The organism is Brachybacterium sp. YJGR34 (assembly GCF_003347015.1).
Classification (GTDB): Bacteria; Actinomycetota; Actinomycetes; order Actinomycetales; family Dermabacteraceae; genus Brachybacterium.
On sequence record NZ_PNFB01000017.1, the window covers coordinates 1 to 94,497 of the forward strand.

72 protein-coding genes are annotated in these 94,497 nt (G+C 71.8%); 46 read left to right on the plus strand and 26 right to left on the minus strand.

Annotated features, from left to right (window positions below; all coding sequences use genetic code 11):
• Nucleotides 1–24 precede the first annotated feature (24 nt).
• The 9 genes from CXH06_RS13545 to CXH06_RS13585 form a co-directional block, all read right to left on the minus strand.
• Nucleotides 25–3,228 carry a pectinesterase gene (locus CXH06_RS13545; protein WP_114855732.1) on the minus strand — a complete coding sequence of 1,068 codons (3,204 nt, stop codon included), beginning with the start codon at nt 3,226–3,228 and terminating at the stop codon, nt 25–27.
• 93 nt (nt 3,229–3,321) lie between these two features.
• Complete coding sequence (locus CXH06_RS13550; RefSeq protein WP_114855733.1) at nt 3,322–5,433, minus strand: hypothetical protein; 2,112 nt, start codon at nt 5,431–5,433, stop codon at nt 3,322–3,324.
• A 61-nt stretch (nt 5,434–5,494) separates the two neighbouring features.
• Complete coding sequence (locus tag CXH06_RS13555; RefSeq protein ID WP_114855734.1) at nt 5,495–6,661, minus strand: oligogalacturonate lyase family protein; 1,167 nt, start codon at nt 6,659–6,661, stop codon at nt 5,495–5,497.
• A gap of 31 nt (nt 6,662–6,692) precedes the next feature.
• Nucleotides 6,693–8,891, minus strand: a complete 2,199-nt coding sequence (locus CXH06_RS18630; protein WP_114855735.1) for an ABC transporter ATP-binding protein — start codon at nt 8,889–8,891, stop codon at nt 6,693–6,695.
• Between the two features lie 27 nt (nt 8,892–8,918).
• Complete coding sequence (locus CXH06_RS13565) at nt 8,919–10,076, minus strand: ABC transporter permease (protein WP_114855736.1); 1,158 nt, start codon at nt 10,074–10,076, stop codon at nt 8,919–8,921.
• A 12-nt stretch (nt 10,077–10,088) separates the two neighbouring features.
• A complete protein-coding gene (locus CXH06_RS13570) occupies nt 10,089–11,081 on the minus strand; it encodes an ABC transporter permease (RefSeq protein WP_114855737.1) in 993 nt (330 codons plus the stop codon).
• A 7-nt stretch (nt 11,082–11,088) separates the two neighbouring features.
• Nucleotides 11,089–13,083 (minus strand): ABC transporter substrate-binding protein, encoded by a 1,995-nt coding sequence (locus CXH06_RS13575; RefSeq protein ID WP_114855738.1) that lies wholly within the window; start codon nt 13,081–13,083, stop codon nt 11,089–11,091.
• Between the two features lie 284 nt (nt 13,084–13,367).
• Nucleotides 13,368–14,369, minus strand: a complete 1,002-nt coding sequence (locus CXH06_RS13580; RefSeq protein ID WP_114855739.1) for a LacI family DNA-binding transcriptional regulator — start codon at nt 14,367–14,369, stop codon at nt 13,368–13,370.
• Nucleotides 14,370–14,485: 116 nt separating this feature from the next.
• On the minus strand, nt 14,486–15,484 hold the full coding sequence (locus tag CXH06_RS13585; protein WP_114855740.1) for a LacI family DNA-binding transcriptional regulator: 999 nt from the start codon (nt 15,482–15,484) through the stop codon (nt 14,486–14,488).
• 411 nt (nt 15,485–15,895) lie between these two features.
• On the opposite strand from CXH06_RS13585, the gene CXH06_RS13590 reads away from it, so the two are divergent.
• The 11 genes from CXH06_RS13590 (at nt 15,896) to CXH06_RS13640 (ending at nt 30,017) form a co-directional block, all read left to right on the plus strand.
• Entirely contained in the window at nt 15,896–16,555 is a 660-nt protein-coding gene (locus tag CXH06_RS13590) for a DUF1961 family protein (protein WP_114855741.1), read from the plus strand.
• Between the two features lies 1 nt (nt 16,556).
• A complete protein-coding gene (locus CXH06_RS13595) occupies nt 16,557–17,252 on the plus strand; it encodes a DUF624 domain-containing protein (RefSeq protein ID WP_114855742.1) in 696 nt (231 codons plus the stop codon).
• Nucleotides 17,253–17,340: 88 nt separating this feature from the next.
• Nucleotides 17,341–18,873, plus strand: a complete 1,533-nt coding sequence (locus CXH06_RS13600; RefSeq protein ID WP_114855743.1) for an extracellular solute-binding protein — start codon at nt 17,341–17,343, stop codon at nt 18,871–18,873.
• A 64-nt stretch (nt 18,874–18,937) separates the two neighbouring features.
• Nucleotides 18,938–19,936, plus strand: a complete 999-nt coding sequence (locus CXH06_RS13605) for a sugar ABC transporter permease (protein WP_232820357.1) — start codon at nt 18,938–18,940, stop codon at nt 19,934–19,936.
• Between the two features lie 9 nt (nt 19,937–19,945).
• Complete coding sequence (locus tag CXH06_RS13610; protein ID WP_114855744.1) at nt 19,946–20,824, plus strand: carbohydrate ABC transporter permease; 879 nt, start codon at nt 19,946–19,948, stop codon at nt 20,822–20,824.
• A complete protein-coding gene (locus tag CXH06_RS13615) occupies nt 20,821–21,522 on the plus strand; it encodes a rhamnogalacturonan acetylesterase (protein ID WP_114855745.1) in 702 nt (233 codons plus the stop codon). Before CXH06_RS13610 ends, CXH06_RS13615 begins: the two co-directional genes overlap by 4 nt.
• 136 nt (nt 21,523–21,658) lie before the next feature.
• Nucleotides 21,659–23,623 carry a rhamnogalacturonan lyase gene (locus CXH06_RS13620; protein WP_232820358.1) on the plus strand — a complete coding sequence of 655 codons (1,965 nt, stop codon included), beginning with the start codon at nt 21,659–21,661 and terminating at the stop codon, nt 23,621–23,623.
• A 79-nt stretch (nt 23,624–23,702) separates the two neighbouring features.
• Nucleotides 23,703–26,402, plus strand: coding sequence for a Tat pathway signal sequence domain protein (locus CXH06_RS13625; protein ID WP_198684073.1), 2,700 nt, complete (start codon nt 23,703–23,705; stop codon nt 26,400–26,402).
• Nucleotides 26,399–26,758 (plus strand): L-rhamnose mutarotase, encoded by a 360-nt coding sequence (locus tag CXH06_RS13630; RefSeq protein WP_114855747.1) that lies wholly within the window; start codon nt 26,399–26,401, stop codon nt 26,756–26,758. Before CXH06_RS13625 ends, CXH06_RS13630 begins: the two co-directional genes overlap by 4 nt.
• 99 nt (nt 26,759–26,857) lie before the next feature.
• Nucleotides 26,858–27,859, plus strand: coding sequence for an alpha/beta hydrolase fold domain-containing protein (locus CXH06_RS13635; protein ID WP_232820359.1), 1,002 nt, complete (start codon nt 26,858–26,860; stop codon nt 27,857–27,859).
• A 4-nt stretch (nt 27,860–27,863) separates the two neighbouring features.
• The gene (locus CXH06_RS13640; RefSeq protein ID WP_114855748.1) at nt 27,864–30,017 is read left to right on the plus strand and encodes a TIM barrel protein; all 2,154 of its coding nucleotides are present in this window, start codon (nt 27,864–27,866) and stop codon (nt 30,015–30,017) included.
• Between the two features lie 70 nt (nt 30,018–30,087).
• Here CXH06_RS13640 and CXH06_RS13645 read toward each other — a convergent pair whose 3' ends face one another.
• Nucleotides 30,088–30,846, minus strand: coding sequence for a hypothetical protein (locus CXH06_RS13645; protein ID WP_198684074.1), 759 nt, complete (start codon nt 30,844–30,846; stop codon nt 30,088–30,090).
• A 97-nt stretch (nt 30,847–30,943) separates the two neighbouring features.
• Here CXH06_RS13645 and CXH06_RS13650 point away from each other — a divergent pair, with 97 nt between their 5' ends.
• Nucleotides 30,944–31,831: an EamA family transporter gene (locus CXH06_RS13650; protein WP_114855749.1), complete on the plus strand. Its 888-nt coding sequence runs from the start codon at nt 30,944–30,946 to the stop codon at nt 31,829–31,831.
• 264 nt (nt 31,832–32,095) lie between these two features.
• Here CXH06_RS13650 and CXH06_RS13655 read toward each other — a convergent pair whose 3' ends face one another.
• The 7 genes from CXH06_RS13655 to CXH06_RS13685 all read right to left on the minus strand — a co-directional run bounded on the left by CXH06_RS13655 (nt 32,096) and on the right by CXH06_RS13685 (nt 42,407).
• Complete coding sequence (locus tag CXH06_RS13655) at nt 32,096–33,415, minus strand: alpha-galactosidase (RefSeq protein ID WP_157975750.1); 1,320 nt, start codon at nt 33,413–33,415, stop codon at nt 32,096–32,098.
• A gap of 4 nt (nt 33,416–33,419) precedes the next feature.
• Nucleotides 33,420–34,778 (minus strand): D-arabinono-1,4-lactone oxidase, encoded by a 1,359-nt coding sequence (locus CXH06_RS13660; protein WP_114855801.1) that lies wholly within the window; start codon nt 34,776–34,778, stop codon nt 33,420–33,422.
• Nucleotides 34,779–35,041: 263 nt separating this feature from the next.
• Complete coding sequence (gene araA, locus CXH06_RS13665; protein WP_198684075.1) at nt 35,042–36,568, minus strand: L-arabinose isomerase; 1,527 nt, start codon at nt 36,566–36,568, stop codon at nt 35,042–35,044.
• A 184-nt stretch (nt 36,569–36,752) separates the two neighbouring features.
• A complete protein-coding gene (locus CXH06_RS13670) occupies nt 36,753–38,639 on the minus strand; it encodes a BCCT family transporter (RefSeq protein WP_114855752.1) in 1,887 nt (628 codons plus the stop codon).
• 217 nt (nt 38,640–38,856) lie between these two features.
• Nucleotides 38,857–39,594 carry an L-ribulose-5-phosphate 4-epimerase gene (locus CXH06_RS13675; RefSeq protein ID WP_114855753.1) on the minus strand — a complete coding sequence of 246 codons (738 nt, stop codon included), beginning with the start codon at nt 39,592–39,594 and terminating at the stop codon, nt 38,857–38,859.
• 50 nt (nt 39,595–39,644) lie between these two features.
• Entirely contained in the window at nt 39,645–41,303 is a 1,659-nt protein-coding gene (locus CXH06_RS13680) for a xylulokinase (RefSeq protein ID WP_114855754.1), read from the minus strand.
• Between the two features lie 81 nt (nt 41,304–41,384).
• Entirely contained in the window at nt 41,385–42,407 is a 1,023-nt protein-coding gene (locus tag CXH06_RS13685; protein WP_114855755.1) for a LacI family DNA-binding transcriptional regulator, read from the minus strand.
• A 490-nt stretch (nt 42,408–42,897) separates the two neighbouring features.
• Here CXH06_RS13685 and chvE point away from each other — a divergent pair, with 490 nt between their 5' ends.
• The 9 genes from chvE (at nt 42,898) to CXH06_RS13735 (ending at nt 54,040) form a co-directional block, all read left to right on the plus strand.
• A complete protein-coding gene (chvE, locus tag CXH06_RS13690) occupies nt 42,898–44,049 on the plus strand; it encodes a multiple monosaccharide ABC transporter substrate-binding protein (protein ID WP_114855756.1) in 1,152 nt (383 codons plus the stop codon).
• An 81-nt stretch (nt 44,050–44,130) separates the two neighbouring features.
• On the plus strand, nt 44,131–45,672 hold the full coding sequence (mmsA, locus tag CXH06_RS13695) for a multiple monosaccharide ABC transporter ATP-binding protein (RefSeq protein WP_114855757.1): 1,542 nt from the start codon (nt 44,131–44,133) through the stop codon (nt 45,670–45,672).
• A gap of 7 nt (nt 45,673–45,679) precedes the next feature.
• On the plus strand, nt 45,680–46,861 hold the full coding sequence (mmsB, locus tag CXH06_RS13700) for a multiple monosaccharide ABC transporter permease (RefSeq protein ID WP_114855758.1): 1,182 nt from the start codon (nt 45,680–45,682) through the stop codon (nt 46,859–46,861).
• Nucleotides 46,862–47,179: 318 nt separating this feature from the next.
• The gene (locus tag CXH06_RS13705) at nt 47,180–48,544 is read left to right on the plus strand and encodes an extracellular solute-binding protein (protein WP_114855759.1); all 1,365 of its coding nucleotides are present in this window, start codon (nt 47,180–47,182) and stop codon (nt 48,542–48,544) included.
• 15 nt (nt 48,545–48,559) lie between these two features.
• Nucleotides 48,560–49,513, plus strand: coding sequence for a carbohydrate ABC transporter permease (locus CXH06_RS13710; RefSeq protein WP_114855760.1), 954 nt, complete (start codon nt 48,560–48,562; stop codon nt 49,511–49,513).
• Between the two features lies 1 nt (nt 49,514).
• Nucleotides 49,515–50,417, plus strand: a complete 903-nt coding sequence (locus CXH06_RS13715; RefSeq protein ID WP_114855761.1) for a carbohydrate ABC transporter permease — start codon at nt 49,515–49,517, stop codon at nt 50,415–50,417.
• 281 nt (nt 50,418–50,698) lie between these two features.
• A complete protein-coding gene (locus CXH06_RS13720) occupies nt 50,699–52,084 on the plus strand; it encodes an extracellular solute-binding protein (RefSeq protein WP_114855762.1) in 1,386 nt (461 codons plus the stop codon).
• A 97-nt stretch (nt 52,085–52,181) separates the two neighbouring features.
• On the plus strand, nt 52,182–53,120 hold the full coding sequence (locus tag CXH06_RS13730) for a carbohydrate ABC transporter permease (protein WP_114855763.1): 939 nt from the start codon (nt 52,182–52,184) through the stop codon (nt 53,118–53,120).
• The gene (locus CXH06_RS13735) at nt 53,117–54,040 is read left to right on the plus strand and encodes a carbohydrate ABC transporter permease (RefSeq protein ID WP_114855764.1); all 924 of its coding nucleotides are present in this window, start codon (nt 53,117–53,119) and stop codon (nt 54,038–54,040) included. The genes CXH06_RS13730 and CXH06_RS13735 overlap by 4 nt, the downstream gene beginning before the upstream one ends.
• Before the next feature lie 730 nt (nt 54,041–54,770).
• Here CXH06_RS13735 and CXH06_RS13740 read toward each other — a convergent pair.
• From CXH06_RS13740 to CXH06_RS13760, 5 genes are all read right to left on the minus strand, one after another.
• The gene (locus tag CXH06_RS13740; protein ID WP_114855765.1) at nt 54,771–56,282 is read right to left on the minus strand and encodes a glycoside hydrolase family 43 protein; all 1,512 of its coding nucleotides are present in this window, start codon (nt 56,280–56,282) and stop codon (nt 54,771–54,773) included.
• A 155-nt stretch (nt 56,283–56,437) separates the two neighbouring features.
• Nucleotides 56,438–56,971 (minus strand): dihydrofolate reductase, encoded by a 534-nt coding sequence (locus CXH06_RS13745; RefSeq protein ID WP_114855766.1) that lies wholly within the window; start codon nt 56,969–56,971, stop codon nt 56,438–56,440.
• Entirely contained in the window at nt 56,971–57,774 is an 804-nt protein-coding gene (locus CXH06_RS13750) for a thymidylate synthase (RefSeq protein ID WP_114855767.1), read from the minus strand. Before CXH06_RS13750 ends, CXH06_RS13745 begins: the two co-directional genes overlap by 1 nt.
• Nucleotides 57,771–58,850: a LacI family DNA-binding transcriptional regulator gene (locus CXH06_RS13755; protein ID WP_114855768.1), complete on the minus strand. Its 1,080-nt coding sequence runs from the start codon at nt 58,848–58,850 to the stop codon at nt 57,771–57,773. Before CXH06_RS13755 ends, CXH06_RS13750 begins: the two co-directional genes overlap by 4 nt.
• A gap of 45 nt (nt 58,851–58,895) precedes the next feature.
• Nucleotides 58,896–59,969 carry a LacI family DNA-binding transcriptional regulator gene (locus CXH06_RS13760; RefSeq protein ID WP_114855769.1) on the minus strand — a complete coding sequence of 358 codons (1,074 nt, stop codon included), beginning with the start codon at nt 59,967–59,969 and terminating at the stop codon, nt 58,896–58,898.
• A gap of 282 nt (nt 59,970–60,251) precedes the next feature.
• On the opposite strand from CXH06_RS13760, the gene CXH06_RS13765 reads away from it, so the two are divergent.
• Nucleotides 60,252–61,772: an alpha-N-arabinofuranosidase gene (locus CXH06_RS13765; protein WP_114855770.1), complete on the plus strand. Its 1,521-nt coding sequence runs from the start codon at nt 60,252–60,254 to the stop codon at nt 61,770–61,772.
• A gap of 90 nt (nt 61,773–61,862) precedes the next feature.
• Nucleotides 61,863–63,461, plus strand: coding sequence for an alpha-N-arabinofuranosidase (locus CXH06_RS13770; RefSeq protein WP_114855771.1), 1,599 nt, complete (start codon nt 61,863–61,865; stop codon nt 63,459–63,461).
• A gap of 217 nt (nt 63,462–63,678) precedes the next feature.
• Here the strand turns inward: CXH06_RS13770 and CXH06_RS13775 are convergent, their stop codons facing one another.
• Nucleotides 63,679–65,136, minus strand: a complete 1,458-nt coding sequence (locus CXH06_RS13775) for an MFS transporter (protein ID WP_198684076.1) — start codon at nt 65,134–65,136, stop codon at nt 63,679–63,681.
• 182 nt (nt 65,137–65,318) lie between these two features.
• On the opposite strand from CXH06_RS13775, the gene CXH06_RS13780 reads away from it, so the two are divergent.
• From CXH06_RS13780 to CXH06_RS13845, 14 genes are all read left to right on the plus strand, one after another.
• A complete protein-coding gene (locus tag CXH06_RS13780) occupies nt 65,319–65,786 on the plus strand; it encodes a MarR family winged helix-turn-helix transcriptional regulator (RefSeq protein ID WP_198684077.1) in 468 nt (155 codons plus the stop codon).
• 160 nt (nt 65,787–65,946) lie between these two features.
• On the plus strand, nt 65,947–67,128 hold the full coding sequence (locus CXH06_RS13785) for a sensor histidine kinase (protein ID WP_198684078.1): 1,182 nt from the start codon (nt 65,947–65,949) through the stop codon (nt 67,126–67,128).
• Entirely contained in the window at nt 67,125–67,784 is a 660-nt protein-coding gene (locus CXH06_RS13790) for a response regulator transcription factor (protein WP_114855775.1), read from the plus strand. Before CXH06_RS13785 ends, CXH06_RS13790 begins: the two co-directional genes overlap by 4 nt.
• 153 nt (nt 67,785–67,937) lie before the next feature.
• A complete protein-coding gene (locus CXH06_RS13795; RefSeq protein ID WP_114855776.1) occupies nt 67,938–68,951 on the plus strand; it encodes an SDR family NAD(P)-dependent oxidoreductase in 1,014 nt (337 codons plus the stop codon).
• A gap of 138 nt (nt 68,952–69,089) precedes the next feature.
• Nucleotides 69,090–70,937 carry an NAD(P)/FAD-dependent oxidoreductase gene (locus CXH06_RS13800; RefSeq protein ID WP_114855777.1) on the plus strand — a complete coding sequence of 616 codons (1,848 nt, stop codon included), beginning with the start codon at nt 69,090–69,092 and terminating at the stop codon, nt 70,935–70,937.
• Nucleotides 70,934–72,043: an SMP-30/gluconolactonase/LRE family protein gene (locus tag CXH06_RS13805; protein ID WP_114855778.1), complete on the plus strand. Its 1,110-nt coding sequence runs from the start codon at nt 70,934–70,936 to the stop codon at nt 72,041–72,043. The genes CXH06_RS13800 and CXH06_RS13805 overlap by 4 nt, the downstream gene beginning before the upstream one ends.
• A gap of 195 nt (nt 72,044–72,238) precedes the next feature.
• On the plus strand, nt 72,239–72,586 hold the full coding sequence (locus CXH06_RS13810; RefSeq protein WP_114855779.1) for a helix-turn-helix transcriptional regulator: 348 nt from the start codon (nt 72,239–72,241) through the stop codon (nt 72,584–72,586).
• Nucleotides 72,583–73,083, plus strand: a complete 501-nt coding sequence (locus tag CXH06_RS13815; RefSeq protein ID WP_114855780.1) for an SRPBCC domain-containing protein — start codon at nt 72,583–72,585, stop codon at nt 73,081–73,083. Before CXH06_RS13810 ends, CXH06_RS13815 begins: the two co-directional genes overlap by 4 nt.
• A gap of 215 nt (nt 73,084–73,298) precedes the next feature.
• A complete protein-coding gene (phnD, locus tag CXH06_RS13820) occupies nt 73,299–74,237 on the plus strand; it encodes a phosphate/phosphite/phosphonate ABC transporter substrate-binding protein (RefSeq protein WP_114855781.1) in 939 nt (312 codons plus the stop codon).
• 32 nt (nt 74,238–74,269) lie between these two features.
• Entirely contained in the window at nt 74,270–75,055 is a 786-nt protein-coding gene (gene phnC, locus CXH06_RS13825; RefSeq protein ID WP_232820360.1) for a phosphonate ABC transporter ATP-binding protein, read from the plus strand.
• Nucleotides 75,055–75,897, plus strand: a complete 843-nt coding sequence (phnE, locus tag CXH06_RS13830) for a phosphonate ABC transporter, permease protein PhnE (RefSeq protein WP_114855783.1) — start codon at nt 75,055–75,057, stop codon at nt 75,895–75,897. Before phnC ends, phnE begins: the two co-directional genes overlap by 1 nt.
• A complete protein-coding gene (locus CXH06_RS13835; RefSeq protein ID WP_114855784.1) occupies nt 75,894–76,646 on the plus strand; it encodes a tyrosine-protein phosphatase in 753 nt (250 codons plus the stop codon). The genes phnE and CXH06_RS13835 overlap by 4 nt, the downstream gene beginning before the upstream one ends.
• A complete protein-coding gene (locus CXH06_RS13840; protein ID WP_114855785.1) occupies nt 76,643–77,293 on the plus strand; it encodes a TetR/AcrR family transcriptional regulator in 651 nt (216 codons plus the stop codon). The genes CXH06_RS13835 and CXH06_RS13840 overlap by 4 nt, the downstream gene beginning before the upstream one ends.
• Before the next feature lie 107 nt (nt 77,294–77,400).
• Nucleotides 77,401–78,249 (plus strand): sugar phosphate isomerase/epimerase, encoded by an 849-nt coding sequence (locus CXH06_RS13845; protein ID WP_114855786.1) that lies wholly within the window; start codon nt 77,401–77,403, stop codon nt 78,247–78,249.
• Between the two features lie 74 nt (nt 78,250–78,323).
• Here the strand turns inward: CXH06_RS13845 and CXH06_RS13850 are convergent, their stop codons facing one another.
• The 3 genes from CXH06_RS13850 to CXH06_RS13860 are packed head-to-tail and all read right to left on the minus strand — an operon-like array spanning nt 78,324 to nt 82,689.
• Entirely contained in the window at nt 78,324–79,052 is a 729-nt protein-coding gene (locus CXH06_RS13850; protein WP_114855787.1) for a rhamnogalacturonan acetylesterase, read from the minus strand.
• Nucleotides 79,049–81,064, minus strand: a complete 2,016-nt coding sequence (locus CXH06_RS13855) for a DUF6807 family protein (RefSeq protein WP_114855788.1) — start codon at nt 81,062–81,064, stop codon at nt 79,049–79,051. The genes CXH06_RS13850 and CXH06_RS13855 overlap by 4 nt, the downstream gene beginning before the upstream one ends.
• A complete protein-coding gene (locus tag CXH06_RS13860; protein WP_114855789.1) occupies nt 81,064–82,689 on the minus strand; it encodes a glycoside hydrolase 43 family protein in 1,626 nt (541 codons plus the stop codon). The genes CXH06_RS13855 and CXH06_RS13860 overlap by 1 nt, the downstream gene beginning before the upstream one ends.
• A gap of 366 nt (nt 82,690–83,055) precedes the next feature.
• Between CXH06_RS13860 and CXH06_RS13865 the strand changes: the two genes are divergently transcribed.
• From CXH06_RS13865 to CXH06_RS13905, 9 genes are all read left to right on the plus strand, one after another.
• Entirely contained in the window at nt 83,056–84,060 is a 1,005-nt protein-coding gene (locus CXH06_RS13865; protein ID WP_114855790.1) for a sugar ABC transporter permease, read from the plus strand.
• A gap of 27 nt (nt 84,061–84,087) precedes the next feature.
• Nucleotides 84,088–84,777, plus strand: a complete 690-nt coding sequence (locus CXH06_RS13870) for a DUF624 domain-containing protein (protein WP_114855791.1) — start codon at nt 84,088–84,090, stop codon at nt 84,775–84,777.
• A gap of 73 nt (nt 84,778–84,850) precedes the next feature.
• Nucleotides 84,851–86,359: an extracellular solute-binding protein gene (locus CXH06_RS13875; RefSeq protein ID WP_114855792.1), complete on the plus strand. Its 1,509-nt coding sequence runs from the start codon at nt 84,851–84,853 to the stop codon at nt 86,357–86,359.
• A 116-nt stretch (nt 86,360–86,475) separates the two neighbouring features.
• Nucleotides 86,476–87,990 (plus strand): extracellular solute-binding protein, encoded by a 1,515-nt coding sequence (locus CXH06_RS13880; protein ID WP_114855793.1) that lies wholly within the window; start codon nt 86,476–86,478, stop codon nt 87,988–87,990.
• 110 nt (nt 87,991–88,100) lie between these two features.
• Nucleotides 88,101–89,387: a glycoside hydrolase family 28 protein gene (locus CXH06_RS13885; RefSeq protein WP_232820361.1), complete on the plus strand. Its 1,287-nt coding sequence runs from the start codon at nt 88,101–88,103 to the stop codon at nt 89,385–89,387.
• A 5-nt stretch (nt 89,388–89,392) separates the two neighbouring features.
• A complete protein-coding gene (locus CXH06_RS13890) occupies nt 89,393–89,863 on the plus strand; it encodes a hypothetical protein (RefSeq protein WP_157975751.1) in 471 nt (156 codons plus the stop codon).
• Nucleotides 89,860–90,834 carry a carbohydrate ABC transporter permease gene (locus CXH06_RS13895; protein ID WP_232820362.1) on the plus strand — a complete coding sequence of 325 codons (975 nt, stop codon included), beginning with the start codon at nt 89,860–89,862 and terminating at the stop codon, nt 90,832–90,834. The genes CXH06_RS13890 and CXH06_RS13895 overlap by 4 nt, the downstream gene beginning before the upstream one ends.
• A gap of 47 nt (nt 90,835–90,881) precedes the next feature.
• Complete coding sequence (locus CXH06_RS13900) at nt 90,882–92,942, plus strand: pectinesterase family protein (RefSeq protein WP_198684079.1); 2,061 nt, start codon at nt 90,882–90,884, stop codon at nt 92,940–92,942.
• A gap of 20 nt (nt 92,943–92,962) precedes the next feature.
• Complete coding sequence (locus tag CXH06_RS13905; protein WP_114855797.1) at nt 92,963–94,474, plus strand: pectinesterase family protein; 1,512 nt, start codon at nt 92,963–92,965, stop codon at nt 94,472–94,474.
• Nucleotides 94,475–94,497: the final 23 nt, after the last annotated feature.

The window sequence follows — 94,497 nt, forward strand, 5'->3', positions numbered from 1 at the left end:
CGTGCCCCGGCGGGACCGCGCGGCTCAGCCCTCGTCGATGCGGGTCCAGGACCCGGAGGTGCCGGGCCGGTCGCCCTGGGTGCGCCGGGTGGCCTCCCAGACGGCGCCGTCATGGCCCGCCCGGTCGCCGCGCTGATAGGTCTGCTCGGCGGACCAGCGCTCGGGGAGGGTGGAGACCGTCAGCGGCTCGGAGAGCTCCGAGGGCCCCGCCGCGTTCGTCCCCCGCACCCACAGGGTGTACTCGGTGCCGGGCTCGAGATCGCGGACGTAGGTGGTGCTGACCTTGCCGCTGGCGACCACGGCCGGCTCCCCGTCGATCTCGCGCAGCACCTCGACCGTGTCCGTCCCGGCGCCGCGGTCCCAGGTCACGCCCACGAAGGTGTCGCCGCGCAGGGTGGCTTCGAGTGCGGAGGGGGCCTCCGGCACGAGGCTCGGCACGGTCAGCGCCTCGCCGGGCTCGGAGGCTCCGCGCTCGTTGGCGGCGACGATCCGGTAGCTGTACCCGCTCGAGCCCGCGGAGAGGGAGTCGTCGACGTACGAGGTCTCCTCGGTGCGGGCGATCTCGGTGGCGGCGGTCTCGCCGTCGGCGGTGCGCAGCACCACGTACTCCTGGGCGCCGTCCACGGCGTCCCAGCCGAGCGCCGTGTGCGCGGGCCCCTGCTCGGTGAGCACCGGGGCGGTGGGCGCCGCGGGGATCTCCATCGCGGGACCGGAGGTCGCGGAGACCTCGGCCGACGGGTCGGAGAGCCCGCCGGCGGTGCGGGCGAGGACGCGATAGCGGTAGTCGGTCGCGGGCTCGACCGTGTCGTCCTCGGCGCTGGTCGAGGCGGTGCCGGCGACGTCGGTGAACGCGCCGTCGGGACCGGCGGCGCGCTGGAGCACGTAGCCCTCGGCGCCGTCGACGGCGTCCCAGCTCAGGGACGCGCCGTAGCTGCCGATCCCCGTGATCTCGAGGCCGGCCGGGGCCTCCGGCACCGGGACCGAGGGATCGACCGGGGTGACGGAGGCGTGCGGCGAGGCCTCGGCGGCACCGCCCGCGGCCACCGGCACGATCCGGTAGTCGTGCCGCACACCCAGCTGGGGCGCGTCATCGGTGAGGGCGCCGTCCGCGGAGGAGCCGATCACCCGCCAGGCGGGATCACCGGCGGTGGAGCGCTCCACGAGCACGGAGGTCGCGTCCGCGGCCGGCTCCCAAGTGATCTCGACGGTCCCGGCGGCGGGGTCCGCCGTGACCTCGGGCGCCTCGGCCGGCGGCGCCGGCACCTCGCCCGAGGGCGCGGTGGGCACCACGACGACCAGGTAGTTCATGCGGTTCCCGCCGGCATTGGGCCCGAGGATCACCTCGTCCCCGGCGCGGACGTCCCGGGAGAACAGCTCCCAGGTCACGGGCTGGGTGTCCTGCAGCTGCAGGCCCGTGGCCTCGTAGTCCTCCGCGAGCCAGGCGGGCTGCTCGGGGATGCGGGTGTCGTGGGCGACGTACACGCGGGCGTCCGCCGCGGCGTGGAAGCGCAGCGTGTCCTCCGCGTCCGAGGCGCGGGAGTCGACCGCGGTGCGGATCCACTCGGCGCCGGCGACCTCGCCGGGCACCTCGGTGAAGGTGTACCCGGAGCGGTCCCCGGCCACCACGTCGCCGACCTGCAGGTCCTCCTGCACCGACCAGTCCGTCGCATTGTCCGCGCCGCTGCCGGAGGTGTCGTTGACGACGCCGCCGCGGATGATCGTGCCGTCCAGGGGAGCCGGCGGCGCGGCCGGCTCCTCCTCGGGCTCCGGGGCCGCCGGCGGCTCGAAGACCTCGCCGTCCCAGGGAGCGGGCGTCATCGGGTAGCCCTCGGGGAAGCTGGGAGCGGCCAGCTCGTTGAGGTACTCCTCGAGGTTGGTGTAGCCGTCGCCGTCCGCATCGTGGTTGCGGTCCTCGGGATCGTGGGGGTCCAGCTGGTTCCGCCGCTCCCACCGATCGGGCATGCCGTCACGGTCGGAGTCCTTCGGCGGGTCCGCCTCCTCGATCGCCGGGTAGCCGCCCACGTCGTCCTGGTGCTCGATGATCCCGCCGGACTGCTCGCGGACGCTGGTGATCACGCGCTCGTCCACGGGATCGCGGGTCAGCGAGGCGCCGGCGTGCTCGAGGACCATCTCGTGCGCCTCGAGCGCCTCCTGGGTGTGCACCGGCGGGTACGCGAAGCGCTCCGGCACCACCACCGCCGGACGCTCCTCCTCGAGGATCTCCTCGCCGCCGACCTCGCCGTCCAGCACCCCGTCGCGGTCGCCGTCCACGACGTTGCCGTCGATGTGCACCTGGTAGTTCTCGTTGCCCCGGACGATGGCGTCCTCGGGGTTGCGGGAGTTCGCGCCGGCGATGAAGGTGTTGCCCACGACGTTGCCGTAGCCCTTGGTGCCGGATTCGCCGCCGGCGACGTACGGGTAGTCGCCCCAGTTGTAGACCGTGTTGCCGACGAAGTCCATGACGCCCTTGGTCTTCGGGTTCCGGTCGTTGTTGTGGGCGTAGAGGTTGTGGTGCATGGAGATCGTGTTCATCTCGACCAGCCCGCCCATCGAATGGGTCAGCAGCCCCTCGGACATGATCGACCACTGCACGGTGATGTTCTCCGAGGTGGGGTTCTCGTAGTCCTTGGACTTGATGGACAGCACCTCGTCGGTGCCCCAGGAGAACGAGGAGTGGTCGATGATGACGTTCTGCGAGTTCTCGACGTACATCGTGTCGTCGTTGACGTCCGGATGCTTCCCCATGCGGAACCGCAGGTGACGGACCACGATGTCGTGGCTGTCGATGATCCGGATCGTGTTGCCCAGGACGGTCACACCGCCGCCCGGGGCGGTCTGGCCGGCGATCGTGATGTTCGAGGCGTCCTGGACGATGATCTGCGGGATCTCCAGGTTCCCGGAGACGTCGAAGACGATCGTGCGGGGGACCTCGCCGCTGGTGGTCAGGGCGTGGTGGAGGGTCCCCTCGCCGGTGAGCTCCTTGGAGGTCACGTGGTAGACCTCGCCGCCGCGTCCGCCGGTGGCGGCGTAGCCGAAGCCCTCCGCGCCGGGGAAGGCCGGCAGGGCGTCCGGAGAGGGGGCGTCGGCGAGCGCGGGGGCGGCGGCGCCCCCGAGCAGGGAGGCCAGCAGCGCCGTGGACGCTGCCAGGGCGGTGACCCGTCGGCCGCGGGAGGGGCGGGACGGGGGCCGGAGGGGTCGGGGACGGCGGGGGATGGGGCGATCGGACATGCTGCGTACCTCGCTGTACGTCGTCGGGATCGGGGATCGAGGGCGGACGGGTGGAGGAGGAGGCGGACAGAGGGACAGGGGAGGGGACGGCCGTCAGGGGGAGAGGGCGAAGCCCTCGGCGCGGACGTCCCAGTCGTCGGGGAATCCGGGGCAGGCCGTCGGCGCGGAGGTGGCCCCCGCCCCGGCGCCGTCCCAGCCGCCGGCCATCAGGGCGACGGCCGTCAGCAGGCCGCCGTTGCCGGGCAGGTAGAGCGGCAGGGACCCGGTCTGCCGGTTGTGCCCGCTGGGCAGCACGGTGTTCTTCCCGGTGTCGGTGAGCAGGAGGTCCACGGCGTCCTCGGGTCGGCCCAGGCGCGCGGCGGTCATCGCCATCACCGGGTAGTCCCAGCCCCAGGTGGAGTCCCAGTCCCAGGAGTCCAGGACGTCCTCGAGGGTCGCGGCCATGACGGCGGGGTCGATCCGGTCGGTCTGCGGGAGCACGCCCAGGGCACACAGCATCGAGGGGTGGTCCTCGCGGATCGTGTACGGCTCCACCGCGATCGCCGGGTAGACGCCGTCCCGCGGCGCGGGGGCGATGAGCAGATCGCGGATCTCGGCCCAGGCCTCCGGGACCGGCAGGCCCCGTCGCTGCTTGAACGCGCACGCCCGTTCGAGCGCCCAGTGCCACTGCACCAGCTCGTAGGTGGGGTTGCGCACCGCGGTGCGCATCCCCCCGTAGCTCTCCTGCGCGGGGATCAGCGGCGGACCCAGCTCGGCGCCGGCGCCGGTGCGCAGCGCGAAGGACGCCATGAAGTCCGCGGTCTCGGTGACGAGGTCGTCGACCTCGGCGAGGAGCTCGAGCTCGTCGACGCCCTCGGCGCGTAGCAGGAGCTCCACGAGATGGATCAGGTGGGGCTGCTGCCAGATGAGGAAGGTGCCGATCCCGCTGGGGGTCTCCTCCCCCTCGGGGCCCACCTGCTTGGGCCACCGGGCGCCGGCGAAGCCCTGCAGGCCGGCCATCTCCCGGGCTCGGGGCAGGATCGAGCGGTACCAGTCCAGGCTGCGGCGCAGCAGCGCCGGGCGGTTCCACAGCGGGAAGTGCGCCGCGTGCCACCAGTGCATCTCGAGGTGGGACTTGCCGCGCCAGGAGTTGCAGACCAGTCCCGTCTCCTGCGGCGGCATGCGGCCCGCGCAGTGGATCGCGGTGAGGAACTGGGAGAGGACCACGCGGCGCTCGAGCTCCGCGGCCCGCGGATCCGCCACCGCCCCCAGGTCCAGGGCGGCGCCGGATTCCCAGAAGTCCCGCCAGTGCGCGCGGCAGGCGGCCAGGGTCGCGGCCACGTCCGTCGGCGGCGCCGGCGCGGTGACCGTGCCGGGCCGCAGCTCGAGGGACAGCGAGAGCTCCTCCCCGTCGGTCTCCACCAGGATCTCGTGGTCCGCGGCGGCGGTCAGGCGCGCCCCGGGTGCCCGCACCAGGACGGTGTACGCCGTGGCGTCCACCTGGCGGTCGATGCGCCACAGACCCTCCTCGAGGGGCGTGAGCTCGGTGGTGTGCGCCGCGGGCCGCGTCCAGTCGTGCGCGCTGTGCCAGTCCGCGCTGCCGTAGGCGAAGGCGAGGCCGATGCCGAGTCCCGTGCGCAGCGCCGAGGAGCGCAGCTGCAGGGCCACCAGATCGCGCTCGGGGTGGACCGCGGTGACGGTCTCCAGGCGCTCGCCGTCGATCGCGCTCACCGAGGTGATCACCCCCTCGTAGAGCGCCAGCTGCTGCCGGACGGGCTCGACCTGCCGGGGCGCCAGAGGTGCCCCGTCCCGGCGCAGCCCGAAGGTGCCCAGGTCCAGCCGGTGCGGATTGCCGCGCAGCTGCAGGTCCCGCTCCCCGGTGTCCTGCTCGGTGCCGCCGGCGACCTTCCCGGACATGTCCACGTACGGCACCGGGCCGCGGTCGGAGTCGTAGGTCACCAGGGCATCCCGCCAGCTGTGGGCGCTCGCCGACGGCAGGCTGTGCCAGCCCCAGGTGCTGAGGGTCCCCAGCAGGGTGCCGTCCGGGCGGCTCTCGTCCCGCGGGGAGACGGGATAGGAGGCGGGCAGGGACTGCAGCCCGGTGGCGTCCACCGTCACGGCCAGGTCGCCGTTGCCCACGCCGAGCGGCGAGCGGGGGTCGACGGCGTCCAACACCACGTCGTGACGGGAGACGAGGGCGCGGCGGTCGATGGGCGGGCGGGACATGGCGGCTCCTGGGCGAGAGGACGGTGACGAGGGGCGGGCGGCGGGCCGGTCGCGGGCCGGTTCAGGGGTCCACGAGCGGCAGATCCCCGAGGTCCTCGGGGAGGTCCAGCAGGTGCACGGCGCCGTACCCGCGGGCGTCGGAGGTGAACAGCACCTGGCGGGCGTCCGGGCTCACCGTCGGATGCACGTGGAGAGCCTGGGTGTGGAAGGAGCCGCGGTGGCGGTGCAGCAGGCGCGGCGGCGTGAACGCGTCGCCCTCGCGCTGCCACACCATGAGCCGCGGCGCGGTCTTCGTGCCGTCGCCGACGATCATCTCGAGATCGCGGCTGTGGTAGTGCATCGAGCTCTCCACCAGCGGTGCCTCCCAGAGACCGGTGCCGTCGAAGCGCACCGCCCCGTGGAACGGCCCGGTCTGCTCCCGGCCGCCGGTCCAGCCGTGGAAGCCGATGAACTCGCCGCCCTCCAGCCAGTACTCGTGCCCCACCATCTCCGTGCCGGAGGTGGGACGGATCGCCGTGGCCTCCCCGGTGGACAGGTCCAGCAGCCAGATCCGGTGGTCCACCAGGTGCCAGGGCCCCTCGTGGCAGAAGGTCAGCAGCTCCGGACGGGTGGGGGAGGTGTTCACGTGGCCGATCCAGGCGCGCTCCTCGCGCACCACCTCGGCCTCGCCGCCGTCGACCGGCACCCGCAGGATCCGCGAGAGGGGCCGTGCCTCCCAGTACTCCCGGAAGCCGACGTAGCCGTTGCCCAGGTCCAGGGCGAGACGGTCGGAGAGGTCCTCGCTGTAGCTGATCATCACCCAGGCGCCGTCGGCCGTGACGTTCGTGGTCCCGCCCTCGCCGAAGCGCGCCGGCGTCGTGTGCAGCACCCGCTGCTCGAGCGAATCGAGGTCCAGCGCCACCAGGTTCCGGCCGTGCCAGAAGTACGCCTCGGCGCGGAGCGGGTTCAGGCTCACCGAGTGGAAGAGGTTCGAGGCCACGGTGGCGCCGTCGGGCAGGTCGGTGAGCTGGCGGAGCTCGTGGCTGTCGAGGTCCAGGCCGTAGAGGTTGGTCGCGTTGCCGCGGTCGGAGGCCAGCAGCAGACGGCGGCCGTCGTCGTACCAGCCCGGATTCGTGAAGTAGGTGTGGTGGCTGTGGGCCTTGTGGTCGGTCAGCTGCGTGATCCGCACGCCCGTCTCGGGGTCGTGGACGGTGCGGGACTCCGCGGGATGCAGGGTGCCGAGGGGCATGGCGGGGCTCCTGGGTGGGGGTCGGTGGCGGTCAGTCGTGGCCGCGGGAGATGCCGGCGAGCTCGATCTCCTCGGAGCGGTGGCAGGCCGCGCTGTGCCCGGGGGAGAGCTCGCGCAGCGGGGGGACCTCGCCGTCGCAGAGGCCGTCGCGCACATGGATGCAGCGGGTGCGGAAGAGGCAGCCCGAGGGCGGGTTCGAGGGATCGGGCAGGTCGTCGGAGCGCAGTGTGCTGCGGTGGCCGCCGCGGCGCTCCGGGTCGGGGACCGGGACCGCGTCCAGCAGCGCCTCGGTGTAGGGGTGCTGCGGGGCGCGGTACAGCTCGTCCGTGGGGCCCTGCTCGGCGAGCCGTCCCAGGTACATCACCCCGACATGGTCGCTGACGTGCTCCACCACGGACAGGTCGTGGGAGATGAACAGGTAGGTGAGGTCGAACTCCTCCCGCGCCTCCTCGAGGAGGTTGAGGATCTGGGCGCGGATGGAGACGTCGAGAGCGGAGACGGGCTCGTCGGCGATCACCAGGCGCGGCCGGGTGATCAGGGCGCGGGCGATGTTCAGGCGCTGGCGCTCGCCGCCGGAGAACGCATGGGGGTAGCGGCGCATGTGCTCGGGGCGGATCCCCACCCTCCGCAGCATCTCCGCGACCTGCTCGCGCAGCTCGCCGCCGCGCGCCCGGCCGTTGACCTGCAGCGGCTCGCCGACGATCTGCTCGACGGTCATCCGCGGGTTCAGCGAGGAGAAGGGGTCCTGGAAGATCGTGCGGATCTCCGTGCGGTAGGCCTTCAGCTGCCGGGTGGTCAGGCGCGCCAGGTCCACCACCTCGCCGTCCGCGCGGTGGTAGAGGATCTCCCCGGCCGACGGCGCCAGCAGGCCGGCGACGCAGCGGCCCAGGGTGGTCTTCCCGCAGCCGGACTCGCCGACCAGGCCCATGGTCTCGCCGAGCCGGATGCTGAGATCGACGCCGTCCACGGCCTTGACGCTGCGGGTGGCGCGGCGGAACATCCCGCCGCCCACGGGATAGTGCTTGGCAAGGCCCGAGACCTCGAGGATCGTCGGCGCCGCCTCGGCGCCGGCGTCCTGCCCGGGCTCCGGGCGCGGGGTGATCCGCACGGCCCGCTCGCCCTGGTCGGCCGCGTCGACGCCTCCCTCCTCCGGGGGCGGGACGGCCCCCTCATGGCTGTAGAGGTGGCAGGTGGCCTCGTGCTGGTCGCCGAACGGGGTCAGGGGCGGCGCCTCGACCTCGCAGATCCCCTGCATCGCGAGGTCGCAGCGGGTGCGGAAGGCGCATCCGCTGGGCCGGTTCTGAGGGCTGGGCACCATGCCCCGCACCGTCGGCAGGGGCTCGCCGCGGCGCCCGCCCTGGGCATCGGGGATTGAGCGCAGCAGCGCCCGGGTGTACGGGTGCTTGGGATGGCGGAAGATCTCCTCGACGGGCCCGCGCTCGACCACCGTGCCGAGGTACATCACGGCCACCTCGTCGGCGATCTCCGCGACCACCCCGAGGTCGTGGGTGATGAACATCAGCGCCATCCCGTTCTCGGCCTGCAGGTCGCGCAGCAGGTCCAGGATGCGGGCCTGGGTGGTGACGTCGAGAGCGGTGGTGGGCTCGTCGGCGATGAGCAGCGAGGGGTCGCAGCACAGCGCGATCGCGATCATCACGCGCTGGCACATGCCGCCGGAGAGCTGGAACGGGTAGGCGTCCAGGCGGCCCTCCGGGTCGGGGATCCCCACCCGCTGCAGCAGGGTCAGGGCCTTCGCCCGCGCCTGCTGCGGGGTGAGGTCCTGATGGAGCCGGATCGCCTCGGTGAGCTGCGCGCCGACGGTGTACAGCGGGGACAGGCTCGCCATCGGCTCCTGGAACACCATCCCGATCTCGCCGCCGCGCACGGCGCGCAGCTCCTCGCTCTCGTCGGCGAGGGTCGCGAGGTCGACGGTCTCGCGACCTTCGGGGGACCACAGGATCTCGCCGCCGACGACGCGGCCCGGCGACTCGACCAGCTGCAGCACGGAGCGGGCGGTGGCGGACTTGCCGCAGCCGGACTCGCCGACCACGCACAGGGTCTTCCCGGGGTGGACGGTGAGGTCCACCCCGTCGACCGCCTTGACCGTGTGGTCCGAGGCCTCGAAGTGAGTCTCGAGGCCCCGGATCCGAAGCAGGGGCCGTTCGTCGAGGGCGAGGGCCGCGCCGGAGGTGTCGGGCGCCGGCCCGGGGGTGGGGAGATCAGAGATCATGGGTGCTCCGTCGTCGTCGCGGGAAGGTCAGTTGCTGTAGGGGTCCGCGGCATCGCGGATGCCGTCGCCCAGGAAGTTCATCGCCAGCACGGTCACCACCACCGGGATGCCGGGCAGCAGGATCCACGGCGCCGTGGAGATCGCCCGGACGCTCTGCGCCTGCTCGAGCAGCACGCCCCAGCTGACCGTCGGCGCCTGCAGACCCAGTCCCAGGAAGGACAGGCCCGTCTCGGCGAGGATGATCGCGGGGATCGACAGCGACAGGTTCGCGATGATGTGGCTGGTGAAGGAGGGCAGCATGTGCCGGAACATCACCCGCTGCTGCGAGCAGCCGTCGGCGACGGCCGCCTGGACGTACTCCTCGCCGCGCACGGCGAAGAACTTCCCGCGCACCTCGCGCGCCATGCCCACCCAGCCCACCAGGGAGATGACGACCGTGAGGGCGAAGTACCGCTGCAGCGGTCCCCAGCTGGGCGGCACCGCCGCGAACAGCGCCATCCACAGCGGGATGGTCGGAATGGACATGATCAGCTCCATCAGGCGCTGGATCGCGGAGTCCAGGCGCCCGCCGACATAGCCGGAGATGCCGCCGATCACCACCCCGAGGATGAGCGAGAAGAACACGCCCACCAGTCCCAGCGACATCGACACGGTCGTGCCGTGGATGATCTGCGAGAGCAGGTCGCGTCCGCTGGCGTCAGCTCCCAGCAGGTACACCGGTCCGATCTCGGGATCGATCGGCCCGATGAGGTGCCGGTCCATCGGGATGAGCCACAGGAGCTTGTACTCCGCGCCCTGGACGAACAGCCCCACGGGGATCGTGGTCGAGGGGTCCCGCTCGAACTCGAGCTCGAGGGTGGCGGGGTCCTGGGTCATGATCAGGCCGTCGACGTGCGGGCGGAAGGAGCCCTCATCGAAGAGCTCCAGGCGCTGCGGCGGGGCGTAGGTGTAGTCCGCGTCGTGGAAGGAGCCCGGATAGGGGGCCAGGAACGGGGCCAGCAGCGCGACCAGATAGATCGCCAGGGTGATCACGCCGCAGACCTTCGCCACCTTGTGGCGGGAGAAGGCCTGCCACATGAGCTGCCACTGCGAGGCGACGGCGAGGTCGCCGGTCTCCGGCGCGTCGGGGTGCGGGGGCTCGTCCAGTGCGGTGCCCGCCGGCGGCGGGGCCAGGGATTCAGCCATCGGAGGACCTCCTCAGTAGCGGAGCCGGACGCGCGGGTCCAGCCACGCGAGGGCGAGATCGGAGATCAGGGTGCCGATGACCACGAGCACGGCGCTGATCAGGAGGATGGATCCGGCCAGATACATGTCCTGGCTCATCAGGGCGTTGAGCAGGAGCGGCCCGGTGGTGTTGAGGTTCAGCACCTGGGAGGTGATCGCATCGGCGGCGATCAGCCCCGGAAGGATCCAGCCGATCGTGGAGAAGAACGGGTTCAGCGCGGCGCGCACGGGGTACTTGATCGTCAGACGGTTGCGCTTCATGCCGCGGGCCCGGCCCGCGGACACGTAGGGCTTGCGCAGCTCGTCGAGCAGGTTCGCGCGCAGGACGCGGATGTTCCCCGCCGTGCCGGCCGTGCCCCAGATGACGATCGGGATCCACAGGTGGGCGAGCAGGTCGCCCACCTTCGCCAGGCTCCACGGCGCGTCCCGGTACTCCGGGGACAGCAGCCCGCCCACGCTCTGACCGAAGTAGGTCAGCCCGATCCACATCAGCACCAGCGCGATGAGGAAGTTCGGCACCGCCAGGCCCAGGTAGCCGAAGAACGTGAAGGCGTAGTCCGTGATCGAGTACTGGCGCAGCGCCGAGTACACGCCGATCGGGAAGCTGATCGCCCAGATGAAGATGAGCGTCAGGATCGAGAGGGTGATCGTCAGCGGCAGCCGTTCCATGAGCAGATCGCTCACCGGGCGGTTGTAGCTGAAGGACTCCCCGAAATCGAGATGGAGGACGATATTGGAGATCCACTTCCAGTACTGCACGTACCACGGATCGCCCAGGCCGTAGCGCTCGCTGAGCCGCTCCAGCTCCGCCGCGTCCAGGGGCTGGTCCCCGGCCGCGGCGAGCTTGGCCTGCACGGTGGTGAGATAGTCGCCCGGCGGCAGCTGGATGATGATGAAGGTGATCAGGGAGATCGCCCAGACCGTCGGGATGAGGATGAGGACACGTCGACCGATGTAGCGCAGCATCGCCCGGTCAGCCGAAGTACCAGATCGGCGGATCGATGTGGCCCGGGGTGAAGTACAGCGGCGACTCCGGGTAGGACTCCACGACGTTGCGCAGGTGGTTCTTGGCGATCGCGAAGCCGTCGCCGGGCAGCACGGTGCCGATGGCGTAGAACTGCTCCTTGGAGATCGCGAGGATCTGGCGGAACAGCTCCTTGCGCTTCTCCTCGTCGGGCTCGAGCGGGATCTGCCGCGCGAGCTCCATCTGCTCCAGGACCTCGGCGGGCGGCTCCTCGGCGTTCTCGCCCTGGCCGTCGGTCGTGAAGTGCTCCGCCCATTTCACGGCGTAGTTCGACTCGCTCCACGAGGGGAACCACCAGCGCAGCTCGTCCATCTCGGTGCGATAGCCGCCGTCGCCGCCCCAGGTGTTGGCATCGTGCTGATTGGCCGCGGCGGTCTTGCGCTCGTAGAACAGGGTCCGCTCGAGCGGGTTGACCGTGGCCTTGACGCCCGCCTGCTCCCAGGTCTGCACCACCAGCGCCATGGCCTGCGAGTGCTGGGCGGCATCGGCCGTGACGTCGACCTGGAAGGTGAGGCGCTTCCCGTCCGGGCGCAGCCGGAAGCCGTCGGAGTCCTTCTCGGTGAGCCCGGCGGCGTCGAGGTGCTCGTTCGCCAGGTCGATGTCGAACTCGGTGAACTGGGTCGCGTACTCCTCGTCGAAGAACTCCGACTTCGGGCTGGGCGCGGCCTGGTGCGGCTGGCCCTGGCGCTGGTACACCGTGTCCTGGATGTCCTGCCGGTCGATGGCATGGGACAGCCCGATGCGGAAGTCCTTGTTCTGGAAGATCTCCCGCAGCACCTCGTCGCGGTGGTTGAGGTTCAGGGAGATGACCATCTGGTTCATCGAGGTGTTCTCGACGGTGAGGAACCGGAAGTCCCCGGACTCGCGGGCGTCGGCGAGCACCGGCCGGTTGGGGTCGGTGGTGAAGTTGCGCCCGTGCATGTCGATCTCGCCGTTGACGGCCTTGAGCAGCATGACCTCGTCGTTCTGGACGATCTCGAACTCGAGGTGGTCGATGAACGGCAGCTGGGCGCCGGCGTCGTCAGTCTTCCAGTAGTACGGGTTCCGCTCCGCCTTGACCACCGTGCCCTCGTTGAGCGGGGTGGTCAGGCGCCAGGCGGTGAGCAGCGGCAGCTCGACATTGTTGAAGAAGGCCTTGCGGTCTGCCCAGTAGTCCGTCCAGTCGCCCATGCCCGCCTCCTCGGCGAGCTTCTCCGCCTCCGGGTTGAGGTCCGGGAGGAACTGCGAGAGGTAGTGCTTGGGCCAGCCCAGCAGGTTCTTGGGCTGCTCACCGCGGCTCGCGGTCACCAGGAAGTCGCCGCGCGGGCCGGGGTAGGTGAGCTTCACCGTGGACTCGTCGATCTTCTCCGGCGTGCAGGGCTCGCCGTCCGCGGTGAGGAACTCCGGCACCGACGGGTACAGGGTCTCGTTGTAGTACACGTCCTCGATGGCGAACATGATGTCGTCGGCGGTGACGGGCTCGCCGTCGGACCAGCGCATGCCGCGCCGCAGGTGGAGGGTGAACTCGGTGCCCTCGTCGTTGACGTCCACGGCCTTGAGGGTGCCGGGGAGCCCGAACTCGTCCAGCTGCGGGCTGGCGCGGACGGTGGGCTCGTAGTGGATGAAGCGGTCCAGCCAACCGCGGTCCTGGTCGAGGACCACGCCGGCGAAGGTGCCGCCGTAGGGGCCGTACTCCGGGGTGGGGACCACCAGGCGGTCCTCCTCGACCGGCATGCGCTCCTCGAGCGGCGGCAGCTCGCCGGCATCGACCTGCTCGGTGAGCATGGGGGACTCCAGGGGGCGGTCGGGGTCCGGGGAGGTGTTGCGGGCGTCGCCCTCGCCGGCCTCCTCGGTCCCGGAGGAGGCGCAGGCGGTCAGGAGGCCGCCGAGGCCGAGGGCGCTGCTGCCGGCGACCAGCTGGCGGCGGGAGAGGGCGGTGGGGCGAAGAGCGGGGGAGTCAGGCACGACAGGTCCTCCTTGACGGGTGTGCCAACGCCATGAGTCGTTTCAAGCTGGAGGGGCGGGTGCCCGCTGGGGGTGACGGGTCGACTCTCGGCGATGAGGGATCGGATGTCTCGCGGTGCCGGAAGTAGACCACGGTGGTTCAGGAGGCGTCAACAGCAAGCGTTTGCCTCGCACGTCGATCCGTGGAGGGAAATGTTCTGTCACCTGCCGTGATGTCCTGGTGATGGTGCGGAAATCGTTGCGCCGCCGTGATGCGCGCCGGCCGATGCCGCTTCCGCCCGGACTCAGATCGTCGAGCCGCGCACCACCAGATGAGGTCGCACGGTGAGCTGGCGCGTCGGGACCGGGCGACCTTCCACCAGATCCAGCAGCATCGTGCCGGCGAGGCGTCCGATCTCTCGGAGGTTCTGCTCGATGCTCGTGATCGCCGGGACGGTCGCCTCCGACATCGCGGTCCAGTTGCCGAAGCCGGTCACGGCCACGTCCTGGGGCACCGAGCGGCCATGGGCGAGCAGCCGCTCCAGGGCGCCCCGGGCGATCTGGTCGGAGTCGCAGCACACGGCATCGATGTCGTGGCCGGAGGCCAGCGCGATGTCGATGGCGCGCCGGCCCCAGGCCTCGCTCCAGTCGCCGTGCATCGTCCCGCGCACCAGGGCGGAGCCCGCGTGCTCGGCCACGGCCTGCGCCTTGGGGCCGGCGGTGCGGGAGCTGGCCGGACCGGCGATGTGCAGGATCCGCGTGCGCCCCAGCTCCAGGAGATGGTCGATGGCCAGGCCCATCGAGGACCTCCGGTCCGTGACGACGGCGTGCTCCGCCGGCTCCGCGGGGGTGTCGAAGGTGTAGACCGTGGGGATGTCGGTGCGCAGCGGACCCTCGAGCCCGTGCGGGCGGTTGGTGACGATGAGACCGTCCACCCGGCGCTCCTGCAGGGCCCGCAGCAGGTGCTCCTCGCGCATCTGGTCCTCGCGGGTGTCGCTGAGGATGATCGACATCCTCCCCACGGCGAGGGCGTCCTCGGCGCCCATGAGGATCGGCATCGAGAAGCGCCCGTAGCTGTCGGTGGTGAGGAAGCCGACGGTGTAGGTGCGTCCGCTCGAGAGGCTCCGGCCCCGCGGATCGGCCACGAAGCCGAGGCGGTCGGCGACCGAGCGCACGTGCGCTCGGGTGGACTCCTTGAGGGTGCCGGTGTTGTTGAGCGCCTTGGAGACCGTGCCCACGGAAACTCCCGCGGCACGGGCCACATCGGAGATACGGACGCGTTCGGTGGTGCTGGGCCTGGACTGCATGGCTGAACAGTACGCCCGACGGGGCGGACGTGGGGTCACCCGGCCAGAGATCGGAAAACGGTTGCGGATGCCCGGCGCGATGCCGGCGCCGAGCGGTCGCGCCGCCGGGGCGGCTCCTACCGCCGCGGGGCCGGGCCGGTCGACTCCCGCCAGATGGTCCGCGTGATCGCCGCCCCGTCCAGGGCGGGCCCCTCGCCGTGCATGATGCGCAGCAGCTCGCGCAGGAGGTCCGCGCCCAGCCGGTGGTGGTCCGTGGCGACGGTGGTCAGCGAGGGAGTCATCCAGGCGCCGAGCGGCAGGTCCTCCCAGCCGGTCACGCTGAGGTGCTCGGGCACGCGCCAGCCGCGCTCGGCCGCGCCGCGGATGACGCCGGCGGCGACCAGGTCGTCGGCGGCGACCACCGCGGTGATCGGGGTGTCCTCGGGCAGCTCGAGGATCGTCGCCCGGGCGTGCTCGGGGTCCCAGCCGCCGTCGATCACCGTGGCGACCTCCAGGTCGTGGCGCTCGGCGGCGTGCAGGAAGGCCTCGCGGCGCCGCTGGGAGGAGGGGTGGCCGCTCTCGCCCGTGAGATGCAGCAGGGCGCGATGGCCCCACGCGGCGAGGTGGTCGACGAGCTCGGTCATGCGGTCGGCCTCCGAGAGCGGCCCCACGCCGCGCATCTTCCGGTCGTAGACGGGTGCCGAGATGATCGGTGCGCTGCCCTGGCGGGAGCTGCGGGTCTCGGGCAGGTCGGTGAGCGAGAGGACGGCCTCGTAGAGGCCGGAGTCCGCGAGCTCCACGACGCGGCCGCCCTGGAGCTCGCCGCGCGGGAGGGTCACGACCTCCACCGCGAAGCCGGCGCTCTGGGCGGACTCGCTCGCCCCGCTGAGCACCTCGCGGGCGCTGCGCGCGTCGCCGGCCGGGACGATCAGGGCCAGGCGCCCGGTGGAGCGGTTGCGCATCGCACGGGCCACCAGGTTGGGCCGGTAGTCGAGCTGGGCCACGGCCTCGTCGATGTGCGCGGCGAGCATCGGGGAGACGGTGGGGTCCCCCTTGAGGCGCCGCGAGACCGTCTGGTGCGAGACGCCGGCGAGGCGCGCGACATCGCGGATGGTGGGGCGACGGACATCGGCCATGGGTCCTCCTCGAGCGGTGGGGCTCCGTTCCTCGCGGCGCGCTCGACGGGTCGCGGCGGCACTCCCGCTGGTCACGATCTCACAACGAGTGACCGTTCATCCACCGATGAGCCGGGCTGCGGTGAGTGACAGGATCCGGCGGGGGTCGACCGGGGAGGGTGGTGCGAGTACAGCGTTGGAAAGCCAGGTCACGACTCTGCGCGGAGACGGCATGCCGCCACGTGCTCGATCTCGGGGGCCACCTGGGTGAACGGTCACTCGGCTCCCCGGGTGCGGCGGGTCGACCGGTGGTCGGGAATCGGGTCGCGGAAGTGGTTGACGCCAGATGCTGAAACGCTTCAAGATGTGTCGCGGATCGCACCGCGGGCCCGACGGAGAGGCCGCGGACGGAGTGGAGACGGAGGCTCGTCGATGAGCACAGAGCTGTACCGCAGCGCGCTGTCGGCGCCGGCGGACCTCGCCGGCTGGAGGGTCGAGGGACCCGCGGTGACGTCCTTCCCCGCGGGCCGGCTGCGTCTGGAGTCCGCCGCGGATCCCGCCGAGGGGCAGGCCGCGAACTTCGTCGCCTGGCTGCCCGTGGAGACCGACGGCGACCTCCGCCTCAGCTGGAGCTTCCGTCCCCTGCGCGAGCCGGGACTGGCGATGGTGTTCTGGGCCGCGCGCGGTCGCGACGGACAGTCCGTCCACGACGCGAGCCTGCCCGCGCGCACCGGGGAGTACGAGCAGTACCACTCCGGCGCGATCGACGCGTACCACCTCTCCTACTACCGCCGCATGTGGGCCTCCGAGCGCAGCCTCCACACCTGCAACGTGCGCAAGAGCCACGGCTTCCACCTGGTGGCCCAGGGCGCGGACCCGCTGCCCGCCGTGCTCGACGCGGACCGGGACTACCGCCTGAGCCTCACCTGGCAGGACGCGACCGTGCGCTTCACGATCGATGACATCCCGTGCCTGACCTGGACGGACGAGGGCAGCGTGGGGGGTGCGGCGCGCACCGGAGGAGCGATCGGTCTGCGCCAGATGGCGCCCCTGATCGCCGAGTACTCCGACCTCCGGATCGAGGCGATCTGAGATGGACCGCGCCCTCGGTGCGCTGAGCACCGGCACCGACCTCCTGCTGCGCGCCCTCGCCCTCCAGGGCCTGTGGCTGCTGGGCACCCTGGCCGGCGGGATCGTGCTGGGCTGGGCGCCCGCCACCACCGCCGTCGTCGACGCCGCGGCCCGCGCCGCGCGCGGTGAGCCGATCCGCCTGGTCCGCACCGCCCGGGCGTGGCGGGACGGCTTCTGGCGCAGCCAGATCACGCTGGGCCTGCCCGGGCTGTTCCTGCTGCTCGCACTCGCGGCCGTCACCAGCTCCCTGCTGCCGACGGCCGCGGAGATCGCCCTCGGCGTGCTGGCCACCCTGCTGCTCGTGGCGTTCCTCCACGTCCCGCAGATCGACCGGCGGTACACGCTGCGCGCCACCGAGGTGCTCGGCGCCTCGCTGCGACTCTCCCTCGCCCAGGCGCCGACCTCGCTGCTGCTGGTGGCCGTGATCGCCCTGTGCGCGGGCGTGGTCCTGACCGTCCCCGGTCTCGCCCCCTTCCTCGGCGTCGCGGTGCCGCTGATGGCGATCCAGCATCTCGTCGGCCGCTCCCTGGACCGCAACGAGGACCTCCTCGCCGAGCGGCAGGATCCGCCCGCCGCCGCCGAGGCGCCGAACGTCCCCCACCCTCGTGGCGGGACGGGACCTGCCCTGTCGCGCCGCCCGCGCGCCTCCGCCCTCTGACCCCTCCCCGGTGGCCGGCCCCGCGCCGCTCGCCCGCCCCACCCCCGCGTCGACGCGCCCGCGCCGCCGCCCTGAGAAAGGAACAAGGATGTTCTCTCGTCGTACCCTCCTCGGCGGCGCCGCCGCCGGTGCCTCCGCCCTCGGTCTCGCCGCCTGCGGCGGCTCCGGTGGATCCGGTGGCTCCACCGAGGAGATCACCACGCTGAAGATCATGGCCCCGCTGCTCTCCGAGACCGCCCCCGACCCCGAGGGCCAGCTGCAGAAGGCCATCGAGGAGTTCATCGGCATGCCGATGGAGATCACCTGGGTGCCGAACTCGAGCTACGGCGAGCGCGTCACCGTCACCATGGCCTCGGACAACATCCCGCACGTCATGGTCCAGACCGGCAAGGACGCGGACTTCGCACGGACCGCCGAGGCCGGTGGGTACTGGGACCTCACCGACATCCTCGCCGACTACCCGAACCTCACGCCGGAGAACGAGGAGATCGCCCACGGCGCGAGCATCAACGGCAAGATGTACGGGATCTTCCGCGGCCGCGATGCGATGCGCGCCGCCGTCATCCTGCGCAAGGACTGGCTGGCGAACCTGGGCCTCGACGAGCCCGAGACCACCGATGATCTGAAGGAGATCGCGCGCGCCTTCACCGAGGACGATCCGGCCGGCGACGGCTCGGCGACCACGGGCCTCATCATCCCCGCCTGGGCCGGGTACGGGAACAACGGTCCCTACGACCTGTGGGAGGCCTGGCACGGCACGGCCAACGTGTGGAAGGACGAGGGCGGCACCCTGTCCCCGGCCTTCCTGGCCCCGGAGTTCCTCGAGGCCAATACGGCCATGCGGGAGATGGTCGAGGCCGGCCACGTCAACAAGGACTTCGCCACGATGGACGCCGCGACCTGGAATGACCCGTTCTTCACCGGTCAGGGCGGCATCATTATGGACGTCAGCTCCCGCGGCCTGGCCCTGCAGGGTCTGTGGAAGGACTCCGATCCGGAGAACTACACCGACTACGTGACGATGGTCGGGAACCTCAAGAACCCCGACGGCACCCTGTGGGCCCTCCCCACCCCGGGATACTCCGGATACGTCGCCGTCCCCAAGGCCTCGGTGCCCACCGAGGAGCAGCTCGCGACCGTCCTGACCGCCATGGACAAGCTGGCCTCCGAGGAGGGCCAGCGCCTGCTCAACAACGGCCTCGAGGGCGTCAACTACGAGGTCGAGAACGACATGAGCGTCCCGATCGAGGGCGAGGAGGCCGACGTCGTCTCGAGCGACACCTCGGCCTTCGCCCAGCTCGGCACCGCGAGCAACGGCTATCTGGCGCTCACGGTCGCACCCACCGACGAGAACGACGCCGCGCTCGGCGAGAAGCGCGATGCCTTCCACGAGGCGGACCTCGACAGCGCCGTGTTCAACCCCGGCGCCGCCTACATGTCCGAGTCCTACCTGCAGAACGGGGCGATCCTCGACCAGATCGTGGTCGACGCCCGGCTGAAGTACCTGGCCGGGGAGATCGACGAATCCGGTCTCACGGCCGAGCTCGAGCGCTGGGAGAGCAGCGGCGGCCAGCAGGTCGTGGACGAGATGAACGAGCTGTACCAGGCCGGCGGGAACTGACCTTCCGGCCGGGGCGCGCCGTGATCCGGCGCGCCCCGGCCCTCACCACGAGGAGTGATCGAGCATGGTCATGACCAACCTGCCGGGGGCCGCCGATGCGGTGCACCCGACCACCGAGGACCACTCGCCGCACGCGGCGACCCGTGGGCCGCGGCGCCGCAAGACCCTGCTGAAGCGACTGCGGCGCTCGCCCGTGCTGTACCTGATGCTCATCCCGGGCATCGTGTACTTCGCCGTCTTCAAGTACGCCCCGATGTACGGCATCACCATCGCCTTCAAGGACTACCTGCCGTTCCTGGGGATGCAGGGCAGCCCCTGGGTGGGGCTGGAACACTTCGAACGGCTGTTCAGCGGTCCCGACTTCGGGCGGCTGATGAAGAACACGCTCATCCTGGCGCTGCTGAACATCGTCATCGCCTTCCCCGCGCCGATCATCGTGGCGCTCATGCTCAACGAGCTGCGCAAGCAGCTGCTGAAGAAGTTCATCCAGACCGCGATCTACATCCCGCACTTCCTGTCCTGGGCGATCGTCTCCGGCCTGACGTACCTGCTGTTCGCCCTGGACACCGGGCCCATCACGGTGCTGTTCAACACCGTCTTCGACGCCGACGTGAACTTCCTGGCGGACCCGGACTGGTTCCGCCCGCTGATCATGGCCCAGACCCTGTGGAAGGGCACCGGCTGGGGGACGATCATCTACCTCGCGGCCCTCGCGGGCGTGGACAAGCAGCTCTACGAGGCCTCGATGATCGACGGCGCCGGACGGTTCCAGCAGCTGCGCTACGTCACGATCCCGGCGCTGGTCCCGACCATCGTCATCATGCTGATCCTCAACATCGGGAACTTCCTCGACACCGGGTTCGAGCAGATCTACATGCTCACGAACTCGTTGAACCGCGAGGTGGCGGACGTGTTCGACACCTACGTGTACTTCATGGGCATCACCAACGGCGCCTACAGCTACTCCACGGCGATCGGCCTGTTCAAGTCGATCGTCGGCCTCATCCTGATCCTCGGTGCGAACTGGCTCGCGAAGAAGTACACCGAGTCCTCCCTGTTCTAGGAGCCCCCGATGCCCATCGCCTACAACACCCCGCGGGACAAGATCTTCGACGGCGTCAACATCGCCCTGCTGCTCGTCTTCGCCGCGTTGACGATCCTGCCGTTCCTCTACGTGCTGGCCGCCTCCTTCGCGACCGAGGCGGAGATCGCCTCCCGTCCGTTCTTCCTGTGGCCGAACGACCCCACCCTCGAGACCTACAAGTACGTCTTCTCGACCAACACCTTCCTCCGCTCGCTGCTGGTCACGATCGGCGTGACGGTCGTGGGGACGGCCGTGCAGATCACGCTGACGATGCTCATGGCGTACCCGCTCTCGGACCCCAACCTCGTGGGCCGCGGGCTGATCATGCGCCTGGTGCTCTTCGCCATGCTGTTCTCCGGGGGCATGATCCCGCTGTTCCTCGTGGTCAAGCAGCTGGGCCTGCTCGACTCCTACTGGGCGCTGATCCTCCCCATGGCGATCAATCCCTTCAACCTCATCATCATCCGCACCTTCTTCCAGCAGCTCCCCCATGAGCTGCGCGAGGCCGCGGAGATCGACGGGGCCAACGAGTTCACGACCTTCTGGCGGATCATGCTGCCGCTGTCGAAGCCGATCATCGCGACCTTCTCCCTCTTCTACGCGGTGGGGCTGTGGAACGACTTCATGTCGCCGCTGCTGTACATCTCCGACAGCTCGAAGTGGACGCTGCAGATGTTCGTGCGCCAGGTGACGATCTCCACCGATCCCTCGACCACGCTGGGGAACCTCGACCCGAACTACGTGCCCCCGAAGGAGGGGCTGAAGTTCGCGATCATCGTCATCGCGACCCTGCCGATCATGTGCGTGTACCCGTTCCTGCAGAAGCACTTCGCCAAGGGCGTGCTGATCGGCTCGGTGAAGGGATGAGCGCCGCGGAGAGGACCCTGTTCCTGCTGGGCGACTCGACCGTGGCCTCCTACGAGCCGACGTGGCATCCGCAGGCCGGCTGGGGCCAGTTCCTGGACCGCTTCGTGAGCGGAGCGGTCAGGGTCGACAACCACGCCATCGGCGGACGCTCCGCCCGCACCTTCCGCGAGGAGGGCCGCCTCGCAGCGGTCCTGGAGCGGGCACGGCCCGGGGACACCGCGCTGATCCAGTTCGGGCACAACGACTCCACCCGCGCCAAGCCCGAGCGCTACTCGACCCCCGCGCAGTACCGCGAGGAGCTGCGCGGCTATGTCGCCGCCCTCCGCGAGCGCGGAGTCCAGCCGGTGCTGGTCACCGCGGTGAGCCGGCGGGATCACGACCCGGTCGCCGGGCGGTGGGCGGTGAGCTTCCCCGACTACGTAGCCGGCGCCCGCGCAGTCGCCGCGGAGCTCGACGTCCCGCTCGTGGACCTCGCCGCCTCCAGCCGCGCCCACCTCGAGCGGATCGGGCCGGACGCGGCGAAGGACCTGTTCCTCCACCTCGAGCCCGGGGTCTCCGCGGCGCATCCCGACGGCGTCGCCGACGACACCCACTTCCAGGAGCGCGGCGCGCAGGCGATGGCACAGCTCGTCGCCGAGGAGCTCGCGGGGCTGGACCTGCCGGTCTCGGCCCACCTGGCGGCGGCGCCCGCGGTGTGATCCGCCCCGATACCAGCGGCGCCGTCGGCCCGGAGCCGATGCCGCCGCTGACGCCGGACCGACGAGGCCGTCGGCCCGGCAGCAGTCCCTCCCCGATGTTCACCTGTGATGGGAAGCAATGATGCAGATCAGACGCATGAGTCGAACCGCCGCCGCGATGGCGCTGAGCCTGGGCCTGTGCGCGGGCGCCCCGGCGCTCGCCGCGCCCTCGCCGGATCCCGCCCCCGCGGCGCCCTCCGCCCCCACCCTGAAGCGCGACGCCGAGCGCCTGGACCGCGCTCCCGTCGCGGTCGCCGCCGAGGACGGGGTGTTCCTGTCCTGGCGCCTGCTGGGCGACGAGGCGATGGACACCCCCTTCCACGTCTACCGCGACGGGGAGCAGCTCACCGACCGGCCGATCACCGGCTCCACGAACTTCGTCGATGCGGGCGGCACGGCGGAGTCGGTGTACCGGATCGCGATCGACCGCCCGGACGAGAAGTACTGGGCCAGCGAGGAGTTCTCCGTCTGGCAGGAGCAGCACACCGAGATCGCCCTGGACAAGCCCGCCGGCGGCACCACCCCGGACGGTGTGGACTACGAGTACACCGCCAATGACGTCATGGTGGGCGACCTCGACGGCGACGGGGTGCTCGAGTACGTGCTCAAGTGGGACCCGACCAACTCCCAGGACAACTCCCGCGACGGCCATACCGGGAACGTCTACCTCGACGCCTACGAGCTCGACGGCACGAAGCTGTGGCGCATCGACCTGGGCCAGAACATCCGGGCCGGCGCCCACTACAGCCAGCCCCAGGTCTACGACCTCGATTCCGACGGCCGGGCCGAGGTGGTGGTCAAGACCGCCGACGGCACCACCGACGCCGCCGGCACCGTGATCGGGGACGGGGAGGCGGACTGGCGCAACGACGCCGGACGCATCCTGGAGGGCCCCGAGTTCCTCACCGTCTTCGACGGCCAGAAGGGCACCGCCATCGACACCATCGACTACACGCCGCCGCGCGGGGACCTGGGAGGCTGGGGCGACACCTACGGCAATCGCGCGGACCGCTTCCTCTCCGGCGTCGCCTATCTCGACGGCAAGCACCCCAGCGTGGTGATGGCCCGCGGCTACTACACGCGCGCGGTCCTGGCCGCCTACGACTTCGACGGGAAGAACCTGACCCAGCGCTGGGTCTTCGACTCCGACGACCCCGGCAACGGCGAGTACTTCGGCCAGGGCAACCACCAGCTGGCGGTCGCCGACGTCGACGGCGACGCCAAGGACGAGATCGTCTACGGCTCCGCGACCATCGACGACGACGGGACGGGCCTGTACTCCACCGGTCTCGGCCACGGCGACGCGCTGCACGTGAGCGACTTCGACCCCTCCCGCGAGGGTCTCGAGGTGTTCGCCATCCACGAGGACATGAGCAGCAGCGGCGACCGCGGCTCGACCTTCCGCGACGCCGCCACCGGCGAGATCCTGTGGTCGGTGCCCGCCCGCGGCGACACCGGCCGCGGCGCCATGGCGGACATCGATCCCCGCCACGAGGGCGCCGAGGGATGGAACTCCGGGCAGTCCCCGGAGGAGCCCTCGAAGACCGGGTACATGATGAGCGCCTCCGGGGAGCGGATCGGTGACTCGATCCCGGCGGCGAACTTCGTGGGCCTCTGGGACGGGGACCTGCTCTCCGAGATCGTCGACCACGAGTTCGACAGCGAGACCCGCACCGGCGCCCCCGTGATCTCGACCTGGGACTACGAGGCCGGCGAGGCCGTCCCGATCTTCACCCCCGAGGGTGTTGTGACCAGCAACGACACCAAGGGCAATCCGGCGCTGCAGGCCGATCTGCTGGGTGACTGGCGTGAGGAGCTGCTCTACCGCACGGACGATTCGAGCGCGCTGCGCCTGTACACGACCGTGGACCCGACGGAGCACCGACTGCGCACGCTGCTCTCCGATCCGACCTACCGCCTGTCGATCGCCTGGCAGCACGTGGCGTACAACCAGCCGCCCCACACCGGCTACTTCCTCGGGGAGGGCATGGAGACCCCGCCCGCCCCGGCGCTGACGTACACCACCCGGGCCCCGAGGGCCGAGAGAGTCGACGAGGACTGACCCCGCGGCGGGGCGAGCACGGCGCACGCCGCTCGCCCCGCCGTCCACCACCGCACCCCCTCCCTGGAGCACAGCCCCGATGAGCAGCACCGTCCCCTCCGTCCCCCTGCACTGGATCGACGCCCGTCCCGGCGCGACGGACCTGCCCGTCCAGTGGGGCGTGCCATGGCCGCGCGGCACCCTCGAGGAGCTGCCGCCGCTGTGCCTGCGCAGCGGCGAGCAGGAACGCCCCGCGGACTCCTGGGTCACGGCCCGCTGGCCCGACGGCTCGATCAAGTGGACCGGCCACGCGGCGCTCGCCGGCGGCGCGGAGCATCTGGAGCTCGCCCCGCGCTCCGCGGAGGAGACGTCCTCCCTGCAGGTCACCGAGGACGCCGAGGGCATCGTCGTGGACACCGGGGCGCTGCGTCTCGAGGTCGCCGCGCACCCCACCGCCCCGATCCGCCGCCTGCTCATCGAGGGGCGCGAGGTGGGCGTCGAGGGCGGGCCGGTCGCCTCCTCGGCCACCGGCACGGACCCCGACGCCCCGCGCCGCGAGCACGCCGTGCGCACCACCGCGGTGCGCGTCGAGCGCGCCGGCGCCGTGCAGGCCGTGCTCCGGCTCGAGGGGCATCACGAGGTGGCGGGGGAGCATGTGCTGCCCTTCGTGCTGCGCCTGTACGCCACGGCCGGCTCCACCCGGCTGCGCGCCGTCCACACCCTGATCTGGGACGCCGACCCCGAGCACCTCTTCCTCACCTCGCTGGGCCTGCGGATGCAGGTGCCGCTGCGCGCGGCCCCCTACGACCGGCACGTGCGTCTGGCCGGCAGCGACGGCGGTCTGCTCACCGAGGCCGTCCAGGGCGTCACGGGTCTGCGCCGTGATCCCGGCGCGGCCGTCCGCGCCGCGCAGGTCGCCGGCCGGCCCACGCCGCCGCTGGAGACCTGGGACCCGCGGGTCTCCGAGCGCCTGCGGCACGTGCCGCGCTGGGACGCCTGGACGCTGCGGCAGCTCTCGGCCGACGGGTACACCCTCGCCAAGCGCACCGCGGACGACCGCCCCTGGGTGAGCATCGCCGGCGGGACCCGCTCCCGCGGCTACGCCTCCGTGAGCGATCCCGCCGGCGGCATCGGGCTGGGCCTGCGCGACTTCTGGAAGCTCCACCCCACCGGGCTCGACGTCGCCGGTGCCGCCGGGGAGCGCGCGGAGATCACCGCGTGGATGTACGCCCCCTCGGCCCCACCCATGGACCTGCGCTTCTACCACGACGGCCTGGGCCAGGAGACCTACGCGGACCAGCTGGACGCCCTGGAGATCACCTACGAGGACTACGAGAGCGGCTTCGGGGACGCCCGCGGCATCGCCCGCACCCACGAGCTGGTGATCGACGCCCTCGCCGCGACGCCGCCGGCCGAGGAGCTCTCCGCGCTCGCCGCCGCCTGCGCCCTCCCGCCCCAGCTCGCAGTCTCCCCGCAGCACCTGCACGCGGCGCGCGTGCTCGGGACCTGGGCGCCCGTGGACCGCTCCACCCCGCAGCGCGCCCACCTCGAGGACCGCCTGGTCTTCCTGCGCGAGTTCTACCGCGGCCAGGTGGAGCAGCGTCGCTGGTACGGCTTCTGGGACTACGGCGACGTCATGCACTCCTACGACGGCGACCGCCACGCCTGGCGCTACGACGTGGGCGGCTTCGCCTGGGACAACTCCGAGCTGTCCCCGGACCTGTGGCTGTGGCAGGACTTCCTGCGCAGCGGCGACGCGGGCGCCTTCCGCCTGGCCGAGGCGATGACCCGCCACACCGGCGAGGTGGACCAGTACCACCGGGGCCGTTTCGCGGGCCTGGGCACCCGCCACAACGTCCAGCACTTCGGGTGCAGCGCCAAGCAACTGCGGGTCTCGAGCGCCGTCTACCGCCGCCACCTGTTCTTCCTCACGGCCGACGAGCGCCTCGGCGAGCTGCTGGACGAGGTCGCGACCTCGGAGGAGGCGCTGCTGCGGGTGGACGCGACGCGCAAGGTCCGCACCGACGTCTATGCCCCGGACCGCCGCGCCCTCGCGATCGGCCTGGGCACCGACCTGGGCGCCCTGCTGGGCGCCTGGCTCACCGCCTGGGAGCGCCACGGCGACGCGGCCGCCGAGCAGAAGCTGCGCAGCGCCCTGGCCGGCATCGGCGAGCTCCCGCAGGGGCTGTTCACCGGGGAGGCGCTGTGGGACCTGGACGCGCGGCGCTTCGACACCTCCCGGGACCGGATCCAGGTCTCCCACCTCGCGGCCGTCTTCGGCATGGTGGAGATCGTCGCCGAGCTCCTGGACCTCGTCGACGAGCCCGCCTTCGCGCACGCCTGGGGCGAGTACTGCCGCTACTACCTCGCCACCGCCGAGGAGCAGACCGCGCGCTTCGGCGCCCCGCTGCGGGGCATCTCCCTGGTCCCCGCCTACAGCCGTCTGCTGGCCGCGCACGCCGCCACCACCGGGGACGCCGCGCTCGCCGAACGGGCCTGGGAGAAGTTCCTCCTGGGAGGCGGCGACCAGGTCAACGAGGACTCCATGGTGGGCCGCGCGGAGTGGTCCCTACAGCGCATCGACGGGCCGGCGGTGCTCGAGGCCGTGGACGAGGCGCCCTACCTCTCCACCAACGGCTGCGCCCAGTACGGGCTCTCCGCGATCCAGAACCTCGCGCTGATCGGCGAGCACCTGCCGGACCGCATGCCGTACCATCGCGCGCCGGATCCCGGGCCTGTGGCAGGCTCGCAGGGAGCACACGATGCCCGATCAGCGACGACGCCAATGGAGGCGCGATGACCACTGCCGAGCTCGATCATCTCCTGGCCACCACCTCTGCCCGCAGCCCTCATCGCTGCTGCTTCCTGCTGCACGTGCGGCCCGAGAAGCTGGTGGAGTACGTCGAGGCCCACCAGCACGTCTGGGAGGAGATGCGCGAGGCGCTGAGCGCGGCCGGCTGGCGCAACTACTCCCTCTTCCTGCGCGCGGAGGACGGCATGGTGGTCGGCTACTTCGAGGCCGACGACGTCGACGCCGCGCAGGAGGCGATGGGCCGCGCCGCCATCAGTCCGCGCTGGGAGGCGGCCATGGCCGAGTACTTCGCCCCCGGCGGCGGGGAGAAGCAGGTCCTCCCGCAGTACTTCCACCTCGCCTGAACCGGGCCAGCGACCCCCGCCGCGCCCGCCTCGACCGTCCTGACGCAGTCCCCGGGCCGACCCGTCGGCCCCTCCCACCCCGTGGAACGGAGTCCCCGCATGACCGAGACCACCGCTGACCTCCAGGAGATGGAGCGCCGCATCGCGGCCTTCGCCGCCGCCCACCGGGCCGGCACCTTCGGCCCCGAGGACGAGGCCGCCTTCACCGCCCCCTACGGTCCCGCCGAGGAATGGGACGTCCTCACCGAGGACCGCCAGGTCCCCGGGCCCCACGGGCCGGTGCCCGTGCGCCTCTACACCCCGGCCGCCGCGGCCCGCGCCCCGCGCGCCGTGCTCGTCTTCTGCCACGGCGGCGGCTTCATGCACGGCGACCTCGACATGCCCGAGGGCGATGCGACCGCCCGCGGCGTCGCCGGCCGCGCGGACGTGGTGGTGGTCTCCGTGGACTACCGCCTGTGCGACGAGCTCGACGGCCGCCCCACCCGGTCGATCCCCGGCACCGACCCGGGCCTCGTCATCCATGCCCCGATCCCCGGCGACGACGTCATCGCCGTCGTGGACTGGACCCGCTCCGCGGCCGAGGAGCTGGGCATCGACCCCGATCGTCTCGCCCTCGGCGGATGCAGCGCGGGCGGCAACCTCGCCGCCTCCGTGTCCCTGCGCCTGGCCGAGGCCGGACGCGCCCCGTCCGCCTCACTGCTGATGTACCTGGTCAGCCACCCTCTGAACCCCGAGCCCACTGCGGAGGAGGCGGAGGCGCTGGAGTTCCTGCCCCTCGAGCTGTCCTTCACCCCGGAGAAGATGCGGGCCATGAGCGAGAACTACATCGGCCGCCCCCTCGAGGAGGCCACCGCCCACGACTTCCCGGGCCTGGGCACCCCCGAGCAGCTCGCCGTGCTGCCCCGCACCTACATCGAGGCCGACGAGTACGACTCGCTCCGTCTGGGCGCCCGCCGCTACTCCGAGCAGCTCGCCGAGGCCGGGGTCGAGGTCGAGTACGAGGTGCGCCGCGGCGTCAACCACGGCCACCTCAACAAGCTGGGCCTGCCGCAGGCCGCGCAGTCCATGGACCGCATGGCCGGCCTCATGAAGGAGCTCTGAGACCGTGACCCACGGAATCCTCACCGGGAGGGCGCACGCCGCCGCGTCCTTCGCCGCCGGTGCCGACCACCTCGAGCCGACGATCGTCGGCAACGTCCTGGTCCGCGGCGAGGACGGGCGGTGGGAGGCGGCCGCCGACATCGACGCGTGGCCGAAGGCGCCGTCCTTCGCGGTGCTGTGCCCCGGGGACCTGCCGATGTCCGACCCCTCGGTCCCGCAGGAGGTGCTCGCGGAGTACTTCGGCACCGTGATGGCCGCCGCCGCCCGCTGCGCGCTGCCCGGTGCGACCGTCGTGGTGGGCAGCGGCGCCGCCCGCCGCACCCCCGAGGGTGTCGCCCCCGAGGTCGCCCGGGCCCAGCTCGGACGGACGGTGCGCCTGATCCGCGACCTCGCCGCCCAGCACGGGCTGGAGGCGATCCTCGAGCCCCTGCACTGCGGGGAGACCGACCAGATCCACACCATCGCCGAGGCGATCGTCTTCCTCGACGAGCACGACCTGGGGGACATGCGCGTGGTCGCGGACCTCTTCCATATCGTGCTCGAGGACGAGAGCCTCGCGGTCGTGCAGGCGAACGCGGACCGCGTCGCGCACGCCCACATCGCCGACACGGATCGGCGCCCGCCCGGGCAGGGGGACTGGCCGCTGCGCGCGTTCCTCACCGCGCTGCGCGAGGGCGGGTACACCGGCCGCGTCTCCATCGAATGCGACTGGCAGGACCTCCCCTCCGAGGCCGCCGCGGCCCTCGAGGCCGTGCGCGCGGCAGACCCCGGCCCGTCGGGCGCACCCCGCACCGGCGTGGTGACCACCAACGGGGCCTGGTGCTGGTTCCAGGACGAGCGCGCCCTGGTCGACCCCGAGACCGGGACGCTGCTGATCGGCTCGGTGGCCTCCGCGGCCGGCGCCGAAGGGGAGCGCCGCGGCGGGGACGTGGATCTGACGATCGTGGACCTCGAGCGGCTCGGCTCCCGCCCCGGCGCGATCCCCGATCCCGCCGCCCGCACCGTCACCCTCCACGCCGGGCTCGAGTCCGACGACCACGACGACCCCGCCCTGTGGCGCCGGGCCGACGGCCGCTGGCTCGCCGTCTACAGCCGCCACAAGAGCGACGACCTCACCCGCTGGCGGATCAGCGCCCCCGGGGATCCCACCCGCTGGGGTGAGGAGCGGGCCGTGGACTGGACGCGCCTGGGGGAGGACCCGGAGCGACTGCGGGCCCTCGGCGGCGGGCGCGGCGTCACCTACCAGAACCTGCACCAGCTCGACGGGGTGCTGCACTGCTTCGTCCGCGCGATCAACGACGACCCCTGCTACCTGGTCTCCCGCGACGACGGCGACAGCTGGGAGTTCGGGGGCCGCCTGCTGACCCGCGAGAAGGTCGGCTACGTCAACGGCTACGCCCGCTACGCCTCGGGCGCCCGCTTCGGCACCGACGACCGCATCGACGTGATCATCACCGAGCACCATCCGCGGGACTACGGCACCTCGATCTGGCACGGCTATCTCTCCGGCGGCCACCTCCACCGCGCCGACGGCACCGCCGTGGGCGCCCTGGGCCGCGGCCTCGAGGACCCGACGCCCCGGGCCGAGGATCTCACCAGCGTCCTCGCCAGCGGCTCCACCTGGGACGGGACGGTGATGAGCCACGCCTGGACCACGGACCTGCGCCGCTTCGCCGACGGCACCCTCGTGGCCCTCATGACCGCGCGGGCCGATGACACCCTCGGCACGGGCACCGACCGTCGAGCCCTCGAGCCCATCGACCACCGCTTCTTCCGCGGCGTGCTGCGCCCGGGGGAGCAGCGGTGGCAGGTGCGCGAGCTCGCCGTCGCCGGGCCCCAGCTCCTGCCCCACGAGGAGGACTACACGGGACTGGGCACCATCGACCCCGAGGACCCGGACGCGCTGTGGATCTCCACCCCGGTGGACCCCCGCGACGGCACCCGGTGGCCGCACCACGAGATTCTCCACGGCCGCACCCGCGACGGCGGGGAGACCTGGACCTGGACCCCCGTCACCGAGGACTCCGCGGCGGACAACGTCCGGCCCATCGCGGTGTCCGGGGACCCGTCCCGGTCGGTGCTCACCTGGTACCGCGGCACCATGGAGTCCTCCCAGGCCTACGACACCGAGGTGCTGGTGCGCGTCGAGGGGCGGTGAGCCGGCGGCCGGCGCGCCGCGCGCGGCGCGGGACCGGCGGCCGGGCGCGGCCCGGGGAGGGACGTCGAGCCTACCGACCGCCGCCCCGGCGGTGGTCATCCGCCTCGATCGCGTCTGCCCGGCCCTGGGCCAGGCCGGACCGGAGAGCTCCCCAGTAGCCGGGTATCGACCCGACGAGGGCGACCACGCCCGCCGCCGTCACCAGCGGCCGGCCGTCCACCCACCCGATGCTGGTCGCGAACAGGCCGATGGTCAGCAGCACGCCCACCCACCACCAGCGTGGACCGCCCAGCGCGATCCCGCCGTAGATCGCCGCTCCGAGGATGGTCACGACGAACAGGAGCACGCCCAGGCCGCCGAGTCCGATGACCACCGGGAACAGCGCGTCCGGGGGATCGGTCTCGGTGTACAGGAGCAGGGGTGCCCCGGCGGCACCGAAGCAGACCAGGCTCAGGACGATCGCGGTGGTCGCGGCGAGGGTGAGCAGGGCGGTGGTGCTCAGCGGCGCGGTGTAGCGGTCCAGGGTCGCCGACCACGAACCCCACAGGACCCAGCCCAGTCCGGTCAGGACCATGCCCACCCCGAGCGGCACCAGGAACCACAGGCTGTCGAGGCCTGCCGGGGTCCGGTGGGCGATGATGCCCAGCGGGATGCTGAGCACGAGCAGCGCCAGCCCGGTCAGGGCGCCATAGCCGAAGATCCGCTCCGCGCGGCGGGCGGGGTGCTCCCTCGGCACGCCGCGCTGGGGTGCGGCGCGGGCCGAGCGTCTGGCGCGGTACGCCGCCGTTCCTGCCCCGTGCCGACGGCGTGGTCCGGGCTGCGTGCTCATCGTGCTCGTCCTTCGCGGTCTCCGGGGCCGTGTCCTGCGTCGGCGGCAGAGTAGCAGCCGGTCACGCCGACTCGGAGGGCGCATAGGGTGGATCCTCGTGTCGACTCTCGCGCTCTGCCTCGTCCTCGCCGCGGCGCTCTCGCACGCGACGTGGAACGTCATCGCGCACGGGATGAGCCGCTCGGGCGTCCCGTTCCTGTGGTGGGGAGCGCTCGCCAGCACCCTCGTCTGGGCCGGGGCGATCCCCGTCACCGGCGGGATCGGCACGGACCACCTCGGCGCCTTCGCGCTGGGCGTGCTGGTCTCCGGGGCGCTGCACGTGGCGTACATGCTCGTCCTGCAGCACGGGTACCGGGTCGGGAACCTTTCGACCGTGTATGCGACCGCCCGAGGCAGCGGCCCCTTCCTCGCGGTGATCGCCGCGATGGTCCTGTTCGCGGAGCGTCCCTCGCCCGTGGCCCTGTTGGGCGTCGCGGTCGTGATCACGGGGATCATCGGCATCGGCCTCCTCGACCGACCGCGCGCGCCGCGAGCGGGAGCCGCGGGCGGCCCGCGACGCCGCCGGATCGACCCCGGAGTGGTCTTCGGCCTGCTCACGGGCGTCGCCATCGCGGCGTACACGATCTGGGACGCGCACAGCGTGCGGGCGTTCGGCCTCTCGCCCGTTGCCTTCATGGTGGGGACCACGGCCGTGCAGGTCCCCGCCTACGCGCTCGTCCTGCGCGGGCGGTGGCCGGAGACCCTCGATCTGGGACGTGCCCAGTGGTCGCGGATCCTCGCCTTCGGGGTGCTCTCGCCGCTGGCCTACATCCTCGTGCTCGAGGCGGTGCGGATCGCGCCGGTCGCACTCGTCGCTCCGCTGCGGGAGGTCAGCGTGGTGCTGGTGAGCCTGTTCGGCGCGCTCGTGCTGCACGAGGGACGGCCACGGCGCCGGCTCGCCGCGGCCGCGGTGGTCTGCGGGGGCATCGCGCTGCTGGCGCTGTGAGGGCATCGCGGCGGGAGGGCATCGGTCTGCCCCGGTGCGATGACGATCAGAGGCGGAATACGGACAAGCAGGCCGATATACGCCGAGGCTGTCCATATTTCGACGGTGATCGCAATGATCTCCCCGGAGGGCGGGTCCGGTCGGGTCCGGTCGGGTCCACCAGCGGGCAGAGGCCCCTGCCCTTCGCGCCGGCTCCGAGGGCGAGCCGGCCCGAGGGATCCCTCGGGCCCACGGGGCGTGCCTCCGCGGCTCTGGCCGGGAGGCTCACGCCCCCGCCGGCTCCACCCGCAGCAGCACCGCCCCGTGGGACGGGATGGACACGTCCAGCGCGCTCGAGCCGGGCGCCACGCCGCGGGCGGCGTCGGACTGCTCGGACACGGCGCGCACCGGCACGGCCCGCCCGCTCCACAGCTCCGTCACCGAGCCCTCGATCCGCGCGGGCAGGCCCACGTCCTGGCTGTCCAGCGCGACGGCCAGCTCCTGCTCGCCCACGTTGAAGGCCGCGACGTACTGCTCGCCGCGCGGACCGTCGGCCGTCCACAAGATCAGCGGATCCTCGCGGAACACCTCCCGGTTGCCCGTCGAGGAGGCGTGGACGGCGAGGACGTCCGGGTTCTGCAGCAGGGCGATGGTGGCGGGATCGGAGCTGGGCAGGTCCCCGCCCACCATGAGCGGGGAGCGGGCGATCACCCACAACGACATGAGGGTGACGCGCTCGGCCGGGGTGAGCAGGTCGTCGCGGGGCTCGCCGCGCTCGGCGCGCAGGCCGATCCGGCCCAGCGGGAGCATGTCGCCGTCGGGCCAGCCCTCGGACCCGGCGTGCGGGGCCCAGCGGGCGAAGCGGGAGAAGTTCGCCTCGACGTCGGTCCACCGGTCCCACAGGTCGTCGCAGATCCGCCACATGGTGGCGTGCTCGCGCAGATGGTCCAGGCGGGTCAGGGAGAGGTCACGACCGGGGGAGAGGCTCAGCTGCATCGGCCGGCCGCAGTCCGCGATCGCGCGGGAGAAGTCCTCGATCTCCGCGGCCTGGTACGGCCACAGCATGTCGTCGACCTTGAGGAAGTCCACGCCCCACTGCGCGTACAGCGCCAGGACCGCGTCGTAGTAGGCGCTCGCCCCGGGAACCGTGTGGTCGATGCCCAGCATGTCCGGGTTCCACTCGCACACGTTCGTCGCGTCCGCGATGTCCGCCGCGTGCAGCGTGCTGCCCAGGATCGGGGTGTTCGCCGCGACGGCGCGCCGCGGGATCCCGCGCATCACGTGGATCCCGAGCTTCAGCCCCAGGGCGTGGATCTGCTCCGCGAGGGGGGCGAAGCCGGCGCCGCCCGCGGCGCTGGGGAAGCGTCCGGGGTCGGGGACCAGGCGGCCGTGCTCGTCCATCGTCAGCGGGGCGTCCTCGTTGTAGCCGTGGGAGCGGGCCGAGGGGTCCGACCAGTCGATGTCGATGACCACGGTGTCCCAGCCCAGCGGCGCGAGGTGCTCGGCGAGGAAGCGCGCGTTGGCGAGCACCTCCTCCTCGGTGACGGTGGTGCCGTAGCTGTCCCAGCTGTTCCAGCCCATCGGCGGGCGCGGCGTCGGGGTCATGGGGTCACACTCCGAGGTATCGGTCGACATAGGCGTTGGCGAAAGTGCGGGTGGGGTCGAGACGATCGCGCAGCGACCGGAAGTCCTCGAGCCGCGGGTAGTGCGCGCGGACCGTCCCGGGGTCGAGGGTGAAGACCTTGCCCCAGTGCGGTCGCGGGGAGAAGGGCGCGAGCGCGGCCTCGATCTCCGGCAGCAGGGCCTCGACCTCGGCGGGCCGCCGCTTCCAGGTGAAGTGGACCAGAGCGCTGTCGCGGCCGTGGGCGGGGGAGAGCCACAGCTCGTCCGCGGCGACGGTGCGCACCTCGGAGGCGTGCAGCAGCGGGCGGATCCGATCGCCCAGCGGCATCACGGCGGCGAGGGCCTCGGCGATCTGCGCGCGCGGGACGTAGTACTCGCTCTGGATCTCCTCGCCGCTGGAGGGCGTGAACTCGAGGCGGAAGTGGGGCAGGCGCTCGTGCGAGGGGCCGGGCGTGCCGGTCTGGTCGGTGCAGAGGTCGCCGGGCAGGCCGGGCAGCGGATGGACCGCTGCGTCCGCCCGGCGTGCCCCGTGCCAGAGCTCCGGGAAGGCGGAGCGGGGATCCGTCGGCAGGCCGACCGGACCGGCGGCGTCCGCGGCGGCGGTGCGTTCGGCGGGGTCGCCGGCCACCACGGCCTGCTTGGCCCAGATCTGGGCGCCGGTGCCGTCCCAGTGGTGGAAGACGCTCACGCTGTAGGCGCCCGCGAGCACCGCGTCCAGGCCCGCGCCGCCGAACTGCTCCGCGGGGAGCTCGAGGTAGACGCGCTGGCGCACCTCGAAGGCGGGCACCACGTCGAGGGTCAGGTGGGTGGCGACGCCCAGCGCGCCGAGCGCGAGCACCGCCCCGCCGAACACCTCCGCGTCCCCCTCGCGATCCAGGGAGACGATGTCGCCGCCGGCGGTGACCAGGTCGAGGGCGCGCACCGAGGCGGCGAGGGCCTGCTGACGGTCCCCCGAGCCGTGGGTTCCCGTGGCGCTCGCACCCGCGACCGAGATGTGGGGCAGCGAGCCGGTGTTGGCCAGCGCCAGGCCGTGCCGGGCCAGCTCGAGGGCGAGGGTGCCGTAGCGGACGCCCGCCGCCACCCGCACGGTGCGCGCGGCGGAGTCGACCTCGATCTCCTCGGGCAGCTCGCCCAGGGTCACGAGGTCCGCCTCCGAGGCCGCCACGCGCGAGAACGAGTGGCGGGTCCCGAGCGCCCGGATGCGCCGGGCGCCGGCCACGATCCGCTGCAGCTCCTCGAGGGTGCGCGGCGCATGCAGGGGGCCCGGCCCGTAGTCGACGGTGCCGGACCAGCTGAGGCCGGGGCGCGCGAGGAGGGGCTCGGGGGCAGGGCTGGGGGAGGGCATGCGCTCCACCTCGTCATCGTTCGGGGGTCGGGATCGTGGGCGTGCTCGGCGGCGGCGCCGGGCCGACGGGCGGCATCGCTGCGGCCTCGGGCCGTCGGACGGTATCCCGTCGAGCGTCGAGCGGCGCGGCGGCGGGTCATCGGGCGCCGCGCCGCCGACGGGCCCGCCGCGTCACCCGTCGGCGCAGGGGCCGAGGAGCGACGCGGCGGGACCGCGGGTCGGGGCGCGCCGGAGGCGGCCGCCCCGGCGTGCGGGCGTGGGGCTCAGAAGCCCTGGCCGAGGCGGTAGAAGACCTGATTGGTGCGCAGCTCCTGGGCGAAGGAGCGCACCGTGGTCTGCTCGTCGATGACGGCGAGCTCGAGGTCGCCGATCTGGGCGAGGTCCTGCCACACCTCGAGGTCCACGGCGTTGCTCATCACGGTGTGGTGGGCGGCGCCCGCGGTCAGCCAGCACTCGGCGGAGGTCGCGAAATCGGGAGCGGGCTCCCAGACGGCGCTCGCGACGGGGAGGTTGGGCAGCTCCGCATCGGGCTCGACGACCTCGACCACGTTGGCGATGAGGCGGAAGCGCTCGCGCAGGTCGCTCATGGCCACCACCACGGCGGGCCCGGGATCCGCGGAGAACTTCAGGCGCACCGGGTCCTCGCGGTCGCCGATGCCCAGCGGGTGGATCTCGAGCGAGGCCCGGGACGTGGTCAGCGAGGGGGAGACCTCGAGCATGTGGGCGCCGAGGATCTTCTCCCGGCCCGGGGTGAGCTCGTAGGTGTAGTCCTCCATGAGGGAGGCGCCGCCGGGCAGGCCGTAGCCCATCACCGCGGCCACCCGCACCAGGATCGCGGTCTTCCAGTCGCCCTCGGCGCCGAAGCCGTAGCCGTCGGCCATGAGGCGCTGGACGGCCAGGCCCGGCAGCTGCTTCAGCCCGCCGAGGTCCTCGAAGTTCGTGGTGAAGGCGCCGAAGCCGCCCTGCTCGAGGAAGGCGCGCAGGCCCAGCTCCTGACGGGCGCCGTAGCGCAGCGACTCGTGGCGCTCGCCGCCCGTGCGCAGCTCGGGGACGACGTCGTAGAGCTCCTCGTACTCGGCGACCAGGGCGTCGATCGCGGAGTCCTCGACCGCGTCGACGACCTCCACCAGGTCGTTGACGCCCCAGGTGTTGACGCTGACGCCCAGGCGCAGCTCCGCCTCGGTCTTGTCGCCCTCGGTGACGGCGACGCCCCGCATGTTGTCGCCGAAGCGGGCGAGCTTCAGGGAGTGCATCTCCGCCCAGCCGGTGGCGGCGCGGGCCCAGCGGCCCACCTTCTCCTGCACGCCGACCTCGCTCACGTGGCCCACCACGGTCTTGCGGTTCACGCCCAGGCGGGTGGCGATGTAGCCGAACTCGCGGTCGCCGTGGGCGGCCTGGTTCAGGTTCATGAAGTCCATGTCGATGCTCGCCCAGGGCAGCTCGACATTGGCCTGCGTGTGCAGGTGCAGCAGCGGGGTGCGCAGCGCGTCCAGGCCCTGGATCCACATCTTCGCGGGGGAGAAGGTGTGCATCCAGGCGATGACGCCCACGCAGGCCGGGTCCGCGTTGGCGGCCAGGGCGATCTCGCGGATCGCGTCGCGGTCGGTGAGGACCGGCTTCCAGACGATCTTCACGGGGACGGGGCCGGCGGCGTCGAGGGTCTCGGCGATGACGCGGGACTGCTCGGCGACCTGGTCGAGGGTCTCGGGGCCGTAGAGGCCCTGGCTGCCGGTGAGGAACCAGATCTCGCGCGCGGCGAAGGGGTTGTCCACGGTGACTCCTTCAGTCATGGGGGGGCGGCGGAGCTGACCGCTCCGTCGACGACCACTACATTGTGAACGTTCACATGGAGGGGTGTCAAGCGCTGTCGCCGAGGCGGCACGACGCCGAGCGGCGGGCCGCGGGTGCCGCGCTGGACGGCACGGCCCGCGACCCGCCGCTCGGCGATGTCGTGGTTGGTGGAGGTGGTCCCGATCAGTCGGGAGGCTCAGCAGCCCCGGACCGGTGGGAGCCCTTGCCGGACGCCCCTCCGCGCGGGCGACCGAAGGCCCCTCGGGTCCGGGAGAGGCGGTAGTCGATCCGGTCGTCCACGAAGGATTCGAGCTCCCCGCTCTCGGAGAGCGAGGCCTGGAGCTCCCCGGTCACGTGCGCGGTGACCTTCTCGAGCCGGTCCAGGCGATCCTTCTCGGTGCGCACCGCCGCGTCGAGCGAGAGCGCCTTCACCAGGGCCACGCACATCAGCAGCAGGATCACGCTGAAGGGCAGTGCGGTGGCCAACGATCCGGCCTGCAGGGAGGTCAGGCCGCCGGAGAGCAGGAGCGCGATGGCGAGGAAGCCCTCGAGCACCGCCCAGACCACGCGGGACCAGGTGGGCGGGTTCGGGTGCCCGCCGGAGGCGAGCATGTCCACCACGAGCGAGCCGGAGTCCGAGGAGGTGATGAAGAAGATCGCCACGATGATGATGCCGAGGACCGAGAGCACGCTGCCCAGCGGGAACGTCTCGAGGATCCGGAACATGGACTCCTCGGCCGTGATGTCGCCGAGGTCGCCGGCGCCGAACCACTGGCGGAACAGGCCGTTGCCGCCCCAGACCGAGAACCAGATCATGCCCAGGACCGAGGGCACCAGGAGCACGCCGGCGATGAACTCGCGCACGGTGCGGCCCTTGGAGATCCGCGAGATGAACACGCCCACGAAGGGCGCCCAGGAGATCCACCAGCCCCAGTAGAACAGGGTGTTCGCGCTGAACCACTCCTGGGACTCCGGGGTGCGCTGGTAGGCGCCGACGTCCAGGGTCATCTCGAAGACGTTGGCGAAGTAGACGCCGAGGGACTCGACGAAGTTCTGGGCGATGAAGACCGTGGGCCCGAAGACCAGCGCGACGATCATCAGGAGCCCGGCGAGGGAGAGGTTGATGTTCGAGAGCCACTTGATGCCGGCGCCGAGGCCGCTCATCACCGAGAAGGTGGCCAGGAAGGTGATGACCGTGATGAGGATGACCAGCAGGGTGTTGTCCACGGAGCCGACGAGCCCGATGGACTCCATGCCGGCGGCGATCTGCTGGACGCCCAGGCCCAGCGAGGTGGCGATGCCGAAGACGGTGCCGAAGATCGCGAGGATGTCGATCACGTCGCCGATCCAGCCCTTGACGCGCTCGCCGAAGATCGGCTCGAGGGCCCAGCGGATGGAGACGGGGCGGCCGCGGCGGTGCACCGCATAGGCGAGCGCCAGGCCGATCACGGCGTAGCAGGCCCAGGGGTGCAGGCCCCAGTGCATGAAGGTCTGCGCCATCGCGAGGCCGGAGAGCTCCACGCCCTCGCCGTCCCAGCCGGGCTTGGGATTGCCGGTGGTGTAGCCGAGCGGCTCGGCGACGCCGTAGAACACGAGGCCCACGCCCATGCCGGCGCTGAAGAGCATCGCGAACCAGGAGAAGAGCCCGAACTCGGGCCGGTCGTCGTCGCGACCCAGGCGCACGGTCCCGAAGCGGGAGAGGGCGAGGATGATCGAGAAGACGACGAAGATCCCGATCACCAGCATGTAGTACCAGCCGAAGTCCGCGACGATCCAGCTCTGGATGCCGGTGATGACCTCGCTGGAGCTCTGGGGGAAGAGCACGGACAGCATCGCCACGGCGAAGATGATCGCGAGGGAGGGCCAGAAGACCGCGGGGGCGATGGTGCCCCGGCCGATCCGCGCCCCCTGTCGGCGCAGCTTCTCGGTGATCTGCTCGTCGGTGTCGTCCTCGGCGATCTGCAGGGCCCGGGGGAGGTGGACGGTCTCGGGGAGGTCCTCGGGCCAGGACGATGCGGCGTGCTCGGGAGGAGTGCCGCCACCCGCGTCGGGGTTCTCGGGGGCGCTCATGTCGCTCCGTTCTCTTGGCGTCGGATGTCCTCCCTACTCTGCGCCGCGGCGGTGCGGGATTCAACCTTTTCGGGTGATTCATGCCACATGCCGCGCTCGTCGCGCAGGTCATGAGATCGCCCGGGCGGATGCCGGGGATCTCTCCCCGGGCCGCGGACGACCACGGCCCCGGCGAGGACGCCGGGGCCGTGCGGTGCTCGAGGGCGGGGAGCCGTCCTCAGGCGGTCGCGGCCTCCTCGCCCTGGCCGTACACGTTCTGGTAGCGGTCGAAGAGGGCGTCGACGTGCGTCTGCTCGATCGGCAGCGGCTCGCCGAGCTGGCGGGAGATGTGCACCGTCCGGGCGACCTCCTCGGCCATGACCGCGGCCTTGACCGCGTCCTTCGCGTCCTTGCCGATGGTGAAGGGGCCGTGGTTCTGCATCAGCACGGCGCGCGAGCGGGAGCCGCGCAGGGTCTCCACGATGCCGCGGCCGATCGAGTCGTCGCCGATGATCGCGAAGGGGCCGATGGGGATCGGGCCGCCGAACTCGTCGGCCATCATCGTCAGCACGCAGGGGATCTCCTCACCGCGCGCGGCCCAGGCGGTCGCGTAGGTGGAGTGGGTGTGGACCACGCCGCCCACCTCGTCCATGTGCTCGTACACGTAAGCGTGGGCGGCGGTGTCCGAGGAGGGGGTCAGGGAGTCCGGGGTGCCGTCGTCGATCTTCTGCCCGTCCAGGGTGCAGACCACCATGACGGAGGCGCTGAGCTCGTCGTAGGAGACGCCGGAGGGCTTGATCACCAGCAGGCCGGGCACGTCCGGGTCCGTGGCGGGCACGCGCTCGGAGACGTTGCCGGCGGTCCAGACCACGAGGCCGTTGCGGGGCAGCTCCGCGTGCAGGGCCGCGACGCGCTCGCGGGTGGCGGCGACCGCGTCCTGGGTGGCCTGAGGGAGGGAGGCGAGGGAGAGGGTCATGGGGGCTCCTTGGCGGGTGATCGAGAGTCAGGGGGCGGTGCGGCGGAGGGTCAGTCGAGCACCTCGCCGGCCAGGCGCTCCACCGGCAGGCCGGCGCGGTAGCCGGAGAGCCAGTGGGCGTGCCCGGCCATGCCGGCCTCGGTGGGATGCACGGTGAGGAGCTCCTCGCCGGCGAAGATCTGCTCGGCCAGGAAGGTGCTGAGTGAGGGACCGGCGCCCTCCTCGGCCGCGGCGGTGCGGGCGGCGTAGGCGGCCAGCAGCGCCATGCCCCAGGAACCGCCCTCGCCGGCGGACCCGCCGAGGGCGACCGGGGTGGCGAGCGCATCGGCGAGCACCTGCTGGGCGACGCCCCGGGTGCGGAAGATGCCGCCGTGGGCGTACATGACGTCGAGCTGGACGCCCTCGTCGGTGAGCAGGGCCTCCATGCCCACCGCGAGCGCCCCGAAGGCGCCGTAGAGCTGGGCGCGCATGAAGTTCTCGAGCGTGAAGCGGGCGCTCTGCTCGCGCACCAGCAGCGGACGGCCCGAGGGCACGCCCGTCTGGTGCTCGCCGGAGACGTAGTTGTAACTGAGCACCCCGCCGGCATCGGCCTCGCCCTCGGCCCCGGCGCCCAGCAGCGTGCCGTAGAGCTCCTCGGCGTCCACCGGGCGGCCCAGGAGCTCGGCGAAGCGGGCGAAGAGGCCCAGCCAGGCGTCGAGGTCGGTGGTGCAGTTGTTGGTGTGGATCATCGCCACCGGGTCCCCGGAGGGGGTGGTGACCAGGTCGATCTCCTCGCGCGGGCCGGACAGCGGGCGCTCCAGGACGACCATCGCGAAGGCGCTCGTGCCTGCGGAGACGTTGCCGGTGCGGGGGCCGACGGCGTGGGTGGCGACCATGCCGGTGCCGGCATCGCCCTCGGGCGGGGCGGCGATCGCGCCCGGCTGCAGGGCCCCGGTGGGGTCCAGCCGCGCGGCGCCCTCGGCCGTCAGCGAGCCGGCGTCCTCGCCGGCACGGCGCACGGCGGGGAGGATGTCCGCAAGAGTCCACGGCAGGTCGGCGACGCCGTCGAGGGCCGCGAAGCGCTCGAGCAGCTCGGCGTCGTAGGCGTCGCCCGAGGCGGCGATGGGGAACATGCCGCTGGCGTCGCCGACGCCGAGCACCTTGGCCCCGGTGAGCTGCCAGTGCACGTAGCCGGCGAGGGTGGTCAGGAAGTCGAGGCGCCGGACGTGCTCCTCGCCGCCGTGGATCGCATGGAGCAGGTGCGAGACGCTCCAGCGCAGCGGGATGTTCAGCGCGAAGGTGCGGCTGAGCAGGGCCGAGGCCTCGGAGGTGTAGGTGTTCCGCCAGGTGCGGAAGGGCGCCAGCTGCTCGCCGGCGGCGTCGAAGGGCAGGTAGCCGTGCATCATCGCGGAGATCCCGAGGCTTGCGATCCGCGTCAGCTCGACGCCGTGGCGGGCGCGCACCCCACGCGCGAGATCGGCGTAGCTCGCGCGGATCCCGCCCCACACGGCGTCCAGCGAGTAGGTCCAGCTGTCCTCGACCAGCTCGTTCTCCCAGGTGTGGGAGCCGGTGCCGAGCACGGCGCCGGCATCGTCGACCAGGGCGGCCTTGATGCGGGTCGAGCCCAGCTCGATGCCCAGGTGGGCGCGGCCGGCGGTGAGGACGGCGGCTCCGTCGGTGGGTCCGGGCGTGGGGGTGGTGTCGGCAGAGGACACGGCATCGTGCGTCATGGGGTCATCCCATCAGGCCGGACACGCGATGTCAACGTTCACATTCGGGGGTCGGCGGGACGGATGCCGACGCCGCGGGGCTCAGCGGGGGCGCTCCGGGAGCGTGGAGCGGCGAGTGACCAGGCGCGGGGGGAGGGTGCGCGGGGCGTCGGCGGGGACGGGGGTCCCCTCGAGCAGGTGGACCAGGCGTTCGAGCGCCGTGCGACCCAGCTCGGCGAAGGGCTGGGCGACCGTGGTCAGCGAGGGGACCAGGAACTCCGCGCCGAGGGTGTTGTCGAAACCCACCACGGCCACGTCCTCGGGGATGCGCAGGCCGTGGGCGTGCAGCGCGTGCAGGACGCCGATCGCCATCATGTCGTTGGCGGCGAAGATCGCATCGGGCAGGCCGCGCCGCACCAGCTGATCGGCGAGGTCATGGCCCGAGCGCGGGGTCCAGTCGCCCGGGCCCACCACCTCCCCGTCGATCCCGTGCTCCTCGAGGGCCTGCTCGAAGCCGTCGCGGCGCGCCCGGGCGTCGAACCAGTCCGCCGGACCGGCCGCGTGGACCACCGAGCGGGCGCCCGTGCGCGTGAGGTGCTCGACGACCTCGCGGGCGCCCCGCTGCTGGTCCACGCCGATCGTCTCGACGCCCGGCACGCGCGGCGGCAGCGCGGAGACGGCGAGGACGGGGGTGGAGCGGGCCGAGGCCGCCACGGCCGGGATCATCGCCTCATGCGCGGCGACGACGAGGATGCCGTCCGCTCCGGCGCCCCGCAGCTCGGCGCCCACGGCCCGGCCGCCGGGATCGTCGGGGCCCACGGTGGTCAGCAGCACGGAGTACCCGGCCTCCCGGGCCGCGGTCTCGATCGCGGTGGTGGTCTCCGCGGGCCCGAACAGGGAGGAGCCGTCGGTGAGCACGCCGATCAGCGAGGACCGGGTGGTCTTCAGGGCCCGGGCGGCGCGATTGGGGGTGTAGCCGAGCTCGGCGATGGCGGCGAGCACCCGGTCCCGGGTCGCCGGGCGCACGATGTCCGGCTCGTTGAGCACCCGCGAGACGGTCTGGTAGGAGACACCCGCTCGGGCGGCGACATCGGCCATCGAGGGGCGGCGCGGTGCGGTCTCCATGCTCAATCCTTCCGTCGCATCGGCGGGGGCGTCGGACCCGGGGCCGACGGCGACAGGCGGGCGGACGGTCGGCCGACGGGCCGCGATCCGGCGGGCGGCGGCCCGACGGGAACCCGGCGACTCTCGGGCCGGCGTGCCGACCGCGGGCGCGTCGCCGCGACCGGGAGTGCGGCCGGCTGGGCAGGTCAGGAGCAGTCGCGGCCGGGCCGGCGGAGCACGTTGCCGACTTGTGACCCCGGCCTCCGCGACGCTCGTCCTCGCGTCTGCTTCACTGTGAACGTTATCATCCGGTGCCCCGCGCCACGGTCGGCGTCGCGGCTCCGGAGATGACGGCACAGTCGAGGACGAACACCCGAGCACGAGGCGTACCGTCAGCACCGTGCCGGCTCCCCGCTCCGCATCGTGGCGCGCCCCGGGGACGGCCGCGGGCCTCCGCACAGGACGCCCGCGCACAGCAGGTCGCAGACGGAGATGTCGAGGAGGAGACCCCATGCACAATCGGAGAAGCTTCATGCTGGGAGCGACGGCCGGCGCGGCCGCGCTCGGACTGGCCGCCTGCGGCGGCGAGGGCGCCGGGTCCGGCGGCCCCGACCCCGAGGCCGATCCCAGCGAGCTCACCGTCGGCGTCGCCATGCCGACGCAGACCTACGAGCGCTGGGTCAAGGACGGCGAGAACATCAAGGCCGGCCTCGAGGACCTCGGCTACACGGTCGACATGCAGTACGCCGAGGACGACATCCCCACCCAGCAGCAGCAGATCGACCAGATGATCACCTCGGGCGTCGCAGCCCTGCTCATCGCCTCGATCGACGGCGCCTCGCTGTCCTCGCAGCTGGACGCCGCCGCGGCGGCCGGCATCCCGGTGATCGCCTACGACCGTCTGCTCACCGACAGCGAGAACGTCGACTTCTACGTCACCTTCGACAACTACGAGGTGGGCGTCAACCAGGCGAACTCCCTGCTCTACGGCCTGGGCCTGGTCGACGACTCCTTCGAGCCCGCCGGGGACGCCCCCGAGGGGCCGCTGAACATCGAGCTGTTCGCCGGCTCGCTCGACGACAACAACGCCCACCTCTTCTGGGAGGGGGCGATCGACACCCTGCAGCCCTACTTCGACGACGGCACCCTCGCCGTGCCCTCGGAGCAGATGGACATCGAGCAGGCCGCCACCCAGCGCTGGGAGCAGGAGACCGCCCAGAAGCGCATGGAGAACCTGCTGACCACGCACTACAACGGCGGCGAGGAGCTCGACGGCGTGCTCGCCCCGGCCGATCCGCTCTCGCGCGGCATCATCAACGCTCTGCAGAACGCCGGGCTCGGCCCGACGATCGAGGAGGGCCTGCCGGTGGTGACCGGACAGGATGCGGAGATCGCCTCGATCAAGCTGATCGCCGACGGGGTCCAGAGCTCCACGATCTTCAAGGACACCCGCGACCTCGCGGAGCAGGCGATCATCGCCACGGAGGCGTACCTGCAGGGCGAGGAGCCGGAGGCCAATGACACCGAGACCTACGAGAACGGGGTGAAGGTGGTGCCGTCCTACCTGCTCGAGGTCCAGATGGTCCTGCAGGAGAACTACGAGGAGGTCATGGTCGACTCCGGCTACTACACCGCCGAGCAGGTCGAGTCCGGCCAGCTCTGAGCGGGTCCGCGATCACGTCCCCGGGCGGTCCCGGCGCACCGCGGTGCGCCGGGGGCGCCCACCCGGAGCAGGAGGGTCCACGTGCACGATGACATCCTCGAGATGAGGTCGATCACCAAGCGGTTCCCCGGCGTCACCGCCCTGAAGGACGTGTCCCTCAGGGTGCGCGAGGGGGAGATCCACGCGATCTGCGGGGAGAACGGCGCCGGCAAGTCGACGCTGATGAAGGTGCTCTCCGGCGTGGAGCCGGCCGGCACCTACGAGGGGGAGATCCACTTCCGCGGCCGCCCGATGAGCTTCGCGACCGTCAACGACTCCGAGGCCGAGGGGATCGTGATCATCCACCAGGAGCTCGCCCTGGTGCCCTACCTCTCCGTCGCGGAGAACATCTTCCTGGGCAACGAGCGGTCCAGGGCCGGGATCATCAGCTGGCACGAGACCAACGCCCGCGCCGCCGAGCTGCTGGCGCGCGTGGGGCTGGACGAGAATCCGGTGACCCCCGTCGACCACCTCGGCGTGGGCAAGCAGCAGCTGGTCGAGATCGCCAAGGCGCTCTCGAAGGACGTGAGCCTGCTGATCCTCGACGAGCCCACCGCCGCGCTGAACGACGACGACTCCGAGCACCTGCTGGGACTCATCCGCGGACTGCGCGACGAGGGCGTGACCTGCATCATCATCTCCCACAAGCTGGGGGAGATCGTCGAGGTCGCGGACTCCACCACGATCATCCGCGACGGCTCGACCATCGAGACGATCGACATGCACGTGCCCGAGCCGGAGCGCCCCGCCCTCATCCCCCGCCTCATCCGCGGCATGGTGGGCCGCGACATCGAGCACCTCTATCCCGAGCGGGACGCCGAGATCGGCGAGGAGATCCTGCGGATCGAGGACTGGCACGTCGGCCATCCCACCCAGCAGGACCGGGTGGTCGTGGACGGCGCCTCGCTGCACGTGCGCGCCGGGGAGGTGGTCGGCATCGCGGGGCTGATGGGCGCCGGTCGCACCGAGCTGGCCAGGAGCGTCTTCGGCCGGTCCTACGGCCGGGACATCACCGGGACCGTCTCGATGCACGGGAAGCCGGTCCAGCTGCGCAGCGTCGCCGAGGCGATCGCGCACGGCCTCGCCTACGTCTCCGAGGACCGCAAGCAGTACGGTCTGAACCTCATCCAGGACATCCGCACCAATGTCACCGCCGCTGCGCTGCGGAAGGTGACCACCGGCCCCTGGATCGACGGCAACGAGGAGATAGCGGTCGCCGAGCGCTACCGCTCCTCGTTGAACATCAAGACGCCCACGGTGATGTCCCTGGTGGGGAAGCTGTCCGGGGGCAACCAGCAGAAGGTGGTGCTCAGCAAGTGGCTCTTCACCGAGCCCGAGGTGCTGATCCTGGACGAGCCCACCCGCGGCGTCGACGTCGGCGCGAAGTTCGAGATCTACTCGATCATCAACGAGCTCGCCGAGGCGGGCAAGGCGATCATCGTCATCTCCTCGGAGCTGCCCGAGGTCATGGGGCTCGCCGATCGCATCTACACACTGTCCGTCGGGCGGATCACCGGAGAGGTCCCCGCCCGGGACGCCACCCAGGAGCGCCTCATGGAGCTCATGACCAGGGAAAGGGAGTGAGTGCCTGATGGCCGGAACCTCCGACATCAAGGAGCTCCTGACGCGGAATCTGCGTCAGAGCGGGATCTACATCGCCTTCGTCGCGATCGTGCTGCTGTTCACGATCCTCACCGGCGGGGCCCTGCTGAGCCCGGGCAACCTCACCAACCTGGTGCTGCAGTACTCCTACATCCTCATCCTCGCGATCGGGATGGTGCTGATCATCGTGGGCGGGCACATCGACCTGTCCGTGGGCTCGGTGGTCGCGCTGACCGGCGCGGTCGCGGCGGTGGTGGTGATCGGGAACGGCCTGCCCTGGTGGCTCGGCGTGCTGGCGGCCCTCGGCACCGGGGTGCTGGTGGGGCTGTGGCAGGGGTTCTGGGTGGCCTTCGTGGGCATCCCCGCCTTCATCGTCACCCTCGCGGGCATGCTCATCTTCCGCGGCCTGACGATGCAGGTGCTGGGCAACGTCTCCCTCTCGCCCTTCCCGCCGGAGTACCAGTACATCTCCGGCGGCTTCCTCAACGGGCTGCTGGGCGGGTACGGGTACGACGCCTTCACCCTGTTCCTGGCGGCCGCGCTGATCGTGGTCTTCGTGATCCAGCAGTACCGCGGCCGCCTCGCGAAGCTGAAGTACCAGCAGCAGGTCGAGGCGCAGTGGCTGTTCTGGCTGAAGAACCTCCTCATCGCTGCCGTCGTCATGGCCTTCGCCTGGCAGCTCGCCCACGCGCGCGGCCTGCCCGTGGTGCTGATCCTGCTGGCCGCGCTGATCCTCATCTACGGCTTCATCAGCCAGCGCACCATCTTCGGTCGGCACGTCTACGCCATGGGCGGCAATCTGCAGGCGGCACAGCTCTCGGGCGTGAAGACGCGCCGGGTGAACATGCTGCTGTTCATCAACATGGGCGTTCTCTCCGCGGTCGCGGGCATCGTCTACTCCGCCCGCTCCAACAGCGCCCAGCCCGGTGCCGGCAACATGTTCGAGCTGGACGCCATCGCCGCGGCCTTCATCGGCGGCGCGGCCGTGACCGGCGGCATCGGAAAGGTGCAGGGCGCCATCATCGGCGGCCTGATCATGGCCGTGATGTCCAACGGCATGCAGATCATGGGCATCGACCAGTCCACCCAGTCGGTGGTCCGCGGTGTGGTGCTGGTGTTGGCCGTCGCCTTCGACGTCTGGAACAAGAAGCGCGCCTCGGCGAGCAGCTGAGGGACCGCGCGGGACCTCGCCGCGCCGCGGTCGCGCCCTGCGCCGCCGGGGGGCACGGCGTGCGCGGCTGCGCTCCGCGCCCCCGGGGAGACCGCCGGGGACTCGCGGAAGCGGGCGCGGACGTTGTCCCGACGCCTGCAACGATGTAACCTCTGTGATGCACGCCACAGTCGACGTGCTGGTGCCCGAGGGCGGTGCTCCGTGGACGCGGACCCCGCGTGACCGGTTCGCCGGGTCGGCCCGCACCATGGTGAGGACCGGGTGGTCCGCTCCGGGCAGGTCGGCTCCGCAGTCTCCGTTGACCGAAGGAGAGTCGAGATGACCAAGCGCTCGGTGGATCCCGCCCGTCGGCGGTCGGCGACGCAGGTCAGTCGTCGCGGGCTGCTCGGTGCCGGAGCCCTCGGGGCCTCCGCCCTGTCCCTGGCGGGATGCTCCACCCCGTTGGCGGCCGGTCTGCTGGGGGCCGACCTCGCTCCGGGGACGGTCGTGTACTGGAACCTGTTCGGCGGCGGCGACGGCGTGCGCATGCAGGACATGCAGCAGGGGTACCGCGATCAGTACGGGGCGGACTCCCTGCAGGCGACCACGCTGACCTGGGGAAATCCCTACTACTCGAAGCTGACCCTCGCCACGGTCGGCAACCAGCCGCCCGACGTGGCGGTCGCTCACCTCACCCGGGCGAAGCCGCTGTGGGACGGCGGGATCCTGGACCCCATCACCGAGGAGGACCTCGCCGGGGTGGGGCTGTCGAGCAGCGATTTCGCCGCGCAGGCCTGGGAGACGCAGGTGACCGACAGTCAGAACATCGCGATCCCCCTGGACACGCACCCCTTCACGCTCTTCTACAACCGTGAGGTGTGCGAACCGGCCGGCCTGCTCGACGCCGACGGCCTCCTCGTCGATCTCACCGGCATGGACGCCTTCGAGGCCGCCCTCGAGGAGCTGAGCGCCGTCACCGGCGGGCTCGCGATCACCGTCGCGAACGTCTCCGAGACCTCCACCCCGTGGCGCTTCTTCTGGACCCTGTACAACCAGATCTCCGATGCCACTCCCTTCCTCTCCGACGACGGCGCGACCATCAGCGTCGACGAGGAGGCCTTCCTCGAGGTCATGGAGAGGGTCCGGAGCTGGGTCGACAAGGGGTGGCTCAATCAGGGCCTCGACTACGCCACCTCGCAGACGGAGATGTTCACCGGGAGCTCCGGCTTCTATCTCCAGGGGGAGTGGGAGATCTCCACCGCGCAGTCGATCGAGGGGCTGGACTTCGGCATGGCGCCGATCCCGCAGCTCTACGACCAGCCGGCCGTCCAGGCCGACTCCCACACCTTCATCCTGCCCCGCAAGGATCGCTCGGCCGAGGAGCGCCGGCTCGCCATGCAGTTCATCAAGGTGATGCTGGAGCAGAGCATGACGTGGGCGGAGGGCGGTCACGTGCCCGCCTACCTGCCGACCTTCGAGAGCGAGGAGTTCCAGTCGCTGGAGCCGCAGCGCCACTACGCCGCGGCCGCGGACCACGCCGTCTACGACGACGCCGCGTGGTACGGGGGGTCGGGATCCACCTTCGAGGACACGGTGGGGGCCCAGCTCGGCCTCGTCCAGCAGGGGGTCCTCACCCCGGAGCAGGCTCTGCAGGCGATCAGGGACCAGCTCCAGATCTACACCTCGACGCCGAGCCCCCTCTGATCCGGAAGGTCCACCATGACGACGACGTCTCGTGTCGATCCCCGCGCCGCGGCCGCGACCACCGGAGTCCGCCGCCGAGGTCGCACCGGTCGCACCACGCCCGCGGCGTGGCTCTTCATCGCGCCGTTCGCGCTCTTCTACGTGGCCTTCATGATCGGCCCCACCCTGTGGATGTTCATCGCGAGCTTCTTCAACACCTCGACGGTGCACGCAGGGCTCGGCTCCTTCGCCGGCCTCGACAACTACCTCGAGATGTTCAGCCGGGACGACTTCTGGTCCGCTCTCTGGCACACGCTCCAGTTCACGCTGTACACGGTCCCGCCGCTGGTGCTCCTCGCCTTCGTCTTCGCGGTGCTCACCAACCGTGCCGCTCGCGGGCAGTGGTTCTTCCGGCTGGCGTTCTTCCTCCCCTTCATCCTCCCGTCGGCGACGATCTCCCTGATCTGGGTCTTCATCTTCACCCCGGCGAACGGCCTGTGGTCCCTGCCCGCGCAGCTGCTGGGCCTGCCGGCGGGGGCGGGGATGCTCGCCGACCCGGGCACCGCGATGATCGGCATCGCGATCGCCACCATCTGGTGGACGATCGGCTTCAACTTCGTGCTCTACCTGGCGGGCCTGCAGGACATCCCCCGCGAGCTCTACGAGGCGGCGGCCGTCGACGGTGCCACGCCCTGGCAGCAGATCCGCTCGATCACGATCCCCCTGCTGCGCCGCACCACGGCGCTGGTGATCCTGCTGCAGATCATCGCCAGCCTGAAGATCTTCGACCAGGTCTACCTGATGACCGGCGGCGGACCGGGGATCTCCACCCAGGTGGTCCTCGGCCTGATCACCGACACCGCCTTCACGGACAACCGGATCGGCGCCGCCTCGGCGGCCTCGGTGCTCCTGTTCCTCATCGTCCTCGTGATCGCTGTCGTCCAGCAGATCGTCGAGCGAGCCGGCATCGCACGAGAGAGGGCCTCCTGACATGACTGCCACCGACACTCGCCGTCGCCGCCGTTCGGGCGTCTCCGCCGCGGCGCCCGCCCGCGCGGTCCACGCCGGAGGCGGAGGGCGCGGATTCACGATCGCCTCCACGACGGTCCTGGTCGTCTTCGCGATCATCTGGCTGATCCCCAGCCTGTTCGCGGTCAAGACATCGCTGTCGCCCAACGGGGTCGCCGCGCTGGGCGCGCAGGAGATCCTCACGAACTGGAGCCCGACCCTCGAGTCGTACACGAGTCTGCTGCGCCAGGGCGACATCTGGAACTGGTACCTCTCGAGCGCGCTGACGTCGGTCATCACGGCGGTGCTGACGCTGCTGTTCGCCTCGATGGCGGCCTTCGCGCTGTCCCGACTCCGGTTCGCGGGGCGCGCGGCGGTCTATCTGCTGATCATCGCCGGGCTGATGATCCCGAGCCAGGTGCTCATCGTCCCGATCTTCGAGGAGCTGCGACTGCTGCAGCTGCTGAACACCTACTGGGCCGTGATCCTGCCCCAGGTGCCGTCCGTCATCGCGGTGTTCATCTTCAAGCAGTTCTTCGACGGGATCCCCCGCGAGATCGAGGAGGCCGCCCGAGTGGACGGCGCCGGACTCTGGCGCACCTACTGGTCCGTCGTGATGCCGCTGTCACGGCCGGTGACGGCGGCCGTGGCGATCCTGACCTTCGTGTGGACCTGGAACAACCTGCTGCTGCCGCTGTTCGTGCTGTCCAACCCGAACCTGATGACGATCCCCGTCGGCCTGGCCACCGTGCAGGGCACCTTCGGCCTCCGCTATGCGGACATCCAGGCCGGCGCGATCCTCGCGGCGCTGCCGCTGGTGGTCCTCTACATGTTCTTCCAGCGCCAGATCGTCGAGGGGGTGACCGGCTCCGGCCTGAAGGGCTGAGCGACCTCCGAGCACGCCCCGCGGCCCGATGGCGGTGCCGCGGGGCGTCTCCGTGCGCGGACGGCCCGGCGGGGCCCTGGCCGAGCCGGGAACTGCGACGGCCGCCGTCGACGCCGAGCGTTACGACCTCGTGACCGTACCTGCCGGGCTCATCGGTGCGCGGCGTTGACGCCTGCTTTGCAACGATGTAAATTCACGGCACGTACACGAGTCCTTCGGGCTGACGACCGTCGGCGGCATCCGCCGCGGCGACCACGCCCCACCACGAAGAGGTGGACAGAATGAAGCACGGTTCCTCCCGCGCCGGGACCTCGGGGTCTCGGCTGCTCTCCTCGGGCGCACGCCCCGGTCGCGGCGGACCCGCCGTCGACCGACGCTCACTGCTCAAGGGAGCAGGAGCCCTGGGGGCCCTCGGCGGTCTGGGAGCGCTGTCCGGCTGCGCCGGGGCCAACGCCCGCGCCTCCGACGACATCGCCTTCTGGCATCTGCTCTCCGGCCCCGACGGCGTGACCATGGGCGAGATGCTCGACGGCTACATGGCCACCGACGGGGCGGCCGACGTCACCCAGACGGTGCTGGCCTGGGGCGCCCCCTACTACACGAAGCTCGCCATGGCCTCCGCCGGCGGGCGCGCCCCGGACCTCGCCGTCATGCACGTGGCGCGCGTCCCCGGGTACGCGCCGGGCGGTCTGCTGGACCCCTGGGACCTCGACCTGCTGGGCGAGTTCGGGATCCGCCAGGAGGACTTCCCGGAGCTGATCTGGGACAAGATGGTCGTCGACGGGCAGCTCACCGCGATCTCGCTCGACTCCCACCCCTTCGTCATGTACTACAACACCGAGATCGCCGAGGCGGCCGGGGTGCTGGGCAGCGATGGCCTGCTCCTGCCCACCGACAACACCGAGGACTTCCGCTCCCTGCTCCTCGAGCTCGGCGGGCAGGCACCCTCCGGGCACGGGCTGTCCTGGGGCTACCTCGGGGACGGCTCCAACCAGTGGCGCATGTTCTCCACCTATTACACGCAGCTGGGCGGCACGATCGAGCTGCCCGTCGGCGGCCAGATGCAGTACCAGGAGGAGCTCGCGATCGAGGCGATCGAGTGGATCCTCTCGCTCATCGACGGCGAGGTGGGCAACACCAGCCACGACGCCGGCACCGCGATCTCCGAGTTCGCCACCGGCGGCGCCGGCGCCTTCTACGGCGGCGTCTGGGAGAGCGGGAGCTTCCGGAACGAGGGCGTGCCCTTCGACATGACGATGATCCCCGGGGTGCTCGGCCCGCCCGCGGCCTACGCGGACTCCCACTCCTTCGTGCTGCCCCACCAGTCCAACCCGGACCCCGAGCGGCGGCGCAACGTCCACGCGATCGTGGCCTACCTGCTGCAGAACTCGATCGACTGGGCCGCGGCCGGGCACATCCCCGCCTACTCCCCGGTCATCGAGGACCCCGCCTACGACGACCTGATCCCGCAGTCCCACTACGCCGACGCGGTGGACCACCTGGTCTACGATCCGCCGGCCTGGTTCACCGGGTCCGGCAGTGACTTCCACACCTACTTCGGCAACGACATGCAGAACGTCTGGGCCCGGCGCGCCGAGCCGCTGGACGGCTGGAACGCCTTCGTCGCCCGAGTGAACGCCCTGCTCGAGAAGCCGGAGCCGATGTGATCACCATGCCTGCCTCCCCCCGCGCCGCGGCCGCCTCGGCCCCCGCGACGCCCGTCCTGACCGTGATCCCCCGTCCGTCCGTCGAAGGAGACGACCGATGACCACCGCCGCCCCGCCCCGGGCCTCCGGCGCGGCCGACCACCTCGCCGCCGGCCGCACCCGCAGGCGCCGCATCGACAACCTGCGCGGGTGGATCTACTGCGCCCCGTTCCTCCTCGCCTTCGGGCTCTTCCTCATCTGGCCCACGCTCTACGGCCTGTGGATGAGCTTCACCGGCACCAGCCTCGCCGGCACCAACACCCAATTCGTGGGTCTGGACAACTACGTCGAGGCGTTCGGGGACCCCGACGTCTGGAGCTCCCTGGGCAACACCGTGTGGTTCACGGTCCTGTCCACGATCCCGCTGGTGCTGGTCGCGCTGGTGCTCGCGGTGCTCGTGAACATCGGCCTGCCCGGGCAGTGGCTCTGGCGCCTGTCCTTCTTCCTGCCCTTCCTGCTGGCCTCGACCGTGGTCTCCCAGTTCTGGGTCTGGATGTACAACCCCCAGCTGGGCCTGGTCAACACCTTCCTGGGATGGTTCGGGATCACCGGGCCGGCCTGGTTGCAGAACCCCAACACCGCCATGATCGCCGTGGTCGTCACCACCGTGTGGTGGACCATCGGCTTCAACTTCCTGCTCTACCTGGCGGCCCTGCAGAACATCCCCGACCACCTCTACGAGGCGGCCTCCCTGGACGGCGCCGGCTCCTGGCGGAGGTTCATCTCCATCACGGTGCCGCAGCTCGCGCCCACCACCGTTCTGGTGCTCGTGCTGCAGATGCTGGCCTCGCTGAAGGTCTTCGACCAGTTCTTCCAGATGACCGGCGGCGGACCGGGCGGCTCGACCCGTCCGATCCTGCTGTACATCTACGAGGTCGGCTTCACCGGATACCGCCTGGGCTACGCCTCGGCGATCTCCTACATCTTCTTCTTCATGATCATCATCGTCTCCATCGCGTACATGGTGATCTCGTCCCGACGGAGCGTGAAGGCATGACCGCTGCGAACACCACCACTCCTGCCCTCGATGTCCCGGAGGTCGTCCCCGGCGCTCCGACCGCGAGCCCGGTCCTGGGGAAGAGGCGGCGTCGGCGTCCGACGCCGGCCCGGATCGTCGCCTTCGTGATCCTCGCCGTGCTGGCCTTCGCCTGGCTCGTGCCGGTGCTCTGGGCCGCGCTGACCTCCCTCAAGACGGAGGCCGAGGCCGCCGCGATGCCGGTCTCGATCATCCCCGCCAGCGGCTTCACCCTCGAGGCCTACATCAACGTCCTCAGCGAGGGCCTGGTGCCGCGCTGGGCGTGGAACAGCTTCCTCACCTCCGCGCTCGTCACGCTCATCACCCTGACGATCTCGGCGCTGGCCGGCTATGCCCTCTCGCGGCTGCGGTTCGCGGGTCGGCAGATGATCATCGCGCTGACCGTCGCCTCGATCATGATCCCGGCACAGATCCTCATCGTGCCGCTGTTCCAGCTCATGCTCACGCTGAACCTGGTGGACACCTACTGGGGCATCATCCTGCCGCAGGTGGTCGCCGCCCCGATGGTGTTCATCCTCAAGAAGTTCTTCGACCAGATCCCCTACGAGCTCGAGGAAGCCGCCCTGATGGACGGCTCGAGCCGCCTGCGGATCTTCTGGAGCATCATCCTGCCGCTCTCGCGGCCGATCCTCGGTGCCGTCGCGATCTTCGTGTTCATCGGCGCCTGGAACAACTTCCTGTGGCCCTTCATCGTCATCAACGACTCGAACCTGATGACGCTGCCGACGGGTCTGCAGACCGTGATCAGCGCCTACGGCATCCAGTACGCGCAGAGCATGGCCCAGGCCATGCTCGCGGCGCTGCCGCTGATCGTGGTGTTCATGTTCTTCCAGCGCCAGATCATCAAGGGCATCTCCACCACCGGCATCGCCGGCACCTGAGCCGGGCATCGCCGGCTCCCGAACCCGGCGGACCGGCTGCCGGTGCCGCAGCCGCTCCGTCACCCGACCTGCCCGCCCGCCGCGCGACCACGCGCGGTGGGTGGGCAGTTCCATGTCCGGGCGCAGGAGGCGACGGCGCGCGCGGGCTTGGGTGCGGGCCCGGGAGAGGCGCGGGGCGGCTGCGGCGGGCCCGGGCGAAGCGACGCGCGGGGCGGCTGCGGGTGCAGGCGTCCGGGCACTGTGGGTGCGGGTGACCGGGTGACCGGGTGCGCGGGCGGCCGGGCGCTGCGGGTGGGGGTGGCCGGATGCGCGGGCGGCCGGGGCTACGGGGGGCAGGCGCCCGGATGCGGGGACCGGGGCGCCGTCGGCGAGCGTGGAGGTCCGAGCGTGGGCGTGGGGGCCTGCCGTCCCCGGCGTCCCCTGACGATCACCGTCGGAATACGGACAGGCAGGCCCATATACGCCCTGCCTGTCCGTATTCCGACGGTGATCGTCATCGACGCACTGGGCCCGCCTGGTTCTGTTCGGCCCGGCCCGTCACCTCCAGGGCCCTCCCGGCTCCGGCCCCGTCCGCCGCACCCTCCCGGCCCGGCGCGATCCCGGGAGGTGCATCGCGGCGTCCCCCCGGGCAGGGAGTATGACGCGGCCCCCTCGTCCCGCCCGGTGAGGGGCGGATCGAGGGGGCCGCGGCGAGGTGCAGTGGGACCGCTGGAGTCCTGCGCGGCGGTGGTCAGCCCGCCTTCGAGCCCCACAGCGCGCGGCCGTCGGCGCCGACCACGGAGAACGTCGGGGTCCAGGCGCTGGCGACCTCGTCCCAGCCCGGGGTGAAGACGCCGTCGAAGCGCTGCCCGTCGATGATCAGCACGGCGCGGTGCTCCGCCTCGATCCGCCAGGTGCCGGAGACGGCGCCGGTGATCCGGCCGGTCTTGGTCAGGGTGATGGCGCGGGAGTCGACGATGTCCGCACTGATGGCGCGGCCGTGGTCGATGAACCGCCAGGTGCCGGTCACGTCCTGTCGTGTCAGGCGCGTGCCCTCGGCGCCGGCCGGGGCCTCGCCCGCGTAGCGGTGCGGGGAGACGACGGGCCAGCCGTCGCGCGTGTAGGAGATGCGGTGCACGCGCACCTGGTGGAGCTCGCCCGAGCGCGGGAAGCGGGAGTGGAACAGGAGGAAGACGCTCTCGTGCTGCGGGTCGGAGTCCGGGTCGGCCCAGGCGGAGACGTGGCCGGGGGAGACGTAGCCCGGTCCGCGCACGGCGTCCTCGCCCGCGCCGGTGACGAACTCGTGGTTGCCCATGAGCTTGAGGCCGAAGGGCTCGATGGAGGCGTCGTCGAAGAGCGGCAGCGAGGGGTCGGCCGCGCAGTCGCGCAGGTCCTGGCCCATCGGGTCGAGGTAGGGGCCCTCCACGGCACGGGAGCGGCCCACGCGGATGTTGTAGCCGCCGTCGGCATCCAGGCCGCCGAAGGTCAGCAGCAGGTAGTAGTAGCCGGTCTGCGCCGAGTAGAGCATGTACGGCGCCTCGATGCGGGCGTGGTTGCCGCCGATGAGGTGGGTGCCGTAGCCCTGGCCGGGCAGGGGGCGGCCGCTGACCGGGTCCACCTCCAGCAGGAAGATGCCGCCGGAGTAGGAGCCGTAGAGCAGCTGGTGGCGTCCCTCCGCGTCGACGAACTCATGGGGGTCGATGGCGTTGGGGTGGATCGTCGCATCGTAGATCGTGCCGTCCTCGCTGATCTCGTCCCACATGCCCGAGCGCAGGAAGATGCCCTCGTCGACGTAGGGGCCCTCGATGCTGTCCGCGATGGCGGAGCCCATCGCCGAGCGCGGCGAGGAGCCCTCGCAGGCGCAGTAGTACATGCGGAAGCGGCCGTCGACGGTGTCGGTGACGTCCGCCGCCCAGAGCGTGTCCGAACCCGCCCATTCGAAGGCCTCGGCGAGCTCGAGGGTGACGTCCTCGAACAGCGGGTTCTCCGGGGTGACCAGGTCCGCCACGCCCTCCCAGTGCAGGAGGTCCGGGGTCTTCGCGGCGGCCAGGTGGGAGCCGAAGACATAGAACTGGCCATCGGCGCGGATCACCGAGGGGTCGTGGACGGAGACCTCGGTGAAGCTCGGGTCCGGCAGGTCCGGGCCGGAGTTGTCCTCGATGGGGTCGGCCTGCGCGGCGGAGGAGAGGAGGGCGGAGCCTCCGGTGGCGGCGGAGACCACGAGGGAGGTGGCCAGGAGGCGACGGCGGGAGAGCGGATTCATGCGGGGACTCCTTCGTCCGGGAAAGGTCTGCATCGATCTGCGCAGCACGTTACATCGTTGAAAACGCAGAGTGCAAGGAATCTCTTCAACGTTGAGAAGGTGTGTCGTGGGCGGTCCCGGGGGCGACGGATGTCGGCGGCGCCGCCCCGGGAGCTCTATCCGGCGCGGTAGGTCAGGATCCGGTAACGCAGGCCGGAGGCGCCCTCGTGCCAGCCCTGCGGCGGATCGATCGCGGCGACCTCGAAGCGCGCGGGGAGGTCCGGGGCGCGCGTGTCGCCCTCGACGTCGAGATCGATCTCGGTGACGACCAGCAGGTCCGCGCGGTCGATGGCCTCGCGGTAGACCGCTCCGCCGCCGATCACCCACACCCGCTCGCCGGGGCCGGCGGCGGCCTCCGCCAGTGCCAGCGCCTCCTCGAGCGACACGGCGCGCTGAGCGCCCTCGAGCGCGGCGTCCTCGCGCCGGGTGATGACGATGTTGGTGCGCCCCGGCAGCGGACGGAACCGGGCCGGGAAGGACTCCCAGGTGCGTCGCCCCATCACGACCGGCGCGCCCGTGGTGGTGCGGCGGAAATGGGCGAGGTCCTCCGGGAGGCGCCAGGGCATGGTGCCTCCTGCGCCGATGACCCCGTCGTGGGCCTGTGCCCAGATCAGCCCGATCGGCGGTGCATGGTGCGCCTCCGGAGCCATCAGACGGCGACGGGCGCCTTGATGCCCGGATGGTGCTCGTAGCCGACCACCTCGAAGTCCTCGAGCTCGTAGCCCAGGATCGTCTCCGGGCGGCGGGTGATCCGCAGCTCGGGGTACGGGAAGGGGTCGCGGGAGAGCTGCCGCGTGACCTGCTCGAGGTGGTTGTCGTAGATGTGGCAGTCCCCGCCGGTCCACACGAAGTCGCCCACGTCGAGGTCCGTCTGCTGGGCGACCATGTGGGTCAGCAGGGCGTAGCTGGCGATGTTGAAGGGCACGCCGAGGAAGAGGTCCGCGCTGCGCTGGTAGAGCTGGCAGGACAGCTTCCCGTCGTGCACCTCGAACTGGAACAGGGCGTGGCAGGGCGCGAGGGCCATCTCCGGGATGTCCGCGGGATTCCAGGCCGTCACGATCAGCCGGCGCGACTCGGGGGTGGTGCGGATCTGCTCGACGACCTGGCTGATCTGGTCGATGACGGCGCCGTCGGGGGAGGGCCAGGAGCGCCACTGCGCCCCGTAGACCGGGCCCAGCTCGCCGTCCTCGTCGGCCCACTCGTCCCAGATGCTCACGCCGCGCTCCTGCAGCCAGCGCACGTTGGTGTCGCCGCGCAGGAACCACAGCAGCTCGAGCGCGAGGGAGCGGAAGTGCACGCGCTTGGTCGTGATCAGCGGGAAGCCCGTGGAGAGGTCGAAGCGCAGCTGGCGGCCGAAGAGGCTGCGGGTGCCGGTGCCGGTGCGGTCGCCCTTGGCATGACCGTCCTCGAGAACCTCGCGCAGCAGGTCCTCGTACGGGGTGGGAATGCTCATCGGGCGGCTCCTGGAAGGTCGGCGGTGGTGCTCGCGCGCACCACCAGATCGTAGGGCGTCGCGACGGTCCGCGGCGGACCGTCGTAGCCGCCGATGCGCTCGGCGAGGAGGTCCAGCGCGGTGGCGGCCAGCACCTTCTTGTCGGGGGAGATCGTGGTCAGCGCGGGGATGGAGTACTCGGACTCGGGAGTGTCGTCGTAGCCGACCACGGCGACGTCCTCGGGGACGCGCCGGCCGTGGCGGTGCAGCTGGGTGAGGGCGCCGATGGCGACCTCGTCGTTGGCGCACACGATCCCGTCGACCTCCCCGAACCGCTCCAGCAGCTCGTTCATGCCCTCCACGCCGTCCTGCCGGTGCCAGTCGGCGACCTCCTGCACGGCGTGCGGCGAGGGCGCGACCCCGTGCTCTGCCAGGGCGCGCAGGAAGCCGTCGCGGCGCAGCATGCCGGAGCTGTGCGGCTGCACGCCGTGCGGGGTGAGGATCGCGCCGATGAACGCGAGCCGCCGCCGCCCCAGGGCGAGGAGGTGGCTGGTGGCGTCGAAGGCGGCGCCCTCGTTGTCGATCTTCACGTAGTCGCAGCCCGCGGGCAGGGTGTCCGGGAGGTGCTCGCCGATGAAGACGGTGGGCTGGCTGGTGCGCTCCATCTTCGCGAACTCCGCCTCCTCCAGGCGCAGCGGGTTGAAGATCACCCCGTCGCCGAGGACGCGTTTGAAGCCGCTGAGCACGTTGAGCTCCTCGTCGCGGCCGGGGGAGGTGGTGTGCAGGACGATCGTCCGCCCGCGCCCCTGCGCCTCGTCGATGAAGGCCTGCGAGAGGTTCGAGAAGTAGCTGAAGTCCAGGGAGGGCACGGCGAGGGTGATCAGCCCGCTGTTGCCGGTCCGCAGCTGCTGCGCCGCGACCTGGGGGCGGTAGCCGACCTGCAGGATCGCCTCGCGCACCCGCTCGCGGGTGGAGGCCTTCACGTGCGGGAACTCGTTGACGACGTTGGAGACGGTCTTGATCGAGACGCCGGCGAGCTCCGCGACGTCGCGGAGCGTCGGGGGACGGGGCGGACCCGATCGGGGGTGAGGGGGCATGCGGGACATCCTCCCATCCGGGGCGCGGCGGTGCGCCCGGCGCCCTCAGCCGGTGATCGTCGAGCTGGCGCGCACCACGAGCTCATGCGGTGCCGTGACCGTGCGCGGGGCGCCCTCGTAGCCGTCGATCCGCTCGATGAGCATGTCCAGGGCGATGCGGGCGAGGAAGCCCTTGTCCGGGCTGATCGAGGACAGCGCCGGGTGGGCGAACGGGGAGTCCGGGGAGTCGTCGTAGCCCACCACCGCCACCTCCTCGGGGACCTGTCGGCCGCCGTCGCGCAGTCCCGTGAGCACGCCGAGGGCGAGCTCGTCGTTGCCGCACACGATCCCGTCGACCTCCGGGTGCTCCTGCAGCAGGCGCTGCGCCGCGCCGAGGCCGTCGGTGCGGTGCCAGTTGGGGACCTCGGGCGCCGGGGCGGAGTCGGGATCGATGCCGTGGCGCGCGAGGGCCTCGCGGAATCCGCCGTAGCGCAGCGCCGCCGAGCTGTGGGGATGCAGCACGGGGCCGATGGGCAGGGCGCCGACGAAGGCCAGGCGTCGGCGGCCGGCCTCCAGCAGGTGGACTGTCGCGTCGGCCGTGGCGCGGACGTTGTCGATGCGCACGTAGTCCGCGTGGCGGGGGAGGTCGCCGTCCGGGACGTGCTCGCCGATCAGCATCGTGGGCTGGGGGAACTCCGCGAGCTCGGTGAAGCGCTCCTCCTCGACGAGCAGCGGGCTGTAGATCACCCCGTCGCCGAGCCGCCGCTTGAAGCCCTCGAACACCTCGAGCTCCTGCTCCCGCCCGCCGGAGGTGGTGTGCAGCAGCACCGTGCGGCCCCGCAGGCTCGCCTGGTCGACGAAGTGCTGGGCGATGTCGGAGAAGTAGCCGAAGGTCAGCGACGGGACCGCGAGGGTGACGATGTCGCTGGTGCCGGTGCGCAGCTGCTGGGCGGCCTGCTGGGGGCGGTAGCCGGTGGCCTCGATGGCCTCCTGGACCCGCCGCCGTGTCTCCGGGCGGACGTGGGGATAGTCGTGCACAACGTTGGAGACGGTCTTCATCGAGACGCCTGCGAGCTCGGCGACATCGCGCAGGCGGGGTGGTCGTCGGCGCGAGGGGGTCGCGGGGGTGGTGGCGGGCATGGCGGGATTCTCTCACCGGGGGCGCGTCGGCGGCGGCGGTCCGGAAGGGGGCGGGCTCGATCCCGGAGCTCGACGGGCACTCCCGCTTGACGGTGGGGGAGGAGCGTGATTGGGTTGAATACAACGTTGCAAGTTCTCGCGGCGTGAGCGTTCACGGCAGGGGAGTCCCCGCCGACGGGTGCTGCGATGTCATCGCAGGCCAGGGATCGTCGCTGAGGTCTCCGGCGCTCTCGCGAGCGCCTGCGGCGCGCCCTCCACCGATGCTGTTGAAAGGCCCTCTCGATGTCTCGCCCCGTCACCCTCACCCTGAACCCCGCGTTCCGCGTCGCCCCCGTGCGGCGGCGCACCTTCGGCGCCTTCGTCGAGCATCTCGGTCGCTGCGTCTACACCGGCATCCACGAGCCGGACCACCCCAGCGCCGACGAGCAGGGCTTCCGCACCGACGTCCTCGAGCTCACCCGCGAGCTCGGCGTGAGCTCCGTGCGCTATCCCGGCGGCAACTTCGTCTCCGGCTACCGCTGGGAGGACGGCGTGGGCCCGGTCGAGGACCGCCCCGTGCGCCACGACCTCGCCTGGCACTCCAGCGATCCCAACACCGTGGGCCTGGACGAGTTCATGGCCTGGGCGAAGAAGGCCGAGGTGGAGCCGATGTACGCGGTCAACCTCGGCACCCGCGGCGTGCAGGAGGCGCTCGACGTGCTCGAGTACGCCAACGCCCCGGCGGGCACCGCGCTCTCCGACCAGCGCGCCGCCAACGGCCACCCCGAGCCCTACAAGATCTCCATGTGGTGCCTGGGCAACGAGATGGACGGCCCCTGGCAGATCGGTCACAAGAACGCCGAGGAGTACGCGCGCGTCGCCACCGAGGCCGCGCGCGCCATGCGCATGGAGGACCCGGACCTCGAGCTCATCGCCTGCGGCTCCTCCTCCTCGCAGATGCCCACCTTCGGGGCCTGGGAGAACACCGTTCTCACCGAGGCCTACGAGTTCGTGGACATGATCTCCGCCCACGCCTACTACTCGGAGAAGGACGACGACCAGGCCTCCTTCCTCGCCTCCGCCGACGACATGGACTACTTCATCGACTCGGTGGTCGCGACGGCAGACCACGTGCGCGCCAAGCTCAAGAGCGACAAGCGCATCATGATCAGCTTCGACGAGTGGAACGTCTGGTACCAGCACCGCGCCGAGTCCCGACCGCCCAGCGGCGACGACTGGCCCGTCGCCCCGGTGCTGCTCGAGGACATCTACTCCGCGCAGGACGCCGTGGTCTTCGGCAACCTGCTGATCTCGCTGCTGCGCCACAGCGACCGGGTGGCCTCGGCCTCCCTCGCCCAGCTGGTCAACGTGATCGCCCCGATCATGACCGAGCCCGGCGGCCGTGCCTGGAAGCAGACCACCTTCCATCCCTTCGCGCTCACCTCCCGTCACGCGAAGGGCGAGGTCCTGCAGGTGAACGTCGAGGCCCCGAGCTTCGAGAATCCGCGCTTCGGCACCAGCTCCTCGGCCGACTCCGTCGCCACCTGGGACGAGGAGTCCGGCAGCCTCTCCGTGTTCGTCGTCAACCGCGATGCCGCCGGTGCGCTCGACCTGGGGGTGGACCTCTCCGCCTTCGGTGATCTCGAGCTGGTCGAGGCCCTCACCCTGCACCACGAGGACCCCTATGCCGCGAACTCGGCCGACGCCCCGGACACCGTCTCGCCCCGCGAGAACACCACGGTGTCCCTCGAGGACGGCCGCCTGAGCGGCGAGCTGCCGGCCATCTCCTGGTCGATCATCCGCCTGGCCCGCGCCGCGGCCTGAGCCACCGGGGCCGGAGCGGGCGCCTCCCGTGCGCCCGCTCCGGCCGCCGTGCACCCCGACCCTCCGCACCACCGTCCCCGAGGAGAACTCGTGACCGAACCCGCCCCCACCCTCACCAGCTCGCTGGCCTCCACGCTCCGCGCGAGCTCCTCCGGCGCCACCGGCTACCGCGCCGGCCGCACCGCGGGCCCCGCCCGTGTGGTCGTCGACCTCGACCTGCCCGGCGCCACCATCAACCGTCACGTCTACGGCCACTTCGCCGAGCACCTGGGCCGCTGCATCTACGGCGGCTTCTACGTGGGCGAGGACTCCGAGCAGCCCAACACCCGTGGCATCCGGGACGACGTCGTGGCCGCCCTGCGCGCCCTGAACATCCCCAACCTCCGCTGGCCCGGCGGCTGCTTCGCCGACGAGTACCACTGGAAGGACGGCATCGGCCCGCGCGAGCAGCGCCCGCGGATGGTCAACTCCCACTGGGGCGACGTGGTGGAGGACAACTCCTTCGGCACCCACGAGTTCATGGACCTGGTGGAGCTGCTGGGTACCGAGGCGTACGTCAACGGCAACGTCGGCTCCGGCTCGGTGCAGGAGATGAGCGAGTGGATCGAGTACCTCACCCGCGCCGACGACTCCCCGATGGCCTCGCTGCGCCGCGAGAACGGCCGTGACGAGCCGTGGAAGGTGCCCTTCTTCGGCATCGGCAACGAGACCTGGGGCTGCGGCGGCAACATGCTCGCCGAGGAGTACGCGGCCCTGGCCCGCCAGTACTCGACCTACGTGCGCGACCACGCGGACAACACGGTGACCCGGATCGCCGCCGGCGCGAACGTCGACGACTACGGCTGGACCGAGGCGCTCATGCGCGGCGCCGGGAAGCCGAACTTCTCCTACCAGGCGATCTCGCTGCACTACTACACGATGTCCGGTCCCTGGGAGGACAAGGGCAGCGCCACCGCGTTCACCGAGGACGAGTGGTACCTGACTCTCTCGCGCGCCGTCCGCGCCGAGGAGCTCGTCGCCCGCCACGCCACGGTGATGGACAAGTACGACCCCGAGAAGAAGGTCGGCCTGGTCTTCGACGAGTGGGGCACCTGGTGGAACGTGGAGCCCGGCACCAACCCCGGCTTCCTGTACCAGCAGAACACCGTGCGCGACGCGCTCGTGGCCTCGGTGCACTTCGACGGCTTCCACCGTCACGCGGACCGGCTGCTCATGGCGAACATCGCCCAGACGGTGAACGTGCTGCAGGCGATGATCCTCACGGATCCGGAGTCCGGGGCGCTCGTCCTCACCCCGACCTACCACGTGTTCGAGATGAACAAGGGGCACCAGGACGCCGCGGCGCTGGACGCCCACGTGCTGCTGCCCGAGGAGCCCCGCACCGTCGACGGCCGCGAGCTGCCGGCGATCTCCGCCTCGGCCTCGACCACGGGGGAGACCGCCCTGGTGTCCCTGTCCAACCTCGACGCCTCCGAGGCCCGCACCCTGGTGCTGGACCTGCGCGGCCGCGAGGTCACCGGCTACAGCGCCCGCGTGCTGACCGGCGAGTCCACCGGCGCGCACAACTCGCCGGAGCACCCGGAGGCCGTCGCCCCCGTGGAGCTCACCGCGATCCGCGAGCACGAGCGCGGCCTCGAGGTCGACCTGCCGGCGCACTCCTTCGCCACCGTGGAGCTGCAGCTGGGCTGATCGACGTACTGGCGAGGAACGAGCCGGTAGGAGATCAGTCGATCGAGCTGGGCTGATCGGAGCACCACCACATCGAGCCTGTCATCCGGGGCGTTGAGCTGACGCTGAACACCCTGGATGACAGGCTCGATCTCTGGGGCCTGGGGCCTGGGGCCTGGGGCCTGGGGCCTGGGGCCTGGGGCCTGGGGCCTGGGTCCGGTGGGCCGGCGGGGCGCCCTCAGGCCGCGGCCGGCTCCCGCACCTCCTCGGGGGCCGGCGGCGCGGCCGACGGCCGGGAGCGCGGGATCGCGAGGGCGACGGCGGCGGCGCCGAGCCCGGCGAGGCCGCCGAGGAGGAAGCAGGCCCGGAACGCCGTCTCGGTGGGCAGCGAGGTCCCGGCCATCGAGGTGGTGAAGGTCGTCAGCACGATCGCCATCACCGCGCCCGCGACCGTGGTGCCCATCGAGCGCATCAGCGCGTTCACGCCCACGCCGGCGCCGCCCTCCTGCGCCGGGGAGTTCTCCAGGATGAGGGTGGGCATGGCGGCGTAGGCGATGCCGACCCCGGAGGAGGTCACGACGGAGGCGAGCATGAGCTGCCAGGGCGCCTCGGTGAGGAAGAAGGCGACGCCGTACCCGCAGGCCAGCACGGTCATGCCCACGGCGAGGGTGATGCGGCCGCCCAGGCGCGTGAGCATCCGGCTCGAGACCGGGGTGAAGGCGAGCATCATGAGGCCACCCGGCGCCATCCAGAGTCCCGCCTGCAGCATGGTCTGGCCCAGCCCGTAGCCGGTCTCGGCGGGTGCCTGCAGCAGCTGCGGCACCACGATGGACTGCGCCATCATGCCGAACCCGGCCATGAGGGCGGCGATGTTGGTGAGCAGGATCGGGCGGCGCACCGTGGTCCGCAGGTCCACCAGCGGGTCGCGGCGCCCCATCTCGTAGCGGCCCCACAGGGCCAGCACGACGGCGCCGCCGAGGATCGCGGCCAGGGTGCCCGGGGCGGTCCAGCCCCAGTCGTTGCCCTTGGACACGCCGACCAGCACCGCGACGACGCCGACCGCGAGCCCCAGTGCGCCGAGCACGTCCATGCGCGCGGTTCCCACCGGCGGACGGTGCGGCAGCACCAGGAGCGTGAGGAGCAGCATGACCACCGCGAAGGCGGAGGCGAGCCAGAACAGGGCGTGCCAGTCGAACTCCTGCGCGGTCCAGGCGGCGATCGGCAGGCCGATCGCACCGCCCACGCCGAGCGTCGCGCTGATCCCGGCGACGGCGGAGTTGCGCATGTGCGCCGGGGTCAGCTCGCGCACGAAGCTGATGGCCACGGGGATGTAGCCCATGGCGAGGCCCTGCAGGGTGCGGCCGATGAGCACCGGCAGCAGCGAATCACCGAGCGCGCAGATCAGCGATCCCAGCAGCAGCAGGATCGCCGAGCCCACGAGGACGGGCTTGCGGCCCTTGAGGTCCGCCAGGCGTCCGGAGACGGGCATGGCCACACCGCCGGCGAGGAGCGTGGCGGTCACGACCCACGAGGCGTTCGCCGCGGAGGTGTCGAGCATGGTGGGCAGCGCGGGCTGGATCGGGATCACCAGGGACTGCATGAGGGCCGCGGACATGCTCGAGAAGCCGAGCACGAGGACGATTAGGAGCGGGTGGCGGACCGGGGAGGGGTCGGCGGCCGGGGGAGAGGAGTTCACGATGACCTTCCGGACGGAGTAACGAAGTATGTGTAACTTACATATGCTTGATGTGTAGACTACACATGTCGGGTCGTGCTGCCAAGGGCGTCGGACCGTGCGGGCGGCAGTCCGTGCGCTTCGCCACGATCGAGGCGCCCGCTCGGCCACGAGCGCCGCGTCGCACACACAGGAGAGGGCTGATGGACAGGAGAAGGGGCGCCGATCGGGCGCCGGAGCTGGCACAGGGCCGACGGATCGCCGGCATGTTCTCGCGGCTGGAGCGATCCCAGCGCCATCACGAGGCGACGATGACCCTCGGCGTCGCGGATCTGAGGATCCTGTGGCTGTTCACCGACGGTCGGGCCCGCACCCTGCGGGAGATCGCCGCGGAGCTCCATCTCGAGCAGTCCACGGTCAACCGTCAGGTCAACGCCGCCGTGGACGAGGGCCTGCTGGAGCGCTCCGGGGAGAAGCGCGGCGCAGCCCGCCTGGTCACGAGCACTCCGGCGGGGCGAGAGGCCTTCGAGCGTGACGTCGCGATCTCGCTGGGTGCCTACGAAGCGGCGCTCACGACGATGGGGGCGGACCGCGCGGCCCTCCTCCTCGAGCTGATGGAGGAGTTCCTCGCGGCCTACGGGGGCCTGCTGGACGGGGCCCCTGATCGCTGAGGCCCCGTCCGTCCCCCGCCCAGGGGTGAGGCCGAGGGGGCGGACTACCGCGATCGTGGTACCCCGGTCGAGCATCGAGGGGGATGACCTCTCGGCCCGGGCGCGGGAGACTGCGGCATGCATGTCACCGCCGAGGGGGTCCCAGGATGAGGAGCCGACGATGAGCGTCCGCGCGTCGACCGACGAGGGCCCGCACCTGACCTGGTTCCTGCGGGTGGACCTGTTCGACCGCGTCGTGCTCCTGCTGAGCATCTCCGCGCTGATCGTGCAGGGCGTGCTCGCGATCCTCGCGGACCGGGACCCGTGGACGCTGGCGGCGACCGTCGCGGCCGCGGCAGGGGTGGGCCTGGCGCGCCGCCGGCGCGCGCTCGGCCTGCTACTCGTCGTCCTCGCCGCGGTCGGGGCGGCGCTGCTGGCGACGGAGTACATCGCGCCGTGGACGGTCGTGGTGATGACCCTCCTCTCGGTGACCCTGCGGGGCACGCCGGCGGTGCCCGCCGCCGTGCTCGCGACCCTCCCGGTGTACGGCGCGATCGTGCTGCGGGAGGGGGAGGGCTTCGGATCCGGCATGGCGCTGACGGCCGTGAGCCTGTGCGTCGCCGCGGCGGCCACCGGCACCGCTCTGCGCGCCCAGGCCCGGTTCCTCGAGGCGATGCGTCAGCGGGCGCTGGACGCGGTCGCCACCCGCGACCTCGCCGTCGAGCGGGGGATCGCCCGGGAGCGGCTGCGGATCGCCCAGGACCTCCACGACGCCGTCGGCCACGAGATCGCCGTGGTCGGCATGCAGCTGGGCGCGGCGCAGGTGCAGGTCACCGACGACACCGGGGCCGCCCGCGCCTCGATGCAGGGCGCCAGGGAGGGCGTGCAGCGGGTGCTGCGGGAGACTCAGCAGATCCTCGACATCCTCCGCCACGGCGCCGGAGAGGACACCGGTGCCGTGGCCGATGTCCGCCATCTCGGCGACCTGGTCGAGACCCTGCGTGCGGCCTCGGTGCCGGTCGAGGCCGACCTTCCCGCCGACTTCCCGAACGCGCTGCCTCCGATCGCGCCCCAGGTCAGCGCCGCCGCCTACCGCATCGCGCAGGAGGCATTGACCAACGCCCGGCGTCACGGCTCAGGGCGCATCGCGCTGACCGTGCGGGTGGAGGGCGAGCACCTGGTCGTGCAGGTGACGAACGACCGCCGTGCCGACCAGCGCACCGCCGCGGAGGGCTCCGGTTACGGTCTGGTCGGCATGCAGGAGAGGGCGACCTCGGTGGGCGGTCGCCTCGAGATCGACGACGACCCGCGGCGCTTCGCCGTCACCGCTGTTCTCCACCTCGAGGGAAAGGGATCGCCGTGATCCGCGTGTACATCGTCGACGACCAGGACATGATCCGGACCGGGATCCGCACGATCCTCGCCGCGGCGGAGGGGATCGAGGTGGTCGGCGACGCCCCCGACGGCCTCGCGGCCCTCGCCGCGATCGAGGACGAGTCGCCGGACGTGGTCCTGCTGGACATCCGCATGCCCGGCATCGACGGGGTCGAGGTGACCCGCCGGCTGCGCGCCCGCGAGGACGCCGCGCGGCTCAAGATCATCATCCTCACCACCTTCGAGCTGGACCAGCACGTGATGGACGCCCTGCAGGCCGGTGCCGACGGGTTCCTCGGCAAGGGGGTGGGGCCGGAGGAGCTCGCCCAGGGGATCCGCGACGTGGTGGCCGGCGGCGGCGCGCTCTCGGCCGTGGCCGCGCGCGCGGTGATCGCGCAGGTCTCGACCGAGCGCGCACGTCCGGTCGACGCCGCGCTCGCCGCGCGCTTCGAGGCCCTCACCCCGCGGGAGCTCGACGTGGTGCGTGCCGTCTGCACCGGCCGCACCAATGCGGACATCGCCGCCGAGCTGCATCTGTCGCCGCACACGGTCAAGACACACGTCAACCGGGCGATGACGAAGGTCGAGGCCCGCGACCGCGCGCAGCTGGTCGCCCTCGCCTTCGGCGCCGGCATCGCCGACTGAGCGCCAGGACGGGGCGTCTACTGCGGGCGGATGACCCGGAACGATCCTCCGGGGCGATGCGTCCCGCCGGGGATGCCGGAAGGATGGCAGCACCGAGGTCGACAGGCCCTCCGCGGACCGCCGCCGTCGATCCTCTCAGCAGAAGGAGCCGTCATGACCGAACAGCCCCCCGCCCTCAGCGGCAACAGCACCCTCGCCACCTGGCTGCAGCACCCCGCCGGCGAACCCATCGTCCGCGGCATCGCGGAGCAGGCCGGCATGGACGAGCGCGCGCTCGCCGGACTGCGCAACCTGTCCCTGCGCCACCTCGTGGAGGCCTCGCCGAACGCCCCGGAGGGGCTCGTCGACCAGCTCGTCGCCCAGGCGAACGGAGGCCGCGTCCCCTCCGACGACGAGGCCACCGGTCTCGCCTGGGCCGAGCAGATCACGCCCGGCCGCTTCGCGGGCCGCACCGTCATCGTGACCGGCGCCGCCTCCGGCATCGGCCGGGCCGTCGCCTCCCGCACCGCCCGCGAGGGAGGCCGCGTGATCGCCGTGGACCTCGCCGCCGAGCGGCTCGAGGAGCTCCGCGAGGAGCTCGCGGGCCACGAGATCGTCCCCGTCACCGCGGACATCACCTCCGCGGAGGGCGCGGAGGCCGTCGTCGCGGCGGCCGGGGAGCGGATCGACGCCCTCGCCAACGTGGCCGGGGTGATGGACGACTTCGCCCCGCTGCACGAGGTGCAGGACCCGATGCTCGAGAAGGTCTTCGCCGTCAACGTCTTCGGGATCGTCCGCCTGACCCGCGCCGTGCTGCCGCGGATGATGGACGCCGGGCGCGGCGCGATCGTCAACGTCGCCTCGGAGGCCGCCCTGCGCGGCTCCTCCTCCGGGGCCGCCTACACCGCCTCGAAGCACGCCGTCGTGGGCCTCACGAAGTCCAACGCCTTCATGTACGAGCCCTACGGGATCCGGACCAACTCCGTCGCCCCCGGAGGCACCCTCACGGGCATGCGGCCGACGAACACCAGCGAGTACGGGCAGCAGCGGATGGACGCGCAGCGGGCCGACCTCCCGATCGCCGTGCCCCAGGCGCTGGCCGCCTCGATCACCTTCCTGCTCAGTGACGACAGCGTCAACGTCAACGGCGCGATCCTGCCCTGCGACGGCGGCGAGTCCGTCTACTGACGCCCGCGGGCGGGCGGCTCCCCGTCGCCCGCCCTCAGAACCACCCCACCACACCCGATCACCCCTGGGACCGAGGCGAGGCCTCGGCGCAGCGCGCCCGACGCGCCCGTCCCCGGAGCAAGGAGCACCGAGCACCCCATGACCACCACGGCACCTGACGACATCGATCTGGACGCCCTGCGCGAGCGCTACGCCCGCGAGAGGGATCGTCGCCTCCGCCCCGACGGCACCCGCCAGTACCGCCGGACGGCGGAGGGATCCGGGGACGGCGTCACCGATCCGCACACCCCGCGCCGCGAGCGGGAGCCCGTCACCGGCTCCGTGCAGGCCCTCGTGATCGGCACCGGCTTCGGCGGCCTGCTGACCGCCTCCTTCCTGCGCTCTCGCGGCATCGAGGAGCTTCGCGTGATGGACGAGGCCGGGGACGTGGGCGGCACCTGGTACTGGAACCGCTACCCGGGCGTGCGCTGCGACATCGAGTCGTACGTGTACATGCCGCTGCTCGAGGAGACCGGGTACATGCCCTCCGAGCGGTACGCCCCCGGCGAGGAGATCCGCCGGCACGCGGTGCGCATCGCCGAGCAGCACGACCTCTACCGCGACGCCCTCTTCCACACCCGCGCCACCTCCCTGACCTGGGACGAGGACGAGGCCGAGTGGATCGTGGAGACCGATCGCGGGGATCGCTTCCGCGCCCGCTACGTGGTGACCTCCTCCGGCACCCTCAGCCAGCCCAAGCTGCCCGCCATCCCCGGGATCGAGGACTTCACCGGGCACATCTTCCACACCAGCCGGTGGGACTACGACTACACCGGCGGCACCGCCGAGGGCGGCATGACGGGCCTGGCCGGCAAGCGCGTGGGCGTGGTGGGCACCGGGGCCACCGGGCTGCAGGTGATCCCCCACCTCGCGGAGGACGCCGGCGAGCTGGTGGTGTTCCAGCGCACCCCCTCCACGGTCGACGTCCGCGACAACCGGCCCACCGACCCCGCGTGGGCCGGGGATCTCGAGCCCGGCTGGCAGCGGCGACGGATGGAGAACTTCCTGCGCGTGCTCGCCGGGGAGCAGGTCGATCAGTCCCTGGTCACCGACGGGTGGACGCGGACCACGAGCCTGCAGCGCAGCATGATCTCCGGGGCGGTCGACGAGACCCTCACCCCCGAGGAGCGCGCCCGCCGCGACGAGCTCGACGATGCCGTGACCATGGAGCGGCTGCGCGCCCGCGTGACCGAGGTCGTCGAGGATCCCGCGACGGCCGCCGCCCTCCAGCCCTGGTACCGCTACATGTGCAAGCGGCCCGGCTTCAGCGACTACTACCTGCAGGCCTTCAACCGCGAGAACGTCACCCTGGTGGACACCGCGGACCACGGCGGCATCACCGCGATGACCGAGACCGGCGTCGTGGTGGGCCAGGAGGAGTTCGCGCTCGACTGCCTCATCTTCGCCACCGGCTTCGAGGCCGGCGTCTCCGGAGTGGTCTCCGGGACCCTGCCCGTCATCGGCCGCGGCGGCCGGCCGCTGCTCGAGGCCTGGGCCCGCGGGCCGCGCACCCTGCACGGGTTCTCGAGCCACGGCTTCCCGAACCTGTTCCAGCTGGGCACGGTCCAGAATGCGAACTCGGTGAACTTCGTGCACATCCTCCAGGAGCAGGCGGAGCACATCGCGGCGATCGTCGGCCGCGCGGAAACGGCCGGCGCCCGGTGGGTCGAGCCGAGCCCGCGGGCCGAGGAGGACTGGGCGCGCACCATCGCCGAGACATCCCGCGACGAGTCCGCCTTCCTGGCCGCCTGCACCCCGGGGTACTACAACGGCGAGGGGACCCGCACCTCCTCCGCGGGCGGCTACGCGCCCGGCCCGGTCGCCTTCCACGAGCTGCTGCGCACCTGGCGCGCGGGCGGCATGTCCGAGGTGCTGGTGCTGAGCGAGGAGGACGTGCGCGAACGCACCGACCTCCCGTCGGCCGCGATGACCGGAGCCTCGGCATGAGGGGCCCGGACCGCGCCCCCGGACCGCTCCGTGCGGGACGCCCCGTGCGCGGCGCCGCCGCGGCGCTGCTCGCCCTGACCGCTCTGGCCGCCTGCACCGCGGGGGACGGCGCCTCCGAGGAGCCCTCCTCGAGCGCCTCGGACGGGACGGCGCAGGACGCCCCGGCGACCGCGGACCTGGGCACGGCCGGGGCTCCCGCCGCGATCATGGCCGACCGCGTCCAGCAGCTGACCTCCCCGCACGAGGCCACCGGCGGGACCCTGCTCGAAGGGCCGGTGTTCGCCGAGGACAGCTCGCTGTACCTCGTCGACGTCATGGCCCCGCCCGGTGAGCCCAAGGTGCTGCGCGTGGATCCCGAGAGCGGGGAGTCCGAGGCGGTCTACACCGACGACTCCTCCGCCTTCACCTCCGCGCAGTTCCACCCCGGCGACGGCCGTCTCTACCTCACCGACATCGCCTCCGGCTCCGTGGTGAGCATGACGGCCGAAGGGGAGGGCCTGCGCACGGAGTTCACGGGTGAGGTCGACGGGACGCCGATGATGCCCGACGACATCACCATCGCCGCCGACGGCACCCTCTACGTCTCGGACACCACCGGGATGCAGAGCCCCGGCTGGGAGACACCGGGACGGGTGGTGCGGATCGCCGCCGACGGCACGGCCACGGCGCTCGCCGAGAACCTGCCCTCGCCCAACGGGATCGTGCTCGACGAGAACGAGTCCGGCCTGTACCTCGCGCAGTACAACGCGAACCGGGTGGACTACATGGCGCTGGACGAGGCCGGGGAGGCCGTCACCGCCGCCTATCCGGCGCTGCACCTCGATGCCGGACGCGCCCGCGTGGACTCCACCGCCGTGGACGCGGAGGGGAACATCTACCAGGCCTTCCACGGCCGGCCCGAGATCGAGGTGCACAGCCCCAGCGGCGAGCACCTGGCCACGATCGCGGTGCCCGCCGAGGAGAGGGACGGACTCGACTCGGCGACGAACATCGCCATCCGTCCGGGCACCACGGAGGGCGTCATGACCGTCAGCGGGTCCGAGGGCGGCATGGTCTACCGCTTCGAGGCGCCCGGTGAGGGTGGAGCGCACTCGAACGGCTCCTGAGCGCTCCGCGGCCGACCGCCCGCCCTCGCCCCCGCGGTGACGGCGGGCGGTCGCGCGTCCGCCCTCGTGACCCTCCGGCCGGCCCGTCGAGCGCGGGACGGCGCCTCCGCCGATCGTTCTCCACCAGATGGTTGACGACGTCGCCGAGGAGGCGTAGCGTCGTCGTTATCAACCAAACAGTTGAGAAAGGGAGGGATGGACGACGACCACCTGTCGAGGGCCTTCGCGGCCCTCTCGGACCCGACGCGGCGAGACCTCGTCTCCCGCCTCACCCTCGGTGACGCCACCGTCGGCGAGCTCGCCGCCCCCTACGACATGTCCCTGCAGGCCGTGAGCAAGCACCTCGCGGTCCTCGAAGCCGCCGGCCTGGTCACCCGCCGGCGCGACGCGCAGCGCCGGCCCGTGCACCTCGAGGCCGACGCGCTCGCGGACCTGACCACCTGGATCGATCGACACCGCCTCGCCGTCGAGGCCCGCATGTCCCGGCTCGACGCCGTCCTGGACGAACTGAGCAGCACCGCATCCGAGGAGAGCACGTCATGACCACCACCGATCACCGCACCACCGCCACCATCGAGGCCGACCCGGACCTCCCGATCATCCGCATCACCCGGGACTTCCGGGCCGTCCCCGCGCAGCTGCTGCGCGCCCACACCGACCCCGAGCTGTACGCGCGATGGGTCGGGCCGGAGGAGCTGTCCACGCGCATCGACCACTGGGATGCCCGCACCGGCGGCTCCTGGGCCTTCACCAACCTCACCGCCGGCGAGGAGCCGGAGGAGTACTCCTTCCACGGCTGCTTCCACGAGGTCTCCGAGCAGCGCATCGTCCAGACCTTCACCTTCGACGGCTGGCCCGAGGCGGTCTCCCTGGAGACGCTGCGGATCGAGGACCTCGGTGACGGCTGGAGCCGCCTGCACGGTCAGTCGCTCTTCGACTCCTTCGAGGCCCGGAACGGCATGCTCGAGTCCGGGATGGAGGTCGGCGTGAACGAGGGCTACGCGGCGCTGGACGCGCTGATCGCCGACGGCGCGGCGTAGCTCCCGCGGCGTGCGCCTCGCCGACGGGGCGGACGGGCAGGAACGCCGCCCGCCCGCCCCGTCGGCGGAGGCGGCCCCGTCCGGGCGGCGGGTGGTGACGGCCCCGGCCCGGCCCCGTCACCCACCGTTCACCGAGCCTTCCGTTCTCGTATCGGCAGTCTCGTAATTCCCGGCCACCTGCGCGGTGTTCCCTCGGTGATGTCCCCAGCAGGGGAATCCCTCACCGGAAAGGCACCTCCCATGCGACACCGCGCTCCCAGGCCGTCGGCGCTCTCGCCGCGGGCCTCGCACTCCTCCTCACCGGCTGCTCCGCGACCTCGGCGGATGGCTCGTCGACCGACGACGTCATCCGCTTCGCGGCCATGCCCCTCAGCGACGACCCCTCGGTGGAGACGCCCGTCGAGGCCATGACCGAGCTCCTCGAGGAGGAGACGGGCATGAGCGTCGAGATCACCGAGGTCCCCAACTACTCCGCCGTCATCGAGGCCGTCCGCGCGGGCCACGAGGACATCGGCATCATGAGCGGCTTCCCCTCCGCGCTCGCGGTCAACACCGGCGAGGTCGACTCCCTGGTCGCGTGGCCCGGGGACGACTCGCCGGTCTCGACCTGCCTGGTGCTCGACGACTCGCCGCTGGAGTCGCTCGAGGACATCACCCCGGAGACGACGGTCGCCTTCGCCGATCCCGCCTCCAGCTCGGGCTACTTCATGCCGATCCACATGCTCGACCAGGCCGGGCTCACCGCCGGCGAGGACTTCGAGGAGCTCTTCTCGGGCGGCCACGACCGCAGCTTCCTCGCGCTCACGGAGGGCCAGGCCGATGTCGCCTGCACCTCGACGATCTTCCCGCAGCTGGCCGGCCAGGACGACCCGATGTTCCCCTTCGAGGAGGGGGAGACCCGCTCGATCGGCGAGAGCATGTCGATGCCGATCTCGATGTCCTTCCTCGGCAGCCAGTCGATGGGTGACGAGAAGCGCGAGGCGCTGCTGGAGGCGATCCCCGCGGTGTTCTCGGAGGAGAACCGCGACGAGCTCGGTCTGTACATGGAGGCGATGCCCGAGGGCACCGAACCCATCGTCGAGCCCGGCGCCGAGGCCTTCCAGCCCTTCGTGGACGTCGCGGCGGTCGCCGACGTCGACATCTCGGACCTGTGATGACGACGGCAACGGTCCTCAGGGAGCCCGCCGTGGCCGCTCCGCGTCCCGCGCAGCCGCACGTCCACGTCCGCGACCTCACCGTGCGCTACGCCGCCCAGGACCCCCTCGTGCTCGACGGCGTCCACCTCGACCTGTTCCCGGGCGAGATGGTCGCCCTGCTCGGAGCCAGCGGCTCCGGCAAGTCGACGCTCATGAAGACGCTCACGGGCTTCGCCCCCGTCACCTCGGGCACCGTGCGGGTGGGCGACACCGATCTCACCGCCCTGCGCCGCGGCCAGCTGCGCACCCTGCGCTCCGACGTGGGCCAGGTCTTCCAGCAGTTCAACCTGATCGGTCGCCTCAGCGTGCTGACGAACGTGCTCACCGGATCCCTGCACCGCGCGGGCGCCGTCAACCTCCTGGGCACCTTCCGCGGCGCCGACCGCCGCCGGGCGCTCGCGCTGCTGGACCGGGTGGGCATCGCGCACAAGGCGGACGCGGAGGCGCGCACGCTCTCGGGCGGTCAGCAGCAGCGGGTCGCCATCGCGCGGGCGCTCATGCAGGAGCCCACGCTGATCCTGGCCGACGAGCCCGTCGCCTCGCTCGACCCGACGATGAGCCGCACCGTGCTCGAGCTGCTGCAGTCGATCGCCCGCGAAGAGAAGATCCCGGTGCTGGTCAGCCTGCACGTCCTGCCGCTCGCGCTGGACCACTCCGACCGCATCGTCGGACTCCGCCACGGCGAGATCGTCGTCTCCGGCCGCACGGACGAGCTCGACGCCGACCACCTCGCGCCCGTCTACGAGGTCGATGCGGCAGAGGGGGAGGAGGAGTGATGGCGACCCTCGAGGCGACCCGTCGCCGCTCCGTCCCGCCGCCGACGCTCGACCCCCGCGCCCGGGAGCGCATGGAGCGGGCCTTCCACGTCCCGCGCGCACGCTTCCTGGTCGGAGCCGCCGCCGCGATCGTCATCGTCCTGTGGTCCGCCCGGGGAGCGGAGTTCGACTTCCTGAAGCTCGGGGAGGGGGCGGGCTCGATGGCCGAGTTCGTCGTGCGCATGTTCCCGCCCGACTTCTCGAAGATGGACACCATCCTGCTGCTCCTCGTCGAGACGCTGCAGATGGCGATCGTCGGCACCGTGCTCGGCGCCGGGCTGTCGCTGTTCGTGGCCTTCGGCGCCGCGAGCACCATCGCCCCGGCCTGGCTCTACTACCCGTGCCGCTGGACGATGAACGTCATCCGTGCCCTGCCCGATCTCGTCATCGCCCTCATGTTCGTCTCCGCCGTCGGGCTCGGCCCGTTCGCGGGCATCCTCGCGATGACGATCGGCTCCATCGGGTCCATCGGCAAGATCTTCGCCGAGGCGATGGAGGCCGTGGACCGCGGCCCCCTCACCGCCATGGAGTCCGTCGGCGCCTCGCGCCGCCAGGTTATCCAGTACGGCATCCTGCCGCAGGCGCTGCCCATGCTCACGAGCTACACGCTGCTGCTCTTCGAGGGCAACGTGCGCGGCGCCACCATCCTCGGTCTCGTCGGCGCCGGGGGCATCGGCCTCGAGCTGACGACGGCCATGAACCGCTACGACTACGGCCACCTGCTCGCCATGGTGCTGTGCATCATCGTCCTCGTGACGATCATCGACCAGGCGAGCGCCATCATCAGGAAGAGGATCACATGACCACCCTGCTCACCGAGCTGCCGCTGAGCGCTCCCGTCAACCTGCGCGATCTCGCCGGCATCCCCGTCTCCGGCGGTGTGATGCGGGCCGGATTCGCGATCCGCACCGACGACCTCTCCACGGTCGACCCCGACACGGCGGCCGACCTCGTCGACGGCGGCCTCAGCGCGGTCATCGACCTGCGCTCCGCGGCCGAGGTGGGCCTCACGGGGCGCGGGCCGCTCGCCGCGCTCCCCGTGACGTACCACCACGTGCCGTTCCTGACCTCGATCGGGGAGGCGACGCAGGACGTCCTGGACCAGTCGACCTTCGAGCGGATGTACGTCGGCATGGTCGAGCGGGCCGCGCCCCGCATCGTCCAGGCCCTCGCGATCATGGCCACCGCTACCGGGGCCACCGCCTTCCACTGCGCGGCGGGCCAGGACCGCACCGGCGTGCTCGCGGCGCTGCTGCTGAAGGTCCTCGGCGCCGAGGACGAGGTGATCGTCGCGGACTACGCGCGCACCGGGGAGAACTCGACCGCGATCATGGAGCGGCTCCGGCCCGTCATGCAGCCGCTGCTGGCGGCCCACGGGGTCGACCTCGAGGCCGCGGCGCAGGTCGCCGGGCGCTCCCAGTTCTCGCCCGCCCCCATGGAGGGCCTGCTCGCGCACCTCGAGCGCACCTTCGCGGACCCGCTCGAGCCGCTGCGGGCGGCGGGGCTGACCCCGGGGCTGGTCGACGCGCTGCGCGAGCGCGCCGTCGCGTGAGCTCCGCAGCCGCACCCGCACAGGACCCGGTCGCGGAGGCGGCCGGGTCCGGGGCGGACGGGGAGCACCGCGGCCCGGGCCGGCCCCGGACCGCGGGTCATGACGAGCGGATCCTCGATGCCGCCATCGAGCTCGTGGACCGGGGGGAGCCCGTGACGGTCAGCGCCGTCGTCGCCAGGAGCGGCGTCTCCCGGGCGGCTCTGTACCGGCGCTGGCCGAGCATGACCGATCTGCTGGCCGCCGCCCTCGACCGCGGCCGCGCGCCGATCACGATCGACACCTCGGGCGACGTGCGCGAGGCGATCGAGTCCCTCATCTTCGGCGATCCCCGCACCCTGCGCGGAGCGTCGTACAGCGAGCGCCGCTTCCGCACCCGCATGACGCTGGTGATGGAGAATCCCGACCTGCAGCAGGCGTACTGGCGCTCGCACGTGCAGCGCCGCCGCGCCGGCATCCTCGAGGCGCTGCGCGAGGCCGTGCGGCGCGGAGACCTGCGGGAGGACCTCGATCTCGACGCGTGCATCGATCTCCTCAACGGGGTGTTCTACTACCAGCTCGTGGTGCGCGGTGCTCGTCTCGACGACCCCGCCACCCGGGCGCGCTGCCGCGAGGCGGTCGACGTGGCCTGGCGCGGCATGGCGCAATGAGCGGAGCACCGCGGGGTCGCGGGGTCCTGCCGGGCCCCGCGGTCCCACGGAGTGGACATCGTGGCGCCCGTCACCACGTGGGAACGAAACGCGCATAGGCTTCAGGGATGTTCTCGAACCTCTCGGCCGGTGCACTCGGCCTGTCCCTGGACCACACCACCTCGATCGACCTCGCCGTGACGCACGGCTTCGGCGGCGTCGACCCCGATCTCGGCTACTTCCGCTCGCTGGGCAGCACCGCCGCGATCGCCGAGCACGCCGCCTCCGTGCGCGAGAAGGGCCTGCAGTGGGGGATCGGCGGTCTGCCGGTGCCCCTGGACGGCACCGCCGCCGAGTTCCGCGAGGCCCTCGTGGACCTGCCCGACACCCTCGAGCTCCTCCGCGCCGCGGGCGTGGACCGCGTGGGCACCTGGCTGCGCCCCATGCACGACGAGCTGACCTACCGCGAGAACTGGCGGCGGTTCGCCGGTCGCCTCTCCCTGGTCTCCGACCTGCTGGGCGAGGCCGGGGTGCGGCTGGGCCTGGAGTACATCGGCCCCAAGACCTTCTGGTCCACCGAGCGGTACCCCTTCATCCATTCCCTGTCCGAGGCGCTCGAGCTGATCGCCGACGCCGACGCCGAGAACGTGGGCGTCATCCTGGACAGCTATCACTGGTACACGGCCGGCGAGAGCGCCGCGGACCTCGAGGGCCTCACCGACGCGGACATCGTCTCGGTGGACATCAACGACGCCCGCGATGACCGCGAGCGCGACGAGCAGATGGACCTCGACCGTCGCCTGCCCTTCGCCACCGGCGTCATCGACCTCGACGGCTTCCTGGGCGCGGTCCACGCCGCCGGCTACACCGGCCCGGTCAAGGTCGAGCCCTTCATGAAGGAGCTGGCGGAGCAGCCGGTGGACGAGGTCCTCGCGGACATCTCGAGCCGCCTCGACCGCGCCGTCGCCGCCCGCTGAGACGCGCGCGGCGAGGGCCCCTGGTCCCGGGTCCTCGCCGCGCGGTCACCCGCTGCCGGCACCCGCCGCCTGGCTCACCCCCGGGGCGCCGCCCCGGACAGCGCACCCGTGCCCTCGCCCCGCAGGGCCTCGCGGGCGATGGGCGCGAGCAGCTCGGCGACGATCTGGGCGACGGTGATCGCCCCGTCGACGGAGAAGTGGGTGTTGTCCTCGATGCCCTCGGGGTACAGCGGGCTGACCCCCGCGGGCAGCTGGGTGAACAGCCGGCGCGAGCCCTCCTCCCCGAGCTCCGCGTACAGCGCGCGGGTGCGGGTGTTGAGGTCCAGCAGCGGCACGTCGAGCTGCGCGGCGAGCGCGATCACCGCGGCCGGGTACTGCGCGTGGGTGTGCAGCAGCGTCCCGTCCTCGTAGTGCCGCCGCGCCACCGGGGTGCACAGCACCGGCCGGGCTCCGCGGTCCCGCACCTCCTCCACCATGCGCGTCAGGTTCGCGGTGTACCCGCCGAAGGGGTCGAGGTGCTCGCGCTTCTGGTCGTTGTGCCCGAACTGGATCACCACCAGATCGCCCGCGGCGCTCGCGTCGAGCACACCGGCCCAGAGCCCTTCGGCGCGGTGGGATTCGGTGCTCGCCCCGTTCTTGGCGAGGTCCACCACGTGGAGCGGGCCGGCGCCGAGGCGGGCGGTGAGGGCGGCCCCCAGGTGGGCGCCCCAGCCGCACATCGGATAGGCGGTCGCCACGTACGGCGCGGCGGTCGAGTCACCGGCCACGATGACGCGGGGAGGCCGTGCGGCGGCTGCTCTCATGCGCTCTGCTCCGCCCCGGGGCTGCTCGGCGGGGTGTCGGCGTCCCCGACGGGCGGCATCGCCGCGATGATCGCGGGGACCTCGTCGGCGATGACGGGATGGTCGAAGACGGCGGCGCGGACCACCACCTCGAGCTGCTCGCCGCGGGGGATCTCCCGCGGCGCCTCCCAGGCGAAGCTGGTGCCGATCCCGATGTAGTCCGAGGCGCGCACGAACCAGGGGTCGATGCGCCCCTGCCCCTGCTCGTCCTGGACCAGCACCAGGCTCGTCCAGTCGTTGCCGTGGCGGCGCTGGACCACGATGAACGGGCTGGTGGAGCCATGGGCGAAGGGCTCACCGCGCCCCTCCTCGACGAGGATGCGCGTCTCGTCGGCCCCCGGGAGCCGCCAGAACAGGCCGCCGTAGCCGGCGCCGAGCCGCCCGCGGGTGGCGGGGCTGGAGATCGTCAGCGCGGTGGCGTCCGCCCGCAGCCGGCTGCGCCAGGTCAGCCCCCAGCCCTGCTGCTCGGGCAGCAGGAAGGCTCCCGTCCGGCGGTCCTCGAGCAGCAGGTCGCTGCCGTCGTGGGCGCGCCAGCGAATGCTTGAGCGCAGGTCGCGGCCGGTGTCGCCGACGGTCTCCTCGAGCGTCTCCTGGACGCCGTGGTTCGCCAGCAGGGTCGAGCCGCGGTTCTCGACATAGGTCCGCCCGCCCCAGAAGGTGGTGCCGTTGACGTCGGGCACCGCGAGCGAGACGCCGAAGTGGTGGCGGTGGTCCACCGGATTGGTGGTGGTCATCGCCCGGCCCTTCAGCGACCGCACGGGATGCAGGTGCGGCCGCGGGCTGTGCACCGGCGCCATCGAGGCCCCGGTGACGGCGGCACCCAGCAGGGCCCCGCCGTGCAGCAGCGTCCAGTCCCGGCCCTCGCGGAGCCAGCCCAGGGGGCGCTGGGCGATGTCCTCGTCCGGGGCGTCGACGGACCAGCCCCCCTCCGCCAGGGGAGCGCGGGACGGCGGGACGCGGCCCGTGCTGTCCCCGAGCAGGATCTGCGGCTGGAGCAGGGCGCCGTCCGCGCCGTCCCCGGGCGCCGCGCCCTCCACCCCATCGGCGCTGACGAGCCGGCGATGCAGCAGGTCCCAGGCGACCGCCCCGGCGTCCAGCTGCTCCTGGCCGACGGTCGTCAGCCGCGGCACGGCGAAGCGCGAGAGCTCGATGCCGTCGAAGCCGGTCACCGAGAGGTCCCCGGGCACGTCCACGCCGAACTCGTTGAGCCGGGCCAGGATCCCGAAGGCCACCAGGTCGTTGAAGGCGAGCACCGCGGTGGCACCGGAGTCGAGCACCTGCTCGGCCACGCGGAAGCCGTCGGACATCGCGGACCCGCCCTGGAGCGAGCGGAGGCTCATGGCCGGTCGCGCGTCGAGGAGGTCGTTGAGCGCCGCCAGGCGCTCGCGGTTCGCCGCGCTGCGGGGCGGACCCGCGACGTACAGCAGCTCGCGGTGGCCGAGCTCTTCCAGGTGGTGGACCAGCTGGGTCATGCCCACGGCGTAGTCGATCCCGACGGAGGCGGTGCGGGGGCCGGGTGATCGGCGGTTGACGAGCACCGCCGGTGCGACCTGCTCGAGCAGGTCCTCGAGCACCACGTCGTCCATCCGGGGGGAGACCAGCACCACCGCGTCGCACTGGCGGCGGGCGTCCCGCGCGATGGCCGCCTCGCGCTCGGGGGAGGTGGCCTCGGCGACCAGCACGCTGTACCCGTCGGCCTCCGCGGCGCGCGAGAGTCCGCGCAGGATCACCTGGAACATCGGATTGCCGAGATCGGGCAGGACCAGGGCGATCGTCAGCGTGCGCCCGGTGGAGAGATTGCGGGCGGTGAGGTTCGGGCGGTAGTGGAGCTTCTCGGCGACCTCCTTGACACGGGCCCCGAGCAGCGGGTCCACGCTGGTGCGGCCGTTGAGCACGCGCGAGACCGTGGCGCGCGAGACGCCGGCCGCCTCGGCGACCTGGGTGATGGTGGGGCCGGTCCCGGCTCGGGGCATCAGATCTCACGTCCTTCGCGTCGTACGCGCACCGGCCCGAAACGGGCCCGCCGGTCATCCAGGTCATGGTGCACCATCGATCCGACCGTGGCGAACAGGCCCACCTCGGCCCCGATCCAGCGGCCCTTGGTGGCCTGCCAGCTCGCGAGCAGCACCTCGGGATCAGCCTCCTCGGCGCCGGCTCCCGGGGCGGGGTCGGAGCCGCTGCGCGGCACGGAGGCTCCGAGGGTGATGCGTCCGTGCTCGTCGACCTCGAGGTGCAGGCGCACGCGGACGTCGGCCCCCGGATCGCCGGTGAGGCGGCGGACGGTGCGCACGGTCTCGTCGGCGGCGTCCTCGGCCATGGTGCCCTGCACGAGGGCGACGCCCTCTTCGTCGCGGAGCAGGCCGGCCCAGGCGTAGCTCAGCCCGAGCACCACCAGTCCGGCCCGCTCGGTGCCGACCGGCGGCGCGCCGGCGGGGACGCCGGGCAGGTGCAGCTCGGTGGACCAGGTGCTGGGCTGCCCGGGCAGCTGCTGGCCCAGGATCGCTCCCAGGTCCCGCAGGTCTCCGCGGGGGCTGGGGGCCAGGGCCAGGTCCAGCGTGCCGTGCCCGGTGCGGAACCAGGCGGCCTGCGGGTTCGCCTGCCAGTGCCAGCGGGGGTGGAGGGCGGCGGCGGTGAAGTCGTCGGAGCGCTGCGGCTCGGTGTACGGCGCGTCGGACACCGGGGCGGCGACGCTCCCCGCGCGGTCCCCGAGCTCGGGGACGCGGGCCACCGGCTCGCCGCGCACCCCGTCCAGCGGGGCGCCCAGGTGGGGCCAGCCCTCGTCGTCGAAGCGCACCGGCTGGGCATGGGTGACGCGGCCGAACACGCCGCGGTCCTGGAAGTGGAGGAACCACCAGTCGCCGTGGGGATCGTCCACCAGGGCGCCCTGGTGGGGGCCGTTGACCGCGGTCGATCCCTGCTCGAGGACGATCCGGTGCTCCCAGGGGCCGCGCAGGGACTCGGCCCGGAAGACCACCTGGTACCCGTCGGCCACCCCGCCGGCCGGCGCCCAGATCCAGTAGTGCCCGCCGTGCCGGTAGACCTTGGGGCCCTCGAGGGTGAGCATGTCCGGGATCTCGGCCCCGTCGATGATCACCATGGAGGGGGACAGGGGCGCGGTGAGGTCCTCGGTGACCTCCAACAGGGAGAGACGGTTCTTCACGCCCGCCCGCGAGCGGGCCCAGCCGTGGACGAGGTGGGCCCGGCCGTCCTCGTCCCAGACCGGGCACGGGTCGATCAGCCCGCGACCCGGCAGCAGCGTCCAGGGCGGGCTCCAGGGGCCGGCGGGATGGGGCGCGCTGAGCACGAGGATGCCGTGGTCGGGGTCCGGGTAGACGATGTAGAAGGTGCCGTCGTGCTCGCGCAGGCTCGGCGCCCACACCCCGCTGCCGCGGCGGGGGAGGGCGTAGTGCTCCAGCGGCGGCACTGCGGGCAGCGCGTTGGTGACGTGCTCCCACTCCACGAGATCCCGCGAGCGCAGCACGGGCAGGCCCGGGGCGCGGTTGAAGCTCGAGGCGATCATCCAGAACTCCTCGCCCACGCGGATCGCGTCGGGATCGGGCCAGTCCGCATCGAGGACGGGATTCGAACGGTGCTCCATCGGGGTTCCTTCGGGGTCAGGGGGTGGGCCGGCCGCGGGCGAGTCGGTCGTCGGGGCCGGTGACACGCGGGTGAGTAACCGGTCTCTCGTCGGGTGGCGGCCCACACTAGCAGGGCGCTCCGACCGGGTCCCACTGCGCCGCTCGGCGGAGGCCCGTCGGCGATGAATGGCTGTCACCAAACCGTGACAACGGTGTGACCTGCCCTGATGGTGAGTTTCGACGAAGGGGGAGCGCGCCGCGGGCCGCCCGGCGCAGTGGTGTCGTTGACAGCCCCAGGGTCGACCCCCACACTGGGGCGACACAGGAGAACGGTTTCCCGTAGATCGGTTTCCCAGTCCGCACTCGACGTAGAGCAAGGATGGCCAATGGTGGCTGAACCCATGAGCGTCCCCGGGGCGAGCACCCCCGCGCTCGCCGCGCCCGGGGGGTCCCCGGCGCCGGCGAGAGAGCCGATCGTGCCGCGCAAGCGGAGCCTGGGGGCGACCCTGTGGCGCTACCGCACGCTGTACCTGATGGCGATCCCCGGGATGCTCTACTTCCTGGTCTTCAAGTACGTGCCGATGGGCGGGCTGATCATCTCGTTCCAGGACTACAAGCCGTTCCTGGGCATCATGAACAGCCCCTGGGTGGGCTTCGAGCACTTCGTGCGCCTGTTCACCGAGGACACGTTCACGATGCTGCTGCGCAACACGCTGATCCTCTCGATCCTGCTCATGGTGATCTCGTTCCCGGTCCCGATCGTGCTGGCGCTGCTGCTCAACGAGCTGCGCTCGAAGTGGTTCCAGCGCAGCGTGCAGACGATCATCTACATCCCCCACTTCATGTCCTGGGTGATCGTGGTGTCGATCTTCTACGTGATGCTCACGATCGACGGCGGCGCCATCAACAACGTCATCCAGCAGCTGGGCTTCGAGCCCGTCTCGTTCCTCACCGATCCCGAGTGGCTGCGGCCCATGTACGTGTTCCAGCACATCTGGCGCACCGCGGGCTGGGGGACCATCGTCTACCTCGCCGCGCTCACCGCGGTGGACATGCACCTCTACGAGGCGGCGGAGATCGACGGCGCCAACCGCTGGCGGCAGACCTGGCACATCACCCTGCCCGCCATCCGCGCCACGATCATCGTGCTGTTCATCCTGTCGATCGGCGACTTCCTCGAGCTGGGCTTCGAGCACATGTTCCTGCTGCTGAACTCGATGAACCGCGAGGTCGGGGAAATCTTCGACACCTTCGTCTACACCGCCGGCATCCAGAACGGCCAGCTGAGCTTCGCCACCGCGGTGGGCCTGTTCAAGGGCCTGGTCGGTCTGATCCTCGTGGTCTTCGCCAACTCACTCGCCAAGAGGTTCGGCGAAGAGGGCGTGTACTGAGCGGCCCGGCCGCTCAGGAGGTCGATCATGCTCTTCTCCTTCGAATCCTTCGCCACCCTGAACCACTGGCTGGGCGCCTTCTGGCGCCTCATCTGGCTGAACCTGCTGTGGACCGCCGTGACCGTGCTGGGCCTCGTGGTGGTCGGCATCGGGCCGGCCAGCTACGCCCTGGCCCGCTGCCTGGACGGATGGCTCCGCCGCGGCGAGCCGGCGCCGACGGCACGGAGCTTCTTCCGCCACGCCCGGGAACAGGGATTCCGCCCCGTGGTCATGGGGTGGCTGCTGCTCGGTGCGGGGACGGTCATCGGCGTGAACCTGGTGAGCCTGAGCGACTGGTACCTGCGGGCGGCGAACCTCGTGGCCCTCGCGGCGCTCCTGCTCATCACCGCCTACGTGTTCTTCGTGATGGCCGCGACCGAGGTGGTCGGCATCCGGCGCCAGGTCGTCACCGCCCTGCTGCTCGGCCTCGGCTCGCTGCACTGGAGCGTGCTCGGCGGAACCGCCGTGGCCCTCGTCTACCTCGCGATGTTCCGTTTCGCGATGCCCCTGCTGTTCCTCCTGGGGGCCGTCCTGCCGGCTCTCCTGGTGGCCCTGATCCTGCGCTCGGCGTGGCGGGGGGTCGCCGACCCGGCGACCGCCGCCGGCCGATCCGCCGACGGCGGCGCGTCCGCCGGACTCTCCCATGCGGTGCGCGCCGATGCGCTCCCGCCCGGGTGACGCGCCGAGGCGTCCGCCCCTCGCCCGACCTCGGTTCCCGAGCGGGCGCACCCCTGATGAAAGGTGTCTGACCATGATCCAGCGCAGAAGTCTCCTCAAGGCCCTCCCCGCCGCGGCGGCGGGCGGTCTCGCCCTCTCCGCCTGCGGCGGCTCCGGCGACGGCGGTGGCTCCGGCGGGTCCACCGGGTCGCTGACCTGGATGTCGATGCTGCACACGCCCACCACGCCGGCTCCCGACGGACCGATCATGGAGGCCCTGCGCGAGCACTCGGGCATCGACTTCGAGTTCCAGTGGGTGCCCGACGCCTCCAAGGAGGAGAAGATCAACTCGACGCTGGCCTCCGGGTCCGTCGCGGACATCAGCACCCTCAACCAGCTCGCGATGCCCTCGATCCGCGATGCCCTCACCTCGGGGCTGTTCTGGGAGGTCGAGGAGCTCCTCGCCGACTTCCCCAACCTCTCCGCGATCAACCCCGAGATCATCGAGGCCGCGAAGCTCGACGGCGTGCTCTACGGCGTGCCCTTCCAGAAGCCCATGGCGCGTTACGGCGTGCTGGTGCGCCAGGACTGGCTGGACCGCCTGGGGCTCGAGGTGCCCCACACCGTCGAGGATCTGGGCGAGGTCGCGAAGGCCTTCGCCGAGGACGACTCGACCGGCACCGGCGCGTCGGTCACCGGCTTCCTCGACCGCGAGGAGAGCTTCGGACTGGGCTTCCGCACCCTCGCCGGGTACTTCGGCGCCGGCGACAGGTTCGAGCTCGACGATTCCTCCGGCCAGATCGTGCCCTCCGCCACGACCGATGCGTGGAAGGAGGCGATGGAGTGGTACCGCGGCGTCTACGAGGCGGGCGGCGTGAACCAGGAGTTCATCACCATGCAGAAGCAGAACCAGCAGCAGGCCATCGCTCAGGACAAGGGCGGCATCGTGGTGACCGGCCTGTTCGAGGCGAAGAACTACATGGCCCTGGCCGCGGAGATCAACCCCGACTCCGAGGTCCAGTGGACCCTCATCAACGACATCACCCACGCGGACGTCCCCCGGCGCATCGTCTCGGACACGGGCGGCGGCATGGGCGGGCTGATGTCCTTCTCCACCCAGTCGCTCACCGGTGAGGAGGACGTGCGCCGCGGCCTCGAGCTGATCGACAAGCTGCTCGACGAGCCGGCCTTCCGCCTCATGACCAACGGCGTCGAGGGCACGCACTACGAGCTCGACGAGGAGGAGGTGGTGACCATCATCGACCAGGCGCTGTGGGAGCAGGAGGTGCAGCCCTACTCCAGCTCACGCCCCTCCGACCAGGTCGCGATCTACAAGTCCTCCGACGACTACGCGAACCTCGCCAACGAGCTCATGGCCGAGAACGACGAGTACGCGGTGACGAACCCGGCGCAGTCCCTGACCTCGGAGACCTTCGATCGCTCCTGGGCCACCATCGAACAGAGCCTGAACGACGCCTACAACACCTACATGGCCGGACAGACCTCGATGGACGACTACGAGGCGGCCGTCGAGACCCTGCGCGGCCAGGGTCTCGACGACATCATCGCCGAGTACACCGAGGCCTACGACGCGGTGAACTGACGCGCCCCGAGCCGACGGGCACCCCGTGCCCGTCGGTACCGCCCCTCTCCTGATCCCCCGCTCCTGCACGGTCCCCTCCCCGGCCGACGACGGCCACCACCGAAAGGAAATCCAGGATGATTCAGCGTAGAAGCCTCCTGACGTCCCTGCCCCTCGCCGCGGCCGGAGCCGCCGGCCTCGCCGCCTGCGGCTCCTCCGCAGGCAGCGGGGGATCCGGAGGATCCGGCGGGGACGCGAGCCCCCTGACCTGGATGTCGATCCTCCACACCCCCACCACGCCCTCGGCCGGCGGCACCGTCGAGGCGGGCCTGATCGAGAGCACCGGCACCTCCTTCGAGATGCAGTGGGTCCCTGCCTCCTCCTGGGAGGAGAAGATCAACGCGGTGATCGCCTCCGGCGACATCGCGGACATCACCACCAACGTCTCCTGGAACCAGTCCGCGGTGCGCCAGGCGCTCAGCTCGGGCATGTTCTGGAAGGTCGACGATCTGCTGGGCGACTACCCGAACCTGGCGGGCATCAACCCCGCCACCCTCGATGCGGGACGCATCGACGGCACGCTCTACGGCGTGCCGATGGTCAAGGAGGTGGCCCGCTACGGCGTGCTGGTGCGCCAGGACTGGCTGGACCGCCTGGGCCTCGAGGTCCCCCACACCATCGAGGAGCTCGAAGAGGTGGCGATCGCCTTTGCCGAGGGCGACCCCACCGGCACCGGCTCCGAGACCACCGGGTTCATCGACCGCCAGGAGTCCTTCGGCGTCGGCTTCCGCTCGCTGAGCGGCTACTTCGGCGCCGGGGATCGCTTCCAGCTCGACGAGGCCTCCGGGAAGATCATCCCCGCCTACATCACCGACGAGTTCAAGGAGGCGATGGAGTGGTATGCCGGCGTCTACGCCAAGGGCGGCATCAACACGGAGTTCATCACCACCCAGAAGCAGAACCAGCAGCAGGCGATCGCCCAGGACAAGGGCGGCATCGTGGTGACGGGCCTGTTCGAGGCGAAGAACTACATCGCGCTCGCGGAGTCCATCAACCCCGACACCGAGGTCGAGTGGACCCTCATCAACGACATCACCTACCAGGACGTCCCGCGACGGATCCTCTCGGACACCAACGGCGGCATGGGCGGGCTGTTCAGCTTCTCCACCCAGAGCCTGCCGGAGGAGGCCGACGTGCGCCGCGGTCTCGAGCTCATGAACGCCCTCCACGAGGAGCCGAACTTCCAGCTCATGACCAACGGCGTGGAGGGCACCCACTTCGAGTTCACCGACGAGGACGCCCTCGAGATCATCGACCAGGCGCTGTGGGAGCAGGAGGTCCAGCCGTACAACGGCTCGCGCCCCAACTACGTCGTGGAGACCTACACGTCCACCGACGAGTACGTGAACCTGGCCAACCAGATGATGGCGGAGAACGAGGAGTTCGCCGTCACCAATCCGGCCCAGCAGCTGACCTCGCCCACGTACGACAGCTCGGCGTCCACCATCGAGCAGGCGCTGTCCGACACCTACTCCAAGGTGATCATGGGCCAGGCGACGATGGCGGACTACGAGGCGACCATCGAGACCGTGCGCGGCCAGGGCCTCGACGACATCATCGCCGAGTACACCGAGGCCTACGACGCCCTCTGAGCCCGTCGCGACGGGGCGGGTCGCTCCGGCCACCGGCCATGATCCGCCCCGTCGGCCCTCCCGTCCCCTCGGCGCACCGCTGCGCCCACCGCCGCCCGGAAAGGCACCCCGTGACTCTCACCGACCAGACCTCCGGCCCGTCGGCCGCCCCCGCGGCGGCTGTCGATGACCTGGTCACCGCGCGCCTCCAGCAGGAGATCGACGAGGCCGCCGCGCGCGGCGGCGGCCTCGTGGCCGTCGGCCCCGGCGTCCACCGCACCGGCGCCCTGCGCCTGCGCTCCGGCATCGAGCTCCACCTCGAGGCGGGGGCCGTGCTGCAGTTCGTCCCCGATCCCGCCCTCTACCCGCCGGTCGCGGCGCGCTGGGAGGGCGTGGCCCGCCGCGTGCACTCGCCCTGCCTCTACGCCGAGGGCGAGGAGAACGTGGCGATCACGGGCCTGGGCACGATCGACGGCGGCGGGGCGTTCTGGTGGGAGCACCGCGACGAGCTGGAGCTTCCCCGCCCCACTCTGGTGGGCCTGCACGGATGCACCCGCGTGGTGCTGCGGGACGTCGTGCTGCGCAACTCGCCCGCCTGGACGGTGCACCCGGCGCTGTGCGAGGACGTCTCGATCTCCGGGCTGCGGATCCACAACCCCGCGGACTCCCCGAACACCGACGGCATCGACCCCGAGTCCTGCCGGGGCGTGCGCATCAGCGACTGCCACATCGACGTGGGCGATGACTGCATCGCGATCAAGGCGGGCACCGAGCGGACTGAGGAGCGTGTGCCCTGCGAGAACATCACCATCACGAACTGCACCATGGTCCACGGTCACGGCGGCGTGGTGCTGGGCAGCGAGATGGCCGGCGGGGTGCGCAACGTCGTGATCACGGCGTGCGTCTTCCGCGGCACGGACCGCGGCATCCGGGTCAAGACCCGCCGCGGCCGCGGCGGGCTGATCGAGAACGTCCGCGTCACCGGCATCGTCATGGAGGATGTGCTGAGCCCTTTCACCGTCAACTCCTTCTACCACTGCGGCCCCGAGGGGAAGCTGCCGCACGTCGGCGACCGCAGTGCGCGGGCCGTCGACGAGGGCACCCCGCGGATCCGCGGCCTCCACCTCTCCCACATCACGGCGACGGGCGTGCGCGCGAGCGCCGCGCACCTCTTCGGACTGCCCGAGGCGCCGCTGACGGACGTCTCCCTGCACGACGTTGCGGTGACCTTCGCCGAGGACCCCGTCCCCGGCGCCCCGGAGATGGCCGACGGCGTGGACCCCGTGGCCGGCGAGGGCCTGCGGCTCGGCTTCGTCCACGACGCGCGGCTGTCCGGGGTGCGCGTGCACGGTGCCCGCGGGGAGGACCTCCTGCTCGAGCAGTGCGAGCGGGTCTCCCGCGAGGTGGCGGGGCGATGAGCACGATGACTCAGCCCCCCGTCGCTCCCGGCGCCTCCCGCCCTGCGAAGCCCCCGCGCAGGAGGCGACGCGCGGAGCTGATCCTCGTGGCCCTGGGCCTGCTGCTGTCGATCCTCTCGATGGGCGGCTTCACCCTGGTCATGAACGAGATCGACACCGCCACCTTCGAGGAGGTGGTGATGCCGGCGCTGGTGGGCGGCAGCGCGGAGGTGTCCGTCGCCCAGGCCGAGGAGATGGCCCGGACCCTCGCGGCCTGGTTCGGCGTCTCCCTGGTGGTGATGCTGCTGCTGAGCGCGGCCGGCATCGCCACCGCTCGCAGCCGCCCGCACCGGCGCACCGCCGGCTGGTGGTTCCTCGCCGCGGGGCTGGTGTGCCTGCTGGGCAGCCAGCTGATCCTGTTCCCGATCGCCTTCCTGTTCTTCCTCGCCGCAGGGCTGTTCGTCCTGCGCCCGACCCCCGAGCGGAGCCCTCGATGACCCTCGCCAACACCCCCAAGTCGGTCCCGCCCGACCTCGCGGACGATCTCACCGAGCCCACGCTGGGCAGCACCATGAAGAAGCTGCAGGCGCGGAAGAAGGGACGGCCGCGCAGCACGGGCCAGAAGGTCTTCGCGGTGTTCAACGGGATCATCCTGACCGGCTTCGCGCTGATGTGCCTGATCCCCTTCATCCACATCATCGGCAGCTCCTTCGCCACCCCCGGGGAGCTCGCGACGCGGAACTTCGTCCTCATCCCGAGGGAGTGGACGACCGCGGCCTACCAGTACATCCTCTCCACCCCCACGATCTTCCGCGCCATGGGCATCTCGGTGTTCGTGACGGTGGTGGGCACCTTCGTCAGCCTCGTGCTGACCTCGATGATGGCCTATGCGCTCTCCAAGCCGCAGCTGCCCGGCCGTCGCTACATCAACTTCCTGGTCATCTTCACCATGCTGTTCAGCGGCGGCATGATCCCCACCTTCATCGTGGTCACGAAGCTGGGCCTGGTGGACTCGCTGTGGTCGCTGATCCTCCCGGTCGCGGTCAACGCCTTCAACCTCGTCATCATGCGCAACTTCTTCCAGGGCATCCCGGCCAGCCTCGAGGAGGCCTCGCGGATCGACGGCTGCTCCGAGGTGGGCGTGTTCGCCCGCGTCGTGCTGCCGCTGTCGCTGGCCTCGATCGCGACCATCGGGCTGTTCTACGCGGTGACCTACTGGAACACCTACATGCACGCCGTGCTGTACATCAACGACTCCTCGAAGTGGCCCATCCAGGTGCTGCTGCGCCAGGTGGTCATCGTCTCCAGCGGCATGAACGCGGACACCAGCGTGGTGGACGTGGTGCCGCCCGCGCAGTCGGTGAAGATGGCCGTGATCGCGGTGGCCACCCTGCCCATGCTCGCGATCTACCCCTTCGTCCAGCGCTTCTTCGTCAAGGGCGCCATGATCGGCTCGGTCAAGGGCTGATCGGACCCACCCCATCCCCCCCCAGGACCAACAGATCAAGGATGATCATGCGTTCGATCCCCCGTCGTCATGTCCTCTCCGGCGCCGTGGTGGGCGGTGCGGCCCTCGCGGCCGGATCCGCCGTGCCCGCGACGGCCGCACCGCCGGCCGATCCCTCCGACCTCGACGCGCAGGCGGAGGATCTGCTGCGCCGCCTGCGGGTGCCGAAGGGCCCGGCCACCGCCGACGGTCCGGTCTGGTCCCCGCTGGCCACCGGCTTCGCGGGTGTCCCGGACGAGGCGCTGCCGCACGGCGCCGTCGGCGGGCTGGGCGGCGAGATCGTCACCGTGAGCACCTCGGAGCAGCTGGCCGCCGCGATCGTCCGGCGCGAGCCGACGGTCGTGCTGGTGGACGGCAGCATCACGATCGAGCCCTTCGGCACCACGCTGCCCGTCTCCTCGCACACCACCATCGCCGGCATCGGCCGCACCGCGGAGATCGTCGGCGGCGGATTCCAGCTCGAGCAGGTCAGCAATGTCGTCTTCCGCAACCTCACGCTGCGCGACTCCTACCTGGCGGGGGACTGGGACGGTAAGGACAACGACGTCGACGGCATCCGCGTGGACACCTCCGATCACGTGTGGATCGACCACTGCGAGTTCGTGCGCCTGGGCGACGGGCAGGTGGATCTGCGCAAGAACTCCACGGCGCTGACCGTCTCCTGGTCGATCTTCCGCGACCACAACAAGTCCCTCGGCGTGGGCTGGACCGATGACGTGGTCACCACCCTGACCGTGCATCACACCGCCTTCTGGAACACCTACCAGCGCAACGGCAGCATCGACAACGTCGCCGCCGGTCACCTCTACAACAACCACCTGCACGGGCAGGCGCACTACGGCACCATGTCCCGCGGCGCGTCCCAGCTGCTGGTGGAGGCCAGCGTCTACGAGGAGGGCGAGGACGCGATCGTCGCCAAGGACGAGGCCTCGCGCGTCGACTCCCGCGGCAATCGCTTCCACGGCATCCGCGGTCGCAAGGACCACACCGGCGCCACCTTCGAGGCGAGCGACCACTACTCCTATGCCGCGGACCCCGTCGACGAGGTGCCGGCCCTGCTCGCCGAGCACGCCGGCCCGCACGCCCGCCGGGAGAAGGTGGGCCGGCGCGTGCGCGTCGCCCTCGACGGCAGCGGTGAGTTCGCGAGCGTCTCCGCGGCCGTCGGCGCCACCTCCCGCAGCTCGCACCCGGTGGAGATCGTCGTCGCCCCCGGCGAGTACCGCGAGATCGTGCGCGTGTGGTCCACGGTCCCGGCCGGATCCGTGCTGCGCGGCGAGACCGGGGACGCGGCGGACGTCACGATCACCTACGACCTCGCCAACGGCAGCGAGAAGTTCTACGGCGGCAGCTTCGGCCGCACCGGCGGCTGCACCCTCGCCGTGCTCGCCGACGCCTTCACGCTGGCGGACCTCACCCTGGTCAACGCCTACGACGAGCAGGAGCACGGCAACAGCCAGGCCCTCGCTCTGCGCACCGTCGCGGACCGCGTGGTGCTGGACGGTCTGCACCTGGTGGGCAACCAGGACACCTTCCTCGCCGAGACCCCGAACTGGGAGACGAGCTGCCGCGTGTACACCGTCGGCTCCGTCATCGAGGGCGACGTCGACTTCGTCTACGGCAACGCGACCATGGTGGTGGAGGACTCCGAGATCCGCTGCCTGGACCGCGGCTCGGACTCCAACAACGGCTACGTCTGCGCGCCCAGCACCGCGACCGGGAACCTCGGCTTCCTGTTCACCGGCTGCACCTTCACCGCCGAGCCCGGGATGGCGGAGGAGAGCTTCCACCTGGGACGGCCCTGGCACCCCAGCAGCCACCCGGACGTGTCGCCCTCGGCCGTCATCCGCGACTCCCACCTGGGCGCGCACGTGCGCACCCCCGCCTGGAGCGACATGGGCGGCTGGCCCTGGGAGGAGGACTTCCTGCGGGAGCGGGACAACACCGGCCCCGGTGCGGTCCCCGCGGGCGGCGACACCACCGGTCGCCCGCAGCTCACCGACGAGGAGGCCGCGCTCCACACCCGCGAGACGTACCTGACCGGCGCCGACGACTGGGCGCCCTGGGCGTGAGAGAGAGGACGGAGACCACCATGAGCACCGCACACCACCGCCCCGCCCCGCTGTCCCGCCGCCGCCTCGGCGCCCTGCTCGGCGCCGCCGCCGGCGGGGCCGCGCTCGCCGGGACCGCCGCCCCGGCCCTCGCCGCCCCCGCCGCCGGGGACGTCCCCGCGCAGGCGGAGGACCTGCTGCGCCGCCTGCGCGTGCCCACCGGTCCGTCCACGGCCGACGGTCCCGTCTGGGCACCGCTCGCGACCGGCTTCGCGGGCGTGCCCGGCGACGAACTGCCGCACGGCACCGTCGGCGGGCTCGGCGGCCGTGTCGTCACCGCCACCACGGCCGAGGAGTTCACGGCGGCCGTCGGCACCGAGGAACCGACGATCGTGCTGGTCCCCGGCACGCTCACCCTCCCGTTCGGCACCATGGTCGACGTCGCCTCGCACACCACGATCGCCGGTGCGGGCCGCGGCGCGGAGATCGTCGGCGGCGGGCTGCGCCTGCCCTCGGTGCGCAATGTCGTGATCCGCAACCTCACGATGCGCGACTCCTTCCTGCCCGGGGACTGGGACGGGAAGGACAACGATCACGACGGCATCCGCGTGGACACCTCGGACCACGTGTGGATCGACCACTGCGAGTTCCTCCGCCTGGGCGACGGGCAGGTGGACATCCGCAAGGACTCCACGCACGTCACCGTCTCCTGGTCGATCTTCCGCGACCACAACAAGACCCTCGGCGTGGGCTGGACCGACAACGCGGTCACGACGCTGACCGTCCATCACACCCGCTTCTCCAACACGCATCAGCGCAACGGCAGCATCGACCAGGTGGCCGCCGGGCACATGTACGACAACTGGCACGCGGGGCACTCCTCCTACGGGATGAGCGCGCGCGGCGCCGGGCAGGTGCTGGTGGAGAACTCCGTCTTCCAGCACGTGCGCAACCCGCTGATCCAGTCCGATCCGGAATCGGAGATCCACCAGACCGGCTGCGTGTTCGAGGGCACCTGGGGGAGCCATGACGACACCGGGGAGACCATCGATCCGGCGGACTTCTACGCCCATGCGGCGGATCCGACGGACCAGGTGATCCCCCTGCTCACGCGGCACGCCGGACCGCACGCGCGCACCGAGCGGGCGCCGCGGACGGTGCGTGTGGCCCAGGACGGCTCCGGCGACGTGGCCTCGATCCATGCCGCGATCGGCACCGCCTGGCGCAGCCCCCACCCGGTGGAGATCGTCGTCGCCCCCGGCACCTACCGTGAGGTGCCGACGATCTGGCCGGGTCTGGACGGCCTGGTGATCCGCGGCGAGAGCGGCGAGGCCGCGGAGGTCGTGCTCACCTACGACAAGCGCACCACCGACTGGGCGAGCCTCACCGTGCTCTCCTCCGAGGTGACCCTGCGGTCCCTCACCGTGGAGAACACCTACCCCGCCGATCCCGGCAGCGGGGAGGCCGCCGCGATCCGGCACCTCGACGACACCCTCGCCCTTGAGGACGTCGAGCTGCGCGGGGACCTCGTCCTCGGCGACCCCCGCCGCTGAGCGGCCGACGGGCCGGCGGGCCC

Excerpts from the sequence above, each read along its gene's own strand:
- CXH06_RS13565 (WP_114855736.1), bottom strand. The coding sequence starts at position 10,076 with ATGGCTGAATCCCTGGCCCCGCCGCCGGCGGGCACCGCACTGGACGAG.
- CXH06_RS13595 (WP_114855742.1), top strand. The coding sequence starts at position 16,557 with ATGGACCGCGCCCTCGGTGCGCTGAGCACCGGCACCGACCTCCTGCTG.
- CXH06_RS13785 (WP_198684078.1), top strand. The coding sequence starts at position 65,947 with ATGAGCGTCCGCGCGTCGACCGACGAGGGCCCGCACCTGACCTGGTTC.
- CXH06_RS13875 (WP_114855792.1), top strand. The coding sequence starts at position 84,851 with ATGATCCAGCGCAGAAGTCTCCTCAAGGCCCTCCCCGCCGCGGCGGCG.
- CXH06_RS13745 (WP_114855766.1), bottom strand. The coding sequence starts at position 56,971 with ATGGCTCCGGAGGCGCACCATGCACCGCCGATCGGGCTGATCTGGGCA.
- CXH06_RS13625 (WP_198684073.1), top strand. The coding sequence starts at position 23,703 with ATGAGCAGCACCGTCCCCTCCGTCCCCCTGCACTGGATCGACGCCCGT.
- CXH06_RS13860 (WP_114855789.1), bottom strand. The coding sequence starts at position 82,689 with ATGGAGCACCGTTCGAATCCCGTCCTCGATGCGGACTGGCCCGATCCC.
- CXH06_RS13735 (WP_114855764.1), top strand. The coding sequence starts at position 53,117 with ATGACCGCTGCGAACACCACCACTCCTGCCCTCGATGTCCCGGAGGTC.
- CXH06_RS13760 (WP_114855769.1), bottom strand. The coding sequence starts at position 59,969 with ATGCCCGCCACCACCCCCGCGACCCCCTCGCGCCGACGACCACCCCGC.
- CXH06_RS13685 (WP_114855755.1), bottom strand. The coding sequence starts at position 42,407 with ATGGAGACCGCACCGCGCCGCCCCTCGATGGCCGATGTCGCCGCCCGA.
- CXH06_RS13555 (WP_114855734.1), bottom strand. The coding sequence starts at position 6,661 with ATGCCCCTCGGCACCCTGCATCCCGCGGAGTCCCGCACCGTCCACGAC.
- CXH06_RS13780 (WP_198684077.1), top strand. The coding sequence starts at position 65,319 with ATGGACAGGAGAAGGGGCGCCGATCGGGCGCCGGAGCTGGCACAGGGC.
- CXH06_RS13570 (WP_114855737.1), bottom strand. The coding sequence starts at position 11,081 with ATGCTGCGCTACATCGGTCGACGTGTCCTCATCCTCATCCCGACGGTC.
- CXH06_RS13755 (WP_114855768.1), bottom strand. The coding sequence starts at position 58,850 with ATGCCCCCTCACCCCCGATCGGGTCCGCCCCGTCCCCCGACGCTCCGC.
- CXH06_RS13865 (WP_114855790.1), top strand. The coding sequence starts at position 83,056 with ATGGTGGCTGAACCCATGAGCGTCCCCGGGGCGAGCACCCCCGCGCTC.
- CXH06_RS13645 (WP_198684074.1), bottom strand. The coding sequence starts at position 30,846 with ATGAGCACGCAGCCCGGACCACGCCGTCGGCACGGGGCAGGAACGGCG.
- CXH06_RS13800 (WP_114855777.1), top strand. The coding sequence starts at position 69,090 with ATGACCACCACGGCACCTGACGACATCGATCTGGACGCCCTGCGCGAG.
- CXH06_RS13660 (WP_114855801.1), bottom strand. The coding sequence starts at position 34,778 with ATGCCCTCCCCCAGCCCTGCCCCCGAGCCCCTCCTCGCGCGCCCCGGC.
- CXH06_RS13870 (WP_114855791.1), top strand. The coding sequence starts at position 84,088 with ATGCTCTTCTCCTTCGAATCCTTCGCCACCCTGAACCACTGGCTGGGC.
- CXH06_RS13655 (WP_157975750.1), bottom strand. The coding sequence starts at position 33,415 with ATGACCCCGACGCCGCGCCCGCCGATGGGCTGGAACAGCTGGGACAGC.
- CXH06_RS13750 (WP_114855767.1), bottom strand. The coding sequence starts at position 57,774 with ATGAGCATTCCCACCCCGTACGAGGACCTGCTGCGCGAGGTTCTCGAG.
- CXH06_RS13890 (WP_157975751.1), top strand. The coding sequence starts at position 89,393 with ATGACTCAGCCCCCCGTCGCTCCCGGCGCCTCCCGCCCTGCGAAGCCC.
- CXH06_RS13720 (WP_114855762.1), top strand. The coding sequence starts at position 50,699 with ATGAAGCACGGTTCCTCCCGCGCCGGGACCTCGGGGTCTCGGCTGCTC.
- CXH06_RS13585 (WP_114855740.1), bottom strand. The coding sequence starts at position 15,484 with ATGGCCGATGTCCGTCGCCCCACCATCCGCGATGTCGCGCGCCTCGCC.
- phnE (WP_114855783.1), top strand. The coding sequence starts at position 75,055 with ATGGCGACCCTCGAGGCGACCCGTCGCCGCTCCGTCCCGCCGCCGACG.
- CXH06_RS13635 (WP_232820359.1), top strand. The coding sequence starts at position 26,858 with ATGACCGAGACCACCGCTGACCTCCAGGAGATGGAGCGCCGCATCGCG.
- CXH06_RS13600 (WP_114855743.1), top strand. The coding sequence starts at position 17,341 with ATGTTCTCTCGTCGTACCCTCCTCGGCGGCGCCGCCGCCGGTGCCTCC.
- CXH06_RS13675 (WP_114855753.1), bottom strand. The coding sequence starts at position 39,594 with ATGACCCTCTCCCTCGCCTCCCTCCCTCAGGCCACCCAGGACGCGGTC.
- CXH06_RS13765 (WP_114855770.1), top strand. The coding sequence starts at position 60,252 with ATGTCTCGCCCCGTCACCCTCACCCTGAACCCCGCGTTCCGCGTCGCC.
- CXH06_RS18630 (WP_114855735.1), bottom strand. The coding sequence starts at position 8,891 with ATGATCTCTGATCTCCCCACCCCCGGGCCGGCGCCCGACACCTCCGGC.
- CXH06_RS13895 (WP_232820362.1), top strand. The coding sequence starts at position 89,860 with ATGACCCTCGCCAACACCCCCAAGTCGGTCCCGCCCGACCTCGCGGAC.
- CXH06_RS13845 (WP_114855786.1), top strand. The coding sequence starts at position 77,401 with ATGTTCTCGAACCTCTCGGCCGGTGCACTCGGCCTGTCCCTGGACCAC.
- CXH06_RS13850 (WP_114855787.1), bottom strand. The coding sequence starts at position 79,052 with ATGAGAGCAGCCGCCGCACGGCCTCCCCGCGTCATCGTGGCCGGTGAC.
- CXH06_RS13620 (WP_232820358.1), top strand. The coding sequence starts at position 21,659 with ATGAGTCGAACCGCCGCCGCGATGGCGCTGAGCCTGGGCCTGTGCGCG.
- CXH06_RS13670 (WP_114855752.1), bottom strand. The coding sequence starts at position 38,639 with ATGAGCGCCCCCGAGAACCCCGACGCGGGTGGCGGCACTCCTCCCGAG.
- araA (WP_198684075.1), bottom strand. The coding sequence starts at position 36,568 with ATGACTGAAGGAGTCACCGTGGACAACCCCTTCGCCGCGCGCGAGATC.
- CXH06_RS13815 (WP_114855780.1), top strand. The coding sequence starts at position 72,583 with ATGACCACCACCGATCACCGCACCACCGCCACCATCGAGGCCGACCCG.
- CXH06_RS13710 (WP_114855760.1), top strand. The coding sequence starts at position 48,560 with ATGACGACGACGTCTCGTGTCGATCCCCGCGCCGCGGCCGCGACCACC.
- CXH06_RS13795 (WP_114855776.1), top strand. The coding sequence starts at position 67,938 with ATGACCGAACAGCCCCCCGCCCTCAGCGGCAACAGCACCCTCGCCACC.
- CXH06_RS13550 (WP_114855733.1), bottom strand. The coding sequence starts at position 5,433 with ATGTCCCGCCCGCCCATCGACCGCCGCGCCCTCGTCTCCCGTCACGAC.
- CXH06_RS13580 (WP_114855739.1), bottom strand. The coding sequence starts at position 14,369 with ATGCAGTCCAGGCCCAGCACCACCGAACGCGTCCGTATCTCCGATGTG.
- CXH06_RS13610 (WP_114855744.1), top strand. The coding sequence starts at position 19,946 with ATGCCCATCGCCTACAACACCCCGCGGGACAAGATCTTCGACGGCGTC.
- CXH06_RS13630 (WP_114855747.1), top strand. The coding sequence starts at position 26,399 with ATGACCACTGCCGAGCTCGATCATCTCCTGGCCACCACCTCTGCCCGC.
- CXH06_RS13680 (WP_114855754.1), bottom strand. The coding sequence starts at position 41,303 with ATGACGCACGATGCCGTGTCCTCTGCCGACACCACCCCCACGCCCGGA.
- CXH06_RS13835 (WP_114855784.1), top strand. The coding sequence starts at position 75,894 with ATGACCACCCTGCTCACCGAGCTGCCGCTGAGCGCTCCCGTCAACCTG.
- CXH06_RS13605 (WP_232820357.1), top strand. The coding sequence starts at position 18,938 with ATGGTCATGACCAACCTGCCGGGGGCCGCCGATGCGGTGCACCCGACC.
- mmsB (WP_114855758.1), top strand. The coding sequence starts at position 45,680 with ATGGCCGGAACCTCCGACATCAAGGAGCTCCTGACGCGGAATCTGCGT.
- CXH06_RS13905 (WP_114855797.1), top strand. The coding sequence starts at position 92,963 with ATGAGCACCGCACACCACCGCCCCGCCCCGCTGTCCCGCCGCCGCCTC.
- CXH06_RS13545 (WP_114855732.1), bottom strand. The coding sequence starts at position 3,228 with ATGTCCGATCGCCCCATCCCCCGCCGTCCCCGACCCCTCCGGCCCCCG.
- CXH06_RS13615 (WP_114855745.1), top strand. The coding sequence starts at position 20,821 with ATGAGCGCCGCGGAGAGGACCCTGTTCCTGCTGGGCGACTCGACCGTG.
- CXH06_RS13705 (WP_114855759.1), top strand. The coding sequence starts at position 47,180 with ATGACCAAGCGCTCGGTGGATCCCGCCCGTCGGCGGTCGGCGACGCAG.
- CXH06_RS13880 (WP_114855793.1), top strand. The coding sequence starts at position 86,476 with ATGATTCAGCGTAGAAGCCTCCTGACGTCCCTGCCCCTCGCCGCGGCC.
- CXH06_RS13740 (WP_114855765.1), bottom strand. The coding sequence starts at position 56,282 with ATGAATCCGCTCTCCCGCCGTCGCCTCCTGGCCACCTCCCTCGTGGTC.
- CXH06_RS13715 (WP_114855761.1), top strand. The coding sequence starts at position 49,515 with ATGACTGCCACCGACACTCGCCGTCGCCGCCGTTCGGGCGTCTCCGCC.
- CXH06_RS13730 (WP_114855763.1), top strand. The coding sequence starts at position 52,182 with ATGACCACCGCCGCCCCGCCCCGGGCCTCCGGCGCGGCCGACCACCTC.
- CXH06_RS13900 (WP_198684079.1), top strand. The coding sequence starts at position 90,882 with ATGCGTTCGATCCCCCGTCGTCATGTCCTCTCCGGCGCCGTGGTGGGC.
- CXH06_RS13805 (WP_114855778.1), top strand. The coding sequence starts at position 70,934 with ATGAGGGGCCCGGACCGCGCCCCCGGACCGCTCCGTGCGGGACGCCCC.
- CXH06_RS13590 (WP_114855741.1), top strand. The coding sequence starts at position 15,896 with ATGAGCACAGAGCTGTACCGCAGCGCGCTGTCGGCGCCGGCGGACCTC.
- chvE (WP_114855756.1), top strand. The coding sequence starts at position 42,898 with ATGCACAATCGGAGAAGCTTCATGCTGGGAGCGACGGCCGGCGCGGCC.
- CXH06_RS13810 (WP_114855779.1), top strand. The coding sequence starts at position 72,239 with ATGGACGACGACCACCTGTCGAGGGCCTTCGCGGCCCTCTCGGACCCG.
- CXH06_RS13855 (WP_114855788.1), bottom strand. The coding sequence starts at position 81,064 with ATGCCCCGAGCCGGGACCGGCCCCACCATCACCCAGGTCGCCGAGGCG.